Source organism: Pseudomonas sp. EGD-AK9, from assembly GCF_000465935.2.
Lineage (GTDB): Bacteria > Pseudomonadota > Gammaproteobacteria > Pseudomonadales > Pseudomonadaceae > Aquipseudomonas.
Map to the genome: position 1 here is coordinate 1 of NZ_AVOF01000001.1, position 97,583 is coordinate 97,583.

Genomic DNA, 97,583 nt, shown 5'->3' on the forward strand with positions numbered 1-97,583 from the left:
GCGCCTGCAGGCCGCCGAAGCGGCGCGCCGGCGGGTGATCGACGTCGACGACTTCGCCAAGGAGGAGCTCAAGCTCGGCCGCGGCAAGGTGCGCTAAGCCACGCGAACTGTGGGAGGGGTGTCATCGCCGCTAAAGCGCCTCCCACGGTTGCCTAAGCCCAAACGGGACAGCGGGCGCCAGGCTCTCTATACTCCTGCGCCCGTTTTACCCAACAGGAATCGCACCATGGCCAGCCACCTCGAACACCACCTCGCCCTGCTCAACCATCTGCGCGGCATCCTGGTCGCCCTGGGCGAAGCCGAGCAGGTCCTGGACGACAGCCACGCGCTGTTTCTCGAGCGCTACGACGAGCTGCTCGCCGAGCTGCCGCGCGACCCGGTGTCCAGCCAGTACCTGGGCCAGGACCTGATCAGCCAGATCTTCCATCGCTACCCGCAGATCGCCCACCTGGTGCCGCGCGACCTGCTGTGGTTCTTCGGCGGCGACTGCCTGCACTTCATGCCCGACGAGGAAATCGCCCTGTACCAGGCCCTCGACGAGCGCCGCTTCGAGGCCGAGCAGAACGACGAGCCGTTCGACTGGAACCAGGAAAAGCAGCTGCTGGCCCTGTCCACCGACAGCCCCCGGCACTGAATCGCCCTTTTCACGCGCCATCAAGGAACTGGAGTCAGGGTTGGAGCGCTACGGGCGCATTTAAAAGTACCCGTTCGAGGGCATATGATTGAGCGAGGGAGCCTACATGCAAGCTACAGCGCAGCCACGGTGACACCACACCGGGCGCGGTCAGCAGACTGGGAGGCATTACTTGAAACGCACAACTGATATGCCCGCTAGCGTCATCGCAACACTCACCTACCTGGTCAAGCACGATGCGAAGCCCTATGTGCACACCGAGGCGCTGACCGGCGACAGCGAACCGCACTACTTTGCCGAGCAGGAGGAGCGCGAGGTCACGATACACAACGGTCGTCCGTTGGCAGACAGCCTTTCTCTGGACAAGCAGGGCTTTGAATTCCATCGCCGGGATACGCTGGTCGCCGACCTCTACGACGATACCTCGGTGGAAAACCTCTACTACGACGAGGTCAAGGCCGTGATCATGGAGTTGACGGGCGCGAGTCGGGTCGTCGTCTTCGACCACACCAGGCGCAGCGACGCCGAGCGGCGGGATATTCGTGGGCCAGCCAGCCGTGTGCACAATGACTACACCGAGCGCTCGGGGCCTGAGCGTGTCCGCGACGTGCTGGGCGGGGATCAGGCCGCCGCACTGGCAGCGATGCCAGTGGCTCAGATCAACCTCTGGCGCCCGATGAGCGGGCCCGTCAAGCGCTCGCCGCTGGCCGTGCTGGACGCCTCGACGCTAGACCCCAATGACCTGCTGGCCACCGACCTGGTCTATCCGGATCGGATCGGTGAGATCTACCACCTGGCCTACAATCCGCACCAGCGCTGGTACTATTTTCCGGACATGCGCCGTGACGAAGTCTTGCTGATCAAGGGGTATGACTCGCGTCACGACGGCCGCGCCCGCTTCACCCCCCACACCGCCTTCCAGGACCCCAATACGCCGCCGGGAGCCCCGCCGCGCGAGAGTATCGAGGTTCGCACCCTGGCCTTCTTTGACTAGGTCCTGGTCATCTGGCGTGGCTCTCCCTGGGCGGTACTTGAGCCCCTCCCCCGCGCTTTACCAGGGATCGGCCGCCCCTCGTCGATAGGGATTGCCCCAGGTGCCGACGACGGCTGTCAGCGGGTCGTAGCTTTCCAGCAGCATGCCGCCTCATGTTGCCAGGACGAAGTTGGGCAGAACGAACTGACCGAGTTCCTCGATCACCTCGCCTGCAGGGCGTTGGCCGTACTTCAGATTGATGATCACATGGTTAACGCCGATCTCCTGCAAGCTTTGCAGCAGCGAGATCAGGTGATATCGCCCTAATTGATAGCCCAGGTGAATCGGTCGTGGCGGTGTCTGCGGGTTATCCGTCAGATCGATGTATAGCGACTGGGTGAAGGGCTTGAACAGCTCACCACATTCGGCACGAACCGCAGTGCGCCAGTTATCGACAATCAGCTGCTGCGTCTTCGGGGCGCGCGGATAACTGATCCAGCCATGACTGTAGCGGGCGATCCATTCCAGCGTCTGGCGGCTATGGCCGGTGACAAAGAAAGGAATTTCCGCCGTGGTCGGCTTGGGAATCAGATCCGCCCCCTCAAGCGTGCCGCCGGACCAGGTCAAAGGCACGAAACTGCTGCGCTGAACCTCGCGAAATACCTGAAGGTATTCGCGGAACAGACTGTCGCGTTGCTCCGGGTCGACACCGAATGCGGGAAACTCCACCGGCCGGTCACCGGAAGCCACACCGAGTAACAGGCGACCACCGCTGAGCTGATCGACACTGGTAGCGGCCTTGGCGGTGTGCAGGGGATTGCGGATTGGCAGGATGATCGAGGCGGTACCCAGCGCAATCGAGTGTGTGTGTGCCGCCATAAAACCCAGGTAGACCCAAGGATCGAAGACCTGACCCGAATCACCGAAACTGGGGTCACGTAACGGCACGTCGCGAAACCAGAGAGCAGAGAAACCCAGCTTGTCGGCACGTTGGGCCAGGCTCGCCTGGTCGAGCATGCTCGGCGTATCACCGGCAAAGGCTTCGAGGGGGAAGAAAAGACCCAGGGTCAGGCGGCCTTGGCGGTAAGTGCGCTGAAAGCCAGGTTGTCGCTGATAGGGAATGGAATTCGGAGTGAACATGCGCCCTCCTACCTATTTCAAAAGATGTTGAGGAGCTGAAAGAAATCCTTGCGAGCGGATATCAAATCAGCGTTATCAAGGCCACCCGGAACGCCGCTCAGGGCGTTTGTGATAGTCCGGGGGCGATGCGTTGCGAGGTCACCCGTTGCCCCCGCTGCAAGGCGGCGATACACGGCGAGACGGTCGACGGCGACAGAGCTATGCGATCCCGAATGAATGCTCACTGGGCATCCCGCGCTTCTTGGTTCGGCGGTTCGATATGCTCGATGTTTCCCAGTACCAACGCTCGCCCGGCAAACAGACCACCCGCTGTTTCCAGGGCAAAACGTTCGGCATCGCGTTTGCGCACTTCGTCGGTTACCGCGTCGGCTTCGAGTTCCGACGCACCCAGCGTCAGCACGGCCTGACGGCCTAGCAGCAGGGCGGCCTCAAAGGTTTCCCGCACTATGTAGTCGGCGTCGTGCTTGACCAGCTCCAGCGCGTGCTCGCGGTCAAAGGCACGCACCACCAACTTCACCTGCGGGCAGTAGTGCCGCGTACTTTCGACTATGCGTGTCGCGGCTTTTTTATCATCCACACAAATAATGATGGCGCGGGCGTGATGGGCACCGGCAGCCTGCAATATTTCATGGCGGGCACCATCACCGTAATAGACCTTGAAACCATAGGGCTCCACGGCGCGGATCACCTCCGGATCTATCTCGATAATGGAAAGTTTCGCTCCCTGAGCGAGGGGTGCCTGGCAGGCAATCTGGCCCACGCGGCCAAAACCGATGATGAGTACATTGCCTTGCAGATTCTGTGCGGTTTCCACACCGTCCATGGAAACGCTCTGTGCTCGGGCAAAACGTCTGTACAGCAGTAAGGCCACCGGCGTAATGGCCATGGAGAGCACCACGATAGCCGTCATATTGGCGTTGACTTCGGGACTGATGACCCTGAGTTTCAGCGCTTCGGCAAACAGCACAAAAGCAAATTCGCCCCCCTGCGCCATAAGCACGGCGCGATCCAGCGCGTCGCCATGGGGGCTCTTCGCGAGGCGCGCGACCGCATAAATGCACAGCGCCTTGACCAGCATCAGCGCCAGCAGACCAGAGGTGATGAGCATCCAGTTCGTGGCCACCACTTGCAGATCCAAGGCCATGCCGACGCCGAGGAAAAACAGCCCCAGCAGCAGGCCGCGAAACGGCTCTATGTCGGCCTCCAACTGGTGGCGGAAGGTGGATTCCGACAGCAGCACGCCGGCAACGAACGCCCCCATCGCCATTGAAAGCCCGCCGATTTCCATCAGCAGCGCTGCCCCCAGCACCACCAGTAGCGCGGCGGCGGTCATCACCTCGCGCGCCCGGGCCTGGGCCAATATCCGAAACAGCGGATTGAGCAGCCACAATCCGATGGCCGCCAGTGCGCCCAGGGACAGGGCGGCGATACCTATGCGCTGCCAAAGGGGTGAAGTGGGTTCATGCACCAATTCAGTGGGCGCCAGAAATGCCACCACCGCCAGTAACGGCACGATCAAAAAATCTTCAAACAGCAAAATGGACACGATGCGCTGCCCCCTCGGCTCGGTTATGTCACCGCGTTCCGAGAGGACTTGCATAACCAAGGCCGTGGATGTGAGTACAAAACCGGCTGCGCACACAAACGACACCTGCCAGGGGAAACCAAAGGCCATACCGACAAAGGTGAGCAGAAAGGCACAGACCACCACCTGCAGGCTGCCCAGCCCAAAGATCTGCCCACGCAGCTCCCACAGGTGCGAGGGTTTCAGCTCCAGTCCAATCACAAAAAGAAACATCACCACACCCAGCTCGCCCACCTGAATGATGGTGTGGGGGTCATGGATCAATTGCAGTCCGAAGGGGCCAATCATCATCCCCGCCACCAGGTAACCCAGCACCGAGCCGAACCCGATGCGTTTGAGCAGCGGCACTGCCACCACGGCCGCAGCGAGCAACGTGATGACACCCAATAATTGTCCTGCGTTGCCTTCAGCGGCCATAGCCTTGACCCTCAGCCCATGTCAGGAGCGGTTACAGGTAAACGTTCGTACAGCCCCGATTTCGGGTGCTTCACCCGACCGGATGGCACGTGCGCCATACAATTTCAGCGTCGGCGCCGCAGCTGCCGCCGATTCGAATAACAAGGCAAGTAGGCTTGCTCCCGGGGCGATCCACAGCCCCCTTTCGCCGAGTAAAAGGCCGCCGGCGAGTGCGGCGATACCGATCAAAGTCCAAACCGGCAGCGCTATCTGGCTGCTCAAGCGATGCCGTGGCCAGAATTGACGTTTGTCGCCTGGGCCACTCGCTGTCAGGCATGGCGTCCTAGGCAATGCGGTCATCGCGCTCACGCAACAGCCAGTAGGTCAGACCCAGGGCCAGGGTGGCGCCAGCCAGCGCCGCGACTTTGGCCGGACTGACATCGGGATCCAGGACCACGAACTTGCGGGACAGCGCGATCAACCCGATCAGGATGACCGTCTTGACCTGAATGATGCTGTCACGGCGCAAGGCCACGCGCACGATGGAATGCTTGAATTCCATCGCGATCAGGAGCGTCATGATCATGCCGAACACAGTCTGGAAGATCTTGTGGTCGAGCGGATTGAATGCATCGATGATCAGCAGGCTGAAGACAATGTGAATCAGCTGCACCAGCGACACCAGGATAATCACCGCGATCACCGCTGAAAGGATGATGGCGACGGCCTGCTCGAAGCGCTCGTAAAACGTCATCACCGCCCATTCACGACGGAGTCGTTCGAGTGTCGTCCCGGTCTGATTGCTGTTGCTCATGCGCCACTCCTTCAGAAACAGGCCATTCCTACGAGAAATCGCGGCCGCAGCGCCTCTTGCGCCAGCCCAGGCCTTCGTCCATGCCGAAGCGCGTGAGCATGTCGCGGGCGATGTCGGCAGCCACGCCAGGTCGTCACGACAGGAGGTCGCGCAGCCAGGTGCTCCACCCCGCGCGCACAGGGAACGTCGTACTTGGATAGGCCGGGCTCGACCCGAGAGGTGCCCGGCGCATCAAAGAGAACGCACGGGCGGCCCGTCTCGAATGTTCAGGATCAGGGCAGCCCCGCGCTTCATGCTTTACCACTTTCGGACTTCTTCTTGCGCGCCCCCTTGCTCGGCTCCTTGGACGAGCCCGACGGTTGCGCAGATTCGGCGGGGGCTTCGGCGCTGGCCGCAGCGGCTGGCTTGCGGTCGAAGGCGACCCGCTCCGCCTTGTCGTCCCAACGTGCACAGGCATGATCACCCTTGCCGATGCCGCCGCCGAGCATCTCGCGCGCCAGTGCCGTTTCCAGCTCGCTGCGAATCAGCCGTTTGAGCTCGCGGGCACCGAATTCGGGCTTGTAACCTTCTTCCGCGAAGTGATCGACCAGCGTCCCATCGAACGTCAGGGTCACCCCCTGGCTCGCGGCATTGCGGGCCACGCGATCGAGTTGCAGGCCGACGATGTGGCGGATCTCCTCCCTGCCCAGCGCATGGAAGACGATGAGCTCGTCGATGCGGTTGAGGAACTCGGGGCGGAAGTGCCCGCGCAGCACGTCCATCACCTCTGCCTTGGTCTTCTCGTACTCCTCGCCGGCCGCTCCGCGCGCCTTCAGCCGGCGCTGAATGATGTCGGATCCCAGGTTGGAGGTGGCGATGATGATGGTGTTGGTGAAGTCCACCACGCGACCCTTGCCGTCGGTGAGCCGCCCGTCGTCGAACACCTGCAACAGGATGTTGTAGACGTCGGGGTGGGCCTTCTCGATCTCGTCGAGCAGCAGCACGCTGTAGGGCTTGCGACGGACCTTCTCCGTGAGCTGGCCGCCTTCGTCATAGCCGACGTAGCCCGGCGGAGCACCCACCAGCCGCGCCACGGTATGACGCTCGCCGTACTCCGACATGTCGATGCGCAACAGGGCGCCCTCGTTGCCGTAGACGGATTCGGCCAGCGCCTTGGCGAGTTCGGTCTTGCCGACGCCGGTGGGGCCCAGGAACAGGAACGTGGCCACGGGCTTGCTGCCTTCGCGCAGACCCGCGCGCGACAGCCGCACCGCATCCGCCACCGCGCGTACCGCCTCGTCCTGCCCCACCAGGCGCTCGTGCAGCCGCTGCTCCAGGTGCAGCAGCTTCTCGCGCTCCTCCACCGTCAGCTCATTGACCGGGATGCCGGTCAGGCGCGAGACGATCTGCGCCACGTGTTCCGCCTTGACTTCGGCGCTGCCCGAGCCGCGCTCGCGTTCCCAGTCCTCGACCTGCGTCTTGAGTTCGGCTTCCTTGGTTTCGATGCGCTTGCCGACCTCCGCCGCATTGTCGTATTGCTTGCGGGAAGCCAGGTAGTCCTGCTCCCGGCGCAACTGGTGCAGTTCGGCCTCCGACTCCTGCACCGCAACGGGGCGGGCCGTCGCCGACAGCTTCACGCGGGCGGCAGCCTGATCGAGCAGATCGATGGCCTTGTCCGGCAAAAAGCGCGCGGTGACGTAGCGATCGGACAGCTCGGCGGCCGCGATGATCGCGTCCTCGGTGATGCTGACCTTGTGGTGCGCTTCGAAGGTATCGCGCAGGCCGCGCAGGATCATGATGGTCTGCGCCACCGTTGGCTCGGGCACCATGACCGGCTGGAAGCGCCGCTCCAGCGCGGCGTCCTTCTCGATGTACTTCTGGTACTCGTTGAGCGTCGTCGCGCCGATCAGGTTCAGCTCACCGCGCGCCATCATCGGCTTGAAGACGTTGGCCACGTCCAACCCGCCTTCGCCACCGCCCTGGCCGGCACCCACGATGGTGTGCACCTCGTCGATGAAGAGGATCATCTCGCCCTGGTGCTCGGAGATCTCCTTCAGCACCTTCTGCACGCGTTCCTCGAACTCGCCACGGTACTTCGCGCCGGCCACCATGGAATTGATGTTCAGCTCGACCAGGCGCTTGTCGCGCAGCGTCTCGGGCACCTCGCCAGCCACCATACGCTGTGCCAATCCCTCGACGATGGCGGTCTTGCCCACGCCAGGCTCGCCGATCAATACGGGGTTGTTCTTCTTGCGCCGCGCCAGCACCTCGATGGTGGTTTCGATTTCCTGCGCACGGCCGATGACCGGATCCAGCTTGCCCGCATGGGCCATCTTGGTGAGATCGCGCGAATACTTGTCGAGCTCCGGCGTATTGGTCGGCGTCTCGGCGCGGCCATCCTCCGCCCCTTTGCCGACCACCTTGTTTACCTGCTGACGCAGGGCCTGCGGCGTGAGGCCATAGCGGCGCAGCAAGTTGGCGGCCAGCCCCTCGCCCTCTTCGGCCAGGCCGATCAGGAAGTGCTCGGGCCCGACGTAGGAGTGTCCTAATTCATTGGAGGCGACGAAGGCGCGACTGAGCGCATCCTTCACCCGTGGCGACACGCCGATCTCGCCTTCGAACGGCTTGTCGCCGCGCTTGGCTTCGGCTTCGATCTGGCGTTTGAGGTCATCGACCTTGATCTTGAACTGGCTCAGGATGGTCTTGATCACATCGCTGTCGGCCAGCGCCAGCAGCAGGTGTTCCGTATCGACTTCGGAGCGACCGAAGTCCGCGGCATGCTTGGCGGCTTCCTGCAACAGGGCCTCGGAGTGCTCGCTGATGCGGCTGGCCAACCCGCTACCGCGACGGCGCGGCGTGCCCGACGCTGTGGAGGCTGGTTCGCCAAACGACGCATCGACCACTTCATCGGCATCGGCTGCAGCCGGTGCCGACTCTTCTCCGATGCGGAAGAAATCGCTGCCCAGAAAATCTTCGAACAAGCCGCTGCGCGAGCCGAAAAGGGCTTCCAGCGGGGAAATGGCGCGTTTTTGCTGGCGCACCAGTTGGCGGTAGTGATCGTCACACAACAGCATGGTGGTGCGGCGACCATTGAGATTGGCTTCCACCCGCGCGGTGGCGGGTTGGCCGCAGATTTGGCACTGTTTCCTGGCCATGCGGACGCTCCTCGGGTCATTCGGATGACGAGGCGCAGCAGGCCGCGGCACCTCGTCTCCTGGTGGGATTTCGTGGCGACCGCAAGGGACTTTCCGAGTTAGCTGCCAATCGGAATCGAACGGCCGTGCTTAGGTGCACTTGCTTCGCGCTTCGAATCCTGGTTGGCATCGTCAGGCAGGTTCAGTGCACGCTGGAAACTGCCGTAGGGGCGTTCGACACGAGGGAAGCCGCCTTCCTTCTTCTCCAGCTCCTGGCGCTTTCACCTCGCACCATCGGCAGGTCGTTGTCGGGCGTGATCTGGAAGTCCTTTTCTTCGACACCGGGAACGTCGAAGGACATCTTGTACTGCTTATTGGTTTCCTGAGAATCCAGCGCCAGCTGCAGCATGCCTCGCCAGTCGAACGGCAAGCGCGGCACGGCAAGCGCCAGACAACCAAATCCAGCCAAGCCCAAGGGGACTGTTGCAATACTTGACAAAGTCTGCGCTTGGCAGGCTAGAAGTCAAGCGACTTATCTAGCTCAGAAGGCGGGCGCGGATTCAGCTCCCGAGCGCTCCATCATCGTCGAACAGCACACACCAGGCACCAGCGGCATTCCTGCGCCAGACGGAACGGAAGCTGCTGTGCTGGAAGCGTGCCGCGAGCGACTGGCCACCCGCTGGTTAGCGTGGAAGCACTCGACGGTGCGCGCCGTTAGGGCGCCCAGGGCAGGCAGCAGGTTCTTGTCGAGGATGCGCGTGCTTTGCCGCCCGTCCTTGAGGTTCAGCCTGGGGTGGCGAGCCAGCTGTTCTCCATGGCCAAACGGACAACCCGGAGCTTCTGCTTGCGGTCAATCCTGGCGGATATCGCCAAAGAAAGGCCGTCAACGTCAGGGGGGATAGTCTGCGCCGGTGGGGCGGGCCTGCCGGACGGCGACACCAGCAAGTGCCATGAACGAACTCCTGAACAAGAGTCCGGACCCGATGCTTGCCTCGCCGGCCGCACTCTTCCGGCAACCATCCGGAAACCACGCCCCGCAGAGGTGGACTTTAAACACCTGGCCGGGGGCAGATTCCGCTAGCTATCGCTGAAACGAAAAAAGGGCCGTAAGGCCCTTTTTTCAACGATCTTCAGACTGTGTTGGATGCCTGTAGATCATAATTTGGAGCGGGAAACGAGACTCGAACTCGCGACCCCGACCTTGGCAAGGTCGTGCTCTACCAACTGAGCTATTCCCGCAATACAACTTGGTACAGAAAATGGCGTCCCCTAGGGGACTCGAACCCCTGTTACCGCCGTGAAAGGGCGGTGTCCTAGGCCACTAGACGAAGGGGACCTTGGAACTTGGTTGCCCGCCTGCCGCAGCAAGCCTGGCGAATCTGGAGCGGGAAACGAGACTAGAACCAAGCCTCCAACCTTTTGATTTAAAAGGCTTTTCCGCAATCACTGCCTTGGCAGCGGACGCAATTATGGACTTGTTTGATGAGCCAGGCAACCCCTGCCAGCAATTTTTCTTTTGAGCCGGCTAGAGGCCGATAACGAGCCTTGCTGCGCCCCCTTCGCCGGCCCGATGGGGCCTGGGCACATTTTCTTTCATTGGTGGTACATCCCGTTATCAAGTGGGGTTATTGTGCCATCACCGCCCAACCTCTCGCGGCGGTAGAGCGTCCCGGTCGCATTGCAGCACGAGCGCCCCGGGATCACCAGGCGGGGCTGGAGCCCACCAAGGAGCGTCAAAGAGGACTCTTCGAAGACGGAATCGCATGCGCCCCTTGTGAGGGATTACTGCGGGCCATCCAAGAGGAGCAGAGCAAGCACGGAGGCTGTTGTATGCGGATACGTCATCTGCGCTATTTTCTGGTCGTCGCCGAAGAGCTGAGCTTTTCGCGGGCGGCAGCCAGAGTCCATATCGAACCCTCCCCCCTGTCGCGGGCCATCAGAGAGTTGGAGTCGGGGTTGGGGGTCCGCTTATTCCAACGCACGAAGGCGGGCATGCGTTTGACTTGGGCCGGTGAAGTTTTCCAGGACGACGCTCGCCGCATACTCAGCTTCGTAGAAGATGCTCAGAGCCGTGTCCGTGCAGCTGAGAAGGGCTATCGCGGCCGGCTACGCATCGGCCTGACTGACAGTCTTGCTCAGCCCTACCTGACCAAACTGTTGGCACGTTGCCGAGAGGAAGAGCCCCTCACCGAGGTGAAGATCGTTGAGATGACCGTCAGCGAGATGGTTAGGGCATTGGTGCATGACCAGATTGATGCGGGCTTCACTGTGCATACCGAGCTCAGCGCTGGGCTGGTCAAGGAAGTCGTTTGGACCGATCGCCCCATCATTGCCATCCCGCGAAACCACCCTCTTCTCTCCTTGGAAAAAATTCCTCTGCAGGAGGTGGCTCGGCACACTTTGATTCTGTGCCATCCAGAGCTGTGTTCAGGGGGATACGACGTGATTCATCGCTGGTTCTACGAAGCGACCTTGCCGTTTCCCACAAATGCCGAATACGTTTCTGGGCACGAACCCATGGTGATGTTGGTCGCTGCCGGCTACGGCATCGGCATTGGCCTGGCCTCGCAAATCACGCTCTACAATCACCCAGATGTGATCGTCCGCCCTGTCACGGACGATGTACCGAGCACAGCGACGTTCATCACCCTGCTCGATCAGCCACGCCCTGAGGCCCTCAGCCGATTCATCGACCGCGCCCGGCAAATTGGTGAGGTGACCATCGGCTAATCTGGGGGCTCACAGACTCCGATCCGGCCCAGAGCTGGCGCGTCAAGGTCTTTTTTCCGTCGGTAGTCGGACCTTTAAGGTCGCCCCATCATGGAACCCGTGCCCTTTCACGCGATGCAGCGCAGCGAATGCCCGCCGAATCAGCCCCAGAAATAGATGACAGCCACCGGCATCGTCCACCAACTTTTTTGGTCGCCTCCGTGACCCAGAAGTGCGGATTCACCGCCTCATCCTGTGCGCAGTAGTAGGCTGTGCCTTTTCGATCTTGATTACCCCCGACGCCCTATCAATAGTGCCCGCCTTGCGGATCGGCTGGACGGCGGATGCCAAACAGCAGTGCGAAGTTAGAGCGGCCAAGGGCCGTTCTTGTAAATCAGGTGGTCAGCACGATCCGATTGTTTGATGCGCCAATGGAGTGACGCCTTTCTACTGCCTGTCACCCCTTACGAGTGCTACCAAGCATAAAGGAGTGACCACGATGTCCACTGAGCAAACCGCGATTGCCGAGCATCGCATCCTGCGTCGGGCCGAAGTGGAAGCCAAAACCGGCTTCAAGCGCGCCCACATCTACAACTTGATGAAGGAAGGCAAGTTCCCCAAGGCCTTGCGTCTAGGGATTCGTGCCGTCGGCTGGGACTCCGTCGAAATCGACTGCTGGATCAGCGAACGCCTCAAAGAGCGCGTTTGACGCAGATCCACTACGGACGGGGAGCGGCTCATGCACGTGATCGCCATCATTTCGACCAAAGGTGGGGTCGGTAAGACGACCGTTGCCGCCAACCTGGGCGGCTTTGTCGCCGACGCCGGTCGACGGGTTCTGCTGATCGACCTCGACGTCCAGCCGACGCTGTCGTCCTACTACGCGCTCACTCAGCAGGCTGCCGGCGGCATCTATGAGCTACTGGCATTCAATGAGCAGTCGCTGCCGCTGTTGATCTCCCAGACCTCCGTGCAGAACCTGGACGTGGTGCTGTCCAACGACCAGCACCAACAGTTGGGTACGCTGTTGCTGCATGCGGCCGATGGGCGCTTGCGGTTGCGCAACCTGATGTTGCTGTTTCGGCCGCATTACGACCTGGTGTTGATCGACACTCAGGGCGCCCGCAGCGTCATGCTGGAGATGGCCCTGCTCGCCGCCGACCTGGCCGTCTCGCCAATCACCCCGGAGATTCTGGCGGCGCGGGAACTGCAGCGCGGCACGCTGCAGCTAATCGATGCCATCGCTCCGTACCGCTATCTGGGCATCCAGCCACCGCCCCTGCACCTGCTGCTCAATCGCGTGCCCGCCGTCTCATCGAACGCCAGGTTGGTGCAGCAGACGCTGCGGCTGATCTTTCGTGAGCACAGCGAGGTGCGGATTCTGGACAGCGAACTGCCGGCGATCGAAGCCTTCCCGCGGGCGGCAACCGCGTGCCTGCCCGTGCACCGGGTCGAGTACCGACGCCCGAGCGGGCGTCAGGCGCCGGCGGCGCTGGAGATCATGCGCGCCTTGGCCAGTGAGCTGCTGCCCCAGTGGCAGGAGTCGTTTGCCAGCATGACCGGTCGCGTCGGCAGGAGGCCGTCACATGTCGAGCACCGCTGAGCGCTGCCGTGAAGAACCGCGGTTGCTGGCGCTGATCGAGTTCGCCCTGCGCGAAGGCTGGCACGTTCGCCGGACGCCTGCAGGGCAGCTGAAGCTTGTGAAGCCAGGCCTGCCGCCAATCTTCACGCGCTCAACGACAATCAGCCACCGGATGGGCCAAAGCAAGTAGGGAGGCCGTCATGGCGACTGTCACGCCTGAGGAAATGGCCGGTAAATTGCTGGCTGAGGGGTTTTCCCGCACCGGCCCTGCCGCACAAGCATTGAGCGACCCGGTGACCGACACGCCGATGGTGGTCACGCTCGATGACCTGCGCCCCTACGAGCTCGACCCACGCCTGACGCGCAATCCCCTGTACGACGAAATCAAAACCTCCATCCGTGAGCGGGGCCTGGATGCCCCACCACCGATTACCCGCCGCCCCGGTGCCGAGCACTTCATCATTCGCAACGGCGGCAACACCCGCCTGGCGATCCTGCGCGAGCTGTGGTCGGAGACCAAGGACGAACGCTTCTTCCGCATTTCCTGCCTGTTCCGGCCATGGCCGGCGCGCGGCGAAATCGTCGCCCTGACCGGGCACTTGGCGGAGAACGAATTACACGGCAGCCTGACGTTTATCGAGCGGGCCCTCGGCGTTGAAAAAGCCCGTGAGCTCTATGAGCTGGAAAGCGGCAAGTCGCTGTCGCAGTCGGAGCTGGCCCGCCGCCTCAGCACCGACGGCTATCCCATCCAGCAGTCGCACATCAGCCGCATGCAGGACACCGTGCGCTATCTGCTGCCAACCATTCCGAACGTGTTGTACAACGGCTTGGGCCGGCACCAAGTCGAGCGCTTGGCGGTACTGCGCAAAGCCGGCGAACTCACCTGGGAAAAGCATGCGAGCGGCACCGCATTGGCCGTCGACTTCGAGACACTGTTCCACGACGTCCTCGCCCCTTTCGATGTTCAGCCCGACAGTTTCTCCGCCAGCCGCGTCCGGGACGAGTTGATCGGCCAGATGTCGGAGCTGCTCCATATCGACTACAACGTGCTGGAACTGGATATCGACAGTACCGAGCACCGCCAGCGGGCGGTAACCAGTCCACCCCAGCTGCCGGTTGAAACCGCAACCGTCGTTCAACCTGGGCATGCAGTCACTTCGCCGCCGGATGCCACTCAGAACAATGGCACTGCAGCAGGCGCTTCAGGATCCGAACCGAACAACGACGCCGCCCCGCCGCTAGTCCCAGCGCCGACACCCGAGCCAGGCGTTTCTTCCGGTGATCATGATCCCGACGCGCGCCTGCAGGGCCATATCGTCTCCCCCGCCGACAATACCGAGCGCCTGCAAGGCATCCAGCATTTGCTCGCCGAGCATACCGGCGAGCCGCTGCCGGCCTTCGCGGACAGGGTGTTGCAGGCCATTCCGGTGCAAGCCGGCGGGCTGTTCCCGATCAGCGACGTCTGGTACATCGAGCCGGGACTGGACTCGCCCGATCGCCTGCGCATCCACATCGCCCAACTCGCCCAGGAGATCGCCGAGCAAGCCGAGCTGATCGACTGCATCGAAGCGATCGAGACCGGCATAGGCTTCACCTGCAGTGCATCCCACGCGGACTTGTTGCCACCGGCCTTCGGCCAGGTGGTGTTGGCGTTGTTACGCGCCTTGATTCGCCCCTACAACGCGGCGCCCGATCAGGGTGATATGCGCCTGGAGGACAACCTGGGGGCACTGTTGCTGGGAGGCGGCGTCAGGGATACAGGCGTCCTACCCCGTCTCAGCGATAACGGCTTGGTCAAGATGTTCCGTCTGATCCGGCTGGCACGCCGGCTGTTGGATCTGGAGGCCAATCCAGGTAAGGCCAACCCCTGAAACAGGCCGGAGGGAACCATGTCGACACCTCATCCGCTTAATCAAGCTGTGGTTGCACAGGCGCTGCACGACCTGCGCAATGGCCAACTGCGCCGTTGCCAGTCGATGGGTTTCAGCGAGCGGGAACTGGACGTCCTGAAGCAGCCGGCACTGGTCAGCCTGCTGGCCAATGCCCAAGTGCCCTGGTGCTCCGTAACGGTCAATACGGCCGTCCTCTGGCGCCTGGTCAGCCAGATGCACGACATCGAGCAGGAAATCGCCACGATTGATCGCATGCTGCGCCTGGGGGCCAGTACCGAGATGGTCAGCAAGTTCTACGGGCTGACTCATCAGGAAGTCGCCCTGCGCCGCGACATCATTTGCCTGCCCAAACGCCGAGGGCGGCATCCGGTTCTGAACGAAGAACAGGAGATGGCGCTATGGAAGCAGTGGAAGGCCGGTATCACCGAGCGCGGCATCGCGCTGGATGACGACAGCACCATGCTGGAACTGACGATGGATCTGGCCGAAGCCCTCGCTTTGCCCATGTCGGTGATCTGGGCGGCCATCGCAAGCTGGATCGACCAAGGCCTGGTGTAGGGCCATGGTCGCGCCGGCAGGTCCCGCCGCGCTTTCAACGCTGCTTGATGACGCGCTGCGACACCTGCCTCCCAACCGGGAGCACACGCCTGCCAGCGACGGTTTCCTCTACAGCGGCAATCGCCATGAAAGCGTGCCCCGGGCGCTGTTTCTCGACACGCGGTTGACCCCGCTGGAGCGCAATGCCTGGCAAATCATCCGGCTCATGCTCAACGCCGATGGCGTGACGGCGTTTCCCACCTACGATCAACTGCGCCCCTACCTGGCCTCGACGCCCTGCGCGCAGCAGGCGTCGTACGAAACCGTGGCGCGGGCGCTGACCCTGCTGCGCCTGACACGCTGGCTCAGCCTCGTGCGCCGCCGGCGCGATCCCAAGACCGGGCGCATCAAGGGCAATCTGTACGTCCTGCACGACGAGCCCCTCACCCCCTTCGAAGCCATGCAGCTCGATCCCGAGTACCTGGGGTTGGTGAGCCATGCGCTTGAGCATGCCAGCAAGGCCGTGCAGCGGGTGGGCTACCGCACCCTTCAGGACATCAGCGAAGACCCGTTGCTCAGCAGCCGCGTGCTGCCGACGCGGCTGCAGGTGCTGGTGCAACGCATGGCCCTGGGCGGCGTCAGCCCTCGGGAGAGTTATCCACAGGCGCAGCCCTGCCACGAATCCGAAGAGGGTGAAAATGCCCTTCTTCGGAATGGCGAGCCGCCGTCTTCGGATTCCGAAGCAGGCGCGAACGCCAGTAAAACCGCCTCACTTCGGAATCCGAAGCGGGACCGTACTAGTACTTGTATAGATAAAGCAGTACGTACGGTACCGCGCGCGCGAGCACACCCACAGCTGCGCCTGCCTGAACGTTTTCTGGCACTGCGCGAGGAGCAGCAGGCCGGCGCGTTGGTGGCCCTGCAGCAAGTGCAGGTTGAACAACGACAAGCCGTGCTCGATGAATGGGCCGCGCGCTGTCGCAGCAACGCGGTGCGCAAACCGGCCGGTTATCTGTTCGGCATCATCCAGGCGGCCATTCGCGGCGAATTCAACGCCTGGGCTGGACAAGGACAGAGCAACGCCGTCGCCGCCGATCCACCTCCCGTACCCCGAGCGGCAAACCCCGATGTGGTGCACATGCACCTGGCCCAACTGCATGCCCTGTTGCACCCCAAGTGACGGTCGAGTAACCCTCCCTGGCTCTCTCTGGAGCTATCCCCCGGGGATAGTTGCAACACACAGCCTTCCGGAGGTGAACCACCACCCTGCTCTGCACCAGCGACGCCCGTCTGCCAACTGGATCTCCCTGGAACTATCCCCTGGGGATAGTTGCAACACGCAGCCTTCCGCCGGCAAAGCCGGCTGACGGTGGCTGCGCTTTGTTGACTGACCGCCTTCCGCCGGCTGGCCAAGCTGGCGACTCGTTCCTCTCACGCGAGTCGTCCCCATGGCCACCGACACCTCCTTGCAACTGAATCTCGGATCGCTGCGCAGTGCCATGTCGCTGACGCTGCACACCCATCACGCCTCGCGCATCTGGCACGGCCGCGCGGCCAGCGAGGGCAAGCCCGGCATCGTCGGCTTGAACGGTTTCATCGCCATCGCCAACAAGATCAAGCGCGGTGCCGAGCAGGACGATCCCTACTCGGACTGGTGGATGCTGAGGCTCGAGGAAAAACTGACGCAGACCAAGGACAGCCTGCAGAGCTTGCGTGAGCAGGTCGACCAGGCCCTGGCCGACGTGCCGCCGGCGCTGTCGTTGGGCGAGAACCTGAACGTGCAGCCGGTGAAGCTGCCACTGTTCGTCAACGCGCAGCTCGGCTTCCTCGCCGTATACCTGCTGGCCGATTACGACGACCTGGCGCGCAAGCTGATCCTCGCCCACCACACCGCGCTGATCGATCGCAGCACGCTTGAACGCTGGCTCAACGAAGGGGCGCACGCCCTGCGCAGCCTGTTCTCGCTGGCGCAGCAATACCGCTACTCGGGCTGCACCCGGGATGACTTCGCGGCCAAGAATGCCGCCGCCCGGGCGGCCCTGGAGAAGCTCGGGCAGCTGCCGCAGGAGGTGCTCGAAGGCACGCTGCGCTCGCGCTATGCCCCGCCGATCATCCGGCGCTCGGCGCGGGCCGCCTCGGCACCGCAGGATGCCGCGGATGCCAGTGACGACGATGCCCTGCCTGAAAGCGCCGATATCACCCTGGCCGCCGCCGGCGATAACGAGGAGGCCTCCGCATGACCTCGACGCCGAGTACTGCGGCAGCCCGCCGCTTTTACCCCCTGGAACAAGCTGACTTCCTCAAGTTGGAACAGGCCGCCTCTCTAAAAGGCCTTTTACAGCCTTTTAAAGGTAAGGGGGCACTTACCCAGTGGGCCAGCCAGTGCCACAGGCTGCGCGATGAGCTGATCGAGCTGGCGCAGCGGCGCGTCCTGGCGCAGGCGAATGCCTACCCCTTCCGCCTGCTGCCGGTGGAGCTGGCCCAGCAGACCACGGGCGCCGGCACGACCTTTCTGCGCTGGCGCAAGCCGGATCGCTCGGCCATGGGCGTGGTGCTGTGGCAGGGGCTGATCGCCAGCGCCACCACGCCCGACACCCTGCTCGATGACCTCTACGCCATGGAACTCCAGCGCATCGTGCTGAACATGCAGATCAGCCTGCTGCACACGCTGGGCCGCCAAGCTCACGAGTGCGCCAGCAAGCTGGCCCAGGCCGAATCGCTTTACCTGCAGCGCGTCCCCGGAGGCGCTGCGTCCATCCGCACCACCTGTTCCAAGGAGTCACTATGAGCACGCACTTTGTTGGCGAAGGCAACATCGGTTCTGCGCCGGAGTTCAGGGAGTTTCCCAGCGGCAATGACGAGCCCAGGCGGCTGTTGCGCCTGAACGTATATTTCGACAACCCGGTCCCGACCAAGGACGGCTATGACGACCGCGGCGGCTACTGGGCGCCCGTGGAGCTGTGGCACCGCGACGCCGAGCACTGGAAGACGCTGTACCAGAAAGGCATGCGCGTCCTGGTGGAAGGCCGCACCGTGCGCGATGAGTGGGAGGACGCCGACGAGAACGAGCGTGTGACCTTCAAGATCGAGGCGCGGCGTGTCGGCATCCTGCCGTACCGGATCGATGCCGTAACCCTGAGCCCGAAACCGGCCACCGAGCCCGCCCAGCCGGCTGAGTGAACCCGCAAAAGACGTCCCTGGAACTATCCCCGGGGGATAGTTCCAGGGAGTTCCACTGAGGTCCGGCGCCGCCGTGAACGAAGCTGCGGGTGAGTGCACACCGCCGACTCTGCTCATATCCCTGAGAGGATGCCTACCCATGCATAACTGGGGCGCTGCCGCTGTCTCGTTGTTTGCTGCCGCCGAGGCCGCGGATGGCCATGCTGAGGCTCACTCGATGCCCCCACCCCGGAGACCGTATGCGCCTGTTCCTCTGCGAGAAGCCATCCCAGGGAAAGGACATCGCCCGCGTGCTGGGGGCTGGTCAGCGGGGTAGCGGCTACTACAGCGGTACCGGCGTAATCGTGACCTGGTGCATCGGCCACCTGATCGAAGCCGCACCACCGGAAGCCTACGGCGAGCAGTACAAGCGCTGGTCGCTTCAGCAACTGCCGATCATTCCCGAGCGCTGGCGGGTCGAGCCGAAGGCCGCAACCGCTGCACAATTGAAGATCGTCAAACAGCTGGTCAGCCAGACCAGCGAGCTGGTGATCGCCACCGACGCCGACCGCGAAGGCGAGATGATCGCCCGCGAGATCATCGACCTGTGCGGCTATCGCGGCCCCATCCAGCGGCTGTGGCTGTCGGCACTCAACGACGCGAGCATTCGCAAGGCGCTGGGTGCACTGAAGCCGTCGAGCGAGACGCTGCCGCTTTACGCTGCGGCACTCGCGCGCTCCCGCGCGGACTGGCTAGTCGGCATGAACCTGAGTCGCCTGTTCACCCTGCTGGGGCGTCAGGCCGGCTACGACGGCGTGCTCTCGGTCGGCCGGGTGCAGACGCCGACGCTGGCCCTGGTGGTCAGCCGCGACCGCGAGATCGCGGGCTTCGTCTCGGTGCCGTTCTGGAACATCGAGGTCAGGCTATCGACAGGCGGACAGCGTTTCCTCGCCAGCTGGATCGCCCCTGACGACTGCAGCGACGATGCAGGGCGCTGCCTGCAGCGGGCGATGGCCCAACACGCCGCCGATCACCTGGGCGCAGCCGGCAGCGCTCAGGTGGTCTCAGTCGCAACGGAGCGCATGCGTGAGGCGCCCCCACTGCCCTTCGACCTGGGCACGCTGCAGGAAGTGTGCTCGCGGCAACTCGCCCTGGACGTGCAGGAGACGCTGGATATTGCCCAGTCGTTGTACGAGACGCACAAGGCGACGACCTATCCGCGTTCGGATTCGGGTTACCTGCCCGAGAACATGTTCGCCGAGGTGCCGGCCGTACTCGCTGCCGTGCTCGCCACCGATCCCAGCCTGCGCCCGCTCTTGGAGCTGCTCGACCGAACGCAGCGTTCACGCGCCTGGAACGACAGCAAGGTGTCGGCCCACCACGGCATCATCCCGACGCTGGAACCGGCCAACCTGGCGGCCATGAGCGACAAGGAGCAGGCGGTCTACAGGCTGATCCGCGCGCATTATCTCGCGCAGTTTCTGCCGCATCACGAGTTCGACCGCACCACGGCGCAGTTGCTGTGCCGCGGGCAGACCCTCCAAGCCGTTGGCAAGCAGGTGATCGTCCCCGGCTGGCACCAGGTGCTGGCCGTCCCGGAAGCGGACAACGCCAATGGTGAAGCAGCCCCGCGCAGCCAGGTGTTGCCGGCGCTGCACGAAGGGCTGCACTGCCAGGTCGACCACGTCGATCTGAAAGCCCTCAAGACCCAACCGCCAAAACCTTACACCCAAGGCGATCTGATCAAGGCCATGAAAGGCGTCGCCAAGCTGGTCACCGACCCGCGGTTGAAGCAGAAGCTGAAAGAGACCACCGGCATTGGCACCGAAGCCACCCGTGCCGGCATCATCAAAGGCCTGCTCGAGCGCGGCTACCTGCTCAAGAAAGGTCGCGCCGTGCGGGCCTCCGATGCGGCGTGCACGCTGATCGATGCGGTGCCCGCGGCCATCACAGATCCCGGTACGACCGCCATCTGGGAGCAGGCCCTGGACATGATCGAAGCCGGTGACATGACGCTGGAGACCTTCGTCGCCAAGCAATCCACGTGGATCACCCAACTGGTGCAGCAGTACCGCGCGGCCACCCTGGCCATCAAACTCCCTGAGGGCCCCGCCTGCCCGCTGTGCGGCAGCGCCACCCGCCAACGCACCGGCAAGACCGGTCCGTTCTGGTCCTGCTGCCGCTATCCCGATTGCAAAGGCGCCCTGCCCATCGAGAATGGCCGGCAGGCCAGCGCCAAGCGCAGCCCCTCACGAAAACCGCGGCAGATCCCGAAATAGCTCGCCAGTTCGTCTCCCCATCGTATCGACCACGGTCGATACGCCCCTCGCCCCCGCGGGGAACCCAGCACGCCTTCTCCTTCTGCAACGCGTGCCCGTCGCCAGCATGTCGCTGGGTCGATGGGAAGGCTGACTCATCCAGCGTCCGTATACCCGGACAGCTTGATCTGTTGAGTGTCGCGATGAAGGGTCCCCTGCTGCCTTGCCCTGACATTTGGACGAGACATCAGGAGACCCTTCGGGTCGAATGGTATTCAGTGCCGGCGCCCACCGGCGAAACAACGGGTTCCTTTTGTGCGCGGATGCGTGCCAAAGGATGTCGGCCCCAGCCACAACACGGGTCGAGTGCAATCGCTGCGTAGCGGATGGCTTTGACGACGGCCACGCCCTACCTCAGCGCACAGGTGGTGCCTTGCTCGATAGCCGAAGGCCCAGGCCTTCGGTGCCTTTTCTCCTGCCTGCCCAGTGCGCCGACGCATCGTCGCCGAGCCAGCGACTGAATTGGCCGCCCCCTCAGCTCAACTGACAACGAGGGCTTTTCCTGCAGCACAAACGCGAGTGCTCCGGCCGCCAGCAAAATCTGGAGGTCACCGGTTTCCCATTTTCCGCTGACTCGCCTCCCCTCGCCGCTCGAAGCTGCTCCCATGCGTCGTCGACCTCGGTCGACACCATGCTCGCAGCACGGGGCCTCGGCTGCACCGCGGAATCCTCCGCGCCGCCCCAACCCGTCCGCTCCGCACCGCCTTGCGGACGAACGCCGGCCAGGCGTCGGTGCCTCGCTCCATCTCTGTCAGGAGGTTCTTCCATGTCCTTTAACCCTCCCGCGTCGCCCAGTCCCACCCAGGCCCAAGCCGAAGCCATCGGCTACCTGGCCCTGACCTACGTGAGTCAACGCCTGCCCTTACAGGTACGGCAAAGCGCCGCCGGCCACTTCATCGGCACTGCCGACGACAACGGGCCGATCTCGCGTGAATCCGTCGAGTACTTCCGCTCATACGAAGCTGCAGAGCGAGCCCTGAGCACAGGGCACTGGCAGCAGCGCCTCCATCCCTGAACCCTACCCATCGGGAGACCATCATGAATCAGTCTTTACCCCCAGACGTCCTTGATCAGATCGCGCGGGAAATGCTGCATTTCGACAATGCCCCCGCGGCATTTCTGCAGGCATGGAAACGCGGCGTTCACATCGCCGGTGCCGAGTGGTTCGGCGATGGCACTCTCAGCGGGTTGCAGCAAGCCAATAGCAAGTGGGAGCTGCGACCGAATGTACAGCGTCTCAACGAGGCCCTGGGCGTGCTGAGCAGCGGCCAACGGCTGTTCCTTTCGGCGATGGTCAGCTTTTACAACGCCAGTGAAGGCGGCGCGATGCTCAAACGCTGTCAGTTCGAGGGGCTTGCCGATCTCGGCGGTCTCGACCTGGAACGGCGCAAGGTCATCGCCGAGCTGGTCCTCCACTACGACGGCTGGTGAGTCTACCGCTCTCAGCCTCCCCGTTTTCCCAGCCCCGGAGGGACATGCGTCCCTCGGGGCCGTGTCTCTCCGCCCTTTTCGACAGGAGCGGCACCATGAACAGCTCGATCAATCCCTTTACCCGTGGCTACCACGGTTTTCATATTCAACGCACGGCCCGTGCTCTGGCGACACCCACTCAGGGAACCCGGGGGGACAAGACAACGAGCCTTGAAACGATTGCGGGCGACGGCACCCTTGCCGCCGCCCGTCCTTCCTTGGACTCTGCCTTCCTTAGAAGTCGTAGCGAGCGGCCATACCGAGAGTCAGCGGCGCGCCGACGTCCAGCAGGCTGTCGCTCTGGTTGTTGGTGATGTACTGCTCGTCGAACAGGTTGCGCACGTAGCCGCTGAGGGTCAGATTGCCGATGGGGTACTCGGCGTTCAGGTTCACCAGGGCGACGCTGTCGTTGCGTCGCTCGCCAGTCACTTCACGGGCACCGTTGACATCGAAGTTGGAGATGCTGCTGCCCTGGTAGACGACGTCGCCGCCGATCATCAGACCGCTGGCGAAGGTGTAGTTGGCGCCAATGTTGGCCATTTTCTTCGGTGCGAAAACGAACTCGCGGCCACTGAGGTCGACACCGTCGCGCACAAAATCTTCGTACTTGGTGTCGTTGTAGGCGAAGCCGGCATTCACTAGCAGCTGCGAGGTCACCAGGTACTCGGCGGAGAACTCCAAGCCGATCATGCGGCTTTCGGCGGCGTTGGCCACCTGCACGGTGTTGTCGGCGAGATTGAGGAAGGACACCTGCTGATCTTTCCAACTGGTTTGGTAGAGGTTGGCGCTGGTCCGCAGGCGACGATCCAGCCAGTTGCCGCGCCAGGCCAGCTCGTAGGTGCTGGTGAATTCCGGGTCGTAGGTCTCGTGTCGGGCACGCGTCCTGACGTTCACCCCACCGCTGCGGTAGCCGCGCTGCCAGGTCAGGCCGAGCACCTGATTGTCGGTCAGGTCGTAGCTCAGGCCGATCTTCGGCAGCAGCACGCTGGAGCTGAGATCCTCGTCGGCCGAAGGGTCGGCAGCGATGCCCAGGATGTCGGTGGGGTACTCGATCTTGGTGCTGTTCTTTTCGTGATCCCAGCGCAGGCCGGTGATCAGTTGCCAGTCTTCGACGAACTCCCAGTTGAGTTCGCCGAACAGTGCCTGGCTGTTAATCGTGGTCTCGCCCTGCTGATCCAGCAGCACCATACCGCTATTGACCAGTTGATCGTCGATCTCGCCCTCGAAGCGCCCTAGATAGGCGCCAATCACACCGTTCACCCGCTCCGAGGCGTAACCCAGGCGCAGTTCCTGGCTGGCCAGGGTCTGCTCGTGGTGACGGGGAGCCGTCTGGGTCGTGGTCGCACGGCGGTCGAAATCGAGGATCGAGTGGTATTCCGACCAGGTACCGGAGGTCACGCTGGTCAGCGTCCAGAAATCGTCCAGACGGTAATCCAGCTTGGCGGTGGCCGTGTCCTGGTCCAGGGTGTTGTGGGTCTCGGTGTTCTCGAAAATGCTGAAGTAGTCAGGCTTACCATTGGTCGCGGCCACCGCGTTGATCCCGCTGCGCTGCTTGGTACGGGCGAAGGTCAGCAGCACGTCCAGGTCGTCGGACGGCAGGATGAGGAACTTGCCGCGGACGTTGGACGAGCGCAGCTGGTTGGCGTCCATGTCCAGCGTCTCGTTCTCGATATAGCCGTCGGCCGTCTGGTAATCGACGGCCAGCCTGGCGGCTATCACGCCGTCGACCAGCGAGCCGTTGGCAACGGCCGACGCGCCCTGCTCGCCATACTTGCCGACGTTGCTGCGCACGGAGAACTCCGGTGCGAAGGTGGGGTTCTTGGTGCGCATGATGATGGCGCCGGCCAGGGAGTTACGGCCCTGAGTGGTCGACTGGGCACCGCGGTAGATCTCCACCTGCTCCATATCCCACAGCGGCAGCGGGTTGTGGGTCAGCAGGCGGTTGACCTGCAGCGCGTCGTCGACATAGACGGATACCGCGCCGTTCATCGCGGCAGGCCCCTGGTCGTCGAAGCCGCTCACCGGAATGCCGCGGATACCCCAGTTCTCGTTGCCCGACTGGGCGTACACGCCAGGCGTGCGATCCAGCACGCCTTGCAGGTCCTGGTCGCCGTGCAGGCGAATGTCCTCGCTGGTCACCACTGCAACGCTGGACAACGTTTTGTCTTGGTTACGCTGGATCTTCTCGCCGGTGATGACCACTTCCTTGAGCTGCAGCGCTTCCTCTTTCTTGGTTTCCTCCGCTGCCAGCGTGGATGTTGCCGCCATCAGGCCGGATGCGACAGCCAGCGCCAGCGTGTTTTTCTTGAAACTTATCATCGAGCCCAGTGCCCCCATTGATCTTTCTCTGCATTGAAGGCACCCGAGAGATGCCTCAACCTCCCCTTCCTCCGGATAAACCCAACCCGGAACAAAAACCGATATCATTTCAGCATAATTTTCAATCTTTACAAGAATGATTTGCTTTTACACAAATGAGCAGAGCCATCTCCGTCTCTGCCCCTGAAGCGAGTGATTACCTGAGATGGATCTGTTACTGCTGCTGGCGCGCCGCTCCTGGCCCACCCTGCTGATCGCCACCGCCACCGGCCTGGTCTGCGGCCTGGCGGCCGCCGGCCTGATCGCCAACATCAACCACTCGCTGGCCGGCTTCGGCCAGTTGCGCCCGATCGATGGCCTGCCGTTCGCCGGCCTGGTGGCGCTGGTGGTGGTCGCGCGCGTCGTCTCCGACGTCAGCCTGTTGCGCCTGGGGCAGACCGCGGTCAGCGACATGCGCCTGCACCTGAGCGGCAAGCTGATCGATACGCCCTACCCGCGCCTGCAGCGCCTGGGCAAGCACCGCCTGCTGGCGATGCTCACCGACGATACCCAGACCATCAGCCAGGCCGTCGAGCTGGTGCCGATCCTGCTGGTCAACAGCGGCATCGTGCTGGCCTGCCTGGGCTACCTGGGCTGGCTCAGCCTGCCGTTGCTGGGCCTCACCGCGGCGCTGATCTTGCTCGGCGCGGCCAGCTTCCACTGGCCGCAGCGCAAGGCGCTGACCTCCATCGGCAAGGCCCGCGAGCTGAAGGACCAGCTGTTCGGCCAGTACCGCCTGCTCACCGACGGCAGCAAGGAGCTGCAGCTCAACCACTCGCGGCGCCTGCAGTTCTTCGAGCGCCTGCTGCATCCCATCAGCCAGCAGTATCGCCGCGACTTCGTGCGCGGCATGAGCATCTACGCCCTAGTGCTCAACTGGGGTAACGGCATCTTCTACCTGCTGATCGGCACGGTGCTGTTCCTCGCCCCGCAGTTCATAGAGCTCGGCGCGACGCTGGTGACCGGTTACATCCTCACCCTGCTGTACATGATCACGCCGCTGTCGGAGCTGATGAACGCCCTGCCGACCCTGGGCAAGGCCAGCGTCTCGCTGGGCAAGATCCGCGCCCTGGAAGGCCAGCTGGAGGTGGCCGGCACGCCGGGGGACGCCCTGGCGCCGGCCCGTCAGGTGACCGGGCTGAGCTGCCGCCAGGTGCGCCACACCTACTACCGCGAAGGCGAGGACGGCCGCTTCACCCTCGGCCCATTCGACCTCGACCTGCACGCCGGCGAAGTGGTGTTCATCACCGGCGGCAACGGCAGCGGCAAGACCACCCTGGCCTTGCTGCTGACCGGCCTCTACCAGCCCGAAGGCGGCGACCTACGACTCGACGGCAAGGTATCGTCCAACGGACAGAACCACCTCTACCGCCAACATTTCTCGGCGATCTTCACCGACTTCTGCCTGTTCGAGCATTTGCTCGACGGTGACGATCCGCAGCTGATGCAGCAGGCCCGCGACTACCTGGCACATCTGCAGCTGGCGCACAAGGTCAGCATCGAGGGCGGGCGCCTGTCCACGCTGGATCTCTCCACCGGCCAGCGCAAGCGCCTGGCGCTGCTGGCCGCCTACCTCGACGACCGCCCCTGCTACCTGTTCGACGAGTGGGCGGCGGACCAGGACCCGGTGTTCAAGCGCTTCTTCTACACCAAGATCCTTCCCGATCTGTGCCAGCGCGGCAAACTGGTGATCGTGATCTCCCACGACGATGCCTACTTCCCGCTGGCCGACCGGATGATCAAGGTGGAGCAGGGCCGCGTGTTCGAAGCAATCTCGGAGCCGTTACCCTTCGTTTGCTCTTCAAAGGAACAAAGCCGGTAACCCTGTAGCTAGCCCTGATAAATCTGCCGCAGATAGCTTGCCTGCTCCGCCTGCGGCAGACGATGCAGCTTCGGGCAGGACTCGCACAGCACCTGCGGCTTGCCCGGCACCGGGGCGTGCAACTGGTAGTGCAGGCAACAATGGCGGCGCAACGGGAGGTGCGCGCAGACATCCGGTGCCGACGAATTGACCATCCATTGCAGGCTTCTCGGCTGCAGGCGGCCGTCCGCGACGACGGCCTGTTCCAGCCAGCGGTGGGCCTCGGCGAAGCCCTGACGCTCCAGGTTGGCGTCAAGGCGGGCGAAGGCGCCATCCCAGATGGCGGCAAAGTTGCCCCAGAGTACCTTCGGCGCCAGCCCGCCCCAGGCGGCGATGCTGGCGAACAGCGGTTCCAGGTGCTCATGCAGCAGGCGCGCCCAGTAGTCGTCGCGCTGCCGGGCGGCAAGTGAGGCCTGCGGCGTAGGCAACCACAATGCCCGTGGCTGACCGGCGTCGTGTAACAACGCGACATCCTGCTCCCAGAAGGCAATGGCCAGCTCACGCGTCAATACGGCCGCCAGCGTGGCCGGCAACATGACGCTGAGGTAATTCATCGACCACTGCGAGGCGATTGGGGGGCGCTTGACGCCGGGATAGAGGTCGGCGAAACGCTCGAGCAGAGGGTGCAGCACGCCCGCCTCGGCCAGGCTGGGCAGCGGCACCGCTGCACGGCCATCGCTTTCGACCTGGATCACGCGCTGGATGGGCGGCCATGCGTGGCACAGCCAGTCCGGTAGTTCGATGGCCGGCCTCCACAGCTCAGGGCACAAACAATGAGAACGATTAGCGTTGATGGTATAGACGCCCCTCTATAAACTCAACGCGTTTAACGCCGGGCAAACTCGAGGCCACATGCAGACACTCCGCGATTTCTGGTCGCTCGCCCGGCCGTTCTGGTGCTCTGCCGAAAGGCGCCCCGCCCTGCTGCTGCTGTTCGGCACGGTCCTGATGAACCTGTGCCTGGTCGGCGTGAACATCCTCTACAACCTGTGGAACCTGCATTTCTACAACGCCCTGCAGGCACTCGACTACGACGCCTTCCTGATGGGCGGCGGCTATTTCATCCTGCTGCAGGCGGGGCTGGCCAGCTTCACCGTGGCCGCCTTCCACTTCCAGCAGAAGCTCACCCTGCGCTGGCGCCGCTGGGCCACCGAGAACACCCTGCAGCTGTGGCTGCAGCGCCAACGCTACCTCAAGTTGCAGCTTACTTCCCCGGAAACGGACAATCCCGATCAGCGCATCGCCGACGACATCAACCTGTTCATCGGCATGTCGCTGAAGCTCAGCCTGGGCCTGATGACCGCCCTGGTGTCGCTGTTCTCCTTCCTGCATATCCTCTGGCAGGCCTCGAGCCTGGTGCGGGTGCCCTTCGCCGGGGAAGAGCTGGTGATCCCCGGCCTGCTGGTCTGGGCGGCCCTGCTGTACTCCATACTCGGCACCGGCGGCGCCTTCTGGCTGGGACGCACGTTGCCGCGACTGAACTTCCTCCAGCAGCGCCGCGAGGCCGACTTCCGCTTCTCCCTGATGCGCCTGCGCGAGAACGCCGAAGCCGTGGCCCAGTACCGCGGCGAGAGCGAAGAGCACGCCCGCTTCAACCAGCGCCTGGGCGCCACGCTGGAAAACTTCTGGGCCCTAGTGAAGCAGCAGAAGATCGTGCTCGGCTACTCCACCTTCTACATGCGCAGCGCCATGATCATCCCGATGTTCGTCATGGCGCCGCAGTTCTTCGCCGGCGCCTTCCCGCTCGGCCGGCTCACCCAGCTCAGCGCCGCCTTCGGCGAGGTCCACGAGGCCATGGCCTATCTGGTGCGGGTGTTTCCCGAGATCGCCGAATGGAAATCCGTGGTCGATCGCCTGATGGGCTTTCAACAGCGCCTGGCCAGCGTCGGCGACGAAGCCGGCGTGCGCCTCGAACACGACGCCGACGGCTTCGAGGTGCAAGATCTGTCGCTCTGGCTGCCGGACGGCAAGGCGCTGCTCGCCGGTCTCGACCTGCGCTTGCAACCCGGCGATAGTCTGCTGATCCGCGCGCCGTCCGGCTTCGGCAAATCCACCCTAATCCGCGCCCTCACCGGCATCTGGAGCCACGCCTGCGGCCTGGCACGTTACGACCTGGGCAACGTCCTGACTCTGGCGCAGAAGCCCTATATGCCGCTCGGCAGCCTGCGCGGCATGCTCTGGTACCCGGCCCCGGCGCGCGCCGACGACGATGCGAGGCTGCTGCAGGTGATGCGCCAGTGCGGCCTCGATCACCTAAGCGAGCAGCTGAACGCCGAACTCGACTGGGCACAGACCCTGAGCATCGGCGAACAGCAGCGCTGTGCTTTCGCCCGCGCCCTGCTGCTACGCCCCGCCGTGCTGTTTCTCGATGAAACCAGCTCGGCGCTGGACGAAGCGACGGAGCGAAACTGCTATGCGCAGCTCAAACAGGCGCTGCCGAATACGATCGTCATCAGCGTGGGGCATCGGGCGTCGCTGGAACACCTGCACTCCCGCACGCTGAGTCTGCAGCAGTGCCAGTCACCAGTGCTGGAGTTGGAAGTGGACTACTGAGCGCCTACGGTAAAGCACGCTAAGTAGTGCTAGCGAGGGCGCTGTGTACCACCCGATGCCTTGAGAGATGCGAAATGACTCAAGGTATAAGGACTTGCCTTCCTCCACAGGACGGCCTTCCTGGCATGTAGATCATCAGGGCGGCAAGGGTTCGACAGGCGTTCAACCAATGCGTGAACTGAACCAGATCTGGCGACTGAATAAGGTCGCCACCAGTTACCGATTCCTCATAGCCAAGGCATTCGCGTAGCACCAACCTCCCCTTCATGTTCCGCTGACGTCGTCAGCGACATGCCAGGCAGCTTCGGTCTTCCGGCTGCCCGCGGATCCTTCCGTGTGACCGAGCCCGTTCGCAGCGCATCCCTCGCGCGAACGACCACCGGCCTGCCGGTGGCGGATGCAGATGTTCCTCAACCCACCGCGGGGTTACGCACCTCCCCGCTCTGGGTCGGTGTGTCTCCGTGTTCTTGTTCCCAAGTCAGGAGATTCACCATGAGCAGCACTACGTCCAACCCGAAGTCGTACTTCGACATCCATACCTCGGGCATCGGCTACATCCAACGCGTGCGTGAAGTACCGGTAAAAGGTGGCCGCAAAGCCACTCCCTTTCTCGCCTGTACCGTAGCGGCGCTGGTCGGGCCGGCCCAAAACCCGACCCGGCGCTACTTCGACGTGCGGGTTTCCGGTGCTGAAGCCAAGCAACTCGTCCAGCCCTACATCGGTATCGATGATCCCCAGCAGCGGCCGCTGGTGCACTTTCGTCTCGGCGACCTGTGGATCGATCCATTTCGTCGGCCCTCGGGCGATCCGGCGGCCAGCATGAAGGCCCGGCTACTCAAGGCCGAGTTGCTGGAACGCAGTGCCCTGGACGAAATCGAGTATCACGAGCTGCTGACCCGCGGTATCGGCTACTTGAACAATCCCAGGATGATCCCGAACGGCGGTGATCCCTTCCTGTCGTGTTCCATCGCAGCCCTGGCCGGCCCGGTCGACGAGCCCGAGTACCGCTATATCGAGACCACCGTCGCCGACGACAGCGCCCAGCACCTGGTGCAGCGCTGCATTCAGGCCGTTGAAGCGAAGAAGAAGGTGCTGCTGGCCTTCACCCTCAACGACATGAAGGCCGAGGCCTACGTACGCAGCAAAGGCGAGCACGCCGGTGAAGTGGGCGGCAGCCTGAAGTCGAAGCTGATACGCATCGGCCTGATCAAAGTCGATGGGGTACAGGTCTATCCGCCGCAATCCGCAGCATCCGCTCCCGAAGACGCTCTCGCGTCCGATGAGGCGGCTCACGCCGAGGACGAAAGCGGTGGCCCACAACCCACCGTCACCACTCAGACGCCTGTCGAGGAGCCCGTGCAGGCGGCTTCGTTCTGACTCGCAGGGCCTCTCCCAGGCCCTGCCCTTCCTCCCTCGCCTCCATGCCGCCGACACCTCGGTGTCGGCGGCATACGCCCCACCTCCCGTCATCGCACCGCCCTTCGGGCTTTTCATCCCATGCAATCACCGCGTCAGCCTTCGGGCCGCGCATGCGATTGCCGCCATTCTCAAGGAGAACGACCATGCAACTCGCCTCTCGTTTTGCTCCCCGCTCGCCAATCCTGCGCGCCGATCATCCGCTGTCCGATGAGCAGATTCGCGCCGTGGCACCGTCGATCTTTGCCGATACCCCGCATGAGAGCCGGTCCGAGCGCTACAGCTACATCCCTACCGCATCGGTACTGGCCGAGCTGCGCGGAGAAGGTTTCCAGCCGTTCATGGTGTGCCAGACCCGCGTGCGCCACGAGGACCGCCGCGAATTCACCAAGCACATGATCCGCCTTCGCCACGCCAGCCAGATCAACGGCAGCGAAGCGAATGAAATCATCCTCCTCAACTCGCACGACGGCACCAGCAGCTACCAGATGCTCGCCGGCATGTTCAGGTTCGTCTGCCACAACGGCTTGGTCTGCGGTAACACCCTCGCCGATGTCCGTGTGCATCACAAAGGCAATGTCGCCGAGCACGTAATCGAAGGTGCCTACGAGGTCCTGCATGGCTTCGAGCAGGTGCAGGCGTCGCGCGATGCGATGCGCCTGATCACCCTGGACGACGGCGAGCAGGAGGTCTTGGCCCGCTCTGCACTGGCGCTCAAGTACGACACGCCCAATCAGGTGATGCCGATCACCGAGGCGCAGGTGCTGATGCCCCGCCGCGTCGATGACCGCGGCAGCGACCTGTGGTCCACCTTCAACCGCATTCAGGAGAACCTGGTCAAAGGCGGTTTGAATGGACGCAACGCCCGTGGCCGTCGCCAGAGTACCCGGCCGGTCCAAGGCATCGATCAGAACGTGCGGCTCAACCGCGCACTGTGGATGCTCGCCGAAGGCATGCAACAGCTGAAGGCCTGAGGCAAAGCGGACTACGCCCCTGGGCGTGGTCCGCTGTTCCGCTCACTCAATGGATGCCCAGCATTCTCACCCTCATCGTAAGGAGATCCGCCATGGCCGCTTCAGCCGCCCTGCAGCTACCTGCATCCTCCATCGTCGTGCCCGGTCAGCTCACGCTGCGCACCATCCACGGCCGCAACGGGCCGTTCAACGTCGGCCGCCTGGTCACGCCCATCGGCAAGTTTGCCGTCAAGGATGCGGAGCTGGAGCAGTACCCCGAAGGCAAGTACGACGGGGAGTTCATCATCCGCTACATCGACTCCAAGGCCTATCCCACCTGTGATGGCATGCGCTTCGAGATCCGCGCCAGTCTGGACGGCATGACGCTCTCGGGCATCGACAAACTGAGCAAGGCCGAGGCCCATGCCTTTGCCACCCAGGAAGTCGATCCACTCGACGAGGAACTGGCCGCGCAGCCGCTGACAACGGCGACAATGCCAGCACCAGCGTCCGCGCCCGTACGGGCATCGACGGACCCACTGATCGATACCAGGCCATTCGGCGTGGATGCGCCCGCCGCGACGGGCGCTGCCTCCGGCAGCCCCGACAGCGACGATGCCGCCCTGTTCGGCCTGCTGTGGCCGCTGGGCGAATCGGTGAAACTGGATTCGACCATCGACCGCCGCACGCTGCGTCTACAAATCGCTCGCCTGGGTGTGCTGGGTTACGCACTCGACTTCAAGTCGCAGCAATGGAATCGGCAGCCTGACCAACAGGCTGCGTGATCTGCCTCGCCGCATCCGCGGCGCTTCATCCACCCGCCGGGGTTCCTTACCCCACGCGGGGAGGACTCCGGCTTTTCTGGAGGACTCCAGCATGCCAACCACCGCCTGCAATACCCCGTCACAGCCCATCGGGGTTACCTGCTCTGCGCTCGATGAGCAAGCCTGGCTGGCGATCTGCAAGACGGCAGCCACACAAGCCAGAAATGGTTGCGGCCTGTCTTACGACTACTACGTCGATCGCTTCAGTGCGGCGATTGATACGCACATTGATCAATTGCCCGCATGCCAGCGCGCACAGGCTCTGCAAATAGCCACAGAGGAATGGAGTTACGCGACACCTGCCGAGAGGCAGGAAACCCAAAACTGGAATGCTGAACACGGCTATTGCGCGCACGGAATCGAACTGGGTTATTGCCCGGTCGGTTGGGGCTCGTAATCGAGAACCGGCAGGGCCGAGACGCTTCGTTGCAGCCCACACGCCTGGCAGTTCGAGCCGCAATATTGCGCCTCCCTTCATCCCCCTCGGGGCAGCACCTGCCTCCAGGCGGTGCTGCCCCCTATCCATCGAGGACATCACCATGCCTGCGCTTTCATCGCCCACCACGCTGTATCGCATCGACGAGTGCGCCGACCTGATGGCCGACGCCTGCATCCGTGACGAACAGGGCAACCTGATCTTCATCTCGGTCTGGGCGCGGGATACCGCGATCCAGCAGTTCCTGGCCCGGCTGACGCTGAGCCGCGACGAGGATGGGCTGGACCAGTTCCACCTCATCACCGAGCAAGGGGGCGCCGTCCCCGTTTTCGTCGGCACGGCCGAGCGTTTGGAAAAACGCCTGACCCGTGCCTATCGCCGCACGCTGTTCGGCTCGATGGTCAACCTCTGGCTGTTCGACCGGCGCTGCATACGGCCCGACAAGAGCACGGCCAGCGCACTGGCGCTGCTGCCGCGCTCGGTAACCGATCCGACGTCACGCCTGTGGCAACTGGTCAGGGACACCTGTCCGCTGCCGTTGCTGGAACACTGGCAAGCCCCTGTACTGACGCTGCTGCGCGATCACAGCATGCTCCAGGAACTACCGGTGGCTCTCGGGCCACTGCGTGGACTGCGCCTGCAACTGGACGTTCCAGCGCTGACCGAAGCGCTGGGCGAACTGATCCGCCGCGACGTACTCACCGCCTACCCGACAGGACAGTCGGCCATCACCGACCTGCCGCTGCAGGCAGTGGCCTGACGTTCCTCCAACGAATACGTCCCGCGTATTCGCCCCCTTCATTCCCGCCAATCAGGAGACTCCCATGGCCCTCATGTTCCCAAGGCTCGCACGGAATTTCGCCAAGAACGGCTACTACCCGACCGACGAAGCCACCCTCGAGCGAGCGCTCAGCGCACTGATGCCCAGCGATGGGCCGATGTGCATTCTCGATCCTTGCGCCGGCGAAGGCGTCGCCATTGTAGAAGCCGCGCACGCCCTCGGGCGTGATCAGACCACCGCCTATGCGGTGGAGTACGACCTAGAACGGGCAAACCATGCACGGAGGCTGGTCGATCACTGCCTCCAAGGTGATTTGATGGATGCGTTGATCGCCCGGCAGAGCTTCGGCCTGCTGTGGCTCAACCCGCCCTATGGCGACTTGTCGAAGGATGCCAACGGCACTATCGGCTACGACGGCAAAGGCCGCGCCAGGCTGGAGAAGCTGTTCTATCAGAAGACGCTGCCGCTGCTGCAGTACGGCGGGATTCTCATCTTCATCGTGCCGTCCTACATACTCGACCCGGAGCTGGTCGGCTGGCTCACCCGGCATTTCACTGACCTGGGCATCCACCGCGCGGTGGACACGCAGTTCAAGCAGGTCGTGGTGTTCGGTCGCCGTATCCGCCAGCGAGAGCTGGTCGGCGATGAGGTGAAGTCCATCCGCACCCGCCTGCTGCAGATCGGGCAAGGCGAACTCGACGTGGAAGAGCTTCCAGCCGAGTGGCCGTTGCTCCCCTACGTCGTCCCCGCGGCCTCGGGCGAGCCCGAGCATTTCTATCGCATCAGCATGGAGCCGGCGCAGTTCGCCGAGGAAGTGCTGCGCCTGCAGGGCCTGTGGCCGTCGTTCGAGACGCACCTCGGTGCCGCGCAGCAGTCCTTGCGTGCCCCGGCGCGCGCCCTGTCCCACTGGCACCTGGCGTTAGCCCTTGCGGCCGGTGCGATCTCGGGTGTGGTGCAATCCAAGAATGGCCGCGTCTTGGCCGTCAAAGGCGACACTCACAAGCAGAAAACCACCAGCACGGAGTATCGCGAACGCGACGATGGCTCCATCGCCGAGACGCGCATCCTCACCGACAAGTTCGTGCCGGTGATCCGTGCCTGGGACCTGTCCCCCGACTCAGCCACGCTGGGCCGCATCATCACCATCCACTGAGTCCATCCGGCGCTTCGCGTCCCGGTGTTCTCATCCCGCAGAAGGCGCAACGCCTTCGTGTCGCGTCCGCGCAAGCGGCCTGGCCGCTGGAACAGCCCTCGCTCAACTGCCCAGAGCAGCAATCTGATCTGACGGCAGGCAATGGTCTTCATCCACCCCATCGGGACATGGCTCCCGACGGGGCCGTGTCCTGAGAGCATTCCGTCCAAGGAGCACATGCCCATGGTACATCCACCACCGCCCCTGCTGTTCGCGATAGGCACATTGATCTTCAGTCCCGGCATCGACCGTCTCATGCGAGAAGGCCGTCTCGATCCCCTGCCGTACTTCCAGCGCCACACCCGTGGCGATTGGGGTGACGTCAGCGATGCGCAGTGGCAAGCGAACAACGCCGCCCTGCAATCGGCTGAACGGCTCGAATCGTCCTATGTGGTTCACCGGGAACTGAGCCTCTGCATCGTCACCGAGGCAGACCGCAGCGCAACCCATATCGCGCTGGCGTCCGAGCGCTGACTCGCTCGTCAGCGATTTCTCTCATCCCCAGGGCATGTCACCGCCCTCTGGGCTGGTGCATGCCCCATTTTCCTTGGAGCCTCACCATGTCCCACGATCATGAAGCCCTTCCCGATACCGCCGCGCAGGGCGACCTGCTCGAAGCTGCGGAGTCCCCTCTCACGCTCAGCCTGCAGGACTTCGTGTCCGAGTTCGGCGACGAGCTGCTCGACTCGCTCAACCGCGCCAACCCGCCGGTCTACACCGGCCAGGCGCGGCCGCATCGGCACATCGTCGTCGCAGGCCTCAAGCGACAGTTGTTCCCGGCGCAAGCCGAGGTGGCCCATGCGATTGCCGAGCTGTTGATAGACCGCGGCGAACGCGCGGCAATCGTCAACGGCGAGATGGGCTGCGGCAAGACGACGGTGGGCATTGCCAGCGCCGCCGTGCTCAACGCCGAAGGCTACCGCCGTACTCTGGTGCTTTGCCCGCCGCATCTGGTTTACAAGTGGCGGCGGGAAATCCAGGAGACGGTGGCCGGTGCCAAGGTCTGGGTGCTCAACGGCCCGGACACGCTGGTCAAACTGCTGAAGCTGCGCGAACAGTTGGGCGTCTCGTCCCAGGGTCAGGAGTTCTTCGTGCTGGGCCGCGTGCGCATGCGCATGGGCTTTCACTGGAAGCCGGTTTTCACCCAACATCGCGCGCGCCATGGCGATGTAGGCGCATGCCCTGACTGCGGCCAGGTCATCACCGACCTCGACGGCGAGCCGATCAATCCGATCGAACTCGAAGCCGAGGAATACCGCCGCAAGTGCAGTCAGTGCGCCGCTCCGCTATGGACGCTGATTCGGCCCAGAAGACTGTCCGCCAGCGACCAGTCCTCCGCCGTGCTCAAAGCGCTGAAACGTATTCCCACCATTGGCGAGATCACCGCACAGAAGCTGATGCAGAAATTCGGTGATGCCTTCCTTGCATCGATGCTCGGCGACAACATCCACGAGTTCATCAACCTGATGGATGGCAACGGCGAACTGGTCTTCTCGGATCGGCAAGCCCAGCGCATGGAGCGTGCGATGGCCAACATGGAGTTTGGCTTCGGCGAGGGCGGTTACCAGCCGTCCGAGTTCATCAAACGCTACCTGCCACAAGGCACGTTCGACCTACTTATCGCCGACGAGGCGCACGAGTACAAGAACGGCGGCTCCGCACAGGGCCAGGCCATGGGGGTGTTGGCGGCCAAGGCGCGAAAGACGCTGCTGCTCACCGGCACGCTGATGGGCGGTTATGGCGACGACCTTTTTCACCTGCTGTTCCGCGCCTTGCCTGGGCGGATGATCGAAGACGGCTACCGGCCGACCAAGAGCGGCAGCATGACGTCGGCGGCGATGGCGTTTATGCGCGATCACGGCGTGCTCAAGGATATCTACTCCGAGAGCATGGGCACCGCGCACAAGACGGCCAAGGGCTCGAAGGTCACGGTCAGGACGGTCAAGGCGCCGGGCTTCGGCCCGAAAGGCGTGCTGCGCTGCATCCTGCCCTTCACCGTCTTCCTTAAGCTCAAGGACATCGGTGGCAACGTGCTGCCACCCTACGACGAGGAGTTCCGCGAGGTCGCGATGGACACGGCGCAAGCCTCGGCCTATCGCGAGCTGGAGGGGCGACTGAGCACAGCGCTGAAGCAAGCCCTGGCGAAACGCGACACGACCTTGCTGGGTGTGGTTCTCAATGTGCTGTTGGCCTGGCCGGATTGCTGCTTCAGACCGGAGACGGTCAAGCATCCTCGTACGCGCGAGTTGCTGGCATTCGTCGCCGCCCAGTTCAACGAACTGGAGGTGATGCCCAAGGAGCGCGAACTGATCGAGATCTGCCGACAGGAGAAGGCGGAAGGTCGCAAGACCCTGGTCTACAGCGTCTACACCGGCACCCGCGATACCACGTCCAGGCTCAAGCTGTTGCTGGAGCAGGAAGGCCTCAAGGTGGCGGTACTGCGCGCAAGCGTGGATGCCTCTCGCCGCGAGGACTGGATTGCCGAGCAGTTGGACCGTGGCATAGACGTGCTCATCAGCAATCCCGAACTGGTGAAAACCGGGTTGGATTTGCTGGAGTTCCCCACGATTGTCTTCATGCAGTCGGGCTACAACGTCTATTCGCTTCAGCAAGCCGCGCGCCGCTCCTGGCGTATCGGCCAGAAGCTGGCGGTCAAGGTGATCTACCTGGGCTACGCGGCCACCTCGCAGATGACCTGCCTGGCGTTGATGGCCAGAAAGATCATGGTGTCGCAGAGCACCTCGGGAGACGTACCCGAATCCGGGCTCGATGTCCTGAATCAGGATGGCGACTCCGTGGAGGTAGCCTTGGCACGGCAGCTGGTTGCAGCATGATCCATTTGCATATGCCGGCAGCCCATCGGGCTGCCGGTTTTTTCTTCATCCGCGACAACTATCGTCCTAGCCTGATGCTCGCGATCAGTGAGGATCGGCCCGTAGCGACCGGTCGCAACAGGCAAAAACCGGCCAAAAGTGGACGTCGGTTCGATAGAGCGTTTATCAAGGCCAAGAGCCGCTTTTCACAAAGAGAACTGGATTACCCTCGATCAGCGCAACCCTGATAACGTGTTCACTCTCTGGTTTGCCGAAGAATGTGGCGTCCTCTCCCAATAGATTCGACCCATATTTGAACGTTCGGGTAAAACGGTAAATCACCTGCTGTTCAAAGCTTGCTCTGTGCTCTCTGATCCAAGCTCGCGCGCTTTGACATTCCGCCGACTCCGCACCATCTGATTGACTAACGCGGCGTGGTGCAAACGTCTTGTATGACGATAAAGCGAACCGCATAGGAATGACACAAAGCTTGCGGCCATATTGCTTCACCGTAATTATTAGATTTGCCTCTTTTGGCAGGCCATCTAGGTAGTCTTTTCGTGAATCAACTTCGACTCGCCAGGTTGGGCGCTCGGCAATAACTTGTCCTGTGAAGTCGACACCTCGACCAATCATGGATATACGGGTTTGGGCTACACGTGCCCATCCGATTTCACCAGCATCTGTGATGCACAAATACCTAGACAGCCTTTTTAGGGCTACCGAACGCTCAGCCACCGTCCAAGTAATTAGATCCCGGCTTGAACTGAAAAGTGATGTTTGGTCTGTTTCTCGAAAATGTACGATTCCAAGATCCCACTCCTTTGAAATCGGAGCTGCCTCAAGCGCACGCTTTATTTCAGACTTCAACTCCGCTTGAGCACGCGCTACCTCCTCCATCTCCGCGCGCCTTCGGCCCCTGGCGGCTGACCTGCTAATCTTTTTTTGCGCAACTATGCATGCAACCTGGAAGGCGTCGTAGATTTCCTCTAAAGGAGGAAGAAGCACCTCCATTTCCTTGATCATCTGCAACGTGATCGGCACAGCTTTTTCTAGCCATGGTTCTATCAAGCTGTGCGCTCGGGCTACTGACTCGGCGTCCGAAAAGTAGCCACTCAGTTCCAAATTCTTTTGACCCTTCGAGGTCACATTTTGACTCCCGACGGTAGCGAATTTGTTTGGTGCAATCACAACCTTGGCGTGCAACGCATCAAGGTGATAAAGCTCGTGTCCGGCTTCTATTAACTGCTGGAGAACCGCTAGGCTCGAAGCTCTGGAGGCAAATAGCTCAGCGTCAAACCGGGTATAAACCCTGCTCCGTCCAGAGGTACTGAGGATTTTTTTCGCAAGCGGCCCTGTTAGATAAGGCGATAGCATCAGGATTGTTGAGTTGGCACCGCTTGCCAAGTCCAGCCAAAACACGTGAGCCTTGGTATCTAGGATCATCTCCATTCCTTGCGCGCTGTGGTGTCGTGTAACGCATAACTCAGTGATCCTGAAAGACGCGGGTAACTGAGCGGTGAACGATGCATCCTTCTAGATGGTGCTCATCTGCATTCATGGACGGTAGCATGACTCAGCATTGCGCTACACGTTATCGAGGCTCAACTCCCAAGGCTCTGCTCGCCACTTCGTTGCATAGCAGCGGCTGCCGTCACCATGTCTGCGCTTAATGCTGTTTTAAGAGACAGGCAGCTTTTGGCCGGTTCCTGTGGCCCGTTCTGTGGCGGGCCCTGACGGCCATGATCACGATATGAATTACCTGCGTGAAATCATGCTGAGCCTAGCCTAAAGTCAGATGTCGCATTCAAGATATATAACCGGCTAGGACAGCAGCCCCCCTCGAAAGGAATTCGACTATGCCTACGATCCTCCGCTACCTTTCCGTCTCCCTTGCTTCCGCCCTGGTGGCCGCTTATACGGCCCTGTGGTTGGCCTACCCCGCGCCCCTGGAACAGCCCCATGCGGTTGTTCGCCCGCCGCTGATCATTCAGCAGCAGGGGGACGATCTGTTGTTGTGGGGTGGCTGGAATACGGTGGCCGGTTACGAGCCGCCCGGGGTGAATGCAGTGGAGATTCGCTGCAACCGCGGCCGCGGCACCTGCCAGGAGGCTTTTGCCTCGATCCACCATCACGACGAGGGCGAAGACCTGGAAGCCCAGGTGTTCGACTACGAAGTGGTGGAGTGGACGGAGCAGATGCTGCATGCCACGGCGACCATGCCCGAGGCCGAGTGCGTGACACGCAGCCTGGTGGTCGCACTGCCGGCCGGCTCCGCCTCGCTGGAGCTGGTGCCGCAGGGCGATGACTGCGAGTTCGAGGTCAGCGCTGCGATGCTGGAGGGTGACCCGCTCTAGGCCGTTACCAGGCTCGGCCAGCGGTCGTGCACCGTTGGCCCACCCTGCGGCGGTGTGGTGGTGACCACGTAGACCCGCCGTTCTTCCCCGTGCTCAATGAGCAGCGCCTCAATGGTTTGGCCTGGCTCCAGGTCAAACCAGTGCGAGGCACCGGCTGCATTCTTCTCCATAAAGCGTTCGGCCAGCACCTGCACTGGCTGCGGGTGGTAGCGCGCCCATTTGCCGGCGGTGATGGAGTCGGTTCGGGCCCAACCGGTGGCGGGCAGGTGGCCGGGTTGCTCTTTGCGGCGGCCCCAGGGGACCCAGGCCACGGCGCCATCGGCCTGACGCACGGGCAGGGCGGCGCGTGGGTTAGGGAAGTAGATTCGCAGTTGCTGGCCGGTTTGGGTGTAGCGCCCAGCCACTTCGACGCCGCCGCACATGAGGTGCCTCCCGTCTATTGTCGTTGCCAAGGTTGGGGTTTGATAATACTGTATTCATATACAGTATTAGTGAGGTTATCCATGGCCCTGACAGTGATCGGCCGCCCGTTGCGGCCAGGTCTGCGGCTACCGTTGTTCCTGAGCCGCGTTGCCGCCGGCTTTCCTTCCCCCGCTGAGGACCATATCGAGGCCAGCCTCTCGCTGGACGAGCTGTGCGTACTGCACCCGGCGGCCACCTTCTTTCTGCGGGTGGTGGGGGACAGTATGACCGGCCTGGGGATTTTCGACGGCGACATCCTGGTGGTAGACCGCTCGATCACGCCGCGCGCGGGCATGGTGGTGGTGGCGGTGGTGAACGGGGAGTTCACCTGCAAGCAGCTGGCCTATGAGCACGGCGCGCCGGTGCTGCGCGCGGCGAACAAGGCCTACCCGGACATTCGCCTGCGCGACGGCGAGGACCTGGAGGTGTTCGGCGTGGTGACGCGCTGCATTCACAAGCTGCCGGGGATCTGATGCCGACCTATGCCCTGGTGGACTGCAACAACTTCTACGTGAGTTGCGAGCGGCTGTTCCGCCCCGATCTGCGCGCGTTGCCGATGGTGGTGCTGAGCAACAACGACGGCTGTGTGGTGAGCCGCAGCAACGAGGCCAAGGCGCTGGGCATTGGCATGGGCGAGCCGTTCTTCAAGATCCGCGACTTGGTGCAGGCGCACGGCGTGCTGGCGTTCAGCAGCAACTATGCGCTGTACGGTGACGTTTCCGCCCGGGTGGTGCGGGTGCTGCGCGAGCTGGCGCCGCGGCTGGAGGTGTATTCGATCGACGAGAGCTTCCTTGACCTGGCCGGGCTGGGCTGGCCGCTGGCTGGTTACGGTCGGCACATTCGCGCGGAAGTGCAACGGCTGACGGGCATGCCGGTGGGGGTGGGCATCAGCACCACGAAGACCCTGGCCAAGTTGGCCAACTGGGCCGCCAAGCGGCGTAGCCAGAGCGGGGTGGTGGTGGCCACCCGGCCCGAGCAGCAGGCGGCGTTGCTCAAGGACGCGCCGCTGGGCGAGGTGTGGGGCGTGGGGCGCAAGCTGCAGGCGCACCTGGGCGCGCTGGGTGTTAAAACCGCCTGGGATCTGGCGCAGCAGGACGCCTGGACGATGCGCAAGCAGTTCTCGGTGGTGCTGGAGAAGACCATTCGTGAGCTACGTGGCGAGCCGTGCTTCGCCCTGGACGAGGGACCGGAGCCGAAGCAGATGATCACCTGCAGCCGCAGCTTCTCGCGCCGGGTGACGGAGCTGGCGCCGCTGCGCGAGGCGGTGGCCAGCTACGCCTGCCGCGCAGCGGAGAAGCTGCGCGCGCAAGGCGATGTGTGCCAGCTGCTGCAGGTGTATATCCGCACCGGGGTGTTCAACCCGGACGAGCCGCGCTACGCGCGCACCGCCAGCGTGCCGCTGCACACGCCGAGCAACGACTCGCGCGACCTGGTGCAGGCGGCGCTGGCCGGGCTGGAGGGTATCTACCGGCCCGGCTACCGGTACCAGAAAGCCGGGGTGATGCTGATGAACCTGGCCAGCCCCGGGCAGGTACAGGCCGACCTGTTTGCCCCGGCGCCGCGGCCACGCAGCGCGGCGCTGATGGCGACGGTAGACAGGATCAACGCCGACATGGGGCGCGGTACAGTGCGCCTGGCGCGTGTACCGGCGCTGGGCGGCTGGTCGATGAAGCAAGAACTGCGCTCGCCGGGGTATACCTGCCGCTGGGACGAGCTGCCAAGAGTACTTTAGAACATGAACAGTTGAGGGAACAGCCTTTGCTGGCAGCGACCTACCCGGCGCTCCAAAGATAAAAGAGGGTGTCAAAGACCCACTACCATTAAGTCAGCTGCTATCGGTCGCGGTAGGCAACAACCGGCCAAGAGCGGCCGCTGACTGACTCTGCGATTCTGCCTCACGAACCGAACTGTGAAGGTATCTGTTTCTCTTAACTACCTGCCCACCGCTTCAGGGACAGATCAGGTATCACAAGATAAATATTCGAAATACGTATTTAAGCGACTCAAATAAACCACTAAGGTGGATGCTAGTAACCGATCATAAAAAGCACATCAGCTGGCGCACCTATGGAATCAAGCTGTCAATTACTGCACCATAGAAACCTGAAGATCTGACTTGCGCTTACTTATTTATAATTCAAGTTTATTGACGAGCCCGCACGTGGTGCAAACTTGGAAATCCTTCAAGTATAAGCCGTGTTCGCAAGCGCTACAATTTTCAAAGGGGCATGAAGAGTCATATCCAGAATAAAAGACACCTTTATACAAATCCAGAACACCCATATTGCAAATATCATCATAATTATAATTGGCCTCGCACTCAGCACAGTGATAACTAGATGCTTCAGCATTTATCTTGGGCGAGGAGGGGCGAACGAGAGGTGACGAGCAATCGACACAACGGAATTCTATAAATATTTGCTTTATAATTTCATGGTGAAAGCTTTGGGATCTTATAGCACTATCTCTCCTTTCCATTTCAAGCTCGTAAACTTCGTATGCATGCAGGAGGATCTGCCAAGCTTCATCACCAAGAACCTCTCTGGCATCTAGACTCAAATTCTCCGACAGAAATTTACTAATTATTAAAAAACAGTCTGCCAATAGCTCTGCCACCTCATCGCAGGAAAGCGCGCTATAGAAGTGCTCTACTTCATTGCGATGTTTGCTGATACGATCAAAAGTCTTCCAGTCCACATTAATTCCCAGCGACTGGAATCGGCTCTTTATTCCGGCTACATCAATAGTTTTGCTTCCAACACCCTTCCAAATGAGCACGCCGCCCTCATTAAAAACAGGTATTATATTTTGCTTGATCAATGCTGCATTTGATCCAGCTGCACTCAAGATAAATAATTTATGCTTGAAGAGCAGCAAAATTCCCGCATACAAATTTCTAACGCTAGAGACAAGGCGGTCATCGCGCCAATAATCATTCAGGCCGATCTGAATAGAGCGAATAGCATTATCAAACAAACTCACAACCACCCTCCATCAATCCAATAAACTTCGAGCTTTATCTTGGGGCTCTAACACCCATTAGAGCGGCAATAGCTTAGGGGCGCCGGCCCAATATTTTTAGGAGGTCTCCTTCGGGCTGCGAATATAGAAACTAAAGGGCCCAAGAAATTATTGATCGCGGATGCAGCAAGCGTGACTTTAGTCGCTGCCAAATAAAGTATGAACTATCTATTTACCAAACGGCAAACGGGCGACAGAACGTATGTGTAATGCGGAGGCTGCGGTCATTATGCGGATGCCAGCCGGGGCCAGTCCATTATTGGACTGCTCTTAACTCCTCAACCATTTTCCCTGCCCGCTCTCGCAGCCTGCCCTTGTACATCTGCATGCGGTCAAGCTCAGCGCTTGCGCCCTACTGCCAGCAGGATCAGCCTCCAAACTACTTGTCTTCATCATCAACAGATGTCGTCACATGTGTTTCATACCATCTAGCAACGCGAAAAATGGAGAACGTTGCGGCGAGCAAAAGCAGTGATGAGTAGGCAAATATTAGAAAGCCAAATCCCCAACCCAGCACATTGAGAAAAGGAAGAAGCTCCAAATAAAATCTTGGAGCGGTTGCCCAAATAAAGAAGAGAGACTTAGCTATTAGAGCCATTAGAAATGCAGCGCCTTGCCACACAACAAAATTAACAAAGGCGACTACAATATCCAAGAATGGAGAGCTAGGGCTATCAGAGTCCTTATAGGCGATAATCCTTTTGAACCCTTCATCGCTAACGCTAAAGAAAATTGCTAGACCCGCAAGGGTAAATCCTAGAAAAGTCGGGGCAACAGATATAACAGTCTCCCACCACTCAGGTCTAGACCAAAATCTGTAGCAAATAGCTGTAAAAAAAACAGCAAGGTGAAAGTATGGAGAAACAAGAAGAGCCCTCCACCCACCATATAATTTCCAATAGCTTCCCCAGACCTCAAAAACCGAGGACCATGAGCCTTTTACCTCAGTCCAGAGACTCATCGCCCACCAAAAAACCTGTCATGCAAACTTGCCGCGAAATCTTGCAAACTACTGCGTTCCGACTGGATATTGGAATCATAACTCACAACTTCTTGTAGAGGGTGTTTCTCTGTAGATAGAGTGACGACCTCGCCGTTCGAGTTCTGTCCACGGGCACGCACCTCGCCATTATTGGCGGCTATCTTAATAAGAATTTTCGTTTCATCATCAGGCTTAATTCCGCTGCTTGATGCCTCGGTAAGAGTAATCTCAGATCTTTTAATATTTTGTTTCTTCAGTCTTGCCTGCATCAGTGCCTCAGCACTTTTCTGGTCATCTGGATTAGGTTTATGGATATCTAAATAAAGACTCTTTAGCCTGCTGAGAGAAAGTATTTGGCTAATAGACTCTTCACTTGGCACCACCGTTAGCTTAATCTCGCCAAACCGGCTAAACTCTGCGCGCTCAACGACACGCTCCAAATATGACAGCAAAAACTTTGGAGACAATTGCGCCCCGCTACGCGAGGAAACAAAATACAAGCGGTGCCCTTTGGGGTAGAATACGTAAGAAAACTCTTGCAGATGCGGTTTAAGATGATCCGGAATAGATATCTTACTAAGCTCCCCTTTATCTGCGGCAGTTCTCTTCTGTGTATCGAACCAAGGTTCGGCAGCGTCGAGCTTAAAGAATTTATATACTACACCTGTAACTCCTTCTTTATCATTGCCATCGTTGACTGCCGAGCATGAACCAATCATGACAGCAGATGTACCTCGAACCTTCACTGGATCATCGCTGGAAAATATCTCACGCCAGAGTTCAGCATATTTCTCTGGGCTATGAGGATGAAGTACGATATTTATTGCAGATACACGATATGTACGCTCTCGCCCTTTCACCTGTTTAGACGTATGTTTTTTAATAGGGGCTTTTGCCATTTTCATTCCTTAGTTTTGGCAGAGATTCGATTCATGATGGCACATCGCTCGAGGCGTTGACAGCCTCCTATCCCAACCAACGTCTACCTTGGGGTCGCCTTTGCAAATTCAGCAGCCTGAGATTGGCGTCCCAATAATGCGGACCGAAAGGGGCAAATTTATTTGCTACTGACCGGCCGCTCTTGGCCGGTTTCCGCCTGTCCCACCGCCCAGGGCCGCTTCGCGTTATCCACAAAAGCTGTGCATAACCCTTTTGATAACGTCCGAATCACTCGTAGCCGTGGCCATCTGGCTCAGGTGAGGTTTTTTTGATCAGCACCTGACGCTGATGCCGAGTGCCCATGGAAATCGGCAACACCACGATTCCCTTTGTTTGCTGATGCGGCGACGCAGAATGACGATGGTCTCGGCTCAACCTTGCCGAGAGCCGAGCCATGCACGCCTCCCTTCCCCACTGCTGTTGCCTGCTGCTGGCCGCTCTGGCGGCCGGTTGCGCAGCGCCGCCACCGCCCCTCCCCGTCCCTGCCCCTGGCGAGGTAGCAGCTCCGGTACCGGAGTACGTTCCGGTCGTTCGCTACGGCCGCTATACACTGGTCGAACTGACGCCGACGGCCGCCCAGCAGGATCTGCTGTTGCAGGTGGTCGACGTGTCCATTCCCGACACGCTGCACGCCAATGTGGCCGACGCGCTGCGTCATGTATTGCAGCGCTCCGGCTACCAGCTCTGCCACGGACCTAAAACCGATGCGCTGGGCAGCCTCCCGTTGCCGGCGGCGCACTACCACCTCGGCCCGCTGCAACTGCGTGATGCCCTGCTGACTCTGGCCGGGCCGGCGCGAACGCTGCACGTCGACCACACCACACGCAGCGTCTGCTTCAGCCAGCAGCATAAAACGCCTGTCGAAGCAACGCAGGCCACCGCAGATAGGACTCCCTTACAAGGTGGCGCCGGGGAGCTGCGGCCATGACGACGATGCCTCGCAGTGAATCTCGCCGACACGGCACCCTGATGAGCGTCGCCGCAGTCACCTGGCTGCTACTTATCAGCGGCGCCGTCGTGATCGATCACGTGGCGCTGTCGGGCCTCGCGGCACAGGTCGAAAGTCGCGCATCCAGCACGCAGGTCGCCGTGCTGGAAAAGCGCCTGGCCGAATTAGCCCAGCAGGTCGTGCACGTTCAGCAGCAACCGCCCCCCCTGCCCCAGGCGCGCTACGAGGCTGAGCGTCGGGCGTTGGAGCTGCGGCTTGAGGTGATCGAAGAGTCGTTTGGGAGCTCGCCGGCAGCGGACAACCTGCTGCCGCTGCAGACCCGCATCGAGCAACTGGAAGCGCAGCTCAGCGCACCTCGGCCGACACCAGCGGCCGCGCCCCGCCCGCGAGTTGTCGTCCCTGCCAAACCAAAGGCCGTCGAACCGCCATTTCGGGTGATCGGTGCCGAGCTGCGCGCCGGCGAGCAGTTTCTCTCGATCTTGCCAGCCGCCGCCGACGCGCTGGCGCAGGTTCGCTTGCTGCGCCCTGGTGAGACCGAAGCCGGTTGGCACCTCATGGCTATCGAGGGGAACACCGCCCTGTTCCGGCACGGCGACGACAGCCGGCGCCTGCCAATTCCGGCGCGGTAGGAGGGGCAGATGAAACCGTGTTGTATCGCTCCCGCCCTGCTCCTCCTACTGACCAGCAGCCTGGCCCAGAGCGCGCCAACCCTCAGCAGCGACAACAGGCCCAGCCGCGAGCGCCCGTTGGCTCTCGAACGCGCAGCCGAGCAGCAGGCCCGCGATTGGGGCCTGAACGGCGAGGAATGGGCGCGCTACCGCGACCTGATGCTGGGGCCGCTGGGTGTCTATTCGCCGCACATCGACCCGTTGACTGCCCTGGGTATCGAAGCGCGCTCCGAGCAAGAACGGCAGCGCTACGCCGAGCTGCAGGTTGCAGCCGAAGCGCAGCGCGTCGAGAAGCTGCTCGCCTACCAGCGGGCTTACGACGACGCCTGGCAGCGGCTCCACGCCGATATGCCGCGCGTCATCCTGCCCGACGCCGGCCCGGCGTTCTCGCCGGTAGTGCCAGCGGCGAGTGGACGGCTCGCCCTGTTTGTTCAGGACGCCTGTCCGGCCTGCGACCAAACCGCTCTGAGGCTGCAAGCCGCCGGTCAGGCGTTCGACATCTACGTCGTCGACAGCGGCACCGATGACGCCCATATCCGTGCCTGGGCACAGCGCATCGGCATCGACCCGGCCAAGGTACGCAGCGGCCAGGTCACGCTCAATCACGACGCCGGCCGTTGGTTGTCGCTGAACATTCCGGGCGACCTGCCGGCGGTCGTGCGTCAGGTCGGCGGACAATGGCAGCGGCAGCCCTAATGTCGCGCCGTACTGCGCTCGCGCTGCTGACCTGCGCACTGGCCGGCCGGGCCCTGGCACAGGAAATATCGCCACCGGCCTACCAGGTCGCCGCGCAGCGCGCCGGCATTCCCTCGACGGTTTTGTACGCGGTCGCGCTTCAGGAGAGCGGCACCCGCCTGCACGGCCGCCTGGTGCCCTGGCCATGGACGCTGAACGTCGCGGGTAAGGCGCAGCGCTACGCCACTCGCAATGAGGCCTGCACCGGGCTGCGCCAGGCACTCAGGCGCACGCCGGCCACGCGCATCGACGCGGGGCTCGGCCAGATCAACCTCGGCTACCACCCGCAGCGCTACGCCCAACCCTGCGACCTGCTCGATCCCTACCGCAACCTGGCCATCGCCGCCGAGATCCTGCGTGAGCAGCACACCCCAGGCGAGGACTGGCTGCTCGCCATTGGCCGCTACCACCGCCCCGCCGGCGGCGCACCGGCCGCACGCTATCGCCACAGCGTCAGCCAGCACCTGGCCCGCATACAGGGCGACCGCCGACTGGAAATCAGCTCACGGAGAAACCGGCCATGAAAGCCCTGCCCGTCCTCACCGCCTGCCTCTCTCTGGCGTGGCTGTCAGTGTCTGTTCATGCCGACGCGCTGATCGTCGTCGAAGACCGGGGCGGGGCCTCGGCCTTGCCGTACTACGAGGCGCTGAACCTGCAACCGCGCAGCGACATGGCATCGCCACGCATCGAGATTCCGCGCCCACCAGCCAGAACATTCAACGAGTCAGATATGCTGCCGGTGCGCTCGCTGCGACTGTCGTCGGGCGAAGTGGCGCGTCGCGTCATCGAAGCGCCGGGGCTGCTGCCGCTGTTTCTCGTCGGCGACGACGAACGCTCGCGCACCTGGCTGCGCCAGCGCGCACCGCACCTGCGCGAAATCGACGCGGTAGGCCTGGTGGTCAATGTCGCCTCGGCCGAAGCCCTGGCCACGCTGCGAACACTGGTGCCCAGTTTGTCGCTGGCCCCGGTTACCGGCGACGACCTGGCCGAGCGCCTTGGCTTGCGTCACTACCCGGTGCTAATCACGGCGACCGGCATCGAGCAGTGAAGCGCCGACCATGGCCCAGCCCCATGCGATCGAGGTACTGCTACGGCCAGCGGTGGAGCTGTACACCGTGGCGGTCTGCGCCATCGCCGCGCTTCTGTCCCTGGTGGCACCCTGGTCGCTGGCGCTGAGTCCCTCGATTGGCCTGGGCAGTGCGTTGGCCTTTCTCGCCTTCGGCGCGATCCGCCTGCGCGATGCCCTGGTCATCCTGCGCTACCGGCGCAACATCCGCCGCCTACCGCGCTACGTGATGACCAGCCGCGATGTTCCGGTCAGCCAGCAACGCTTGTTCATCGGTCGCGGCTTTCGCTGGGAACAACGCCACACGCACCGCCTGACACAGACCTTGCGCCCCGAATTTCGCCGCTACGTCGAACCCACGCCCGCCTACCAATTGACCCGCCGCTTGGAAGAGCGGCTGGAGTTCGCCCCGTTTCCGCTGTCGCAGCTAGCCAGGCTGCTTGCGTGGGACATCGCCCTCAACCCGGTTCGCCCGTTGCCACCAGTCGGCGGCCTGCCGCGCCTGCATGGCATCGAACCGAACGAGGTCGATGTGAGCCTGCCGCTGGGCGAACGGGTCGGGCATTCGCTGGTGCTGGGCGCGACGCGGGTCGGCAAGACCCGACTGGCCGAGCTGTTCGTGACCCAGGACATTCGCCGGCGCAACGCCGCGGGGGAGCATGAGGTGGTGATCGTCTTCGATCCGAAAGGCGATGCCGATCTGCTCAAGCGCATGTACGTGGAAGCCAAACGCGCCGGGCGTGAGGGCGAGTTCTATGTCTTTCACCTCGGTTGGCCGGACATCAGCGCGCGCTACAACGCCGTGGGCCGCTTCGGTCGCATCAGCGAGGTGGCCACGCGCATCGCCGGGCAATTGTCGGGTGAAGGCAACTCGGCCGCCTTCCGGGAGTTCGCCTGGCGCTTCGTCAACATCATCGCGCGTGCCCTGGTCGAACTGGGGCAGCGGCCAGACTACCTGCTGATCCAGCGTCACGTCGTCAATATCGACGCGCTGTTCATCGAATACGCGCAGCAGTACTTCGCCAGGCACGAGCCAAAGGCCTGGGACATCATCGTCCAACTCGAAGGCCGGCTGAACGACAAGAACATCCCGCGCAACATGATCGGCCGGGAAAAGCGCGTGGTCGCGCTCGAACAGTACCTGTCGCAAGTGCGTGTCTACGACCCGGTGCTCGACGGGCTGCGCAGTGCCGTGCGTTACGACCGCACCTATTTCGACAAGATCGTCGCCTCGTTGCTGCCGCTGCTGGAAAAACTCACCACCGGCAAAACCGCGCAGTTGCTCGCGCCGAACTATGCCGACCTGAACGATCCGCGGCCGATCTTCGACTGGATGCAGATCGTGCGTAAACGCGCGGTGGTCTATGTCGGCCTGGATGCACTGTCGGATGCGGAGGTGGCGGCTGCGGTCGGCAATTCGATGTTCGCCGATCTGGTGTCCGTCGCCGGGCATATCTACAAGTTCGGCATCGACGATGGGCTGCCGGGTGCGCTGGCGGGCGCCCGGGTGCCGATCAACGTCCACGCCGACGAGTTCAACGAACTGATGGGCGACGAGTTTGTGCCGCTGGTCAACAAGGGCGGCGGGGCCGGGCTGCAGGTCACGGCCTACACCCAGACGCTCAGCGACATCGAAGCGCGTGTCGGCAACCGCGCAAAAGCGGGCCAGGTCATCGGCAACTTCAACAACCTGTTCATGCTGAGGGTGCGCGAGACCGCGACCGCCGAACTGCTCACCCGCCAGCTGCCGAAAGTCGACGTCTACACCACGACGCTGGTCAGCGGCGCCACCGACAGCTCCGATATCCATGGCCCGACCGACTTCACCTCCAACGCACAAGACCGCATCAGCACCGCCAGCGTGCCGATGATCGAGCCGGCGCACGTGGTCGGGTTACCCAAAGGCCAGGCGTTCGCCCTGCTGCAGGGTGGTCAGCTGTGGAAGATCCGCATGCCGCTGCCGGCCCCCGACCCTGACGAAATCATGCCCGATGACCTGCAGCAACTCGCCGGCTACATGCGCCAGCACTATGCCGAAGCCGGCGACTGGTGGGATAACCAGGGCCTGCCCGGTCTGCAGGATCCGCTGCTGCCTGACGACCTGCTTGATGGCTTCCGCCATCTGGCCGAGCCGGACACGACCACCGACGGCGAGGCCCGGCCATGAAGGACCCGGCCGCCACCACCCAGCGCGAACAGACCCGCCAGCAAGGCGTGTTCGCCGGCCTCCTCACCCTGCCGCTGCGCATGCTCGGTGTACTGATCGGCTCGCTGCTGCTGTCGATCCTCATCGAGTGCGCCGGCATGCACCTGTTCTGGCCGGAGCAAGGCTGGCGGCACGCCCAGGGCATGCTCGATTACGAGCTGAGCCACATTTCCAGACACTTCAGCCGCAGCGCCGTGGTGCAGGAACCGGGGCGTACCGCGCACGAGCTGGTCGAGGGCGCCTACCAGTGGCTCTTCGTGAAGAGCGGCCTGCTCGACTGGATGAGCCAGGCCTCGGCGCGCTCGCGCGCCCCCAGCCAGGGCGATGCCCGAGACTTGCGCTACTCAATCAGCCAGGTCTACGTCTGGAGCGAGCGCTACCTGATCGCCGCGGCGTTCACGACACTGACGTTCATGGTGCGGCTGCTGGTTTTGCTGCTGACGCTGCCGCTGTTTCTGCTGGCGGCCTTCGTCGGCCTGGTCGATGGGCTGGTGCGGCGCGATATTCGTAAGTTCGGCGCCGGCCGCGAGTCGGGTTTCATCTACCACCGCGCCAAAGCCAGCCTGATGCCGCTGGCCATCCTGCCCTGGATCCTCTACCTCACATTGCCCGTGAGCGTGCATCCGCTGCTGGTGCTGCTGCCGAGCGCGGCGCTGCTTGGCCTGGCGATGAATATCACCGCGGCCAGTTTCAAGAAGTACCTTTAGCTGCGCGGCGGCGATCGTTACAAAGCCCTTCCTTCGTTTGATGGCCAGGATTTCCTCACTCCACAAGGAAAATCCTCATTCCTGGCGATTGTTCCAATTTTTTCCTCACTCTCCATCGATTTAACGGAATGCGTGCAAGAGCTATCGGTCGCAAGTTCTGACGGCGGATATCGACAAACCAGGGTTACCAACAAGCCGATCACGCCCCATCCCGCATTGATTGAAGCATCACCCGCAATTCCCGAGGAGCATTTCGCCATTGCTCGCCAATCGTGGATTGCCCCATGTCCAAGCGACTGCTCTCCCCAGCCAGCCGGCATCACGCCAGCGGCCTGCCCCCGGCACTACTGCTCAGTCTGTGCCTGGCCGGTCAGGCCGTCGCCGACGATGCCACGGCCGAGCATGCCCGCCTCGCCGCCGCGCTGCGCCAGCTCGACAGCATCGAGCGACTCGTCGCGCAGCAAGCCGCGCAACCGCACGATGAACGCGCCCGCTACCACTTCGACTACGGTCGCCTCGCCGCCGACCTTGAGCGTGTGCGCGGCGGTATTCGCGACTACCTGACGCCTTCGCGCGCGCAGCCGCGTGACCCCGCCGAGTTGCTCGGCGATTACCGCGAGCCTACAGCCACGCTCGACGCGCAGGAGGCGCCATGAACGCCGCGCAGACCGCTGCATTCCAGGCCAACAGCGGCCTCACCCCGGCCGAGATGGCAACCGTGCTGCTCGGTGCGGTGTTCGCCGTGCTGCTCCTGTGGGGCGTCTGGGCGATCCGCAGCGCCTACGTCGGCTGGGCCGATGAACAGCTTTCCCATCGTCAGTTCCTGGTCGTCGTGGTGCGCTTCGTCGTGCTGTACCTGGTGCTGACCTTTTTCCTGCTCTCGTAAAGAGGTCGTCCTGATGAAGCCGCTCGCCCGCTCCCTTCTCCTCCGTCCCTTCGCTGGCCTGGCGGCGCTGCCGCTGTTCGGCGTGCTGTCGCCATCCGCCCAGGCCGCCCTGCCCACCTTGGAAAACCCCTCGCGCGGCGTCGGCACCGGGATCTTGCAAACGCTGCAGAACTACGGCTACGACATCGTGATGCTGATCACCCTGCTGGTGGTCGCCTCGATGTTCGTCGGCGTCTGCTACCACGCCTACACCCGCTACGCGGAGATCCACATTGGTCGCTCGACCTGGGGCCAGTTCGGCCTGACCGTGGCGGTCGGTGCGATGCTGCTGGTGGTGGGCATCTGGCTGCTGACCGAAGCCATCGGCGTGCTCTAAAACGAGGCCTGCCGACATGACTGAAGATATCCGCACGGACGGGACGGTGCTGTTCCTGCCGCACCGCCTCAATCGTCATCCGGTGGTGGTGCGCGGGCTGACGGCGAACGAGCTGTGGGTCTGCGCCGGCCTGTCGGGCCTGATGGGCCTGGCAAGTGGCGTTGCGCTGGCCATTATGCTGGCGACGGTTGCCATCGTACCCACGGCCATCCTGCTGGCCGTCAGCGCCGGGATTTTCATCGGCGGCGGCGCACTGCGGCGGCTCAAGCGTGGCCGCCCCGAAACCTGGCTGTACCGGCAATTGCAGTGGTGGATCGCGCTGCATCTGCCGGCGCTCGCGACCTTCACCGACGGTCAGCGGCTGGTGACCCGCTCGGGTTACTGGATCACGCGCAGGAGCACGGCGCGGTGAGCCGGTTCAAGAACGAAGTGCAGCGGCTCGACGCCCATATCAGGACCCTGCGGGTCGGGGCTGGCTTGCTGGTGCTGCTGGCGCTGGTTATGGGCATCGGCTGGTGGAGCGCGCCGCGCGATTTGACCATCCATGTGCCGCCGGATCTGCGCTCGGGCAGTACGCGGCCCTGGTGGGACGTGCCGCCCGAGAGCGTGTACGCCTTCACCTTCTACGTCTGGCAGCAGCTGCAGCGCTGGCCGAGCAATGGCGACGACGACTACCCGCGCAACCTGCACGCGCTGTCGCCCTACCTCACGCCCGCCTGCCAGGCGTTCCTGCAGCAGGACTACGAGTACCGCCGCAACAGCGGCGAGTTGCGCCGGCGCGTGCGCGGCATCTACGAGATTCCCGGCCGCGGTTACGGCGACAACCCCACGCTGCGCGTGCGCACCGTCTCCACCCGCGAATGGGTGGTGAACCTCGATGTCACGGCCGACGAGTACTACGCCTCGGAGCAGGTCAAACGCGCCCTGGTGCGCTACCCGCTGAAGGTCCTGCGCAGCGACGTCGACCCGCAGCGCAACCCGTTCGGGCTGGTCATCGACTGTTACGAAGGCGCGCCGCAGCGCATTGCCAGCCCTGTCGATCCGGCGGCCACGTCCGCCCCTGCCCCGGAGGCCACACCATGAACCGCTTCTTGCCCCTGGCCCTCGCGGTGTTCGCGCTAGCCCCGTTCAGCATCGCCCAGGCCATCGAACTCCTGCGTTGGGAACGCGTGCCCCTGGCCCTACCGCTGGTGGTCGACCAGGAGCGCGTGGTCTTCGTCGAGCGCAATGTCCGCGTCGGCGTGCCCGCTTCGGTCGGTAACCGCCTGCGCGTGCAGAGCGCCGCCGGTGCGATCTACCTGCTGGCCAGCGAGCCGATCGAACCGACCCGGCTGCAGCTGCAGGACGCCGATACCGGCACCGTGATGCTGCTCGACATCGCCGCCGAACCCGCCCAGGCCGGCCAGCCGCCGCTGGAGCCGGTGCGCATCATCGAGGCTGCATCAGCCACGGCTGCCGCCGAGACCGATGATGGCAGTGCCACCGCAGCCCCTCCCGTGCGGGCCACACCGCAGCCCGTGATCCTGACCCGCTTTGCGGCGCAGAACCTCTACGCCCCGCTGCGCACCGTCGAACCCGTGCCGGGCGTCACGCGCGCCACCCTGCGCCGCGACCTGCCGCTCGATACCCTGCTGCCCAGCCTGCCGCTGCAGGCGCACGCGCTGGCGGCCTGGCGCCTGGACGACCTGTGGGTCAGCGCCGTGCGCCTGCGCAACAGCGCCGCGCAATGGCTGGAACTGGACCCGCGCGCCCTGCAAGGCCACTTCCTCACCGCGACCTTCCAGCACTCGACCCTGGGGCCGAGCGGCACGCCGGAGGACACCACCGTCGTCTACCTCGTCACCCGTGGACACGGCCTGGCACAGGCCCTGCTGCCAACCCTGGCACCCATCGACGCCGCTCTCAACCTGCCAGCACCCTCAGGAGGCCGCGATGCACAGTAATGGCCTGCTCAAGTGGCTGATGATCCCTCTGGCGCTGTTGCTGGTGTTCGTCGGTGTCAGGCTGTTCTCATCCAGCAATGACGCGCCCGATACAGCGGACGAGGCCAGCCGCCTTACGCCCGAGGAAGCCAAGGCGCTCGGCATCGAGGGCGATACCCCGCGCGACACCGTGGCGACTTTGGTCGCCCAGGTCCGCCAACTGCGCAGCGAGTTGCAGACGGCGCTGAGCGACAACAAGGTGCAGCGCGACGAGAACCAGCGTTTGCGCCAACGCGAAGGGGCCATCGACCAGCGCATTCAGAGCGCGCTCGACAGCGAGCGCAACCAGCTGCACCAGGATCGCCAGCAGCTCAGCCACGAACGCCAGCAAACCCAGGGTCTGCTGCAGCAACTGCAGCAGCGGCTCGATGCCATCGGCAAGGACGACCACGCCGATCTGCCGGTTGGCCTGGGCCTCGAGCCGAGCGACGGCCTGCCGGGCGATACCCTGCGCTGGATCGAGCCAGAGGATCGGCGTGACGACAGCCAGCCGCGCACCACCGGCAATTCCGGCAGCTTCAGTTTTCCCACAAGCTTCGGGCCGGCGCAGAAGACGCTGGACACCACCGCCGGCGCCGCCGTCGACGCCGGCCGCAGTGTTGCCGGGGTACCGGAGGCCACCGCGGTGTATACCGTGCCGACCAACTCGACGCTGATGGGCTCGATCGCCATGACGGCGCTGATCGGCCGCGTCCCCATCGACGGCACCGTCAACGACCCCTACCCCTTCAAAGTCCTGATCGGGCGGGACAACCTCACCGCCAACGGCATCGATATTCCCGACGTGGCCGGCGCCGTGGTCAGCGGCACGGCCTCGGGGGACTGGACGCTGTCCTGCGTGCGCGGGCAGATCCGCTCGGTCACCTTCGTCTTCGAGGACGGCACCATCCGTACCTTGCCCAACGACAACGAGCGCGGCGGCAACCGCCAGACCAGCAGCGGCAACAACACCCAGGACGGCCTGGGTTGGATCAGCGACCCGCATGGCATCCCCTGCGTATCCGGCGAGCGGCGCAGTAATGCCCAGCAGTACCTCGGCACGCAAGCGCTGATCACCGCCGCCGGAGCCGGCGTCGCCTCACTGATCGACGAAGGCAGCGGCCAAGTCTCCTACATGAGCAGCGACGGCTCGGTCGGCACCGTGGGCATCGGCGCCAACGAAGCCATGGGCCGCATCCTCGCTGGCGGCGTGCAGGACATGTCGGCCTGGGTCAACAAGCTCTACGGCCAGGCGTTCGCGGCGATCTACGTCAAGCCCGGCGCCCAGGTGGCCGTGCACCTCGAAACACCCCTGACCCTCGACTACGACCCAACCGGTCGCCGCGTCGATCACCGCCTCGGAGGGCTGCCCCATGCGCAAGACCTGGACTGAAGGCCTGGCCCTGCTGGCCTTGGCGCTGCTGTTGGGTGGCTGCGCCACCAGCAAGGAAGAACTGCTACCGCACGACGACAGGACCATGCTCGACATCTGGAACAGCGAGACCGGCGGCGGCAGCGCCCGGCAACTGCTCGATGCGCGCCAGGCCCTGCGCCGGCCGCTGAGCGAGGCCGATCTACAAGCCGCGCCGGGCGTGCAGGCCCGCTACACACGCACGGCGCAGAACGAGATCTACCGGCAGTTCCACCGCCTGCCCAATCCCGACCTGCTGATGTACGTGTTCCCCCACCTGGCCGGCAGCGACCCGGTGCCGGTGCCCGGCTACACCACGCTGTTTCCCCTTTATCAGCGGGTGCAGTACGCCCTGCCTGGCGAACGGCTGGAGGAGTACTGATGGCCTGGCCGCGGTTCAAGCGCCGAGCCCAGGCCGAGGAGCCCGCGCCGCCTGCAGACGCCTGGACGCGCCACGTTGAAGCGCTGCGCGCCCGGGGTATTGCCGAGCCCGGCACCGCGCCTCGCCAGCGCCGGCCCGCCACCCAGGCCGACGAGCAGGCGCTCTATGCGATTGCCCCCTCGTTCGCCGATCTGCTGCCGTGGGCCGAGTACCTGCCGCAGACGCAGTGCATGCTGCTCGATGACGGCGCCTCGGTCGCCGCCTTCTACGAACTGCTGCCGGTCGGCACCGAGGGCCGCGAACCGGCCTGGCTGCTGCAAGTGCGCGACACCCTGGAAAACGTGCTGCAGGATGCCTTCGACGAGCTGGAGGACAACCCTTGGGTCGTGCAGCTCTACGCCCAGGACGACCCCAGTTGGGAGCCCTACCTCGACGCGCTGCGCGGCTACGTCCAGCCTCGCGCCCAGGGCAGCGCCTTCACCGAGTTCTACCTGCGTTTCTTCGCCCACCACCTGCAGGCTATCGCCAAGCCGGGCGGTCTGTTCGAGGACAGCACCGTCACCCGCCTGCCCTGGCGCGGACAAAACCGACGCACGCGGCTGGTCGTCTATCGGCGTGTCGGCCAGACCGCCCAGCGCCGCGGGCAATCGCCCGAGCAGGCGCTCAACCGGGTCTGCGAGCGCCTCGTCGGTGGGCTGGCCCATGCCGGCGTACGCGCCCGACGCCTGGGTGCGGCGGACATCCATGCCTGGCTGTTGCGCTGGTTCAATCCCCATCCGACCCAGCTCGGCCATACCGCCGCCGACCGCGAACGCTTCTATGCCCTGACCCGCTACCCGGACGAACAGGAACCCGGCGAGGTCGAACTGGCCAGCGGCACGGACTTCAGCCAACGCCTGTTCTTCAGCCAGCCGCGCTCGGAGGTCGCTCAGGGCCTCTGGTACTTCGATGGCCTGCCGCACCGCGCCATCGCCGTCGACCGCCTGCGCAGCCCGCCCAGCACCGGTCACGTCACCGGTGAAACGCGCAAGGGCGAGGCGATCAACGCCTTGTTCGACCAACTACCGGAAGACACGATCCAATGCCTGACGTTGGTCATCACCCCGCAGGATGTGCTCGAGGCGCACCTCAACCACCTGGGTCGCAAAGCCGTCGGCGACACCCTCGCCTCGCAGCAGGCCCGCTCCGATGTACAACTGGCCCGCAGCCTGATCGGCAGCGCCCACAAGCTGTACCGCGGCGCCCTGACCTTCTACCTGCGTGGCCGCGACCAGGCGGAACTGGACGCCCATGGCTTGCAACTGGCCAACGTGCTGCTCGGTGCCGGCCTGCAGCCGGTGCGCGAAGAGGATGAGGTGGCACCGCTCAACACCTACCTGCGTGGGTTGCCCTGCGTCTACGACCCGGCAAAAGACCGCCAGCAGTGGTACACCCAGCTGATGTTCGCCCAGCACGCGGCGAACCTGGCCCCGCTGTGGGGGCGCAGCCAGGGCACCGGTCACCCCGGCATTACCTTGTTCAACCGCGGCGGCGGCCCGATCACCTTCGACCCGCTCAATCGCCTCGACCGGCAAATGAACGCGCATCTGTTTCTCGCCGGCCCGACCGGCTCCGGCAAGTCGGCCACGCTAAACAACCTGCTCAACCAGGTCACCGCCCTCTACCGGCCGCGACTGTTTATCGTCGAGGCGGGCAACTCCTTTGGCTTGTTCGGCGACTTTGCCGCGCGGCTGGGGCTCAGCGTCCATCGAGTCAAACTCGCCCCCGGGGCTGGGGTCAGTCTGGCGCCCTTCGCCGACGCGCAGCGGCTGGTGGAGACGCCCAGCCAGGTACGAACGCTCGATGCCGAGGCGCTGGAGGAAGACGACCCGGCTACCGAAGGTGACGAGCAGCGCGACGTGCTCGGCGAGCTGGAGATCACCGCCCGCCTGATGATCACCGGCGGCGAAGACAAGGAAGAAGCGCGCATGACCCGCGCCGACCGCAGCCTGATCCGCCAGTGCATCCTCGACGCCGCGCACCTGTGCGTGGACGCGCAGCGCACGGTCCTCACCCGCGACGTGCGCGATGCGCTGCGCCAGCGCAGCCGCGACACCAGCCTGCCCGAGCTGCGCCGGGCCCGGCTGCTGGAGATGGCCGATGCGATGGACATGTTCTGCCAAGGCGCGGACGGCGAGATGTTCGACCGACCGGGCACGCCCTGGCCCGAAGCCGACCTCACCATTGTCGACCTGGCCACCTATGCCCGCGAGGGCTACAACGCGCAGCTGTCCATCGCCTACATCTCGCTGATCAACACGGTCAACAACCTCGCCGAGCGCGACCAGTTCCTCGGCCGCCCCATCATCAACGTCACCGACGAAGGGCACATCATCACCAAGAACCCGCTGCTCGCTCCTTACGTGGTCAAGATCACCAAGATGTGGCGCAAGCTGGGCGCCTGGTTCTGGCTGGCGACGCAGAACCTGGACGACCTGCCCAAGGCCGCCGAGCCGATGCTGAACATGATGGAATGGTGGCTCTGCCTGAGCATGCCGCCGGACGAAGTGGAGAAAATCGCCAGGTTCCGCGAACTGACCCCGGCGCAAAAGGCCCTGATGCTCTCGGCGCGCAAGGAGTCCGGCAAGTTCTCGGAGGGGGTGATTTTGTCGCGCAGCATGGAGCTGCTGTTTCGCGCCGTGCCGCCCAGCCTGTATCTCGCGTTGGCGCAGACCGAGCCGGAAGAAAAAGCCGAGCGTTACCAGCTCATGCAGCAGCACGGTATCAGCGAACTCGACGCCGCACTCAAGATCGCCGAGAGCATCGACCGGGCGCGTGGCATCAGCTCACTGCCGCAGGATTGGCCCCGTCCGCAACCGCCCCACTGAGGCCTCCACGCATGAACAAGCATCCCATCTCTGGCAGAATCGGCCACTTCTTTGGAAACCGCGCCCTCGCTATGCCGCTGCCCTACGCCATCCTGCGTCTGTTCACCTCGCCGCAGGGCTATCTCGTCGAGATCCAACACCGGGCCGGCCAGGCCACTGCGGCACCCGCCGCGCGGGAATGGCTGTGGGTCACGGATCGCTCCGTCACCAGCCTGCGTACCCTGCATGGGGCAGGCAATACGCCGCAGGTGCACCATTTCCGCGAGGCGCAGCTGCAGCTCGACGGCGTACGCGCGCAACTGGTATGGCACAACGGTGACTGCCAGGCGCTGATGGCCTGCTCGATGCCGGCGCTGCCCGCCGCGCAACACCAGCTCATTCACAATCATCTGAGTTGAACACTCAGCGTAACGCGAGCTTCTGCAACGCCCCGTCCGGGTCGTAAACACGCAACTGCGCCGGTGATCTGGTCGAGCTGCGGTAGATCACCAGATTGGTTCCGCCTGGGCGTGCCTGGGAGGGAAAGAGGATGCCGTCGAGTCCGGCCGCCACGACGTCGTCGGCCATGTACCAGGTCGGTGGCTCGATGGACCTGCCGAACCATTCCGTCCGCCAGTCCACCGTATAATCGGCCCACAGCGAGGACCAATGCTCGGCATCAAAGCCTGCGCTCAGGTCGGCCACGCGAAGCCCGTTGACGAAGAAGGTGCAGATCGTACCCGGGCGCAACCACGGGTTGTCCTGCTTGTACTCCGCCAGTGCCGTCGTCTCATCCAGCGACAGGTACAGCGCCTCCTGCTCGGGGCGGTTGAAACGACCACCCTGGCGTGCCGCGCCCATCCCCGACAGCGGTGTACTGGCGTAGGCAGGTGAGATGACCCGATAACAGGCTTGCTCCCCGCCCTTGCCGAGGATGGTTGAAATCATCCGGCAGCCCCACTGGCGAGGGATTCCAGATAGGCGATCACCGCATCGGCCCGCCCGTCCTGAATCAGGTCATCGGCGGTCTTGTAGCCAAAGGCCCGCAGCGGCTCATTGCGTACCAGGAAGGCCGCACGCTCAAGGTCTCCGGTCATCTCGGTGGCCACGGCCAGAACCTTCACCATGTCCTGCAGGTACTTCTGCAACTGCGGTGCCTGAGGCCGCGCGGTAGGGGTATTGCGGTGCACGTGCGCACGCTCGGCCAGTTCCTGCACACGAAAGCCGAAAAAGTCACCGACCCTGGCCGGCGACAGATACGGTGTGTTGGGTTCGCGGAACCGCTCAACGAAAGGCTCTTGCAGGACGGTATTCATGGCGTATCACCTAACGCAGATTTTACGCACTTATTTTGCACTAGAAACGCTCTTTTCGCAAACAAGCCACGACTCAGTGCCATCACAGACGGTCATCGATGACGCGTTGATCGTGTCCGTCAAGGACCTCTGACCAGGAAATGTCCTGTTTGCGGCGCGGCGGAACTGATCCACGATACCCGCAATCTGCCCTATAACTAGAAGGGTGAAACCACTGTCATTGCGACAGTGATGGGAATTTATGCCCAGCCTGTACCGAATCGGTCTTGGACGCTGTTGAAATTGACCGCGTGATGCGCGAGATGCGTGCGCTCACGAAACACGCTCGCCCAGATCCCCCACGCGAAACGAATAATCTGAGTAGCGCTTGGTACCCTCAGCCTTGCGCGGCCTCGCCACGCTCATAACTACTCAGCGCCGCCACCATCCAGGCCGGCATCACCGCCTTGGCCTGGCGCAACGCCTCGAACTCGCTGCTCGGCAGCCGCTCGGCGATACGCTGGAAGGTCGCGGACGTGACCTGATGCCGCCCCAGGTACCACAGCGCGGACAGCGCCTGTCCAGCCGCACGCCCTGCCAGCACCAGCTTGCGCGGAGCCACATGCTGCAGGCGCACGACCATCTTGCCCAGGCGCACCGTGCGCGACGAACCCGTGGTGTAGAACACCGGCTGCGCTGGCACCTGCGTCGAAAGCCCAAACCGCCGCGCGGCCTCGGCACCATGCACCTCGATGGTCGCCCCCTCGCTCGCGGCAAGCGCTTGCACCACCTGCTCCGGCGCCGGCATGGCTTTGATACCGAAGCGCCCCACCTTGGGCACGCTATACAGGCCATGGCCGATACGCTCGATATGGCCAGCCTTGGTCAGGCGCATCAGGGTCTGGTCGATGGCCGCGCGCGAGCCAACCCCAGCGAACAGGGCTGGGGTAAAGGGCTCACCGACTGGCTGCGCCGCGATGCGTTCTCGAATGACTTGGGCTGCACTCATAGCGACCTCCATTTGTTAGATATCTTGATCAAATATCTAACAAATGCAAGATAACCGCCCCACCGACAGGCACTGCCGATCACCTCAACACATCACGCGCTCATTGACTCGGGTCGGCCCTGCTCGGATGGGCAGGAGGCTCGCACGGATTAATCATTGCTCGTCGCGCACGGTACCTTTCAGGGCCTGCTTGGACAACAGCCTCACGCAGGCCACCCCAACACTGCAGGACAACCGCGGATCCACTGCCCATAAATCGGAGCACGCGGCTCGCCGATTCGTTGTAGCGCCCTGCCCGGGGTTGCGCTCGACTGGCGCCGCAGTCCGTCGTCGTTGTCGACGACATGCCCAGGTAGCCCTGGTCTTCGAGGCTACGGCGCTACCGCGCTGACCATCCCGTTCGCTACGCATCCCTAAAGGCGAACACACCACTGCCTCCCACATGCGGTGGGCGGATGCCCATTTATCAGCCTTTTTCTCAATCCCCCCGGAGGGCTCGCCCTCCCGCGGGCAACCTCCGTCCCTTTGGCTTCAGGAGGTTTCCCATGCCTAGGTCACTCACCGTCATCGACGCGCATTCGCGCCTTGCGTCATCCGACGAGCACGACAATCGCATCATCCAACAAGCCATCTCGTTGCTGGAACATCGGCTGTTCGCCCAAGGGCCCCTGTTGCAGAGTCCGCAAGATGCGCAGGACTACCTGCGGTTGACGCTGATGCCGGAGCCGAACGAGGTGTTCGTTGCCTGCTTCCTGTCCTCTCGGCACCAGGTCATCGCGTGCGAAACGCTGTTCCGAGGCACCATCGACAGCGCGACCATTCATCCCCGCGTGGTCATCCAGCGCGGTCTGGAACGCAACTGCTCGGCCCTGATCATTGCGCATAACCATCCCTCGGGGGACACCGAGCCGTCCTCGGCGGACAAGGTGCTCACCCAGCGCCTGAAATCGGCCCTGGAGTACGTGGATATCCGCCTGCTGGACCACTTCATCATTGGCAGGGGTAGGCCCTTCTCGTTCGCCGAGGCCGGCCTGCTGTAACCCACGGCGTCATTCACGGGAGCCTTGCGGCTCCCGTTGCTCTTCTCGCAACCGGGCATCAATCGGCCAGCGGCCGTTCCCCTTTGTTTGTCGCTTCCTCACCGGCCCGGGTGTCGACTAGCGCCAGGCTCAACACCACGGTGGTTTGCGATGTTCAGGCTCCTCCACTTCGACCAACACACCCCACTTGCCATCGGATTGTGTGCACTGCTGTTCCGCTCGGCCCTGTTTGCCGCCGACATCATCGTCGTCACCGACCGCCAGCACCCGGTGCAAGCACCAGCCGGCGCGCAAGTCATCGAGTTGGACCGCCCCACGCAGATCGAGGCCGAACTGAGCGCTCAGCTGCCAGCCAATCGCCCTCGCAGCGCCGCGCTCGTACAGCAGCGCCTGATCGAAGGTGGCAGCGCACTGCAACAACGCATCGGCGCGGCCTACCAGGGCGTTGTCGATGCCTGGAGCCTCGGCGTGACGACAATTCCTGCGGTGATCGTGGATCGCCGTTATGTGGTTTATGGCGAGCCGGACGTCGTCAAGGCGGTCGCGCTGATCGAGGCGCATCGGAGGCTGCAGCAATGAAGCGCCTCCACCGTCTGCGCGCCGGCATCGCCACCATTTTGCTGACGATGGGGGCGCCGTCGTTCGCCCTCACCACCGCGACCATCGTGCCGTCAGTGCTCGCCCCCGACTGCCTGGAATACCGCGTCGTCGGTATTTGCTACTGGCTGTACTGCTCAAGCGGCGGTTGCTCGGTGCGTACGTCCGTCAAGGTCAGGCACTACGTGCCTGATGCGGTCGTGGCCAGCTACAGCAACACCGGGGAGAACCCGTGGCTCGAGGTACGGGCCATGAGCCTGCCCAATGCCAGCGCCCAGGGTGGTGGCGACGGCACGACCAACCACGGCCACGAGAATAACCTCGCCAGGTTCAAGCAGGCCGATGTCGTCGGCCATCCCGGTGGCTGGACATTCAGCCAGTTCGCCGCGTCTTCCGGATATGCCTGCCAGGGGGCCGGCACCGCGTTCATGCCCTACCTGTTGAGCACGCTCGATACCCTCGCCTGGCGCTACAACATCCCCGAGATGCTCTACCCGGAAGCGCTGACGCCCGGCGAGCGCGAGATCGGCACGCGCAGCGGGCGCAATCTCTGGGGCAACGTCTATCCACGGGGTGGATTCCTGCACCAGACCGATGACTATAAATCCGCCGCGGTGGTGGCTCAGCGCGCTGGCGACATCGTGACGCGCCGCGGCCAGCCCCACGTGTATCAACCGCTGCTGGCCACCGCCCGGGACGGCTACTGGCCGGCCGGTGCATTGATCGAGAGCGACGCGGCGACGGGCAAGTGGCAGGAGCTGACGCCTAGGCTGTCGCGCACCTGCGCAGTCTTCCCGCACAGCGACACCCGCCTACAGGCACAGCGAGGCGACTACGCCTGGGCGCTGTGGCGGCCTTATAGCTGTTGCCGCAGGCGTGGTCAGACGTTCCTTGGCAGCACGGATTTCAATTGAGGCCAGCCATGACGATCCAACCGGCTATCGCGCCCGCCGAAACGCTACGCGCTGCCCTGCTGGCCGCCGCTATGTCCCTGGTCTGCGCCGGTGCATCCGCCCAGACCAGCGTCAACCAGTATGGCGCGCAGCACCAGGGCTCAGTGATCGGTGACGACGTGCTGTACTCGATCGGTGGCGGTCGCGCCGTGTCGATGACGCCGGTCTCAAACATGCGCGCCATTGGTGTCGGCGTGGGCTGGAACAGCAACCTGATCTGCGGCGATATGTCGATCTCGACCACCATCCAGAATCAGTTGAACGGCGTGACCAACGGTTTTCAAACCATCATGTCGTCGGTGATCCAGAACGCTACCGCCGCCGTGGCGTCGTTGCCGGCGCTGATCATCCAGCGGGCAGACCCCGGGCTCTACAACCTGCTCACCAACGGCGTGCTGCAGGCGCGTCTGGATTTCGACCGCTCCAAGCTGACCTGCCGTGCCCTGGCCGAGAGGATGGCCGATGTGGCCGGCGGTCAAGTGGGCTGGAGCCAGCTCGCCGACGGCATGGTGCTCACGCAAGCCGTCGCCAGCACCGACGCGGTATCGGCCATCGAGCAGACCGAAACGAGCCGCGGCAACGACGGCGTGACCTGGGTCGACGGCAGCAATGCCGGAGGCGCCGGGCAGCGTCCGATTCGGATCATCAGCGACGTGACCCGCGCCGGCTACAACCTGGTCAACGGACGCGATGTCGATGACGCCAGCTCGATCGATTCCAACAGTTGCGGCGGCAACCTGACCTGCCAGACCTGGCACTCGCCAGCGGCCGCCGCAGCCTGGGCCGTGCGGGTACTGGGCGAGCAGGAGCAGCGCACTTGCGAGACCTGTAGCAAAACCGTGACCACACCGGGCGTGGGCCTCACCCCATTGATCCAGGAGGAGTACGAAACCAAGCTCGCAGCACTGCAGGCGCTGATCACCGGCAGCCGCCCGCTGAGCCTCGACAACCTGCAGGCAGCCGGCAGCGCCTCGCTGCCCATCACCCGCGGCGTGATCGAGGCGCTGCGCGACGAGCCGGACCAGGACATCCTGGCACGACGGCACGCGTCGGAAATCGCCTTGTCCAGCGTGCTCGAAAACGCCCTGCTGTTGCAGCGCACACTGCTCACCGGACGCAAGGAACCGAACGTCGCGGCCAACGAGCTGGCTCAGAAAGCCGTCTCGCACGAAAGCGATCTGCTCGACCGCGAGATCCACAACCTCAAGACCGAGCTGGAACTGCGCCGCGAGCTGGCGAGCAACTCGCCCACTGCCATCATCCAGCGACACAGCGCGCGCTCTGCCGGCTCGCGCGCCATCTACGAGAGTGACCCGATCCCCGCCCGACTCGACCAGTTGCAGCGCTCGCCAGATGCTGGAGGCACCCCGTGAATAGGCTGCGGCTGCGCCGCACAGGTCTGGGGTTGCTGGGTGCCCTCTTCGTCCTGCTGGTCGCCGTCGCCACCAACCTCATCGGCATTTACCTGGCCGGCGGTATCGCAGGTTGGCAAACCTGGCTGACGGCGCACAGCAACCATTTCCTGGGCTGGCGCCTGTTGCTCTATGCCGGTACGGCCTATGGCTGGATCTGGATGCGCCGCCGCGTGCTTGCCCGCGAGCCGAACGCCAGCACTCGACGGCGCCTGCTGCGGGCCGAGCTGGCCGCCGTCGGCGCGGTGGTCGCACTGGAATTCAGTTCGTTCCTGCAGGCGGAATGACCGGAGGCTGCAATGACGCTCTACACCACCGATTATCTGGAGTATTACCTGACCCTGGTGTCCTGGATCGTCCATAACGGCATCTGGGCCGTGCTGATCGCCAGCGGCGCCTTCGCCATTCCGTTTCTGGCGATCATCCTTCAGGAATGGCTCAAGGCCCGCGCCGAAGGGGCCGACGAAGGCAACAAAGGCGCGCTGTCGGCCGTGCGCATCGAGAACCGCATCTTTGTCGCCATCGTAGTTATCCTGTTCGCCGGCATGCCGTTCATCGATGTCGATTTCAATACGCTCCAGTTCGATCGCACCCGCTCGGTTCAATGCCAGGTGAACGTTCCGGAGCCGGCGCAGACGGGCTGGTCGCAATCCTTCAGCACCCTCAACAACCAATCGGCCAAGGTGCCGGTGTGGTGGTTCTTCATGCACGCGATTTCACGCGCCGTGACCGGCGCCTCGGTGGCGGCTATTCCGTGCGGAACCGACTTACGACAGATCCGCATGGAGGTCGACGCCACGCGTATCGACGATCCGCTGCTGGCCCAGGAGGTGAGCGACTTCACCCATGACTGTTACGGGCCGGCCCGCGCCAAGCTCTTTATGAATCGCCCGGATCTGAGCGAGGAGCAGATGCATGATGTCACCTGGATCGGTTCGCGTTTCTTCCTCGACACGGCGGGCTACTACGACACCTATCGCGCCAAGACACCGCGCGAAGGTTGGCCTTACGACAGCAATCGCGATGAGGGCCTCGCGCAGGTGCCCAGCGGCGCGGGTTATCCGACCTGCAACCAATGGTGGTCTGACAGCAATGGCTTGCGCGTGCACCTGCTGCAACAGGTCGACCCCAACCTGCTGACCCGAATCGGCGGCTGGGCCAGCTTCCTGTCGCAGGAGCAGGTCAACGACTCGGTGATCCGCGCCATCGCCTCGCCCCGGCAGCAGAAGCTCAACCAGGGCGCGGTCTACAGCGATTACGGCGGCCAGATCGAGATGAGCGTCCCCAATGTCGCCACCCGCGCGGTCAGCGATGTCGGCCTGACCATCGGCTCCATGGCGTTCTTCCCGGCGATGGATGCGATGCGCCAGGCCCTGCCGATGGTGCTGGCCCTGCTCAAGATGGCGCTGGTGATCTGCATCCCGCTGGTGCTGGTGATCGGCACCTACGACCTCAAAACCGTGGTCACGATCAGCGTCGTGCAGTTCGCGCTGTTCTTCGTCGATTTCTGGTTCCAGCTCGCGCGCTGGATCGATTCGACAATCCTGGATGCCCTATACGGATGGGGCTGGGGAGCGAATCGCCCGCATGCGAACTTCGATCCACTGATCGGGCTCAACAACACCTTCGGGGACATGATCGTCAACTTTGTGATGGCGACGATGTTTATCGTGCTGCCCACCTTTTGGGTAGCCGCCTTGGGATGGGTTGGCGTGCAGACTGGCGGCCTTCTCCAGGGGCTCTCGGATGGAACCCGGCCAGTGAGTCAAGCCGGGGGGAAGGCATCAGGAATGGCGTCAGGAAAACTCAAATAGAAAGCCAATCCGTAACACAAGGCGTCACTCATCGTCATAACGCGGGTCTGCATAACGCGAATCTGGGGCATCGTTGTACAGGGCCGGATGATAGCCTGGGTTGTTTTTGTGTTCGGCCTGATCACCAACCGCCCACTCTTCTGACTCATCTTGATCGGATTCACGTGCCATCCAGGCAGCAGCAATTGCAAATCCGAACAACAGCGCGAGCCAGAACGCGACATACATCAGCACACCCATCACGGCCAGCTTCACGCCCCACAGCAGCGCCGTCACCGCACCAGCGGATAGACCGCGCGCCACCAGCCAGCCGGCGACCTGATGCTCACGACGGACGAAGCCCCGCCACATCCGGCCGATCCGACGGCCGAAGCGTTCTGCGTTGCTGATGCGGGCTTTCGTATTCATCGTCGTCACCTGCTACATGTGTTGGCTGGCTACTCCGGTTTGCTCCAATTCTGATGGCTCGCATTCACCAATGCGCTCCAGTCATCGGGCGGATTGCCTCGCCCCAGCATCTTTTCGAACACCGCATAAGGATCGGATTGGCTGCCTGCCGAGCGCAGGGTCTGCTCGTCGTTGACCCAGGCGAACACGATCACCTTCGTCCTGGAATCGTAGCGAAAGAACAGACGAAATCGCCGTCCGATCTTCGCTCGCCGCCAGTGGCGGTACGCCGGCCCCAGGGTGTTACCCTGACGGAACTCGTCGCGCGCGGGATCGCTCGGTACGACGTCCATGATCAACTGGCTCAGCGCCCGGAACAACTTCACATTGGCATTGGCTTCGAACCCTTGCGGGTCGCTCCGTTCGGCCCGTTCCGCGGCCGCCTGCAGCTTGCGCAACTGCTCGATCACACCCTCGTGAAACAGCAACGTCCAGCCCTGCCGCTGCATCACAGCGCCACGTCGCCTTCGATGTCCTCATCCAGATTCACCGCCCGGCCCGCGTTCGCCAGCATAGCCCGCGCAAGATCCTCAGGCAGCGCCTGGACATGCCGGCCGGCCCGGATGTCCGCCTCCAGCAGGCTCAGGAAGGCTCCGATCGCCGGGTCTTCGTGCTCGGCGTCCGCTCGGGACACGATGATCTCACCTGCGCGCAGATCGAAGGCCACCTTTGCGCCGGTGTCCACACCCAATACCTGCCGGATGGATTTCGGCAGCGTAATCTGGCCCTTGGAAGTCAGCGTGGCGATTTCATGAATCTCAGACATCGTAGCTCTCCCTATAGCCATGCCTACAAGGTAAGCATTATTCCTTACCTCGTCAACCTGACTGAGCATGACACCTCCTTCGCTCGAAATGGAAAGCGCCATCGTAGGCTCGGCACAGTTCGCCTTCCCGCCTCAATCCGACTTGAGCCAAGCCGCATTGGTTGTGGATCGCCAGGAGCCGCTGCCCTATACCCAAAGGCTTCCGCAAAGGCCAAAGGGTTGGAAAGGGGCAAGGGGATGGGGTCAAGGGCAAAGGCCCTACCCGAAAAGGCCAAAAGGCTCCCCTGAGCAACCCGTCATCGGGGTTCGCCATGCTCTCTCTACTCCAGCGCAAACGGGTATCACCAACCACCGGCGCACGGTCCACTCCAGCCATCGAGCCCCCCAAAGGGTTGCTTCGGCCAGAGACGGCCTCCGCACTGCTGTCCGCGCCACGCCGGCAACGCTTGCTGGAGCACATCTGGCAACGTACCTCGCTGTCGCGCCGGCAGTTCGCCACGTTGTTCCTCGCCCCCCTGGAGCGCTACGCCGAGCTGGTGCAGCAGTTCCCCGCGTCCGAGAGTCACCACCATGCCTATCCGGGCGGCATGCTCGACCACGGCCTGGAAATCGTCGCCTACGCGCTCAAGCTGCGGCAGTCGTATCTGCTACCCACCGGCACACCTCCCGAAGACCAGGCTGTCCAGGCTGAAATCTGGACGGCTGCTACAGCCTACGCGGCGTTGCTGCACGACATCGGCAAGATTGCCGTCGACCTGCATGTGGAGACGGCCGACGGTCGCATCTGGCATCCCTGGCAGGGGCCGCTGTCGCGTCCGTACCGCTTTCGCTACCGCCAGGACCGCGAGTATCGCTTGCACAACGCCGCCACCGGCCTGCTCTACAACCGAGTGCTGGATCACGAGATTCTCGACTGGCTCAGCGTTTATCCCGAGGCATGGTCCGCACTGCTGTATGTGCTGGCTGGCCAGCACGAGCACGCCGGTGTGCTCGGCGAACTGGTGATCCAGGCCGACCGTGCATCGGTTGCCCAGGCCATGGGTGGCGACCCAGCACGCGCCATGGCGGCCCCGAAGCACGCCCTGCAGCGCAAGCTGCTCGACGGACTGCGCTACCTATTGAAAGAGGAACTGAAACTCAACCAGCCCCAGGCATCGGATGGCTGGCTTACGCAGGATGCTCTGTGGTTGGTCAGCAAAACCGTCTCGGACAAGCTGCGCGCGCACCTACTAGCTCAGGGTATCGACGGCATCCCCGCCAACAACACCGCCGTGTTCAACGTGTTGCAAGATCACGGCATGCTCCAACCCACACCGGATGGCAAGGCAATCTGGCGAGCCACCGTCACAAGCGCAGCCGGCTGGTCGCACACCTTCACACTGCTGAGGCTGGCCCCTGCCCTAATTTGGGAAGGAGATGATCGGCCGGAGCCATTTACTGGCAACGTCGTGATAGAGGTGGAGTCCAGCGACGCCCCCACAAACCCATTCATCGATAACGGTGACACCTCGCCAGCGGTAAACAGCACACCTGCTCTGGTTACTGAGCACACTGCTGATAGCGTCGACGCCCTACTGGCATTGCTCAGCACCTCTGACGCCGCACCACCCCCACAGGAGGCAGAGGTTGAACCGCCATCAGAAACCCACATCGCCGCACCGCACTCGCGCTCCCAAGAGAGCGATTCAACACGGCCTCTGACCCCTGAGCCCTCTCCTGCCGAGAGCGGAGAAAACTCGCGGGAGCTACCTTCAGGCGAACATTTCCTGGCCTGGCTGCGGCAACGCATCCAAAGCCGTAAGCTGATCATCAATGACGCCAAAGCTCTGGTGCATACCGTGGCCAACACGGCATTCCTGGTCAGCCCAGGGGTGTTTCAACGCTACGCCCAAGAACACCCGCAAATAGCTGCGCTCGCCAAACAGGAGCAAGTCACTGATTGGCAGTGGGTGCAGAAGCGTTTCGAGAAGTTGCAACAACACCGCAAAAAAGACAACGGCCTGAACATCTGGACGTGTGAGGTTACGGGACCGCGTAAGTCGCGGCGGCTGCATGGCTACCTACTGGGAGATCCGCGGCACCTATTCGAGAAGGTACCGCCCAACAACCCCTACCTACAGCTGACTTATAATCCGTAGTCCCAGAGAGGATGTTGGAACTTATTGATAACCACCCCCATCCTATCGACTGAAACTTGGCCAAGGTCAAACTACTGATTTCGTCAGATAACAAGTGAATAAGTCTATTGATGTTACACGAAAATTCACCCCCACCCACAAATGCTCATTTACAGTTCATTAACTCCACTTTATTTGCCGTTTTTGACTTGTCTTGCCTGCGGCGCTTTCCAATGGGCCGTTAGCGCGAGGCATCAGTACTTAAACTGTTGTACCAACAACCTCTGCTGAGCACTCAGTTCTGTGAGTGCCTCACTCGCAAGGACGCTGTTCTGAGCCTCCCTTGTTACTTCCGCAGCAGCGCCATTAACATTCTCAATATTTTTACTAATATCCTCAGCAACCATACTCTGCTCTTCGGCTGCGCTAGCTATTTGCAGGCTCATATCAGTTATAAGCGAAACGGCATCAGCTATATCAATTAAGGCAATAGTAGCATCTTCTGAGTGACGAATACTGTCACTCATACGACTACTGCTATGCTCCATAGCCAAGACAACCTCACGAACGCCTACATTCAACTTATCGACCATAGTATGAATTTCTAAGGTAGAACTCTGGGTCTTCATGGCCAGGTTTCTGACTTCATCTGCGACAACAGCGAAACCTCGGCCTTGCTCTCCAGCACGTGCCGCCTCGATTGCCGCGTTCAACGCCAACAAATTAGTTTGATCTGCAATCGTCCGAATGCCTTTGAGAATCTTGTTGATCTCTGTACTCTCAGTGGCTAAGGCCTGCACCATATCGGATGCATGGATTAAGTCTTCACGGAGCCTCTGAGTAGCCTGAGTGCTTGCTAGCATCACGGATTGGCCAGATCGAACAGATTGATCAGCCTCGCTTGCTGCATCAGCAGCTTTGGCTGCGCTCTGGGAGACTTCGTGAGCAGTAGCAGCCATTTGTTGGGCAGCCGCTGCGATAAGTTCGATTGACTCTAGCTGCTTTTCCACTTTGCTAACGGTTACAACTGAGGTCGCACGGGTAGCGTCTGCAGAGTCTGCGATATCCGATGTCAGTGAGGCAACTTTAGCGATCATAATCCTGAGCTTGATCAAAAACTTATTGAACCCATCACCTATGGCTCCTAGCTCATCTCCCCGATCAATATTCAACGTCCGCGTTAAATCACCCTCACCCTCTGCAATGCCTAACAGCCGATTCGCGGCTTGCTTAAGCGGGCGCCCCACACCCAAACTAATAAACCATAAAAGGCAAACACCGATCACTGCGACCAAGATACCAATCAAGGCCATCGCGCGAAGATCACGCACATTTTTGTCGTCTAACTTTTTCTGCAGGGCCCATGCCTGCCCCATGACAACCTTGAGAGGAACCTTCACAAACAATGACCAGTACGATCCCGTACCGGCTATTTTTACGGGAACAACCAGTCGAACAACACTATCTTTGTTGTCAACCTCGTAGCCCACTTGATGCTCGGAAGAGCTATTTATCAAAACCAAGTCGCTTGAAGAAAGAGTACTAGACGCAAGCCCGCCCATATCAGCATTATCATCTGTACTTGCTACGATACGACCATTTGATGACAGCAAGCTCATGTTGCCAGCACCATTATAAAGCGTACGATTACTGTCAATTAGCAAGCTCTGTATGAACGATAGAGGGACATCGACACCCGCTACACCGAGAAACCTGCCATCAATCAAAATTGGAGCCGTGAACGAGGAAAGCATTTCTTTTTCAGAATTACCCATATCATAAACAGCAGGATCAGTGATACATGGCATATACGTTTCCTTTGCGCAGAGATAATATTCACCTTCCCTCACCCCAGACTCCATCCTGGTTTGGCTTTCAACTGAGGGGGCAGGCATAATATTTATCCGCCCCTTAGCATCCCTATACCACGTAGGCAAAAACCTCCCTGTACCGTCGTAACCATTTGATGACAGACCTGAATACTCGGCGTCCTGATTATCAAACGCATTTGGCTCCCAGGCGAGATAAACACTTGACAAATCAGAATTCGCAACCAGAACCTCTTTTATCAAGTTTGAAAGTTGTTCTCGAGAAAAAGGTGCCAGCGGTTTTCCTGTAGCGTCTTTTTTTCCTAGCAACGAGTTAACAACAGTAAGCTGCTGCGCCACCTGCATAGATAATTGAAGCCTAGCGCTTATTTCAGTTGCTTCAGACTTTGCGAGATAAGTAAGCTCCGCCCTGGCTTTATCGGCGGCCAAAATATTTGTAATCTCTTCCACCGCATCCGTATTAGCTTTTCCAGAGAAAAAACTAAGACCTAACAGGATCGCTATGATTAAAACCATCGCCAACCCTGCTTGGGTAACAAAAAAAGTCTGAACCGACCTAAATTTTATCATTATTTACTCCCGACCTTTTTCAAGGTAGTTGTCGCGTAGATCGATTTTTATGCCTCCAGCGTTTGCTTTTCGATGCCCTTACTCAACGAATCCAGGAGTATCGATATCACGCAGCATACCGAGGTCATTCAAGGGCAAGTAGCGCACCGCCTGCGGGTTCGCCCTGAGTACAGACTTGCCCCCCGCATCCCCAGTCAGGCTCTGCAAGGCTGGCCAGAATCTGCGCCCGAACAGCACCGGGTGCCCCGGCTGCTCCCGGATAGTTGGTACGACGATATGCTCGGGCGAGGCCAGGGCCAGCAGATAGCCCATGCTGTCAGCGCCTATCCATGGCATGTCCCCCAGAAAAACGGCGATAGCGCTCGCTATCGTCATCTGGCTTACTCGCTGAACACCACTGGCCAGGCTGTGCCCCATACCCAGCTCAGCACCAGGGCTGCGGATCACCTTCACCTGCGCCGGAACGCCCAGCGCGGCGCTGTCGTCCTCGGGGCGCAGCACCACCCAGACCTCCTCCAGTAGCGTAGAGGGCAGCACCAGGCTGGCACCGAGCAGGGTCTGTCCGGTGCCGAGGCGAGCGTAGCGCTTGTCGCTACCGAAGCGGCGAGAAAAGCCCGCCGCAAGCACCAGCCCGGCAACCGCCTGGCTCTTGCGTAGCGTATCGGCCTGCATAAGGTTCAACCGCCAATCATCTTCATGATCATGACATCGCCGGTAAAGCGCTCGGCCTGCTTGTCCGCCAATGCTTGCCGGGACAATTCGTGGATACGCACGAGTGCCTCGTCCCTGGGCAGTTCGAGCACATCGCCCAGGTAGTGGCTGCGGCTGGACGACAGGCAGCCATGCAGCCAGCCAGTGGAGCTCAGGCGCGCGCGCGTGCAGCCCGTGCAAAACGGCGCACTCTCGTTGGCGATGATGCCGAAGCTGCCGCGCTCCGGGATGGTGAAACGCTGGGCGGTGGCGTCCGCTGCCTTAGCTGCTGGGGTGAATGGGTATCGCTCGGCAATCCTCGCGAGAATCTCGCGCATGCCGATGAACTGCCTGTCGAAGGCCTGACGGTCACGGGCCAGATGGCCCATGCGCATCAGCTCGATAAAGCGCAGCTCCACGCCGCGGGCTAGGCAGTAGTCGAGCATTGGCAGGATCTGCTCGTGGTTGTAGCCGCGCAGGGGCACCATGTTGATCTTCACCTGCAGGCCGGCGGCGAGCGCCTGCTCGATCCCCTCGAGCACCTCGGTCAACTCGCCGCCACGGGCGATGCGCTGGAACGCCCAGGCATCCAGCGAGTCCAGAGAGATATTGATGCGCCTGACCCCGGCCGCCAGCAGCACTAGCAGTTTGCGCGACAGCAGCTGGCCATTGCTGGTCAGCGATACATCCTCGAACTCGAATTGCCCCAGCGCCGCCATGAAGTCGTCGAACAGCGGGCTGATCAGCGGCTCGCCACCGGTGATGCGCAGGGTGCGCAGATCGTTGACCTGCTTGAGGTACCCCACCGCCAGTAGCAGCTTAGCCAACGGCAGAGCGTTCTTCTCCGCATGCAGGCGCTTGCCATCGGGCACGCAGTAGACGCAGGCGTAGTTGCAGGCGCTGGTCAGGCTCACCCGCAGGTTGTGCAGACGGCGCCCCTGCGCGTCAACAACCGCTCCGAACTCACCAACCTCAGAGCGCATCGCGCGGGCGTCCTCGGTATACCCGAACGATATCGGCCATCGCCGCCAGGGCGATTTCGGCAGGTGTCTTACTGCCCAAAGCCAGGCCGATGGGCATGTGCAGGCGGGCGATATCGGCTTCGCTAAGACCGCCGACGCGGCGCAGGCGCTCGGCGCGAACCGCAGAGGTGCGCTGCGAGCCCATGACGCCGATGTAGAAGGCCGGGGTGCGCACGGCCTCAATCATGGCCAGATCATCGATACGGGGGTCATGGGTCAGTGCCACCACCGCGGTCGCACGATGGCAGCCATCGGCGGCGATGAACTGCGAAGGCAGTTCCTTGCGTAGCTCGACGCCGGCCACGTCGAAGCCGGCATAGGCCTCCTCGCGGGGATCGCAGACGATGACCTCGAAGCCCAGGGTGCGAGCGAGCTGCGCACAGATCACTGATACCGGCGAGATACCGGCGACGATCAGGCGAGCCGCCGGGCCGACGCGAATCTGCAGCGAGAACCCGTCCTCCCCTTCGACCACACGAGGGCCCAGACCATCGTCTTCACCCAACTCTGTCCGACCATCGCGCAGGTCGACGCTGCGAAGCAGATGCTGCTGCCCCTGCAGGGTCGCACGCAGGCGCTCCAGTTGCTCCCAGGTGGCCGCATCCGCCGGCAGGCGTTCGATCAAGACGTTGAGAATGCCGCCGCAAGGCAGCGCTATTCGAGCCCCCTGCGGCCCGTTCGGGTCGCCATAGCGCAGGACTGTGACCGCGCGCTCGAATTCGCCCTGTTGCAGGCGCGCGAGAAAATCTTCCTCCACGCAGCCGCCCGACAGCGAGCCAACATGGCCGCCGTCGCGGCGCGCCGCCAGCAACGAACCGGGTTCGCGCGGCGAGGAGCCGAAGGTGGCGAGCACCGTGCACAGCCACACGGCCTCACCCGACCGCGACCAAGCCAACGCCTGCTCGATAACCTGTAAATCCAGATGCTGCATAGTCAAACGACCCAATTCTGCCCAATGAACATCCGCTCGAAACTCGAAAACTTGCAGCACAGATGGGCACTTAACGACCACCGACTGAAGTCGGTGGGTTAGCGATTTACGGACTGAAAGTCCAGATACGCTTCGACTGAACGACGCGTCGTATCAGTCCGGCTCCATCTTGAAATTATCGTTCGGACTCGGCTCAAAATGACGCTCAAGATACTGCTTGATCATCTCTTTCGTCGTCTGCCCAACCGTCGCGCAGAAGTAACCTCGTGCCCCAAATAGCGCTTCTTCAGATAGGGAAGCTCCTCGAAAAGCTTGCTCGCCGCCCCCCCCTTGATCCGCCTCATTATCTCGCTCGGCACCAAATTCGGCGGACTGTTCAGCGGAATGTGCACGTGCTCCTTGCTCACAACACCCTTCACGATCCGGATCTCAAACGCGTTGTTCGTCTACCTCACCAACTCGCGCAATTGCTCCGCCACTTCTCCACTAAATATCGGTACTTGATCACCTAGCCAAAGTGATACTCGATCTGGTAGACGCCTATGGCGTCCGTATCTATAGCCCATGCGCTAGCCATCCAGCCGCGTATGGCGGCGCTACAGTTGACCAACTGAAACCGGTGGTTCTAAGCCTGTGATGGAAAATAAAACATTGCACTGCCCACCTGTCCAGTTGAAACAACGGCAACCAAGAGGCAAACCTCGCAGAGAATCTAGAGATGGCCTGAAATAGTCCTGTATTTCTGACCGACCTCAGACCTACTGTTTTTAAAAGCGGCAATACGATCAAAACGATCAAGTCACACGCTCGATTCTGAGCTTTTAGCCGCCGCGAGCACCTCGCAGCGGCTATTTCCCACATTACAGGCACACCTCTCGCACATTCGCCATTAAATGTCGACGCACCATTCACAGGCCCGACAGTGCAAACAGCGATCCCAACTGAGCGGTGTTCATCACCAGCCCAAGGAAGCGCATCTTGGCGTAACCAAAGTGGCATTTGTTCACACGGAACGGGCACTCGACCTTGGCACGCACCTAGACCTAGCCTTGGCCTTCTCGATCTTGCACTTGGCTTTATATAGCGCGCCACACTTATCGAGCGTCTTGTAGGTGCTGCGGCGTGCCGCCACCCACCAGATAACCCTCCGACCTTCATGCTCCTGGCGCGCTTCAACACCTCGTGAAAATCATGACTGGAAAAGTGCCTCACTGGCTTTGCCGTAGGCAAGTTTAGCCACGAGCTTTCCATCGCGAAAATGTAACAGATCCAAGCCGCGTAAATAAAATGGCTCACCATTGAGCTGCAAATTACAACGCCAGCTAACCATTACTTTCCCAGCATCACCATCAACAAAAAGGTCTTCGCCAACATACTCCACCTTACCAAAGGAGCCATCGAATAAAGGCAAAAAAGCCGCCCGTATTTCCGCCACGCCAACATGGCGCCCGCCATAAATATCTTCATACACCGCGTCATCGGAAAAAAAATCCATGACCGCTTCCAGATCCGCTAGATTATTCGCATCAACAAACTTACACGTTGCTTGCTGCAGTTCTTTAGTATCTACCGACATAGCTATCCTCACATTCACTTTCTTTAATGACTGAACGAAAAATAAATACAAACACGCGAGATCGTTTAACAACTCATTATTTACTATGGCAGAAGGCGCGCCTCACCGATTGACAAGACACGCCAAAAACTTTGACATGAGGCGCCATATAACTATAGCCATATCAGGTCAGCGTGCTCCGCCCGGCCTTACACAATCACGTTGCAATGAAAAAACCATCACTTGCATTTGCAATGCTGTACGAGTTACCGAGCAGAAGCAACATCTGCCGCCGGAAGTATTGGCCTCGAACTTTGAGCCGTCCAGACTGATGTGCCCCAGCGAGGCCAGCTTCAACTCCAAGGCCATCTGGACGCTTTGTCGAAAGCAGTCGTAGAAAAACGCCATGTGATTCTTGCGAAAATCGCTCAGCACGCGGAAGTCCGGGCACTGCATCTGTGCGATGAACGTGAAGACCAGATCCTGCCGGCAGCGTCGCTGAATTTCACGTGAGCTGAACACCCATGGCTGTAGGCGTAGATCAGGATGGAGACGAGCGCGCGAGGATGATAGGCCCGCTGCCCGATGCAACTGTATTGCTGTTCCACCACGCTCGTGTCGAGATGCTTGAAGATTTCTTCGTAGATAAAGCAGTCATTATCCTCGGCCAACAAATCAAAAATGTTGCTGGGAAACAAGAGGCGCTGATCCACTTCAATCGGGCTTTCCTTGAACGGGGGTGACTGCATAGCGATGCTCGGGGGCCTCCTTGAGGGCGGACGCAATTATAAGTTAAAACTGCCCCGCTCCCGGACAGGCTCTTAGCGAACACGGCACCCCACCTCGAAAGATGGTGAGCCGGGCGGGATTCGAACCCGCACTCAACGGCTTATGAGGCCGCTGCATTTACCGTTATGCTACCGGCCCAATACAGATAGGTACTACGCCCCTCTACTGCCATGGGGAATACCCCTTAGGTGTCCCTCCTTATTCAAAACAAACAACGCACCCAGGCCTTAGATTGCTCTCAATGTCGCCTCCCCAGTGGGCATTAAGCCTTGACGCAGCACCAGGATCACCGCCATCTCACTCTTGACCCTTGCCCCTACATCGGAGCTCGCATCCCGCCTAGGTCACCCGTGCTCGGCCCGCCCTGCACCTGCGTCGACTTCAGGCACGGAACTCCTTCAACCTCAGCCCCCGCCGTGCGAAACATGCAGGGCCCCCTCGGAGATATTGTCTTATAAACTGTTCAGCCGTGGAAAGGTTTACCAGCAGCATAGCGGGTTATCGCTAAACAGAGTAACGCAGTATTTCACAGATCTTTCCAGGTCCAACCCATAGTTTGAAGAATTAGATTATCCGACAACTACCCTACTCACCGCCAGCGGGGGCTTAGATCAATCTAAAGTAACTGCAGAGCAACCAAGTTTCCTTTACCACACTGCCCTTAAAACCAATGATCGCCTCAGCGATGATGGACCATACACAGCAATAGGATTTAGACGCTACTGCCCATAAAGACACCGAACTAGCAACGAATCGGGATTTCAGCCATATAGATATGAACGCTGATGCCACTGAAACGATCAGCGAAGCAAAAATTTACTACTCCTATTGCCTCTAATAGCGCTGCAGTGAGCGCAACCAGTCCAAAATATCTTTAGAATCAGTGACATCACCGTATTTCTGCTGTATATCAAATAGACTTGAATCATGCGGGCCTTGCGCGCGATCGACACAACAGTCCGCTGGTACCAGCACATTAAATCCGGACTGCACAGCATCTACTACGGTCGCGCGCACGCAGCCCGAAGTCGTTGCGCCAGCCACCACAACTGTATCAGTGCCCGTGCCCGACAACAGGGCCGCTAGAGTAGACCCAAAGAAGGATGAAGCCCCCTTCTTAACGACTACCGCATCGGTTGGTTGAATGCCAGTCGCCGTGTCGATTTCTACTAAGCGTGACCCCAAGAGCAACGCAGCCATCCCTGCCGATTTCTTCAGCCAAGGAAGCTTCGCCACCTCCCCAGGATGATAAGCAATCGTAGTAAATATAACCGGAAAGCCCAAATCTCGTGCCAAATCGCAGATTTCTTTTGTGCGTGAAATTTGACTGGAAGCATTTGATGCTGTTGGATATTGCACATCGGTAAATCCGTAGGAAAAATCGACAACTATTATCGCCGGGCGAGTCCCTCGCGAAACCGGCTTTCCGAATCCCGCCGCGTCATATATTTCTGCTTGCAACATCTGCTTTCCCCTTGAATAAAGTGTCGCCCTTAAGCACACTCACCTTTGAGTTAATTGAATTTCCTTAACGACGATGTCGCCATCAATAACCACAGGCGAGTCGTCAAGAAACAACGAACAGTTGCGCATCGGTATATCCAGATGACATGCGGTGTCGTTCGGTCCGCCAAGCTCATTGTTTGGCCCTGTGGAGAACATCACATTGCCGTAGAAACTTCTTGCCTCCATTCCCATACCACCAGGGAACTCTCCAGGCACGAAGTTATGCCATTTTGCATTAGGATTCATTCCCCAGCCGACATGACTCATTCCCCGTCCTCGCGGGTCGTCAAATGAATCCATATAAGATTTTACTATTTGTGCCTCAAGGCCACCGCGTATATCCGTTATCCAGCCTCTTTCAATAGTGTACGTGATTGGCTCTCGAACCATCAAACGTTGTGGCAGAAGAATATCACCTGGGGCCACGACAATAGTCCCATCAACTCCGTCATCGTCACCACCCGTGAACACAAAACCGGAGGGCCAATGGTCCCAGCGCCCCGGCGTATCAGTGCAGGCATACTCCGCCACGGTAGGATAAGTGTTCAGCTTATACGTTACATCCGTACCGTAAGGGGAAGTAATTCGCATAACCTTAGCGCGCTCTACCATTTCAGCCGCGATAGTGACTTTCTCGCGCAGTTCCGGATACGGCAACATTCGGGCTAGCAATTCAGGGGGTTCTACTGCCGTTAAGATACGAGTTCCGCTTGCCTGTATAGAAAACTGCTCAGGCGAGAACAAAAGAAAAACGCAGTCGATTAGCATATCGCAATTTTTCAAAGCGTCTACAGCGCCAGGCATTTCCGCCAACCCAGTTACCCCTACAGCCCAGCCATCCGACGGCAAAGGCGCAGGAAGTCTCATATGATACATTACAGCGCCTAGCCGCTGTCCCGCGGCCATAAATGCATCTGCATAAGCGAGACGATCATTTCCTTGGGTAAGGACTATTAGCCGCTCCCCCTCATGAACACCGGACATTTTTAACTGGTGTAGACAGATCTCAGTGAAGCTCGCGTGATCCATTTTTAAGCCCCTCTCTACTTATCAGTAACGGCACTTAGAAAACCTTCAAGATCATCCCACGGGATCATATGCCCCGCGCGCTCGACAATATGCGTCTTAGTCTGGGGAGCAAGACGTTCAATTTCTGCAATATCCTCGGATTGAATTACTTCAGCTCCGCCAGCCACAACAAGTCGAATGGGGAGCGTCAACTCTGACAGATCGACATGAATATCATCAGTATGGAAACCATCGAATGCGGTTTTAATTGCTGTGTACTGACAAGTGTGTAGCCATTCAGCCCGAAGCTCAACCTGCTCATCCGTCCAAGTCGGGCAATAGGCTCGCATATCCGCAGCTGCGCACCCCTTCTGTGCCGAGCGTATTGAGTCGGCATACCATGACCATTTTGCAGGATACGGCCGCCTACCTGGCCCAGAGACGGGTGGATCAACCAGGATCAATTGTGAGAAGACTGCCGATTTTTTACGCGCCGCACGGATCGCTATGCGAGCGCCCATCGAATGCCCCAACGCTATGGGGGTACCCATCCGTTCGGCTAGCGCCACAAGGTCATCCGACATCGCGTCCAACGAATAATCCAAGTCACCCGCCTCGCTCAACCCTCTGCCTCTAACATCCAGCACGTGCACATCAAAGAACTCTGCGAGGCGCTCCGCCACGAACCCCCACGTGATTGCAGGCGAGGTGATACCAGGGATTATTAGCAGCGGTGAACCCGATCCTGGAAAATGAATGATGTGCTGACGAATGCCATTAGCATGAACGTTATACCCTCTCATCAGTAAGCACCCGACAGCAGGGTACCGCCACCCGGAACCCGTGTGGGCAGATTTAGCGCTTTTAACATCGCCCAAGTCGTCGCAACTGCCGCCGAAATGACCGGCTTACGTGTCTGCGCTTCAACCATCGTGATGGCTGATAGGGATGGCATTTGGACGCAGGCAGAAAGCACAATCGCATCGACGTCGTCTGTACGCATACTTGCAATTATTGCAGGCAAATTCATTGGATCATGAGCCGCAACAGCCAAATTGTCCGATATTTCTAAGGCGCGATAATCGCCGACGTCGATCCCTTCGTTTCGGATATAATCAACCACGAGCTCCGTCAGTGGTTTCATATAAGGCGTTACCACAGCCACACGCTCAGCACCTATAGCGCGAATTCCATCTACCAACGCTCCCGCTGAGGTGATAACTGGCGTTAAAGCATCGTTCCGTTCGGTAACTGCTCGCAGACGATTAGCTGAGGTGCGATGATAGCCGTGCCCCATAGACATAATCGCCACTAAGCAAGCATAGCCCATAACATCGACACGAGCATCAGATAGCTCAAGCGCGCAACGGTCGCTGTCACCATCCATACGCGCCAGCTCATCCTTTGTCACGTGCTTCATTCGCATTCGTGAAGAATGGAACGTGAATCGCTCGGGAGCAACTAACTCCCTTGCCTTTAGCAACGCAGGTATCTCCGTCTCCATAGTGATATTAGAGCTAGGTACAATTTGCCCAATACGAATAACTTTCATCATTGACAACCCTTTAGAAGAAATTAGTATCTAACCGGCCTCGAGCATAATATAGTGCATCCCCCACTATCTTCCGTCACATCTCCGCAGTGCAACTTATTTTTTTGCCAAAGCCATTTTGACAAAAAATAGAAGGACACCTTTAGTCAAGCCCGAGCCAAACCATATGCCGGCATGAGTTAAGCAGACAACGATCAAGATTGCTATTAGCCCCCAACCTCCAGCAAGATCGATTAAGCTGGAGTACTTAGAGAGTGGAGCCCACTTCCTTATCAAGCCATGAAATAATCAACTTTGCGATGTCGCTACTGTTTTTTTCTGAAATCAGCATATGTCCATTCCCCCAAATACCGTACTCCTCAAGAAGGAAATGGGTGACATTGTAGTTTTGCTCCTGAAGATACTTTGACGCCCTCAGATTCGCACCCCTCATCCAAGTTGCTTGCCCTGTCACGAAGGCGATCGGTCGCTGATATGGATCATGCAAGCCAGAAAACTGCGATACGCACAGGCCATTCTCGAATACTCCCAGCGGGTGCTCGAGCCCCGGATAACCCAGAGGCTCAACTGCGGCGACAGCTTTAACTCTCGGCCCACCCATAGCGGCCAACGCCCACCCACACGGCCCCCCCGCAGAATGCGAAACCAAGATAGTATCTCCAGTGATTTCGAACAGTTGAGGCGCAATTACTTCGACATGCTTCTGAGCTGAGACCAAGTTTGTTGCCATAACACCTTGACTTGCCATAAACCTGTCGCCGGCGACTGGATCATGGTCAGGCCACTGGTTATGATTTATCGCCTCAGACCAAAGACTTGAGGCTTTAGGTTCAACAAACCTTGGATAAAGCGTCTCATAGTCAGGATACGGTGTATGCGGACCTAAAACCTCACTATTCCAACTATTCCGCCCGTGCCCCGGCCGATCCAAAACGAAAACTGTAAACCCTGCCCTCAAAAAATCATGGACCCATCCGGGACGCCCATCCGGGGTAGTGAGGAATTCTGACCCTTGCCCACCGCCACCATGGATAAGAGTGACAGAAATCGGTCTCGGCTTGACAGGCTTGAACCACTGAACATATCCGCTAAGGCCAGGATAAGTTCGCCCATCACAAAAATGAGGGGCACTGGTAAGAAACATCCCCCCAAAGTCCGTCAGCTCGTAATTGCTATTGCGAACATCTCCAAATGCATTGTTATCTTCCATAGTATGCAGTACACCTATCTGCCGTCTCTCTGACTTGATCACTTGGCTTAGGCGAGGCATTATTCCCCCCGCCCTAAGTTAGTCACAATCATGCAACCAACCTTCAAGCACGACAACCAAGATCGTACCCGCGAAAAAAATACCGGATTCGAAATGAACGCCCCTAAGAACCCGGCCTCAATCGATCAGCGGTCACGCTCAAATTAAAGTTTCCATTACCTCTGGAAACCGGAGCGCTTCGCGCATCCTGTCTATGTCCTTCGAAATATCCCTAGTATTTTTCACCCAATCATCTTTAGCCTCGCCTGGCTTTTGATGGTACAAGTTACGCAAATTATCGCTGGCTCTCGGGGAGACCAGTTCAATAAACTTTCTACGACGATCTGCCTCGAACACGTCGAGAATATCTTCACTGCGCCCGTCGTGAATTACCTGGTTCAATGCGGAAGTCAGCGCAAAAGCATCAAACATACCGCCCGTCAGCCCAAGCCCTCCCGTTGGGTTTGTCACGTGCGCTGCATCACCGATCAAGATGACGCGACCACGACGCATTGTATCTGCAACCCGCTGATGCATGCGGTATGGCGAAAAAGCAACCACCTCGTAAGGATCGTCCGTCGGCAGCAACCCCTTGAACATCTGGTCAATGCGACCCCGGATTCCGTCCACAGGCAAGTTTGGGTCTTCCATAAATGTGACTCGCCACAATGAATCACTATCAATGTTACAGATGACGGACCCGTAGACATCATCCACTTGCATTGTAGTCTTTCCAAAGCCCAAGCTATCGAAGTCAAACTTGGTATTCGTGGCGACGTATCGTTGCGGCCAAGTTATACCGAAGAAATTTTGCTTCATGACCTCCCGACGCACGAAACTATTAGCGCCGTCAGCACCAATCAACCATTCGCCCTCTACGACTTCGCCCGCGGATTGCGCCCCTAGAACCACCTGGACCGATTGGGGGCTAACAGAGCACTCGACAACCGGCGATGAATAGCGAACTTCAACGTTCGGCAAGGCTTCAAGATGGCTAATTAGTATCTTTGCAAGCTTGTCCTGGCCCAAATGAAGTGCGTATGGCAGCTCGACATCCCCCTCAAGGCAACTGAGATCCCAAAAAATCATTTCGCCGGTGGAATGCACACGCCATGCAAAATTCTGCCTCATCAGCCCTGCAGCTATACAGTCATCAAGAACTCCCAAGCGCTTCAGATGGGGCAGGACAGGAAAATGATAAACGAGCGCGCGCGGACTATCGCTGGGCTTATTCTCAGCCTCCAATACTGTTACGTTTGCACCTGCCTTACCTAATCCCAGAGCAGTCAGCAGCCCTACCGGACCACCACCCACTATAATGACGCGCTGTTTATTGCTCATCTTGCCCCTCTCTGCTCATCTAAATTCAGTACCCATTTGGGATAAAGCAGAAGCATCGTTTCGCTCCTGACGCTGTCGAGCCCCACGATATTTGCTGCAGTAGATTATTTATATAGTCATACAGATACATTTGTCAACGCTAGATTTTGATCGATAAGTAGCCTCGCAGAGAGCCACAGCGCGCGGCCAGCATGAATACGGGCATGAGCGCGGCATCCTCAAGAATCAGGCCTCGCGCCTGGCGGCGGAGATCGACGAGCGCGTGCACCGCTGGCGACTGGCAGGGGTTCAAGGGTATGGCGGAGCCATGCGTAAGGCTCCTGACCGCTAGCTTTACGATCAGGGTGTAGATCTGCGCGCTGGCGGTGGCACCTTTCGGCGTATCGCTGAACAACAGCCTGGTTTCGTGATTACATAGTCCGCCTGCTTTCCGGGCCGAGGGTGTCCAATTTTTTGTGTAACCGGCTCATGAGCAACAATCTCGCGCCGAACCGGAGATAGCACCCCATCACCGACGAGCTGCTGGATCAGATCCTGACCAACTACCAGAAACCTGAAGACCTGATCGGTGCCGACGGTATCCTCAAGCAACTGACCAAGAAGCTGGTCGAGCGTGTGCACTGGATGCCGAGCTAACCCACCACCGGGGCCACGACAAGCATCAGCCAGTCAGCGACCTGACTGGCAACACGTGCAACGGTTTCAGCAGGAAGAAACTCAAGGGCGAGTTCGGCGAGCGGCCCATCGAAGTGCGCGTGACCGGCATGGCACCTTTGACCCGCAGATCGTCGAGAAGCACCAGACCCGCTGGACGGGCTTCGACGACAAGACCCTCTCGCTGTATGCCCGCAGCATGACCGCGCGAGATCCAAGCGCACTTGCAGGAAATGTACGGCACCGAAGTGTCACCCAGCCTGATCTCCTCGGTGACCGATGCCGTAGAAACGTGGCGAAGGAAAACCGGAAACATTCGATTTTCTCGGATTCACGCATTTCTGCAGTCAAACCAAGAATGGGATGTTTAATGCACTGTGCAGTTTTATGCGGAGCCCCCTCATCAGAGGCCCGCCGGCGCTTCATTTTGAAGCGTCGTTTCTACGCATAAGGGAACGCGGATTCAGCGAGGCGATGAGTGCATCGGTGGCCTTGAAGCGCCCCGATCGGAGCTGTGGAGCAATGATGGATTCAAGTGCTTCCAGTTTCACTGAAGGATCGGCACGGGTGTACATCTCGGTCGTCTGCATGTGGGCGTGGCCGAGCCAGAGAGCGACCTTTCGAAGATCCTTGGTGGCCTGGAGCACCGTCAGCGCGCACGTGTGCCGCAGCACATGTGGGGAGACGCGCTTTGTTGACAGCGAGGGGCAACGCCGTTCGGCGGCGTGGGCGTGCTTGCGCAGGATGTATTCGAATCCGGAACGTGTCATTGGCTGGCCGCGGGCGTTGAGAAACAGCTCTGGTGCCAGGGCCGGACCCCGGACCGTTAACCACGCACGCAGTGCCGCGCTCGTTTCCTTCCACAAGGGCAGGCAACGCTCCCTCCGGCCCTTGCCGTGAACGAGGACGCTCGCAGTGGGCTGGAGTTTCAGATCGTCGAGGCGAAGCCCGACGAGTTCGGATACACGTAGCCCCCCGGCGAAGCACAAGTGCAGCATGGCGCGGTCGCGCAGGCCATCGCGGTACTCGGGTGCAGGCGCATCCAGGATGGCCTGTATCTCGTCGACCGTGAGATGCCGGACCAGGCGGGTGTCGGCTTTCTTGATCGGAATCGCCAGAATGCGCCGGATCTGTTCCAGCGCCGATGGTACGCGGTACTCCATGAAATGCATGAATGACTTGATGGCCGCCAACCGGATGTTTCTGGAATTCGCGCCATTCCCGCGTTCGGTCTCCAAGTGACTCAGGAAGCCGAGAACCAGTGGTGTGTCGATATGTTCGAGCTGTAGCGCGCAGGGTGGGACCTTGAGGCGCTCGCTTGCGTATGCGAAGAGCAACTTGAAGGCGTACGAGTAGGACTCGCAGGTGTGATGGCTGGCACAGCAGTCGACGGGCAGCCGTTGCTGCAGAAATGTCGTGATGTGGGGGGCGATCGGGGTCATGGCTGGGCTCCCGCAACCAAGCTTTCGCAACGCTCGGCAATGTTTCTCATCAACTCCGGCGTCGCCTGCAGGTACCAGTAGGTATCGCTCACCTTGCCATGGCCAAGATAGGTCGACAGCGCCACTGACAGAATGCGGCGAGCAGAACGGCATCATGGGCCTGCGGTTTTGCAGGGCGGGACACGCTGAGGCCTTCACCGCGAAGGAACCCCGAGAACAAGCGCGCACCACGCAGCAAATCTGCGCGGTGCGTATGGCCGTACCCGGGACATCGACACCGACTCAAGTGGCGGTCGAAACGCTGAAGGACCCGGTCGTCCACAAGCCCTTCCCCAACGTCTTCGTTGTTCGACCAATAGACAAAGTGTTCCGCTGCGCGGAGGTGCCGGCGCGCAGTGATCCTTGCGTAGCCCGAGCGGTACAGTTCTTGAGCAAACCCCTGAAGCTGAGGTCCGCTCGGACCGTCGCGAAGGGCTCGAACGCGTAGGGGGGAATCGAACCAGATTGCAACATGACGTCCTCCATTAATGAAAGTCACAGGCCGGAGGGCCGTCATGATTATGTGGAGCGGAGAGCCGTATCGCCTGCTCACAACTCCTTGAAACAAATGCGCTATCGCGGAGCCGACGATTCACTTCTCCGCATAATGCAGCGCAGTGCATTAAACCGGCCGTTCGCCGAATGGGGCCAGGTGTTCCCCAACGCCCCCTGCGTAGTCTCGCTGATCGACCGCCTGATTCACCACGCCGAGATCATCGCCATCGAAGGCGAATCGTATCGGCTCAAGGAAGCGCGCGAACGCGCCGAACAACGCAAGCGCAGCGCCAATCCCGCCCCTGCAACCCGCCGCAAGGCAAGCGAGTGAGGTCCCCCATGCATCCCCAGCACCCGATGAAACCCTTCGCGATCCCCGCCGACTGGACCGCCGAGCAGGCGATGGCCGTTATCGATCTGATCGACGAGCTGCGCGAGCACATCTGGGCAACCTACGACCTGCGGCTGATCGAGGCCTATCGCGAGCAGTACCAACCGCCGCCGCCCGCCGACGAGCCCTTCGTCGACGACGAATTGTTCTGATCGCGGCGAATCGACCGACCCACGCCCAACGGGGCCCATGCGGCCCCGTTGGGCCATCCGCCATCGAGGCACCCGCACCGCCCGAAAAATTCGATATCGGCGTGCGGCTTTCAACAGCCGCTAATTCGCCGGATACACGCGGAATTACGCAGCCGCTAACAACTGGAGGGTATCGACCTCTGGGGCAACCAACCGCACAAGGTGCTGACGCCACGTTTCGTGACCTGAGCCGGTATAATCCACGGCATGATTTCCATGCCCGAAACCCTTTCCGACGCCCCCGCCGCGCTCAAGCAATTGCTTGCTGAGGTGCTATCTTCTGCGCAGAAATTAGTCAAGGACAAGGACGGGCAGATCGAGCACCTGCGCGAACAAAATGCGCTGATGATCCAGCGCCTGTTCGGCCGCAAATCCGAGCAGACCGCCGCCCCTGACTCGCCGCAGCTGGAGTTCTTCAACGAAGCCGAAAGCCTGGCTGAGGCCACGCCCGAGGCACCTACCGAAGAGATCGAGGAAGAAGTCGTCGCGCCGACCCAACGTCGCGGCAAGCGCAAGCCGCGGCGGGCGGTCGAGCTGCCACGCGTCGAAGTCGTCCACCCATTGAGGAACGCCACGGTATGCCAGCAGCGACTCTTTATCGTACGCGAGGACAAGCCCCGAGCCTCCGACAAATCTGCGGCAAAGGACTCAATCAGCGCCGTATGAGCCGTTCGTATCGCCTCAGACGCCGCCAGGCGTCCCAGGAAGCGCAGCCAGTTGTGGCAGTCCGAACGAACAGTTCCGATGACCATCGGGGGCCCGTGCTGCGGCCTCGTCGTCGCTGCAAATCGCCCCAGCAACCTGCCCGCCGCCTCGATTTGCAGGGGAGTGACCGGCTCCTGCGCGACATCGACGTGCCGGGCGATCACCAACAGCTCACGTGCCACCCGAAGCAGGGTCCCGTGTGCCACTCCTTGATCGGCACAGGCTGCGCCAGACATGGCGCGGGCTACGGGTACTCGCCGTGGATGGCTCCACTGTCCATTTGCCGCTGGAGCCGGCCATGGGCCGCTTCTTTGGTCTGCACGGCGAGCAGCCTACAGCCCGACTGTCCGCGCTCCATGACGTAATGGACGGTCAAACCCTGCACAGCTTGATCGTGCCCCCCAGTGTCGGCGAGCGCGATTGCGCCCACCTGCACCTTGCGCAGGTGCCCGCTGGCAGCCTGACGCTGTTTGACCGCGGCTATCCCGGGCACTGGCTGTTCGCACTGTTTGAGCAGCAACAGCGGCATTTCCTGATGCGCCTGCCTCGTGGCTACAACGCGCAGGTCAAACAGTTTCTCCAGTCGGGTCAGGTCGAGGATACACAGTTCTTCGCTGCCAGTCACCCCGAGGCGCGCCTGTTCTGCACCGAGGCAGGCGTTGATCCCGCCGCCCTGATCAAACTGCGCCTGATCCGAGTCGAGCTCGCCAGCGGAGAAAGCGAGGTTCTGTTGACCTCTCTGCTGGATCGGCAGGCCTTCCCGGTGGAGGTGTTCGCCGATCTCTACCACCGCCGCTGGGGCATCAAAACGGACTACCGCCGACTCAAGCAGACCCTGAGCCTGGATAACTTCAGCGGCCGCAGCGTGACGGCGGTGAAACAAGACTTTCACGCCGGGCAACTGCTGAAGAACCTGGCGCTGCTGATGCACTACCTGCTGCAACCGGTCATTGAGCAGCGCCACAAAGCGCGCAAGCTGCGTTGGAAGGTCAACTTCACCCAAGGTGTGTCGCGTCTCAAGAACACCCTGGTCGAACTGCTGGTGCGCCCCTGCGTGCAGGGCTTGGCACACTTGCTGGCGTTGATGGCCAACAGCCTCAGCGCCGTGCGCCCAGGCCGCAGCTTTCCTCGTCAGCGTAAGCGCCTGGCCAGCCGCGGCTGCGAGGGCTACAAACCGACGCGCTGAGAACCCGCGCCGCGCCACCGCCCGAACCACTGTGCAAAAAAACTGGCCAGAAGCGGCCGGTACGCGCTCGCCCAGCAAACAAGAAACCAGACTGGCAAGACGAACCGGCAACCACCAAGCCCGCATCAGCAGCGCCAGTACCCCGATCAGGCAGCAGAAACACAGTGAAAATCCGGCCGCAACTGCCAAGCCAAGCCTTGGGTTGCTTGCCTTGGCCGAGGCCCGCGGCTTAAGTTGATGACATTGACCGCGACCCCAGCCCCATACTTTTTTCGCTTGCGCCCCCTGAACGTCTTGCGTCCGGTTCATGACTGGTTTTTTAGAGACACCCTAGAGGCACCTAATGCTGAAAATGTAGTTGCCAGATGATCTCGCGCGGTTGTTGTTAACCGACATTCCGAAGATCAATGCCCTTGGTCTCTTTCCAGCATGCCACCACAGCGGCCCCCACTAAGACCATGGCTACTACGTATAGATGGAAGACCCACCCATAGCTTAATCCTGTTAACCATGAATTAAGGTAGGGAGCCGTGCCTCCGAAGACTGCCACACCAATAGATAATGAAACGCCCATTACCCGTGCCCGGTATTTCGTGGGAATTTGCTCAGTAATAGTGGCGGGCATGGTCCCACCTATACATGCGACCAGAGCGAGCATACCGCCCTGCGCTACGAATAAAGTCCAAGGCTGCTCCGTTATCATAGCCATAGCCGGATAGTTCAAGAGGGCAATGGAAAGGAAGTAAAATATCGTTACAGGTTTGCGCCCGATTCTGTCGGAGACGTATCCCCAAGACGGTACTGCAATCAGATATACAAGCTGAGCTAGAACAGTTGCTGCAAATGCATCACTCGGATCCATTCCCCTCTGGGTTATGGCGATTACGAGCGCATATCCTGTCCAGATGTAGAACGGTATCCCTACCCCGGCTTGGTAGAAAAAAACACCCACCGACCGCTGAAGAATTTTCTTGCTAGACCATTCCTTAGGTGTATCTGCTGCAAATCGAGAGCCGTTGGCTTTGGTTGCAAAATCTTCAAGCACCTCGCTCTCCATCATGTTTCTCCTTAAAAAAAGGACAACAATGGTAAGGGTCGCGCCCAATGCAAAAGGAATCCGCCAGCCCCACGCATTCATATCTTCAGCAGATATAGCATTTGTGAGGAAAGCGCCTACAAGGGACGCTAGAAGACTTCCCAGCCCAGCGTTGAAGTACATGCTGCTTGACCACAACCCGCGTCGTTCTTTAGGTGCAATTTCCGCTAGATACGTGTACGAAGCCGTGGCCTCCCCCCCGTGAGCGAAACCTTGAAGCAATCGAGACGCTAGGATAATCAAAGACGCAAAGCCTCCGATTGATTCATAAGATGGCGCGACAGTGATAACAAGACTTCCGATACCCATAAGCACCATGGATATCAGCAGTACGCCTTTGCGGCCATACGAATCTGCGAGAGAACCGAAAACAATCCCCCCAAGAGGCCGAGAAACAAACCCAACTGCGAAAATAGCTAATGTCAACAAGAGTGCGGAGCTTGGGTCCTGCGGATCAAACATAGCCTTAGCGATGTATGACGCAAATATTGCATATATAGTCCAGTCAAACCATTCTAGAGTATTACCGAGACCAGTCGCGATCATTGAGCGCGTACGCAGCACATTGCCAAGAGCTAGGCTGCGTACCGGGTCGCCATCACTTGTATTTTCAAAACTTGTCATCCTGCAATCCTTTCGATCATTCGCCCATGGCAGACTTGACTAGCGCACGGCCCAACCCGTCACTGTTAAACTGAGAACCGAAACGCACGCTAAGTGGCAGTCAAAATTACTCGCGCGGGTTTCGCTTGAAAAATCCAGCGATCCAGGACTTAATAACTGGCCAAATAAGCGACCGAAGTCCAATAGGCGTATTTTTCCTCTCTGTTAACGTTCCTTCGCGTAAAAGTTGTTCAAGATTCTCTCCGAACATCGCCGCAAGACGTCGAACTGTTTCGGTGACGATTCCACCGCGCCCAAATTGAGCAAGAGCCCCGGTGAGCTTCCATGCTAGCCCTACATCTATCACTGAGCCCGACTCACCGTTCTGTCTTACTGTCCAAATGATCCGGCCCGTAGCGGTGGAACCAGTCAAAGCATCCCGCCCTCCTGCAGTCATCCAGCCTTCGCGGCGTTCATCATTGATTTCGTAGGTGCCATCCCCATTGAAATGAGCCCTTATAGGGCCTAGGGCCATGTGCATTTTTCCGGTTACTTCATGCTCAGTTAAGCTGACAACTTCTGCCCCAGGGATACAGCTGGCGGCTGTCTTAAGGTCCCGCATAACTGCCCATGCTTCATCTGGTGGGAGATCAATTTCCACACTCTGTGAAATTGAGTTTGGAAAATCGTCGGGCTGAGCATTTCGCTTCAAGCTAGGTTCAGGCTTCGAGGATTTGTCAGCTTCATTGGTACCGGACGGAATTACCTCGCTTTCCTGGTGAACCACGACCGGGGCTGCACTACCGATTGGTGCCTTTCCGTAACTTACTGAACGAACTGCGTCAACTATTCCTACATAGCCGGTGCACCGGCATAAATTCCCCGCTAGTTCGCGCCTGATACGAGTTTCGTCAACGTCTCCCAGCCGCAGAATAATATCGCGTGCCGTTATAAGCATGCCGGGGGTGCAGAAGCCACATTGCAATGCGTGCTTTTCACTGAACGCTTTTCTTACTTCAAACATAGTAGGGTCGTCTTGAAACCCTTCGATGGTGGTGATCTTCGAGTCATCGCAATCTACAGCAAAAGCAATGCATGAACGCTGAGGTTTGCCATCGACAAGAATAGTGCATGCACCACAGACCCCTTGATCACACCCGAGGTGTGTACCGGTAAGGCGAAACTGCTCTCTTAAAACGTCTGCAAGCACATCTCTCGACGTGACCGTTGCGACCTTCTTTTCACCGTTTACCGTGAGCGTGACGGAACGCGCGGACTGGTCCGGAATAACCTGGTTAATCATCTTTTGTAACCCTCAATCCGCGCGATAGCTCTTTCGACCATTATGAAGTGAATAGCTAAACGATCAGCTTCAGCCTCCTGCAGCTTGTTTTTAATCTCCTCTTTTGCAACTTTGAGCAGTGATTCTGGGTCGGCTGAGCCCAATTGAAGTGATGTTTCCCTGAGGAACAAGGGCGGCCCATCAGTGCCCCCGAGGAATGCACGGGATACCCCGGTTTGCGGATCAAAAATTACAGCGCATATCGATTTTGCAAATTCGCCAGTTTTCTGGCAAAACTTCACATAAGCCCATCGAGCCGTTGTTGATAGCTTCGGCACCTCAACACTCACAAGAATTTCGTTAGGTTCAAGGGTGTTTACGAAAGGAGCGATCATGAGCCCTTCTACCGGAATTTGACGTTTCCCTTTAGCACCCTGAACGTTGCAAACCGCACCGATTGCACTCAATGAAGTTATCCAGTCCGCTGCAGGATCGGCATGGCACAAAGAACCACCTATGGTTCCACGGTTTCGAACGGCGCGGTATGCGATGCCTTTCGCGACATAAGAGAGGTACTGGCCAGCAACGTCTGCAGAATTCTGATCTTCAAGCACGGCATGTGTCACTGCTGCGCCGACGCGGAGAGTTTTTTTCCCCTCCTGAATGTCTTGCAGCTCTGGCAAACGGCGAATCGAAACTAAATTATTTGGCCTCGCCAACCGAAGATTCATCATTGGAACTAAGGACTGTCCCCCTGCCATTGGCTTCGCCATGCCATCTGAAACGGATAACATTTCAACAGCGCTTGAGAGTGAGTCGGCTCGCTCATAATCAAATTTAGAAGGCCTCATAATTTTCTCCCGTAGCTGCAATTGCAGCTAGTATCCGTGGAGGCGTCATTGGTAGAGTGCGGACTTTTGCTCCCAATGGTAAAAGTGCATCGTTTATTGCGTTAGCAATCGCAGCTGCGGCTGGGATCGTGCCGGACTCACCAGCGCCCTTTACGCCAAAGCTTGTATGCGGAGATGGGCTCACGATGTGATCGAGCCTGAAGCGGGGCACCTCCGCTGCACCAGGAAGCAGATAATCTAGTAGCGTTGACGCAAGCGGCTGGCCGTTCTCGTCATAAGGACTTTCTTCGAAAAGCGCTGTGCCTATCCCTTGAGCCGCGCCACCGATGGTTTGGCCTTCCACGATCATCGGGTTAATTCGCTCTCCGCAGTCCTCGACAATTACGTAGTCGATAATATTAATCTGGCCCGTTCCCGTATCGACTTGAACCTTAACTGCGTGGGTGCCATAAGCGAAGATTCCGCTATCTACTGGTACTTTATAACCTTCGGTCACCTCAAGGCTTGTGATGTTCTGCGCACATGCCGGGAGCAAATGAGGCTTCAAATAGAAAATATGGGCAATCTCTTCAAAGGTAACGTTTTTGTCCCCAATGAAAGCAGCTCCTTTATCAATCTCCACACTATCCGGATCGACTTCACCTAACAGCCCCGCAGCGACAGTTCGGATCCGTTGTTTCAAGACCTTAGATGCCGCCTCTATCGCACCTGCACCAATTACTGCGGATCGGGATGTGAAGGAACCAACAGAATGGGGTGTTTGCTCTGTATCGCCTAAACGAACCTGGATTCTCTCCAGATCAAACCCGGTTGCTGTGGCTGCAACCTGAGCGAGTGAGGTCTCAAGTCCTTGACCGAAACTTTGAAGGCCCAGCTTCACTTGCAGGGTTCCATCAGCGTTAACTTTAAGAGTTGCCTGATCTAATCCGGGCACCACTGGCATGCCCCATGATGAAAAGAAGCTTGCGCCGTTAGCGGTCTGCTCATAAAACGTAGCGAAGCCAATTCCGGTAAGTATTCGCGACGGAGCCGAATCAGAGGATTGCTGCTCTGATCGGAATTTGTCGAAATCTATTAATTCTCGGGCCCGCCTAAGGCTTTTACCGTAGTCACCGACATCGAACAGTTTTCCTGTAACGTCGTGAAATGGCATGGATTCAGGTGGAACCAAGTTAAGCTCACGTACATCGCACGGCTCACGACCGACGGCATGAGCCACCGCGTCGATAACTGACTCGATCGCAAAGCAGGTACCAACCCGCGCGATGCCTCGGTAAGGACAAAAGCTGGGCTTATTGGTGGCCACGACATTTACCCGCGATTGGTAATGAGTGATTTGATACGGACCGGGTAAATTGCTTCGTGCGGAGTAGCCTTCTAGAACGGCCGTGAAAGGCCAAGCAGAATAAGCGCCATTGTCGATGTATATGTCAGCATTTAAACCAACAAGTCGTCCCTCCGGAGTTGCATGGCCAGTTAGTTTGTACTTAGCTTGGCGGGTACATGCTCCAGCGACCAAATGCTCACGCCTATCTTCTACCCAACGAAAAGGCGTCTTATGCTTAAGTGCGAGCCAAGCAACAACAATTTCTTCGGGAAGGAGCTGCAGCTTATATCCGAACCCACCACCAATGTCGGGTGGGCTGACCCTTATCTTCGATTCAGGGATCCCGAGGAACTGGGCCATTCCGCTACGTACCGGATGGGGAATCTGTGTCGACATTGCCAGCACCAACTGGTCCGCCCCGAAATCCCAATGCGCCACGATCCCCCTCCCCTCTAGGGGGTGAATCGTCTGACGGGAAAGCTCGACTTCGACGCTAACGACTACTGGGGCTTCCGGCGCGATTGCAGCGAGATCTACCTCTGTTAGCATTTCAACAAACCGATTGTCCGTCCAACCTTCGTGCAGCAGCGGAGCATCGGATGAGAGGGCACCTTCAATTGTCGTGACAGCCATCAACTCTTCTATATCGAGCAGCACCTCTTCTACCAGATCTTCCGCGCGCGCGCGGTCTGGTGCAATGCACGCAGCGATAGGCTCGCCGACGAACCGCACCCGATCGAAGGCAAGCACAGGACATTCACTGTGCTGGAACCCTGGCGTCGTGACTGGCGTTATGATTGGCTGCACGCCGATTAGATCTGCGTGAGTAAAAACACTGCTGTCAGCGTGGCATGGCTTCGTAATTTTACGAATAACGCCATGCGCAACGGGACTTCTAACAAAAGCCACCTCAAGCATACCGGGGAGTTTTATGTCTCCGACGAAGCGTCCACGACCCTGAAGGTGCCGCTCATCCTCCCGCCTACTGACTCTCAACCCGATTGAACTTTTCATGAGGGCTGCATCTCCCACTTTGCGCTTCATCTCAAAAGGACATCCCGACTGAAAGGATATTCCTGCTTATTATCTGTATGACGGTATAATTAATGATCGAGCCTGTCAAGCATAGGAGTCCTCTTTTGCGCCCCCCCCTGCTGCAGGCCGAGAGCAGCGCCCGTTCGCAAAGGGGAGGATCCTCACCGCAACGGTATCGACGTGCCTAAAGTGGTGAGTGCTTAAGCCAATACGACTGGCAAGAAGATCCAGCGGATCGAAACGGTCAACGAACAGTTGACCCACGAGATCGCCCTGCTCAGACGCCACAAACTCGCCAAGCTGCCTTGAGCAGCCAAGCCCTGCTCAAGGCAGCTTGCTAGAAGACCTGATCGAGAGCGACATCGCCGCGCCAGGCCGAGCTGAAGGCGGTAAATCCACCAGCCGAGCCGCGCCAGCAGCCCAGCGTGCGCCGCTGCCTGCGGAATTTATCCCCCAACGAGCCAGGTAACATCCAATGCAGCCTGCCGCTGCCAGCTTCAACGCGCGAGGGAAGCCGTGCTCCTGTGACTGACGCTAAACCTCGGCAAAGATCTGGCGCTCGACATTGGCCTGCACCAGGCGCTCGCGAAAGACCCAAAACGTGTTGCGATCCGGGACTCGGCAGGAGTGCTTCAGCCCAGCAAAACGTTGAAAGCTCATGCGGTCGGGCAACTGGAACTCCATCTGCTCATCGAACAGGTTGAACAGATGCTGGAGCACCAGCAGGCGGGTCATTAACTCAGTGGGATAGGGGGAAGCCGCCTTTGGCCCGGTTTGGCCGGAGAGCCCAGCGATCAATCTCGGCTGCCAGGACGGTAAAGTCCACATGCTTGTCGAGCAGGGCCAGCGAATCGCCCAAGCTCGAATTGTCCTGCCTGATGACACCGGGACACCTCAATCTGCTGTTCGATCTGTTCCAGCCTGATCTTCAGTTGTCGGATCTTCGGGTCGAAGCCCACTTTGTCGATCACTCCCTCAGCGTAGCTGTCAATGAGCCGATTTGCCTTTCTCCAGATGGTGCTTCTGCCTCTCCAGCGCCGCCGTATCGGGATTTTCCCTGTCGGTTTGTTCGAGAACATCCAGACGGCGTTCGCACTCGGTCTTCAGCCGGTCCGGATGGGCATGCAGAGCGACGACTTGCTGCCAGACGAGTTCATCGAGCCGATCCGTTCGCACCTGCTGATTATCGCAGATACGTTCGCCGCCGAAGGGATAGCCGAACCAGTTCTGCATCAGGTGAACCCGCAGCATCGCCATCAGCAGGTAGGACGGACGACCGCCTTCACCCTTGGGGTAATGCGCCTCAATCAAGGGGATCACCCCCTCCACGG

88 protein-coding genes, 3 tRNA genes and 10 pseudogenes are annotated in these 97,583 nt (G+C 60.8%); 59 read left to right on the forward strand and 42 right to left on the reverse strand.

Translation table 11 applies throughout. From position 1 onward, the window contains the following. Positions 1 to 226 precede the first annotated feature (226 nt). Both N878_RS00005 and N878_RS00010 read left to right on the forward strand, forming a co-directional pair. Positions 227 to 634, forward strand: coding sequence for a PA2817 family protein (locus N878_RS00005; protein WP_021441642.1), 408 nt, complete (start codon positions 227 to 229; stop codon positions 632 to 634). Positions 635 to 806: 172 nt separating this feature from the next. Further along, entirely contained in the window at positions 807 to 1,628 is an 822-nt protein-coding gene (locus N878_RS00010; protein WP_051365789.1) for a CmcJ/NvfI family oxidoreductase, read from the forward strand. Between the two features lie 150 nt (positions 1,629 to 1,778). Here the strand turns inward: N878_RS00010 and N878_RS00015 are convergent, their stop codons facing one another. The 7 genes and pseudogenes from N878_RS00015 to N878_RS00045 all read right to left on the reverse strand — a co-directional run bounded on the left by N878_RS00015 (position 1,779) and on the right by N878_RS00045 (position 9,991). Further along, complete coding sequence (locus N878_RS00015; RefSeq protein WP_021441644.1) at positions 1,779 to 2,747, reverse strand: LLM class oxidoreductase; 969 nt, start codon at positions 2,745 to 2,747, stop codon at positions 1,779 to 1,781. A gap of 220 nt (positions 2,748 to 2,967) precedes the next feature. Next, a complete protein-coding gene (locus N878_RS00020; RefSeq protein ID WP_031302447.1) occupies positions 2,968 to 4,749 on the reverse strand; it encodes a monovalent cation:proton antiporter-2 (CPA2) family protein in 1,782 nt (593 codons plus the stop codon). 322 nt (positions 4,750 to 5,071) lie between these two features. Then, a complete protein-coding gene (locus tag N878_RS00025) occupies positions 5,072 to 5,542 on the reverse strand; it encodes a phosphate-starvation-inducible PsiE family protein (RefSeq protein WP_021441646.1) in 471 nt (156 codons plus the stop codon). A gap of 290 nt (positions 5,543 to 5,832) precedes the next feature. Next, positions 5,833 to 8,676, reverse strand: a complete 2,844-nt coding sequence (gene clpK / locus N878_RS00030) for a heat shock survival AAA family ATPase ClpK (protein ID WP_021441648.1) — start codon at positions 8,674 to 8,676, stop codon at positions 5,833 to 5,835. Positions 8,677 to 8,774: 98 nt separating this feature from the next. After that, positions 8,775 to 9,118: pseudogene (locus tag N878_RS00035) on the reverse strand (Hsp20/alpha crystallin family protein); the annotation flags it as partial. Positions 9,119 to 9,818: 700 nt separating this feature from the next. Next, a tRNA-Gly gene (locus tag N878_RS00040) sits at positions 9,819 to 9,894 on the reverse strand. 21 nt (positions 9,895 to 9,915) lie between these two features. Further along, positions 9,916 to 9,991, reverse strand: a tRNA-Glu gene (locus N878_RS00045). 494 nt (positions 9,992 to 10,485) lie between these two features. Here N878_RS00045 and N878_RS00050 point away from each other — a divergent pair. The 13 genes from N878_RS00050 (at position 10,486) to N878_RS00110 (ending at position 22,283) form a co-directional block, all read left to right on the forward strand. Further along, positions 10,486 to 11,385, forward strand: coding sequence for a LysR family transcriptional regulator (locus N878_RS00050; RefSeq protein ID WP_021441650.1), 900 nt, complete (start codon positions 10,486 to 10,488; stop codon positions 11,383 to 11,385). A 478-nt stretch (positions 11,386 to 11,863) separates the two neighbouring features. Beyond that, complete coding sequence (locus tag N878_RS00055; protein ID WP_021441651.1) at positions 11,864 to 12,073, forward strand: AlpA family transcriptional regulator; 210 nt, start codon at positions 11,864 to 11,866, stop codon at positions 12,071 to 12,073. Between the two features lie 30 nt (positions 12,074 to 12,103). Continuing rightward, positions 12,104 to 12,967 carry a ParA family protein gene (locus N878_RS00060; protein WP_021441652.1) on the forward strand — a complete coding sequence of 288 codons (864 nt, stop codon included), beginning with the start codon at positions 12,104 to 12,106 and terminating at the stop codon, positions 12,965 to 12,967. After that, a complete protein-coding gene (locus N878_RS00065) occupies positions 12,951 to 13,136 on the forward strand; it encodes a hypothetical protein (RefSeq protein ID WP_021441653.1) in 186 nt (61 codons plus the stop codon). The genes N878_RS00060 and N878_RS00065 overlap by 17 nt, the downstream gene beginning before the upstream one ends. 10 nt (positions 13,137 to 13,146) lie before the next feature. Next, entirely contained in the window at positions 13,147 to 14,817 is a 1,671-nt protein-coding gene (locus N878_RS00070; RefSeq protein ID WP_031302449.1) for a ParB family protein, read from the forward strand. Positions 14,818 to 14,835: 18 nt separating this feature from the next. Beyond that, positions 14,836 to 15,396, forward strand: a complete 561-nt coding sequence (locus N878_RS00075) for a DUF2857 domain-containing protein (protein ID WP_031302451.1) — start codon at positions 14,836 to 14,838, stop codon at positions 15,394 to 15,396. Positions 15,397 to 15,400: 4 nt separating this feature from the next. Beyond that, positions 15,401 to 16,555 (forward strand): STY4528 family pathogenicity island replication protein, encoded by a 1,155-nt coding sequence (locus N878_RS00080; RefSeq protein WP_021441656.1) that lies wholly within the window; start codon positions 15,401 to 15,403, stop codon positions 16,553 to 16,555. A gap of 268 nt (positions 16,556 to 16,823) precedes the next feature. Continuing rightward, positions 16,824 to 17,615: a PFL_4669 family integrating conjugative element protein gene (locus N878_RS00085; protein WP_021441657.1), complete on the forward strand. Its 792-nt coding sequence runs from the start codon at positions 16,824 to 16,826 to the stop codon at positions 17,613 to 17,615. After that, a complete protein-coding gene (locus N878_RS00090) occupies positions 17,612 to 18,163 on the forward strand; it encodes a DUF3158 family protein (RefSeq protein WP_021441658.1) in 552 nt (183 codons plus the stop codon). Before N878_RS00085 ends, N878_RS00090 begins: the two co-directional genes overlap by 4 nt. Then, positions 18,160 to 18,555: a single-stranded DNA-binding protein gene (locus N878_RS00095; RefSeq protein WP_021441659.1), complete on the forward strand. Its 396-nt coding sequence runs from the start codon at positions 18,160 to 18,162 to the stop codon at positions 18,553 to 18,555. The genes N878_RS00090 and N878_RS00095 overlap by 4 nt, the downstream gene beginning before the upstream one ends. A gap of 239 nt (positions 18,556 to 18,794) precedes the next feature. Continuing rightward, positions 18,795 to 20,813, forward strand: a complete 2,019-nt coding sequence (locus N878_RS00100) for a DNA topoisomerase III (RefSeq protein WP_021441660.1) — start codon at positions 18,795 to 18,797, stop codon at positions 20,811 to 20,813. Positions 20,814 to 21,618: 805 nt separating this feature from the next. Continuing rightward, positions 21,619 to 21,867, forward strand: coding sequence for a hypothetical protein (locus N878_RS00105; protein ID WP_021441661.1), 249 nt, complete (start codon positions 21,619 to 21,621; stop codon positions 21,865 to 21,867). Positions 21,868 to 21,890: 23 nt separating this feature from the next. Next, a complete protein-coding gene (locus N878_RS00110) occupies positions 21,891 to 22,283 on the forward strand; it encodes a hypothetical protein (RefSeq protein ID WP_031302452.1) in 393 nt (130 codons plus the stop codon). A 273-nt stretch (positions 22,284 to 22,556) separates the two neighbouring features. Here N878_RS00110 and N878_RS00115 read toward each other — a convergent pair whose 3' ends face one another. Next, complete coding sequence (locus N878_RS00115) at positions 22,557 to 24,641, reverse strand: TonB-dependent receptor (protein WP_031302454.1); 2,085 nt, start codon at positions 24,639 to 24,641, stop codon at positions 22,557 to 22,559. 205 nt (positions 24,642 to 24,846) lie between these two features. On the opposite strand from N878_RS00115, the gene N878_RS00120 reads away from it, so the two are divergent. Next, entirely contained in the window at positions 24,847 to 26,502 is a 1,656-nt protein-coding gene (locus N878_RS00120) for a cyclic peptide export ABC transporter (RefSeq protein ID WP_021441664.1), read from the forward strand. An 8-nt stretch (positions 26,503 to 26,510) separates the two neighbouring features. Here N878_RS00120 and fhuF read toward each other — a convergent pair whose 3' ends face one another. Next, positions 26,511 to 27,197 carry a siderophore-iron reductase FhuF gene (fhuF, locus tag N878_RS00125; protein WP_256217914.1) on the reverse strand — a complete coding sequence of 229 codons (687 nt, stop codon included), beginning with the start codon at positions 27,195 to 27,197 and terminating at the stop codon, positions 26,511 to 26,513. Between the two features lie 196 nt (positions 27,198 to 27,393). Between fhuF and N878_RS00130 the strand changes: the two genes are divergently transcribed. The 9 genes and pseudogenes from N878_RS00130 to N878_RS00165 all read left to right on the forward strand — a co-directional run bounded on the left by N878_RS00130 (position 27,394) and on the right by N878_RS00165 (position 37,530). After that, a complete protein-coding gene (locus N878_RS00130; protein ID WP_021441666.1) occupies positions 27,394 to 29,094 on the forward strand; it encodes an ABC transporter ATP-binding protein/permease in 1,701 nt (566 codons plus the stop codon). 492 nt (positions 29,095 to 29,586) lie between these two features. Beyond that, positions 29,587 to 30,471 (forward strand): DUF3577 domain-containing protein, encoded by an 885-nt coding sequence (locus tag N878_RS00135; RefSeq protein WP_021441667.1) that lies wholly within the window; start codon positions 29,587 to 29,589, stop codon positions 30,469 to 30,471. A 185-nt stretch (positions 30,472 to 30,656) separates the two neighbouring features. Next, the gene (locus tag N878_RS00140; protein ID WP_021441668.1) at positions 30,657 to 31,484 is read left to right on the forward strand and encodes a DUF932 domain-containing protein; all 828 of its coding nucleotides are present in this window, start codon (positions 30,657 to 30,659) and stop codon (positions 31,482 to 31,484) included. 92 nt (positions 31,485 to 31,576) lie between these two features. After that, positions 31,577 to 32,248, forward strand: coding sequence for a DUF3275 family protein (locus N878_RS00145; RefSeq protein WP_021441669.1), 672 nt, complete (start codon positions 31,577 to 31,579; stop codon positions 32,246 to 32,248). A gap of 91 nt (positions 32,249 to 32,339) precedes the next feature. Further along, the gene (locus N878_RS26395) at positions 32,340 to 32,684 is read left to right on the forward strand and encodes a conserved plasmid protein (protein WP_082457744.1); all 345 of its coding nucleotides are present in this window, start codon (positions 32,340 to 32,342) and stop codon (positions 32,682 to 32,684) included. A 142-nt stretch (positions 32,685 to 32,826) separates the two neighbouring features. Continuing rightward, positions 32,827 to 33,483, forward strand: a complete 657-nt coding sequence (locus tag N878_RS00150; protein ID WP_021441670.1) for a hypothetical protein — start codon at positions 32,827 to 32,829, stop codon at positions 33,481 to 33,483. Between the two features lie 28 nt (positions 33,484 to 33,511). Beyond that, a pseudogene (locus tag N878_RS00155) lies at positions 33,512 to 34,657 on the forward strand (DUF6094 domain-containing protein); the annotation flags it as partial. A 222-nt stretch (positions 34,658 to 34,879) separates the two neighbouring features. Beyond that, entirely contained in the window at positions 34,880 to 35,170 is a 291-nt protein-coding gene (locus tag N878_RS00160) for a hypothetical protein (protein ID WP_021441672.1), read from the forward strand. A gap of 86 nt (positions 35,171 to 35,256) precedes the next feature. Beyond that, complete coding sequence (locus N878_RS00165; RefSeq protein ID WP_021441673.1) at positions 35,257 to 37,530, forward strand: helicase-related protein; 2,274 nt, start codon at positions 35,257 to 35,259, stop codon at positions 37,528 to 37,530. 165 nt (positions 37,531 to 37,695) lie between these two features. Here N878_RS00165 and N878_RS26400 read toward each other — a convergent pair whose 3' ends face one another. Then, entirely contained in the window at positions 37,696 to 38,955 is a 1,260-nt protein-coding gene (locus N878_RS26400; protein ID WP_082457745.1) for a phospholipase D-like domain-containing protein, read from the reverse strand. Positions 38,956 to 39,368: 413 nt separating this feature from the next. Between N878_RS26400 and N878_RS00170 the strand changes: the two genes are divergently transcribed. Next, positions 39,369 to 39,866, forward strand: coding sequence for a hypothetical protein (locus N878_RS00170; RefSeq protein WP_021441674.1), 498 nt, complete (start codon positions 39,369 to 39,371; stop codon positions 39,864 to 39,866). Here the strand turns inward: N878_RS00170 and N878_RS26405 are convergent. Further along, the gene (locus N878_RS26405; RefSeq protein WP_021441675.1) at positions 39,863 to 40,288 is read right to left on the reverse strand and encodes a hypothetical protein; all 426 of its coding nucleotides are present in this window, start codon (positions 40,286 to 40,288) and stop codon (positions 39,863 to 39,865) included. The two genes, N878_RS00170 and N878_RS26405, sit on opposite strands and share 4 nt — an antisense overlap. Positions 40,289 to 40,369: 81 nt before the next feature. Between N878_RS26405 and N878_RS00180 the strand changes: the two genes are divergently transcribed. Further along, complete coding sequence (locus N878_RS00180; protein WP_036987084.1) at positions 40,370 to 40,801, forward strand: LexA family transcriptional regulator; 432 nt, start codon at positions 40,370 to 40,372, stop codon at positions 40,799 to 40,801. Beyond that, entirely contained in the window at positions 40,801 to 42,060 is a 1,260-nt protein-coding gene (gene umuC / locus N878_RS00185; protein WP_021441677.1) for a translesion error-prone DNA polymerase V subunit UmuC, read from the forward strand. Before N878_RS00180 ends, umuC begins: the two co-directional genes overlap by 1 nt. 398 nt (positions 42,061 to 42,458) lie before the next feature. Here umuC and N878_RS28195 read toward each other — a convergent pair whose 3' ends face one another. The 3 genes from N878_RS28195 to N878_RS26410 form a co-directional block, all read right to left on the reverse strand. Next, positions 42,459 to 43,310 carry a hypothetical protein gene (locus N878_RS28195; protein WP_156350840.1) on the reverse strand — a complete coding sequence of 284 codons (852 nt, stop codon included), beginning with the start codon at positions 43,308 to 43,310 and terminating at the stop codon, positions 42,459 to 42,461. Between the two features lie 418 nt (positions 43,311 to 43,728). Further along, complete coding sequence (locus tag N878_RS28200) at positions 43,729 to 44,310, reverse strand: hypothetical protein (RefSeq protein WP_156350841.1); 582 nt, start codon at positions 44,308 to 44,310, stop codon at positions 43,729 to 43,731. After that, the gene (locus N878_RS26410; RefSeq protein WP_177342856.1) at positions 44,307 to 45,230 is read right to left on the reverse strand and encodes a DUF4747 family protein; all 924 of its coding nucleotides are present in this window, start codon (positions 45,228 to 45,230) and stop codon (positions 44,307 to 44,309) included. Before N878_RS26410 ends, N878_RS28200 begins: the two co-directional genes overlap by 4 nt. A 434-nt stretch (positions 45,231 to 45,664) precedes the next feature. On the opposite strand from N878_RS26410, the gene N878_RS00190 reads away from it, so the two are divergent. The 17 genes from N878_RS00190 (at position 45,665) to N878_RS00270 (ending at position 59,882) form a co-directional block, all read left to right on the forward strand. Next, positions 45,665 to 46,198 (forward strand): PilL N-terminal domain-containing protein, encoded by a 534-nt coding sequence (locus N878_RS00190; RefSeq protein WP_021441678.1) that lies wholly within the window; start codon positions 45,665 to 45,667, stop codon positions 46,196 to 46,198. Next, the gene (locus tag N878_RS00195; protein WP_021441679.1) at positions 46,195 to 46,848 is read left to right on the forward strand and encodes a hypothetical protein; all 654 of its coding nucleotides are present in this window, start codon (positions 46,195 to 46,197) and stop codon (positions 46,846 to 46,848) included. The genes N878_RS00190 and N878_RS00195 overlap by 4 nt, the downstream gene beginning before the upstream one ends. Before the next feature lie 9 nt (positions 46,849 to 46,857). After that, complete coding sequence (locus N878_RS00200) at positions 46,858 to 47,583, forward strand: TIGR03759 family integrating conjugative element protein (RefSeq protein ID WP_021441680.1); 726 nt, start codon at positions 46,858 to 46,860, stop codon at positions 47,581 to 47,583. Then, complete coding sequence (locus N878_RS00205) at positions 47,583 to 48,146, forward strand: transglycosylase SLT domain-containing protein (protein ID WP_021441681.1); 564 nt, start codon at positions 47,583 to 47,585, stop codon at positions 48,144 to 48,146. Before N878_RS00200 ends, N878_RS00205 begins: the two co-directional genes overlap by 1 nt. Next, positions 48,143 to 48,670, forward strand: coding sequence for an integrating conjugative element protein (locus N878_RS00210; RefSeq protein ID WP_021441682.1), 528 nt, complete (start codon positions 48,143 to 48,145; stop codon positions 48,668 to 48,670). The genes N878_RS00205 and N878_RS00210 overlap by 4 nt, the downstream gene beginning before the upstream one ends. A 10-nt stretch (positions 48,671 to 48,680) precedes the next feature. Further along, complete coding sequence (traD, locus tag N878_RS00215) at positions 48,681 to 50,855, forward strand: type IV conjugative transfer system coupling protein TraD (RefSeq protein WP_021441683.1); 2,175 nt, start codon at positions 48,681 to 48,683, stop codon at positions 50,853 to 50,855. After that, positions 50,852 to 51,601, forward strand: coding sequence for a TIGR03747 family integrating conjugative element membrane protein (locus tag N878_RS00220; protein ID WP_021441684.1), 750 nt, complete (start codon positions 50,852 to 50,854; stop codon positions 51,599 to 51,601). Before traD ends, N878_RS00220 begins: the two co-directional genes overlap by 4 nt. 284 nt (positions 51,602 to 51,885) lie before the next feature. Continuing rightward, positions 51,886 to 52,257 carry an RAQPRD family integrative conjugative element protein gene (locus tag N878_RS00225; protein WP_021441685.1) on the forward strand — a complete coding sequence of 124 codons (372 nt, stop codon included), beginning with the start codon at positions 51,886 to 51,888 and terminating at the stop codon, positions 52,255 to 52,257. After that, the gene (locus N878_RS00230) at positions 52,254 to 52,487 is read left to right on the forward strand and encodes a TIGR03758 family integrating conjugative element protein (RefSeq protein WP_021441686.1); all 234 of its coding nucleotides are present in this window, start codon (positions 52,254 to 52,256) and stop codon (positions 52,485 to 52,487) included. The genes N878_RS00225 and N878_RS00230 overlap by 4 nt, the downstream gene beginning before the upstream one ends. 13 nt (positions 52,488 to 52,500) lie before the next feature. Further along, on the forward strand, positions 52,501 to 52,863 hold the full coding sequence (locus N878_RS00235; RefSeq protein ID WP_021441687.1) for a TIGR03745 family integrating conjugative element membrane protein: 363 nt from the start codon (positions 52,501 to 52,503) through the stop codon (positions 52,861 to 52,863). A 16-nt stretch (positions 52,864 to 52,879) separates the two neighbouring features. After that, positions 52,880 to 53,275, forward strand: a complete 396-nt coding sequence (locus N878_RS00240) for a TIGR03750 family conjugal transfer protein (RefSeq protein ID WP_021441688.1) — start codon at positions 52,880 to 52,882, stop codon at positions 53,273 to 53,275. Further along, positions 53,272 to 53,946 (forward strand): PFL_4703 family integrating conjugative element protein, encoded by a 675-nt coding sequence (locus tag N878_RS00245; RefSeq protein ID WP_021441689.1) that lies wholly within the window; start codon positions 53,272 to 53,274, stop codon positions 53,944 to 53,946. The genes N878_RS00240 and N878_RS00245 overlap by 4 nt, the downstream gene beginning before the upstream one ends. Continuing rightward, the gene (locus tag N878_RS00250) at positions 53,943 to 54,806 is read left to right on the forward strand and encodes a TIGR03749 family integrating conjugative element protein (RefSeq protein ID WP_021441690.1); all 864 of its coding nucleotides are present in this window, start codon (positions 53,943 to 53,945) and stop codon (positions 54,804 to 54,806) included. Before N878_RS00245 ends, N878_RS00250 begins: the two co-directional genes overlap by 4 nt. After that, the gene (locus tag N878_RS00255; RefSeq protein ID WP_021441691.1) at positions 54,796 to 56,217 is read left to right on the forward strand and encodes a TIGR03752 family integrating conjugative element protein; all 1,422 of its coding nucleotides are present in this window, start codon (positions 54,796 to 54,798) and stop codon (positions 56,215 to 56,217) included. The genes N878_RS00250 and N878_RS00255 overlap by 11 nt, the downstream gene beginning before the upstream one ends. Then, positions 56,198 to 56,617: a TIGR03751 family conjugal transfer lipoprotein gene (locus tag N878_RS00260; RefSeq protein WP_021441692.1), complete on the forward strand. Its 420-nt coding sequence runs from the start codon at positions 56,198 to 56,200 to the stop codon at positions 56,615 to 56,617. The genes N878_RS00255 and N878_RS00260 overlap by 20 nt, the downstream gene beginning before the upstream one ends. Next, positions 56,617 to 59,484 (forward strand): conjugative transfer ATPase, encoded by a 2,868-nt coding sequence (locus tag N878_RS00265; protein WP_021441693.1) that lies wholly within the window; start codon positions 56,617 to 56,619, stop codon positions 59,482 to 59,484. Before N878_RS00260 ends, N878_RS00265 begins: the two co-directional genes overlap by 1 nt. Positions 59,485 to 59,495: 11 nt before the next feature. After that, a complete protein-coding gene (locus N878_RS00270) occupies positions 59,496 to 59,882 on the forward strand; it encodes a hypothetical protein (protein WP_256217912.1) in 387 nt (128 codons plus the stop codon). Between the two features lie 4 nt (positions 59,883 to 59,886). Here N878_RS00270 and N878_RS00275 read toward each other — a convergent pair whose 3' ends face one another. The 3 genes from N878_RS00275 to N878_RS00285 all read right to left on the reverse strand — a co-directional run bounded on the left by N878_RS00275 (position 59,887) and on the right by N878_RS00285 (position 61,767). After that, on the reverse strand, positions 59,887 to 60,411 hold the full coding sequence (locus N878_RS00275) for an RES family NAD+ phosphorylase (protein WP_021441695.1): 525 nt from the start codon (positions 60,409 to 60,411) through the stop codon (positions 59,887 to 59,889). Beyond that, positions 60,408 to 60,779, reverse strand: a complete 372-nt coding sequence (locus N878_RS00280; protein ID WP_021441696.1) for an MbcA/ParS/Xre antitoxin family protein — start codon at positions 60,777 to 60,779, stop codon at positions 60,408 to 60,410. Before N878_RS00280 ends, N878_RS00275 begins: the two co-directional genes overlap by 4 nt. Positions 60,780 to 61,155: 376 nt before the next feature. After that, positions 61,156 to 61,767 (reverse strand): DUF6088 family protein, encoded by a 612-nt coding sequence (locus N878_RS00285; RefSeq protein ID WP_021441698.1) that lies wholly within the window; start codon positions 61,765 to 61,767, stop codon positions 61,156 to 61,158. A 545-nt stretch (positions 61,768 to 62,312) separates the two neighbouring features. On the opposite strand from N878_RS00285, the gene radC reads away from it, so the two are divergent. The 6 genes from radC (at position 62,313) to N878_RS00315 (ending at position 67,583) form a co-directional block, all read left to right on the forward strand. After that, positions 62,313 to 62,807: a DNA repair protein RadC gene (gene radC, locus N878_RS00290; RefSeq protein ID WP_021441699.1), complete on the forward strand. Its 495-nt coding sequence runs from the start codon at positions 62,313 to 62,315 to the stop codon at positions 62,805 to 62,807. Between the two features lie 150 nt (positions 62,808 to 62,957). Continuing rightward, complete coding sequence (locus N878_RS00295) at positions 62,958 to 63,386, forward strand: TIGR03757 family integrating conjugative element protein (RefSeq protein WP_021441700.1); 429 nt, start codon at positions 62,958 to 62,960, stop codon at positions 63,384 to 63,386. Continuing rightward, positions 63,383 to 64,318, forward strand: a complete 936-nt coding sequence (locus tag N878_RS00300) for a TIGR03756 family integrating conjugative element protein (RefSeq protein WP_021441701.1) — start codon at positions 63,383 to 63,385, stop codon at positions 64,316 to 64,318. Before N878_RS00295 ends, N878_RS00300 begins: the two co-directional genes overlap by 4 nt. 8 nt (positions 64,319 to 64,326) lie before the next feature. After that, a complete protein-coding gene (locus N878_RS00305) occupies positions 64,327 to 65,730 on the forward strand; it encodes an integrating conjugative element protein (RefSeq protein WP_021441702.1) in 1,404 nt (467 codons plus the stop codon). Continuing rightward, positions 65,727 to 66,056: a hypothetical protein gene (locus N878_RS00310; protein WP_021441703.1), complete on the forward strand. Its 330-nt coding sequence runs from the start codon at positions 65,727 to 65,729 to the stop codon at positions 66,054 to 66,056. Before N878_RS00305 ends, N878_RS00310 begins: the two co-directional genes overlap by 4 nt. A 12-nt stretch (positions 66,057 to 66,068) precedes the next feature. After that, entirely contained in the window at positions 66,069 to 67,583 is a 1,515-nt protein-coding gene (locus N878_RS00315) for a conjugal transfer protein TraG N-terminal domain-containing protein (protein ID WP_021441704.1), read from the forward strand. Between the two features lie 24 nt (positions 67,584 to 67,607). On the opposite strand, the gene N878_RS00320 is transcribed toward N878_RS00315, so the two are convergent. The 3 genes from N878_RS00320 to N878_RS00330 are packed head-to-tail and all read right to left on the reverse strand — an operon-like array spanning position 67,608 to position 68,796. Continuing rightward, a complete protein-coding gene (locus N878_RS00320) occupies positions 67,608 to 67,991 on the reverse strand; it encodes a DUF3742 family protein (protein ID WP_021441705.1) in 384 nt (127 codons plus the stop codon). Between the two features lie 29 nt (positions 67,992 to 68,020). Further along, complete coding sequence (locus tag N878_RS00325) at positions 68,021 to 68,479, reverse strand: type II toxin-antitoxin system YhaV family toxin (RefSeq protein ID WP_021441706.1); 459 nt, start codon at positions 68,477 to 68,479, stop codon at positions 68,021 to 68,023. Continuing rightward, the gene (locus tag N878_RS00330) at positions 68,479 to 68,796 is read right to left on the reverse strand and encodes a type II toxin-antitoxin system PrlF family antitoxin (protein ID WP_031302460.1); all 318 of its coding nucleotides are present in this window, start codon (positions 68,794 to 68,796) and stop codon (positions 68,479 to 68,481) included. The genes N878_RS00325 and N878_RS00330 overlap by 1 nt, the downstream gene beginning before the upstream one ends. A 311-nt stretch (positions 68,797 to 69,107) precedes the next feature. Between N878_RS00330 and mobH the strand changes: the two genes are divergently transcribed. Then, a complete protein-coding gene (gene mobH, locus N878_RS00335; protein ID WP_031302462.1) occupies positions 69,108 to 70,934 on the forward strand; it encodes a MobH family relaxase in 1,827 nt (608 codons plus the stop codon). 233 nt (positions 70,935 to 71,167) lie between these two features. Here mobH and N878_RS26420 read toward each other — a convergent pair whose 3' ends face one another. The 8 genes and pseudogenes from N878_RS26420 to N878_RS28205 form a co-directional block, all read right to left on the reverse strand. Next, positions 71,168 to 73,258 (reverse strand): methyl-accepting chemotaxis protein, encoded by a 2,091-nt coding sequence (locus N878_RS26420; protein WP_177342857.1) that lies wholly within the window; start codon positions 73,256 to 73,258, stop codon positions 71,168 to 71,170. A 132-nt stretch (positions 73,259 to 73,390) separates the two neighbouring features. Beyond that, positions 73,391 to 73,984: a nucleotidyltransferase family protein gene (locus N878_RS00345; protein WP_021441710.1), complete on the reverse strand. Its 594-nt coding sequence runs from the start codon at positions 73,982 to 73,984 to the stop codon at positions 73,391 to 73,393. A 5-nt stretch (positions 73,985 to 73,989) separates the two neighbouring features. Next, positions 73,990 to 74,985, reverse strand: coding sequence for a GTP 3',8-cyclase MoaA (locus N878_RS00350; protein ID WP_031302465.1), 996 nt, complete (start codon positions 74,983 to 74,985; stop codon positions 73,990 to 73,992). Next, a complete protein-coding gene (locus N878_RS00355; protein ID WP_031302466.1) occupies positions 74,975 to 75,955 on the reverse strand; it encodes an XdhC family protein in 981 nt (326 codons plus the stop codon). The genes N878_RS00350 and N878_RS00355 overlap by 11 nt, the downstream gene beginning before the upstream one ends. A gap of 153 nt (positions 75,956 to 76,108) precedes the next feature. Continuing rightward, positions 76,109 to 76,521, reverse strand: a pseudogene (gene tnpA / locus N878_RS26425) (IS200/IS605 family transposase). A 342-nt stretch (positions 76,522 to 76,863) separates the two neighbouring features. Beyond that, positions 76,864 to 77,150, reverse strand: a pseudogene (locus tag N878_RS26430) (transposase); the annotation flags it as partial. Between the two features lie 96 nt (positions 77,151 to 77,246). Beyond that, positions 77,247 to 77,531: pseudogene (locus tag N878_RS29405) on the reverse strand (nuclear transport factor 2 family protein); the annotation flags it as partial. Between the two features lie 168 nt (positions 77,532 to 77,699). Then, positions 77,700 to 78,032, reverse strand: a complete 333-nt coding sequence (locus N878_RS28205) for a hypothetical protein (RefSeq protein WP_156350843.1) — start codon at positions 78,030 to 78,032, stop codon at positions 77,700 to 77,702. 2 nt (positions 78,033 to 78,034) lie between these two features. Between N878_RS28205 and N878_RS28210 the strand changes: the two genes are divergently transcribed. Next, the gene (locus tag N878_RS28210; RefSeq protein ID WP_156350844.1) at positions 78,035 to 78,253 is read left to right on the forward strand and encodes a hypothetical protein; all 219 of its coding nucleotides are present in this window, start codon (positions 78,035 to 78,037) and stop codon (positions 78,251 to 78,253) included. Between the two features lie 108 nt (positions 78,254 to 78,361). On the opposite strand, the gene N878_RS00365 is transcribed toward N878_RS28210, so the two are convergent. From N878_RS00365 to hspB, 7 genes are all read right to left on the reverse strand, one after another. Beyond that, positions 78,362 to 78,437: transfer RNA gene (locus tag N878_RS00365), tRNA-Ile, on the reverse strand. Between the two features lie 696 nt (positions 78,438 to 79,133). After that, positions 79,134 to 79,763: an isochorismatase family protein gene (locus tag N878_RS26440; RefSeq protein WP_082457749.1), complete on the reverse strand. Its 630-nt coding sequence runs from the start codon at positions 79,761 to 79,763 to the stop codon at positions 79,134 to 79,136. A 39-nt stretch (positions 79,764 to 79,802) separates the two neighbouring features. Beyond that, on the reverse strand, positions 79,803 to 80,834 hold the full coding sequence (locus tag N878_RS26445; RefSeq protein ID WP_082457750.1) for a leucyl aminopeptidase: 1,032 nt from the start codon (positions 80,832 to 80,834) through the stop codon (positions 79,803 to 79,805). A gap of 14 nt (positions 80,835 to 80,848) precedes the next feature. Then, entirely contained in the window at positions 80,849 to 81,616 is a 768-nt protein-coding gene (locus N878_RS26450; protein ID WP_082457751.1) for an alpha/beta fold hydrolase, read from the reverse strand. Further along, positions 81,616 to 82,317, reverse strand: a complete 702-nt coding sequence (locus N878_RS26455) for an Asp/Glu racemase (protein WP_177342858.1) — start codon at positions 82,315 to 82,317, stop codon at positions 81,616 to 81,618. The genes N878_RS26450 and N878_RS26455 overlap by 1 nt, the downstream gene beginning before the upstream one ends. Positions 82,318 to 82,612: 295 nt before the next feature. Beyond that, complete coding sequence (locus N878_RS00370; protein ID WP_082457753.1) at positions 82,613 to 83,575, reverse strand: alpha/beta fold hydrolase; 963 nt, start codon at positions 83,573 to 83,575, stop codon at positions 82,613 to 82,615. A gap of 198 nt (positions 83,576 to 83,773) precedes the next feature. Beyond that, the gene (gene hspB, locus N878_RS00375; protein WP_031302470.1) at positions 83,774 to 84,955 is read right to left on the reverse strand and encodes a 6-hydroxy-3-succinoylpyridine 3-monooxygenase HspB; all 1,182 of its coding nucleotides are present in this window, start codon (positions 84,953 to 84,955) and stop codon (positions 83,774 to 83,776) included. 507 nt (positions 84,956 to 85,462) lie between these two features. Here hspB and N878_RS26460 point away from each other — a divergent pair. After that, positions 85,463 to 85,893: pseudogene (locus N878_RS26460) on the forward strand (transposase); the annotation flags it as partial. Between the two features lie 138 nt (positions 85,894 to 86,031). Here N878_RS26460 and N878_RS00390 read toward each other — a convergent pair. After that, a complete protein-coding gene (locus N878_RS00390; RefSeq protein WP_021441719.1) occupies positions 86,032 to 87,051 on the reverse strand; it encodes a tyrosine-type recombinase/integrase in 1,020 nt (339 codons plus the stop codon). Between the two features lie 511 nt (positions 87,052 to 87,562). Between N878_RS00390 and N878_RS29410 the strand changes: the two genes are divergently transcribed. From N878_RS29410 to N878_RS00415, 4 genes and pseudogenes are all read left to right on the forward strand, one after another. Continuing rightward, a complete protein-coding gene (locus N878_RS29410) occupies positions 87,563 to 87,916 on the forward strand; it encodes an ATP-binding protein (protein ID WP_256217913.1) in 354 nt (117 codons plus the stop codon). A gap of 8 nt (positions 87,917 to 87,924) precedes the next feature. Then, positions 87,925 to 88,128: a hypothetical protein gene (locus N878_RS00405; RefSeq protein WP_021441722.1), complete on the forward strand. Its 204-nt coding sequence runs from the start codon at positions 87,925 to 87,927 to the stop codon at positions 88,126 to 88,128. A 246-nt stretch (positions 88,129 to 88,374) separates the two neighbouring features. Further along, positions 88,375 to 88,731, forward strand: a pseudogene (locus tag N878_RS28215) (transposase); the annotation flags it as partial. Between the two features lie 364 nt (positions 88,732 to 89,095). Then, positions 89,096 to 90,058 (forward strand): annotated as a pseudogene (locus N878_RS00415) (IS4 family transposase); the annotation flags it as partial. 385 nt (positions 90,059 to 90,443) lie between these two features. Here N878_RS00415 and N878_RS26465 read toward each other — a convergent pair. The 4 genes from N878_RS26465 to N878_RS26480 all read right to left on the reverse strand — a co-directional run bounded on the left by N878_RS26465 (position 90,444) and on the right by N878_RS26480 (position 96,261). After that, a complete protein-coding gene (locus N878_RS26465) occupies positions 90,444 to 91,778 on the reverse strand; it encodes an MFS transporter (RefSeq protein WP_021441725.1) in 1,335 nt (444 codons plus the stop codon). Between the two features lie 106 nt (positions 91,779 to 91,884). Then, positions 91,885 to 93,060, reverse strand: coding sequence for a 2Fe-2S iron-sulfur cluster-binding protein (locus tag N878_RS26470; protein WP_082457755.1), 1,176 nt, complete (start codon positions 93,058 to 93,060; stop codon positions 91,885 to 91,887). Next, positions 93,057 to 93,890: a xanthine dehydrogenase family protein subunit M gene (locus N878_RS26475; RefSeq protein ID WP_082457756.1), complete on the reverse strand. Its 834-nt coding sequence runs from the start codon at positions 93,888 to 93,890 to the stop codon at positions 93,057 to 93,059. The genes N878_RS26470 and N878_RS26475 overlap by 4 nt, the downstream gene beginning before the upstream one ends. Continuing rightward, positions 93,877 to 96,261, reverse strand: coding sequence for a xanthine dehydrogenase family protein molybdopterin-binding subunit (locus tag N878_RS26480; protein WP_218186830.1), 2,385 nt, complete (start codon positions 96,259 to 96,261; stop codon positions 93,877 to 93,879). Before N878_RS26480 ends, N878_RS26475 begins: the two co-directional genes overlap by 14 nt. A 207-nt stretch (positions 96,262 to 96,468) precedes the next feature. Between N878_RS26480 and N878_RS29415 the strand changes: the two are divergent. After that, a pseudogene (locus N878_RS29415) lies at positions 96,469 to 96,756 on the forward strand (IS66 family transposase); the annotation flags it as partial. Positions 96,757 to 96,786: 30 nt separating this feature from the next. On the opposite strand, the gene N878_RS29420 reads toward N878_RS29415, so the two are convergent. Together N878_RS29420 and N878_RS28220 are read right to left on the reverse strand one after the other, a co-directional pair. Then, positions 96,787 to 96,987 carry an IS5 family transposase gene (locus N878_RS29420; RefSeq protein ID WP_021441727.1) on the reverse strand — a complete coding sequence of 67 codons (201 nt, stop codon included), beginning with the start codon at positions 96,985 to 96,987 and terminating at the stop codon, positions 96,787 to 96,789. A 477-nt stretch (positions 96,988 to 97,464) separates the two neighbouring features. Beyond that, positions 97,465 to 97,583: pseudogene (locus N878_RS28220) on the reverse strand (IS5/IS1182 family transposase); the annotation flags it as partial.

Excerpts from the sequence above, each read along its gene's own strand:
- N878_RS00005 (WP_021441642.1), top strand. The coding sequence starts at position 227 with ATGGCCAGCCACCTCGAACACCACCTCGCCCTGCTCAACCATCTGCGC.
- N878_RS00015 (WP_021441644.1), bottom strand. The coding sequence starts at position 2,747 with ATGTTCACTCCGAATTCCATTCCCTATCAGCGACAACCTGGCTTTCAG.
- N878_RS00020 (WP_031302447.1), bottom strand. The coding sequence starts at position 4,749 with ATGGCCGCTGAAGGCAACGCAGGACAATTATTGGGTGTCATCACGTTG.
- N878_RS00025 (WP_021441646.1), bottom strand. The coding sequence starts at position 5,542 with ATGAGCAACAGCAATCAGACCGGGACGACACTCGAACGACTCCGTCGT.
- clpK (WP_021441648.1), bottom strand. The coding sequence starts at position 8,676 with ATGGCCAGGAAACAGTGCCAAATCTGCGGCCAACCCGCCACCGCGCGG.
- N878_RS00050 (WP_021441650.1), top strand. The coding sequence starts at position 10,486 with ATGCGGATACGTCATCTGCGCTATTTTCTGGTCGTCGCCGAAGAGCTG.
- N878_RS00055 (WP_021441651.1), top strand. The coding sequence starts at position 11,864 with ATGTCCACTGAGCAAACCGCGATTGCCGAGCATCGCATCCTGCGTCGG.
- N878_RS00060 (WP_021441652.1), top strand. The coding sequence starts at position 12,104 with ATGCACGTGATCGCCATCATTTCGACCAAAGGTGGGGTCGGTAAGACG.
- N878_RS00065 (WP_021441653.1), top strand. The coding sequence starts at position 12,951 with ATGTCGAGCACCGCTGAGCGCTGCCGTGAAGAACCGCGGTTGCTGGCG.
- N878_RS00070 (WP_031302449.1), top strand. The coding sequence starts at position 13,147 with ATGGCGACTGTCACGCCTGAGGAAATGGCCGGTAAATTGCTGGCTGAG.
- N878_RS00075 (WP_031302451.1), top strand. The coding sequence starts at position 14,836 with ATGTCGACACCTCATCCGCTTAATCAAGCTGTGGTTGCACAGGCGCTG.
- N878_RS00080 (WP_021441656.1), top strand. The coding sequence starts at position 15,401 with ATGGTCGCGCCGGCAGGTCCCGCCGCGCTTTCAACGCTGCTTGATGAC.
- N878_RS00085 (WP_021441657.1), top strand. The coding sequence starts at position 16,824 with ATGGCCACCGACACCTCCTTGCAACTGAATCTCGGATCGCTGCGCAGT.
- N878_RS00090 (WP_021441658.1), top strand. The coding sequence starts at position 17,612 with ATGACCTCGACGCCGAGTACTGCGGCAGCCCGCCGCTTTTACCCCCTG.
- N878_RS00095 (WP_021441659.1), top strand. The coding sequence starts at position 18,160 with ATGAGCACGCACTTTGTTGGCGAAGGCAACATCGGTTCTGCGCCGGAG.
- N878_RS00100 (WP_021441660.1), top strand. The coding sequence starts at position 18,795 with ATGCGCCTGTTCCTCTGCGAGAAGCCATCCCAGGGAAAGGACATCGCC.
- N878_RS00105 (WP_021441661.1), top strand. The coding sequence starts at position 21,619 with ATGTCCTTTAACCCTCCCGCGTCGCCCAGTCCCACCCAGGCCCAAGCC.
- N878_RS00110 (WP_031302452.1), top strand. The coding sequence starts at position 21,891 with ATGAATCAGTCTTTACCCCCAGACGTCCTTGATCAGATCGCGCGGGAA.
- N878_RS00115 (WP_031302454.1), bottom strand. The coding sequence starts at position 24,641 with ATGATAAGTTTCAAGAAAAACACGCTGGCGCTGGCTGTCGCATCCGGC.
- N878_RS00120 (WP_021441664.1), top strand. The coding sequence starts at position 24,847 with ATGGATCTGTTACTGCTGCTGGCGCGCCGCTCCTGGCCCACCCTGCTG.
- N878_RS00130 (WP_021441666.1), top strand. The coding sequence starts at position 27,394 with ATGCAGACACTCCGCGATTTCTGGTCGCTCGCCCGGCCGTTCTGGTGC.
- N878_RS00135 (WP_021441667.1), top strand. The coding sequence starts at position 29,587 with ATGAGCAGCACTACGTCCAACCCGAAGTCGTACTTCGACATCCATACC.
- N878_RS00140 (WP_021441668.1), top strand. The coding sequence starts at position 30,657 with ATGCAACTCGCCTCTCGTTTTGCTCCCCGCTCGCCAATCCTGCGCGCC.
- N878_RS00145 (WP_021441669.1), top strand. The coding sequence starts at position 31,577 with ATGGCCGCTTCAGCCGCCCTGCAGCTACCTGCATCCTCCATCGTCGTG.
- N878_RS26395 (WP_082457744.1), top strand. The coding sequence starts at position 32,340 with ATGCCAACCACCGCCTGCAATACCCCGTCACAGCCCATCGGGGTTACC.
- N878_RS00150 (WP_021441670.1), top strand. The coding sequence starts at position 32,827 with ATGCCTGCGCTTTCATCGCCCACCACGCTGTATCGCATCGACGAGTGC.
- N878_RS00160 (WP_021441672.1), top strand. The coding sequence starts at position 34,880 with ATGGTACATCCACCACCGCCCCTGCTGTTCGCGATAGGCACATTGATC.
- N878_RS00165 (WP_021441673.1), top strand. The coding sequence starts at position 35,257 with ATGTCCCACGATCATGAAGCCCTTCCCGATACCGCCGCGCAGGGCGAC.
- N878_RS26400 (WP_082457745.1), bottom strand. The coding sequence starts at position 38,955 with ATGATCCTAGATACCAAGGCTCACGTGTTTTGGCTGGACTTGGCAAGC.
- N878_RS00170 (WP_021441674.1), top strand. The coding sequence starts at position 39,369 with ATGCCTACGATCCTCCGCTACCTTTCCGTCTCCCTTGCTTCCGCCCTG.
- N878_RS26405 (WP_021441675.1), bottom strand. The coding sequence starts at position 40,288 with ATGTGCGGCGGCGTCGAAGTGGCTGGGCGCTACACCCAAACCGGCCAG.
- N878_RS00180 (WP_036987084.1), top strand. The coding sequence starts at position 40,370 with ATGGCCCTGACAGTGATCGGCCGCCCGTTGCGGCCAGGTCTGCGGCTA.
- umuC (WP_021441677.1), top strand. The coding sequence starts at position 40,801 with ATGCCGACCTATGCCCTGGTGGACTGCAACAACTTCTACGTGAGTTGC.
- N878_RS28200 (WP_156350841.1), bottom strand. The coding sequence starts at position 44,310 with ATGAGTCTCTGGACTGAGGTAAAAGGCTCATGGTCCTCGGTTTTTGAG.
- N878_RS26410 (WP_177342856.1), bottom strand. The coding sequence starts at position 45,230 with ATGGCAAAAGCCCCTATTAAAAAACATACGTCTAAACAGGTGAAAGGG.
- N878_RS00190 (WP_021441678.1), top strand. The coding sequence starts at position 45,665 with ATGCACGCCTCCCTTCCCCACTGCTGTTGCCTGCTGCTGGCCGCTCTG.
- N878_RS00195 (WP_021441679.1), top strand. The coding sequence starts at position 46,195 with ATGACGACGATGCCTCGCAGTGAATCTCGCCGACACGGCACCCTGATG.
- N878_RS00200 (WP_021441680.1), top strand. The coding sequence starts at position 46,858 with ATGAAACCGTGTTGTATCGCTCCCGCCCTGCTCCTCCTACTGACCAGC.
- N878_RS00205 (WP_021441681.1), top strand. The coding sequence starts at position 47,583 with ATGTCGCGCCGTACTGCGCTCGCGCTGCTGACCTGCGCACTGGCCGGC.
- N878_RS00210 (WP_021441682.1), top strand. The coding sequence starts at position 48,143 with ATGAAAGCCCTGCCCGTCCTCACCGCCTGCCTCTCTCTGGCGTGGCTG.
- traD (WP_021441683.1), top strand. The coding sequence starts at position 48,681 with ATGGCCCAGCCCCATGCGATCGAGGTACTGCTACGGCCAGCGGTGGAG.
- N878_RS00220 (WP_021441684.1), top strand. The coding sequence starts at position 50,852 with ATGAAGGACCCGGCCGCCACCACCCAGCGCGAACAGACCCGCCAGCAA.
- N878_RS00225 (WP_021441685.1), top strand. The coding sequence starts at position 51,886 with ATGTCCAAGCGACTGCTCTCCCCAGCCAGCCGGCATCACGCCAGCGGC.
- N878_RS00230 (WP_021441686.1), top strand. The coding sequence starts at position 52,254 with ATGAACGCCGCGCAGACCGCTGCATTCCAGGCCAACAGCGGCCTCACC.
- N878_RS00235 (WP_021441687.1), top strand. The coding sequence starts at position 52,501 with ATGAAGCCGCTCGCCCGCTCCCTTCTCCTCCGTCCCTTCGCTGGCCTG.
- N878_RS00240 (WP_021441688.1), top strand. The coding sequence starts at position 52,880 with ATGACTGAAGATATCCGCACGGACGGGACGGTGCTGTTCCTGCCGCAC.
- N878_RS00250 (WP_021441690.1), top strand. The coding sequence starts at position 53,943 with ATGAACCGCTTCTTGCCCCTGGCCCTCGCGGTGTTCGCGCTAGCCCCG.
- N878_RS00255 (WP_021441691.1), top strand. The coding sequence starts at position 54,796 with ATGCACAGTAATGGCCTGCTCAAGTGGCTGATGATCCCTCTGGCGCTG.
- N878_RS00260 (WP_021441692.1), top strand. The coding sequence starts at position 56,198 with ATGCGCAAGACCTGGACTGAAGGCCTGGCCCTGCTGGCCTTGGCGCTG.
- N878_RS00265 (WP_021441693.1), top strand. The coding sequence starts at position 56,617 with ATGGCCTGGCCGCGGTTCAAGCGCCGAGCCCAGGCCGAGGAGCCCGCG.
- N878_RS00270 (WP_256217912.1), top strand. The coding sequence starts at position 59,496 with ATGAACAAGCATCCCATCTCTGGCAGAATCGGCCACTTCTTTGGAAAC.
- N878_RS00275 (WP_021441695.1), bottom strand. The coding sequence starts at position 60,411 with ATGATTTCAACCATCCTCGGCAAGGGCGGGGAGCAAGCCTGTTATCGG.
- N878_RS00280 (WP_021441696.1), bottom strand. The coding sequence starts at position 60,779 with ATGAATACCGTCCTGCAAGAGCCTTTCGTTGAGCGGTTCCGCGAACCC.
- N878_RS00285 (WP_021441698.1), bottom strand. The coding sequence starts at position 61,767 with ATGAGTGCAGCCCAAGTCATTCGAGAACGCATCGCGGCGCAGCCAGTC.
- radC (WP_021441699.1), top strand. The coding sequence starts at position 62,313 with ATGCCTAGGTCACTCACCGTCATCGACGCGCATTCGCGCCTTGCGTCA.
- N878_RS00295 (WP_021441700.1), top strand. The coding sequence starts at position 62,958 with ATGTTCAGGCTCCTCCACTTCGACCAACACACCCCACTTGCCATCGGA.
- N878_RS00300 (WP_021441701.1), top strand. The coding sequence starts at position 63,383 with ATGAAGCGCCTCCACCGTCTGCGCGCCGGCATCGCCACCATTTTGCTG.
- N878_RS00305 (WP_021441702.1), top strand. The coding sequence starts at position 64,327 with ATGACGATCCAACCGGCTATCGCGCCCGCCGAAACGCTACGCGCTGCC.
- N878_RS00315 (WP_021441704.1), top strand. The coding sequence starts at position 66,069 with ATGACGCTCTACACCACCGATTATCTGGAGTATTACCTGACCCTGGTG.
- N878_RS00320 (WP_021441705.1), bottom strand. The coding sequence starts at position 67,991 with ATGAATACGAAAGCCCGCATCAGCAACGCAGAACGCTTCGGCCGTCGG.
- N878_RS00325 (WP_021441706.1), bottom strand. The coding sequence starts at position 68,479 with ATGCAGCGGCAGGGCTGGACGTTGCTGTTTCACGAGGGTGTGATCGAG.
- N878_RS00330 (WP_031302460.1), bottom strand. The coding sequence starts at position 68,796 with ATGTCTGAGATTCATGAAATCGCCACGCTGACTTCCAAGGGCCAGATT.
- mobH (WP_031302462.1), top strand. The coding sequence starts at position 69,108 with ATGCTCTCTCTACTCCAGCGCAAACGGGTATCACCAACCACCGGCGCA.
- N878_RS26420 (WP_177342857.1), bottom strand. The coding sequence starts at position 73,258 with ATGGTTTTAATCATAGCGATCCTGTTAGGTCTTAGTTTTTTCTCTGGA.
- N878_RS00345 (WP_021441710.1), bottom strand. The coding sequence starts at position 73,984 with ATGCAGGCCGATACGCTACGCAAGAGCCAGGCGGTTGCCGGGCTGGTG.
- N878_RS00350 (WP_031302465.1), bottom strand. The coding sequence starts at position 74,985 with ATGCGCTCTGAGGTTGGTGAGTTCGGAGCGGTTGTTGACGCGCAGGGG.
- N878_RS00355 (WP_031302466.1), bottom strand. The coding sequence starts at position 75,955 with ATGCAGCATCTGGATTTACAGGTTATCGAGCAGGCGTTGGCTTGGTCG.
- N878_RS28210 (WP_156350844.1), top strand. The coding sequence starts at position 78,035 with ATGGCTGTAGGCGTAGATCAGGATGGAGACGAGCGCGCGAGGATGATA.
- N878_RS26440 (WP_082457749.1), bottom strand. The coding sequence starts at position 79,763 with ATGTTGCAAGCAGAAATATATGACGCGGCGGGATTCGGAAAGCCGGTT.
- N878_RS26445 (WP_082457750.1), bottom strand. The coding sequence starts at position 80,834 with ATGGATCACGCGAGCTTCACTGAGATCTGTCTACACCAGTTAAAAATG.
- N878_RS26450 (WP_082457751.1), bottom strand. The coding sequence starts at position 81,616 with ATGAGAGGGTATAACGTTCATGCTAATGGCATTCGTCAGCACATCATT.
- N878_RS26455 (WP_177342858.1), bottom strand. The coding sequence starts at position 82,317 with ATGGAGACGGAGATACCTGCGTTGCTAAAGGCAAGGGAGTTAGTTGCT.
- N878_RS00370 (WP_082457753.1), bottom strand. The coding sequence starts at position 83,575 with ATGGAAGATAACAATGCATTTGGAGATGTTCGCAATAGCAATTACGAG.
- hspB (WP_031302470.1), bottom strand. The coding sequence starts at position 84,955 with ATGAGCAATAAACAGCGCGTCATTATAGTGGGTGGTGGTCCGGTAGGG.
- N878_RS00390 (WP_021441719.1), bottom strand. The coding sequence starts at position 87,051 with ATGACCCCGATCGCCCCCCACATCACGACATTTCTGCAGCAACGGCTG.
- N878_RS29410 (WP_256217913.1), top strand. The coding sequence starts at position 87,563 with ATGACGTCCTCCATTAATGAAAGTCACAGGCCGGAGGGCCGTCATGAT.
- N878_RS00405 (WP_021441722.1), top strand. The coding sequence starts at position 87,925 with ATGCATCCCCAGCACCCGATGAAACCCTTCGCGATCCCCGCCGACTGG.
- N878_RS26465 (WP_021441725.1), bottom strand. The coding sequence starts at position 91,778 with ATGACAAGTTTTGAAAATACAAGTGATGGCGACCCGGTACGCAGCCTA.
- N878_RS26470 (WP_082457755.1), bottom strand. The coding sequence starts at position 93,060 with ATGATTAACCAGGTTATTCCGGACCAGTCCGCGCGTTCCGTCACGCTC.
- N878_RS26475 (WP_082457756.1), bottom strand. The coding sequence starts at position 93,890 with ATGAGGCCTTCTAAATTTGATTATGAGCGAGCCGACTCACTCTCAAGC.
- N878_RS26480 (WP_218186830.1), bottom strand. The coding sequence starts at position 96,261 with ATGAAGCGCAAAGTGGGAGATGCAGCCCTCATGAAAAGTTCAATCGGG.
- N878_RS29420 (WP_021441727.1), bottom strand. The coding sequence starts at position 96,987 with ATGACCCGCCTGCTGGTGCTCCAGCATCTGTTCAACCTGTTCGATGAG.